This is a genomic window from Streptomyces sp. ME02-8801-2C, assembly GCF_033793965.1.
Taxonomy (GTDB): Bacteria; Actinomycetota; Actinomycetes; order Streptomycetales; family Streptomycetaceae; genus Streptomyces.
Genome location: NZ_JARAXP010000001.1, coordinates 229,421 through 344,763 on the forward strand (window position 1 = coordinate 229,421; position 115,343 = coordinate 344,763).

Annotated in this window: 102 protein-coding genes (2 of these 102 running past the window's edge); 66 read left to right on the forward strand and 36 right to left on the reverse strand. The window is 69.6% G+C overall.

Going from position 1 to position 115,343, the window contains the following annotated elements; all coding sequences use genetic code 11:
- The 3 genes from PV396_RS01060 to PV396_RS01070 all read left to right on the forward strand — a co-directional run.
- Positions 1-154: the final stretch of a TerD family protein gene (locus PV396_RS01060; RefSeq protein WP_319199648.1), read on the forward strand. 1,958 nt of this gene lie to the left of the window's left edge; the window shows 154 of its 2,112 coding nt (coding positions 1,959-2,112); its start codon lies off the left edge, out of view; it ends in the stop codon at positions 152-154.
- Between the two features lie 285 nt (positions 155-439).
- Positions 440-1,441: a TerC/Alx family metal homeostasis membrane protein gene (locus PV396_RS01065; protein ID WP_319199649.1), complete on the forward strand. Its 1,002-nt coding sequence runs from the start codon at positions 440-442 to the stop codon at positions 1,439-1,441.
- Positions 1,442-1,743: 302 nt separating this feature from the next.
- Positions 1,744-2,844: an ionic transporter y4hA gene (locus tag PV396_RS01070; protein WP_319199650.1), complete on the forward strand. Its 1,101-nt coding sequence runs from the start codon at positions 1,744-1,746 to the stop codon at positions 2,842-2,844.
- 13 nt (positions 2,845-2,857) lie between these two features.
- Here the strand turns inward: PV396_RS01070 and PV396_RS01075 are convergent, their stop codons facing one another.
- Both PV396_RS01075 and PV396_RS01080 read right to left on the reverse strand, forming a co-directional pair.
- The gene (locus tag PV396_RS01075) at positions 2,858-4,162 is read right to left on the reverse strand and encodes an MFS transporter (protein ID WP_319199651.1); all 1,305 of its coding nucleotides are present in this window, start codon (positions 4,160-4,162) and stop codon (positions 2,858-2,860) included.
- Positions 4,163-4,220: 58 nt separating this feature from the next.
- A complete protein-coding gene (locus tag PV396_RS01080) occupies positions 4,221-5,267 on the reverse strand; it encodes an LD-carboxypeptidase (RefSeq protein ID WP_319199652.1) in 1,047 nt (348 codons plus the stop codon).
- Between the two features lie 103 nt (positions 5,268-5,370).
- Here PV396_RS01080 and aroQ point away from each other — a divergent pair, with 103 nt between their 5' ends.
- Entirely contained in the window at positions 5,371-5,844 is a 474-nt protein-coding gene (aroQ, locus tag PV396_RS01085; protein ID WP_319199653.1) for a type II 3-dehydroquinate dehydratase, read from the forward strand.
- Between the two features lies 1 nt (position 5,845).
- Here aroQ and PV396_RS01090 read toward each other — a convergent pair whose 3' ends face one another.
- From PV396_RS01090 to PV396_RS01110, 5 genes are all read right to left on the reverse strand, one after another.
- Positions 5,846-6,574, reverse strand: coding sequence for an amino acid ABC transporter ATP-binding protein (locus PV396_RS01090; RefSeq protein ID WP_319200597.1), 729 nt, complete (start codon positions 6,572-6,574; stop codon positions 5,846-5,848).
- Positions 6,575-6,609: 35 nt separating this feature from the next.
- Entirely contained in the window at positions 6,610-7,518 is a 909-nt protein-coding gene (locus PV396_RS01095) for an amino acid ABC transporter permease (protein ID WP_319199654.1), read from the reverse strand.
- The gene (locus PV396_RS01100; RefSeq protein ID WP_319199655.1) at positions 7,515-8,399 is read right to left on the reverse strand and encodes an ABC transporter substrate-binding protein; all 885 of its coding nucleotides are present in this window, start codon (positions 8,397-8,399) and stop codon (positions 7,515-7,517) included. The genes PV396_RS01095 and PV396_RS01100 overlap by 4 nt, the downstream gene beginning before the upstream one ends.
- 375 nt (positions 8,400-8,774) lie before the next feature.
- On the reverse strand, positions 8,775-9,431 hold the full coding sequence (locus PV396_RS01105; protein WP_319199656.1) for an MBL fold metallo-hydrolase: 657 nt from the start codon (positions 9,429-9,431) through the stop codon (positions 8,775-8,777).
- A gap of 30 nt (positions 9,432-9,461) precedes the next feature.
- On the reverse strand, positions 9,462-10,148 hold the full coding sequence (locus tag PV396_RS01110) for a maleylpyruvate isomerase family mycothiol-dependent enzyme (protein WP_319199657.1): 687 nt from the start codon (positions 10,146-10,148) through the stop codon (positions 9,462-9,464).
- A gap of 223 nt (positions 10,149-10,371) precedes the next feature.
- On the opposite strand from PV396_RS01110, the gene uvrA reads away from it, so the two are divergent.
- On the forward strand, positions 10,372-13,362 hold the full coding sequence (uvrA, locus tag PV396_RS01115) for an excinuclease ABC subunit UvrA (protein WP_319199658.1): 2,991 nt from the start codon (positions 10,372-10,374) through the stop codon (positions 13,360-13,362).
- 102 nt (positions 13,363-13,464) lie between these two features.
- On the opposite strand, the gene PV396_RS01120 is transcribed toward uvrA, so the two are convergent.
- The 3 genes from PV396_RS01120 to PV396_RS01130 all read right to left on the reverse strand — a co-directional run bounded on the left by PV396_RS01120 (position 13,465) and on the right by PV396_RS01130 (position 16,515).
- Positions 13,465-14,376: a carbohydrate kinase gene (locus PV396_RS01120; protein ID WP_319199659.1), complete on the reverse strand. Its 912-nt coding sequence runs from the start codon at positions 14,374-14,376 to the stop codon at positions 13,465-13,467.
- On the reverse strand, positions 14,373-15,437 hold the full coding sequence (locus PV396_RS01125) for a LacI family DNA-binding transcriptional regulator (protein ID WP_319199660.1): 1,065 nt from the start codon (positions 15,435-15,437) through the stop codon (positions 14,373-14,375). Before PV396_RS01125 ends, PV396_RS01120 begins: the two co-directional genes overlap by 4 nt.
- A 115-nt stretch (positions 15,438-15,552) precedes the next feature.
- Positions 15,553-16,515: a hypothetical protein gene (locus tag PV396_RS01130; RefSeq protein ID WP_319199661.1), complete on the reverse strand. Its 963-nt coding sequence runs from the start codon at positions 16,513-16,515 to the stop codon at positions 15,553-15,555.
- A gap of 320 nt (positions 16,516-16,835) precedes the next feature.
- On the opposite strand from PV396_RS01130, the gene uvrC reads away from it, so the two are divergent.
- The 12 genes from uvrC to pgi all read left to right on the forward strand — a co-directional run bounded on the left by uvrC (position 16,836) and on the right by pgi (position 32,714).
- Positions 16,836-19,043 (forward strand): excinuclease ABC subunit UvrC, encoded by a 2,208-nt coding sequence (gene uvrC / locus PV396_RS01135; protein WP_319199662.1) that lies wholly within the window; start codon positions 16,836-16,838, stop codon positions 19,041-19,043.
- On the forward strand, positions 19,040-20,092 hold the full coding sequence (gene rapZ / locus PV396_RS01140; RefSeq protein WP_319199663.1) for an RNase adapter RapZ: 1,053 nt from the start codon (positions 19,040-19,042) through the stop codon (positions 20,090-20,092). Before uvrC ends, rapZ begins: the two co-directional genes overlap by 4 nt.
- The gene (locus PV396_RS01145; protein ID WP_319199664.1) at positions 20,089-21,156 is read left to right on the forward strand and encodes a uridine diphosphate-N-acetylglucosamine-binding protein YvcK; all 1,068 of its coding nucleotides are present in this window, start codon (positions 20,089-20,091) and stop codon (positions 21,154-21,156) included. Before rapZ ends, PV396_RS01145 begins: the two co-directional genes overlap by 4 nt.
- A complete protein-coding gene (gene whiA, locus PV396_RS01150; protein WP_053744887.1) occupies positions 21,147-22,130 on the forward strand; it encodes a DNA-binding protein WhiA in 984 nt (327 codons plus the stop codon). Before PV396_RS01145 ends, whiA begins: the two co-directional genes overlap by 10 nt.
- A gap of 167 nt (positions 22,131-22,297) precedes the next feature.
- Entirely contained in the window at positions 22,298-25,249 is a 2,952-nt protein-coding gene (locus PV396_RS01155) for a M14 family metallopeptidase (protein WP_319199665.1), read from the forward strand.
- A 222-nt stretch (positions 25,250-25,471) separates the two neighbouring features.
- Positions 25,472-26,476 (forward strand): type I glyceraldehyde-3-phosphate dehydrogenase, encoded by a 1,005-nt coding sequence (gene gap / locus PV396_RS01160; protein WP_319199666.1) that lies wholly within the window; start codon positions 25,472-25,474, stop codon positions 26,474-26,476.
- A 199-nt stretch (positions 26,477-26,675) separates the two neighbouring features.
- Positions 26,676-27,887 (forward strand): phosphoglycerate kinase, encoded by a 1,212-nt coding sequence (locus PV396_RS01165; protein ID WP_319199667.1) that lies wholly within the window; start codon positions 26,676-26,678, stop codon positions 27,885-27,887.
- 8 nt (positions 27,888-27,895) lie between these two features.
- The gene (gene tpiA, locus PV396_RS01170; protein ID WP_319199668.1) at positions 27,896-28,672 is read left to right on the forward strand and encodes a triose-phosphate isomerase; all 777 of its coding nucleotides are present in this window, start codon (positions 27,896-27,898) and stop codon (positions 28,670-28,672) included.
- A 123-nt stretch (positions 28,673-28,795) separates the two neighbouring features.
- Positions 28,796-29,032, forward strand: coding sequence for a preprotein translocase subunit SecG (gene secG, locus PV396_RS01175; RefSeq protein ID WP_094052663.1), 237 nt, complete (start codon positions 28,796-28,798; stop codon positions 29,030-29,032).
- A gap of 244 nt (positions 29,033-29,276) precedes the next feature.
- Positions 29,277-29,612, forward strand: a complete 336-nt coding sequence (locus tag PV396_RS01180) for an RNA polymerase-binding protein RbpA (protein ID WP_078615979.1) — start codon at positions 29,277-29,279, stop codon at positions 29,610-29,612.
- A gap of 133 nt (positions 29,613-29,745) precedes the next feature.
- The gene (locus PV396_RS01185) at positions 29,746-30,984 is read left to right on the forward strand and encodes an MFS transporter (protein ID WP_319199669.1); all 1,239 of its coding nucleotides are present in this window, start codon (positions 29,746-29,748) and stop codon (positions 30,982-30,984) included.
- Positions 30,985-31,061: 77 nt separating this feature from the next.
- The gene (pgi, locus tag PV396_RS01190) at positions 31,062-32,714 is read left to right on the forward strand and encodes a glucose-6-phosphate isomerase (RefSeq protein WP_319199670.1); all 1,653 of its coding nucleotides are present in this window, start codon (positions 31,062-31,064) and stop codon (positions 32,712-32,714) included.
- A 216-nt stretch (positions 32,715-32,930) separates the two neighbouring features.
- Here the strand turns inward: pgi and pgl are convergent, their stop codons facing one another.
- The 5 genes from pgl to tkt are packed head-to-tail and all read right to left on the reverse strand — an operon-like array spanning position 32,931 to position 39,540.
- Entirely contained in the window at positions 32,931-33,671 is a 741-nt protein-coding gene (gene pgl, locus PV396_RS01195) for a 6-phosphogluconolactonase (RefSeq protein WP_416071325.1), read from the reverse strand.
- A 41-nt stretch (positions 33,672-33,712) separates the two neighbouring features.
- The gene (gene opcA / locus PV396_RS01200) at positions 33,713-34,753 is read right to left on the reverse strand and encodes a glucose-6-phosphate dehydrogenase assembly protein OpcA (RefSeq protein WP_319199672.1); all 1,041 of its coding nucleotides are present in this window, start codon (positions 34,751-34,753) and stop codon (positions 33,713-33,715) included.
- Positions 34,750-36,288 (reverse strand): glucose-6-phosphate dehydrogenase, encoded by a 1,539-nt coding sequence (gene zwf / locus PV396_RS01205; protein ID WP_319199673.1) that lies wholly within the window; start codon positions 36,286-36,288, stop codon positions 34,750-34,752. The genes opcA and zwf overlap by 4 nt, the downstream gene beginning before the upstream one ends.
- 4 nt (positions 36,289-36,292) lie before the next feature.
- On the reverse strand, positions 36,293-37,411 hold the full coding sequence (tal, locus tag PV396_RS01210) for a transaldolase (protein ID WP_319199674.1): 1,119 nt from the start codon (positions 37,409-37,411) through the stop codon (positions 36,293-36,295).
- A 41-nt stretch (positions 37,412-37,452) separates the two neighbouring features.
- Positions 37,453-39,540, reverse strand: a complete 2,088-nt coding sequence (gene tkt, locus PV396_RS01215) for a transketolase (protein ID WP_319199675.1) — start codon at positions 39,538-39,540, stop codon at positions 37,453-37,455.
- Between the two features lie 358 nt (positions 39,541-39,898).
- On the opposite strand from tkt, the gene PV396_RS01220 reads away from it, so the two are divergent.
- From PV396_RS01220 to PV396_RS01235, 4 genes are all read left to right on the forward strand, one after another.
- Entirely contained in the window at positions 39,899-40,852 is a 954-nt protein-coding gene (locus PV396_RS01220) for a heme o synthase (protein ID WP_319200599.1), read from the forward strand.
- Between the two features lie 144 nt (positions 40,853-40,996).
- Positions 40,997-41,311, forward strand: a complete 315-nt coding sequence (locus PV396_RS01225) for a hypothetical protein (protein ID WP_319199676.1) — start codon at positions 40,997-40,999, stop codon at positions 41,309-41,311.
- A gap of 120 nt (positions 41,312-41,431) precedes the next feature.
- Positions 41,432-42,538: an amidohydrolase family protein gene (locus PV396_RS01230; protein WP_319199677.1), complete on the forward strand. Its 1,107-nt coding sequence runs from the start codon at positions 41,432-41,434 to the stop codon at positions 42,536-42,538.
- Between the two features lie 18 nt (positions 42,539-42,556).
- Complete coding sequence (locus tag PV396_RS01235) at positions 42,557-43,327, forward strand: nucleotidyltransferase domain-containing protein (RefSeq protein ID WP_319199678.1); 771 nt, start codon at positions 42,557-42,559, stop codon at positions 43,325-43,327.
- On the opposite strand, the gene PV396_RS01240 is transcribed toward PV396_RS01235, so the two are convergent.
- The 3 genes from PV396_RS01240 to PV396_RS01250 all read right to left on the reverse strand — a co-directional run bounded on the left by PV396_RS01240 (position 43,328) and on the right by PV396_RS01250 (position 46,110).
- On the reverse strand, positions 43,328-44,344 hold the full coding sequence (locus PV396_RS01240) for a COX15/CtaA family protein (protein ID WP_319199679.1): 1,017 nt from the start codon (positions 44,342-44,344) through the stop codon (positions 43,328-43,330).
- A gap of 63 nt (positions 44,345-44,407) precedes the next feature.
- Positions 44,408-45,124: an ABC transporter permease gene (locus PV396_RS01245; protein WP_319200601.1), complete on the reverse strand. Its 717-nt coding sequence runs from the start codon at positions 45,122-45,124 to the stop codon at positions 44,408-44,410.
- 62 nt (positions 45,125-45,186) lie between these two features.
- On the reverse strand, positions 45,187-46,110 hold the full coding sequence (locus tag PV396_RS01250) for an ABC transporter ATP-binding protein (protein ID WP_319199680.1): 924 nt from the start codon (positions 46,108-46,110) through the stop codon (positions 45,187-45,189).
- 228 nt (positions 46,111-46,338) lie between these two features.
- On the opposite strand from PV396_RS01250, the gene PV396_RS01255 reads away from it, so the two are divergent.
- From PV396_RS01255 to PV396_RS01290, 8 genes are all read left to right on the forward strand, one after another.
- A complete protein-coding gene (locus tag PV396_RS01255; protein WP_319199681.1) occupies positions 46,339-47,100 on the forward strand; it encodes a metalloregulator ArsR/SmtB family transcription factor in 762 nt (253 codons plus the stop codon).
- Positions 47,097-48,521 (forward strand): Fe-S cluster assembly protein SufB, encoded by a 1,425-nt coding sequence (gene sufB / locus PV396_RS01260; protein WP_319199682.1) that lies wholly within the window; start codon positions 47,097-47,099, stop codon positions 48,519-48,521. The genes PV396_RS01255 and sufB overlap by 4 nt, the downstream gene beginning before the upstream one ends.
- A 71-nt stretch (positions 48,522-48,592) precedes the next feature.
- The gene (gene sufD / locus PV396_RS01265) at positions 48,593-49,780 is read left to right on the forward strand and encodes a Fe-S cluster assembly protein SufD (RefSeq protein WP_319199683.1); all 1,188 of its coding nucleotides are present in this window, start codon (positions 48,593-48,595) and stop codon (positions 49,778-49,780) included.
- Positions 49,780-50,109 carry a non-heme iron oxygenase ferredoxin subunit gene (locus PV396_RS01270; RefSeq protein ID WP_319199684.1) on the forward strand — a complete coding sequence of 110 codons (330 nt, stop codon included), beginning with the start codon at positions 49,780-49,782 and terminating at the stop codon, positions 50,107-50,109. Before sufD ends, PV396_RS01270 begins: the two co-directional genes overlap by 1 nt.
- Before the next feature lie 7 nt (positions 50,110-50,116).
- On the forward strand, positions 50,117-50,881 hold the full coding sequence (gene sufC, locus PV396_RS01275; RefSeq protein ID WP_319199685.1) for a Fe-S cluster assembly ATPase SufC: 765 nt from the start codon (positions 50,117-50,119) through the stop codon (positions 50,879-50,881).
- The gene (locus PV396_RS01280) at positions 50,878-52,134 is read left to right on the forward strand and encodes a cysteine desulfurase (RefSeq protein WP_319199686.1); all 1,257 of its coding nucleotides are present in this window, start codon (positions 50,878-50,880) and stop codon (positions 52,132-52,134) included. Before sufC ends, PV396_RS01280 begins: the two co-directional genes overlap by 4 nt.
- A 20-nt stretch (positions 52,135-52,154) precedes the next feature.
- Positions 52,155-52,622 (forward strand): Fe-S cluster assembly sulfur transfer protein SufU, encoded by a 468-nt coding sequence (sufU, locus tag PV396_RS01285; protein ID WP_319199687.1) that lies wholly within the window; start codon positions 52,155-52,157, stop codon positions 52,620-52,622.
- The gene (locus PV396_RS01290; protein ID WP_053741509.1) at positions 52,619-52,951 is read left to right on the forward strand and encodes a metal-sulfur cluster assembly factor; all 333 of its coding nucleotides are present in this window, start codon (positions 52,619-52,621) and stop codon (positions 52,949-52,951) included. The genes sufU and PV396_RS01290 overlap by 4 nt, the downstream gene beginning before the upstream one ends.
- 98 nt (positions 52,952-53,049) lie before the next feature.
- Here the strand turns inward: PV396_RS01290 and PV396_RS01295 are convergent, their stop codons facing one another.
- The gene (locus PV396_RS01295) at positions 53,050-53,958 is read right to left on the reverse strand and encodes an AbfB domain-containing protein (RefSeq protein ID WP_319199688.1); all 909 of its coding nucleotides are present in this window, start codon (positions 53,956-53,958) and stop codon (positions 53,050-53,052) included.
- Positions 53,959-54,172: 214 nt separating this feature from the next.
- Here PV396_RS01295 and PV396_RS01300 point away from each other — a divergent pair, with 214 nt between their 5' ends.
- The 4 genes from PV396_RS01300 to PV396_RS01315 all read left to right on the forward strand — a co-directional run bounded on the left by PV396_RS01300 (position 54,173) and on the right by PV396_RS01315 (position 56,579).
- Positions 54,173-54,493 carry a multidrug efflux SMR transporter gene (locus PV396_RS01300; protein WP_319199689.1) on the forward strand — a complete coding sequence of 107 codons (321 nt, stop codon included), beginning with the start codon at positions 54,173-54,175 and terminating at the stop codon, positions 54,491-54,493.
- Positions 54,493-55,047: a TetR/AcrR family transcriptional regulator gene (locus tag PV396_RS01305; RefSeq protein ID WP_319199690.1), complete on the forward strand. Its 555-nt coding sequence runs from the start codon at positions 54,493-54,495 to the stop codon at positions 55,045-55,047. The genes PV396_RS01300 and PV396_RS01305 overlap by 1 nt, the downstream gene beginning before the upstream one ends.
- Positions 55,048-55,228: 181 nt before the next feature.
- Entirely contained in the window at positions 55,229-56,218 is a 990-nt protein-coding gene (dapD, locus tag PV396_RS01310; RefSeq protein WP_319199691.1) for a 2,3,4,5-tetrahydropyridine-2,6-dicarboxylate N-succinyltransferase, read from the forward strand.
- A 127-nt stretch (positions 56,219-56,345) separates the two neighbouring features.
- Positions 56,346-56,579 carry a hypothetical protein gene (locus tag PV396_RS01315; RefSeq protein ID WP_319199692.1) on the forward strand — a complete coding sequence of 78 codons (234 nt, stop codon included), beginning with the start codon at positions 56,346-56,348 and terminating at the stop codon, positions 56,577-56,579.
- 80 nt (positions 56,580-56,659) lie between these two features.
- On the opposite strand, the gene dapA is transcribed toward PV396_RS01315, so the two are convergent.
- Entirely contained in the window at positions 56,660-57,568 is a 909-nt protein-coding gene (gene dapA, locus PV396_RS01320; protein WP_319199693.1) for a 4-hydroxy-tetrahydrodipicolinate synthase, read from the reverse strand.
- 139 nt (positions 57,569-57,707) lie between these two features.
- On the opposite strand from dapA, the gene PV396_RS01325 reads away from it, so the two are divergent.
- Together PV396_RS01325 and PV396_RS01330 are read left to right on the forward strand one after the other, a co-directional pair.
- Positions 57,708-58,361, forward strand: coding sequence for a winged helix-turn-helix domain-containing protein (locus PV396_RS01325; protein ID WP_319199694.1), 654 nt, complete (start codon positions 57,708-57,710; stop codon positions 58,359-58,361).
- A 5-nt stretch (positions 58,362-58,366) separates the two neighbouring features.
- The gene (locus PV396_RS01330; protein WP_319199695.1) at positions 58,367-59,113 is read left to right on the forward strand and encodes an SRPBCC domain-containing protein; all 747 of its coding nucleotides are present in this window, start codon (positions 58,367-58,369) and stop codon (positions 59,111-59,113) included.
- A 35-nt stretch (positions 59,114-59,148) separates the two neighbouring features.
- Here PV396_RS01330 and PV396_RS01335 read toward each other — a convergent pair whose 3' ends face one another.
- On the reverse strand, positions 59,149-60,978 hold the full coding sequence (locus PV396_RS01335) for an endonuclease/exonuclease/phosphatase family protein (RefSeq protein ID WP_319199696.1): 1,830 nt from the start codon (positions 60,976-60,978) through the stop codon (positions 59,149-59,151).
- A gap of 480 nt (positions 60,979-61,458) precedes the next feature.
- On the opposite strand from PV396_RS01335, the gene PV396_RS01340 reads away from it, so the two are divergent.
- From PV396_RS01340 to PV396_RS01360, 5 genes are all read left to right on the forward strand, one after another.
- On the forward strand, positions 61,459-63,000 hold the full coding sequence (locus PV396_RS01340; RefSeq protein ID WP_319199697.1) for a hypothetical protein: 1,542 nt from the start codon (positions 61,459-61,461) through the stop codon (positions 62,998-63,000).
- Between the two features lie 204 nt (positions 63,001-63,204).
- A complete protein-coding gene (locus PV396_RS01345) occupies positions 63,205-64,644 on the forward strand; it encodes an alkaline phosphatase PhoX (protein WP_319199698.1) in 1,440 nt (479 codons plus the stop codon).
- Between the two features lie 766 nt (positions 64,645-65,410).
- Positions 65,411-66,007: an LAGLIDADG family homing endonuclease gene (locus PV396_RS01350; protein ID WP_319200603.1), complete on the forward strand. Its 597-nt coding sequence runs from the start codon at positions 65,411-65,413 to the stop codon at positions 66,005-66,007.
- Positions 66,008-66,060: 53 nt separating this feature from the next.
- Complete coding sequence (locus PV396_RS01355) at positions 66,061-66,708, forward strand: GntR family transcriptional regulator (protein WP_319199699.1); 648 nt, start codon at positions 66,061-66,063, stop codon at positions 66,706-66,708.
- Positions 66,709-66,724: 16 nt separating this feature from the next.
- A complete protein-coding gene (locus tag PV396_RS01360) occupies positions 66,725-67,741 on the forward strand; it encodes a 1-aminocyclopropane-1-carboxylate deaminase (RefSeq protein WP_319199700.1) in 1,017 nt (338 codons plus the stop codon).
- Here the strand turns inward: PV396_RS01360 and PV396_RS01365 are convergent.
- Together PV396_RS01365 and PV396_RS01370 are read right to left on the reverse strand one after the other, a co-directional pair.
- A complete protein-coding gene (locus PV396_RS01365; protein ID WP_319200605.1) occupies positions 67,738-68,979 on the reverse strand; it encodes a GDSL-type esterase/lipase family protein in 1,242 nt (413 codons plus the stop codon). The two genes, PV396_RS01360 and PV396_RS01365, sit on opposite strands and share 4 nt — an antisense overlap.
- 71 nt (positions 68,980-69,050) lie before the next feature.
- Positions 69,051-69,629 (reverse strand): TetR/AcrR family transcriptional regulator, encoded by a 579-nt coding sequence (locus PV396_RS01370; protein ID WP_319199701.1) that lies wholly within the window; start codon positions 69,627-69,629, stop codon positions 69,051-69,053.
- 70 nt (positions 69,630-69,699) lie between these two features.
- On the opposite strand from PV396_RS01370, the gene PV396_RS01375 reads away from it, so the two are divergent.
- Positions 69,700-70,191 (forward strand): FBP domain-containing protein, encoded by a 492-nt coding sequence (locus tag PV396_RS01375; RefSeq protein WP_319199702.1) that lies wholly within the window; start codon positions 69,700-69,702, stop codon positions 70,189-70,191.
- Between the two features lie 36 nt (positions 70,192-70,227).
- On the opposite strand, the gene PV396_RS01380 is transcribed toward PV396_RS01375, so the two are convergent.
- From PV396_RS01380 to PV396_RS01410, 7 genes are all read right to left on the reverse strand, one after another.
- Positions 70,228-71,439, reverse strand: coding sequence for a TerD family protein (locus PV396_RS01380; protein WP_319200607.1), 1,212 nt, complete (start codon positions 71,437-71,439; stop codon positions 70,228-70,230).
- 230 nt (positions 71,440-71,669) lie between these two features.
- On the reverse strand, positions 71,670-72,659 hold the full coding sequence (locus PV396_RS01385; RefSeq protein WP_319199703.1) for a zinc-dependent alcohol dehydrogenase family protein: 990 nt from the start codon (positions 72,657-72,659) through the stop codon (positions 71,670-71,672).
- Entirely contained in the window at positions 72,656-73,480 is an 825-nt protein-coding gene (locus tag PV396_RS01390; RefSeq protein WP_319199704.1) for a carbohydrate ABC transporter permease, read from the reverse strand. Before PV396_RS01390 ends, PV396_RS01385 begins: the two co-directional genes overlap by 4 nt.
- Positions 73,477-74,418 (reverse strand): sugar ABC transporter permease, encoded by a 942-nt coding sequence (locus tag PV396_RS01395; RefSeq protein ID WP_319199705.1) that lies wholly within the window; start codon positions 74,416-74,418, stop codon positions 73,477-73,479. Before PV396_RS01395 ends, PV396_RS01390 begins: the two co-directional genes overlap by 4 nt.
- A complete protein-coding gene (locus tag PV396_RS01400; protein WP_319199706.1) occupies positions 74,415-75,785 on the reverse strand; it encodes a sugar ABC transporter substrate-binding protein in 1,371 nt (456 codons plus the stop codon). Before PV396_RS01400 ends, PV396_RS01395 begins: the two co-directional genes overlap by 4 nt.
- A gap of 134 nt (positions 75,786-75,919) precedes the next feature.
- Positions 75,920-76,687 (reverse strand): DeoR/GlpR family DNA-binding transcription regulator, encoded by a 768-nt coding sequence (locus PV396_RS01405; RefSeq protein ID WP_319199707.1) that lies wholly within the window; start codon positions 76,685-76,687, stop codon positions 75,920-75,922.
- 329 nt (positions 76,688-77,016) lie between these two features.
- On the reverse strand, positions 77,017-77,826 hold the full coding sequence (locus tag PV396_RS01410; RefSeq protein ID WP_319199708.1) for an NAD(P)-dependent oxidoreductase: 810 nt from the start codon (positions 77,824-77,826) through the stop codon (positions 77,017-77,019).
- Positions 77,827-78,080: 254 nt separating this feature from the next.
- Between PV396_RS01410 and PV396_RS01415 the strand changes: the two genes are divergently transcribed.
- Both PV396_RS01415 and PV396_RS01420 read left to right on the forward strand, forming a co-directional pair.
- Positions 78,081-79,025: a 5-dehydro-4-deoxyglucarate dehydratase gene (locus tag PV396_RS01415; protein WP_319199709.1), complete on the forward strand. Its 945-nt coding sequence runs from the start codon at positions 78,081-78,083 to the stop codon at positions 79,023-79,025.
- A gap of 63 nt (positions 79,026-79,088) precedes the next feature.
- Positions 79,089-80,261, forward strand: a complete 1,173-nt coding sequence (locus tag PV396_RS01420; protein ID WP_319199710.1) for a hypothetical protein — start codon at positions 79,089-79,091, stop codon at positions 80,259-80,261.
- Between the two features lie 194 nt (positions 80,262-80,455).
- Here the strand turns inward: PV396_RS01420 and PV396_RS01425 are convergent, their stop codons facing one another.
- Positions 80,456-81,694, reverse strand: a complete 1,239-nt coding sequence (locus PV396_RS01425) for an MFS transporter (protein ID WP_319199711.1) — start codon at positions 81,692-81,694, stop codon at positions 80,456-80,458.
- Between the two features lie 246 nt (positions 81,695-81,940).
- Here PV396_RS01425 and PV396_RS01430 point away from each other — a divergent pair, with 246 nt between their 5' ends.
- Positions 81,941-83,179: a DUF418 domain-containing protein gene (locus PV396_RS01430; RefSeq protein ID WP_319199712.1), complete on the forward strand. Its 1,239-nt coding sequence runs from the start codon at positions 81,941-81,943 to the stop codon at positions 83,177-83,179.
- Positions 83,180-83,230: 51 nt separating this feature from the next.
- A complete protein-coding gene (locus PV396_RS01435; RefSeq protein WP_319199713.1) occupies positions 83,231-84,409 on the forward strand; it encodes an ABC transporter substrate-binding protein in 1,179 nt (392 codons plus the stop codon).
- A gap of 627 nt (positions 84,410-85,036) precedes the next feature.
- Here PV396_RS01435 and PV396_RS01440 read toward each other — a convergent pair.
- Together PV396_RS01440 and PV396_RS01445 are read right to left on the reverse strand one after the other, a co-directional pair.
- A complete protein-coding gene (locus PV396_RS01440) occupies positions 85,037-86,182 on the reverse strand; it encodes a sensor histidine kinase (RefSeq protein ID WP_319199714.1) in 1,146 nt (381 codons plus the stop codon).
- On the reverse strand, positions 86,179-86,853 hold the full coding sequence (locus tag PV396_RS01445; protein WP_319200608.1) for a response regulator transcription factor: 675 nt from the start codon (positions 86,851-86,853) through the stop codon (positions 86,179-86,181). The genes PV396_RS01440 and PV396_RS01445 overlap by 4 nt, the downstream gene beginning before the upstream one ends.
- A 285-nt stretch (positions 86,854-87,138) precedes the next feature.
- Here PV396_RS01445 and PV396_RS01450 point away from each other — a divergent pair, with 285 nt between their 5' ends.
- The 20 genes from PV396_RS01450 to PV396_RS01545 all read left to right on the forward strand — a co-directional run bounded on the left by PV396_RS01450 (position 87,139) and on the right by PV396_RS01545 (position 111,078).
- Positions 87,139-87,891 carry an MBL fold metallo-hydrolase gene (locus tag PV396_RS01450; RefSeq protein WP_319199715.1) on the forward strand — a complete coding sequence of 251 codons (753 nt, stop codon included), beginning with the start codon at positions 87,139-87,141 and terminating at the stop codon, positions 87,889-87,891.
- Positions 87,892-88,088: 197 nt separating this feature from the next.
- Positions 88,089-88,757: a GntR family transcriptional regulator gene (locus PV396_RS01455; RefSeq protein ID WP_319199716.1), complete on the forward strand. Its 669-nt coding sequence runs from the start codon at positions 88,089-88,091 to the stop codon at positions 88,755-88,757.
- A complete protein-coding gene (locus tag PV396_RS01460; protein ID WP_319199717.1) occupies positions 88,754-89,665 on the forward strand; it encodes a dihydrodipicolinate synthase family protein in 912 nt (303 codons plus the stop codon). Before PV396_RS01455 ends, PV396_RS01460 begins: the two co-directional genes overlap by 4 nt.
- Entirely contained in the window at positions 89,662-91,401 is a 1,740-nt protein-coding gene (gene araD, locus PV396_RS01465) for an L-arabinonate dehydratase (RefSeq protein WP_319199718.1), read from the forward strand. The genes PV396_RS01460 and araD overlap by 4 nt, the downstream gene beginning before the upstream one ends.
- Positions 91,402-91,594: 193 nt before the next feature.
- Positions 91,595-92,530 (forward strand): carbohydrate ABC transporter permease, encoded by a 936-nt coding sequence (locus PV396_RS01470; RefSeq protein WP_319199719.1) that lies wholly within the window; start codon positions 91,595-91,597, stop codon positions 92,528-92,530.
- A complete protein-coding gene (locus tag PV396_RS01475; RefSeq protein ID WP_416071311.1) occupies positions 92,527-93,426 on the forward strand; it encodes a carbohydrate ABC transporter permease in 900 nt (299 codons plus the stop codon). The genes PV396_RS01470 and PV396_RS01475 overlap by 4 nt, the downstream gene beginning before the upstream one ends.
- On the forward strand, positions 93,423-94,832 hold the full coding sequence (locus tag PV396_RS01480) for a pectate lyase (protein WP_319199720.1): 1,410 nt from the start codon (positions 93,423-93,425) through the stop codon (positions 94,830-94,832). Before PV396_RS01475 ends, PV396_RS01480 begins: the two co-directional genes overlap by 4 nt.
- Complete coding sequence (locus PV396_RS01485) at positions 94,829-96,013, forward strand: Gfo/Idh/MocA family oxidoreductase (protein ID WP_319199721.1); 1,185 nt, start codon at positions 94,829-94,831, stop codon at positions 96,011-96,013. Before PV396_RS01480 ends, PV396_RS01485 begins: the two co-directional genes overlap by 4 nt.
- Complete coding sequence (locus tag PV396_RS01490; protein WP_319199722.1) at positions 96,013-96,864, forward strand: PmoA family protein; 852 nt, start codon at positions 96,013-96,015, stop codon at positions 96,862-96,864. The genes PV396_RS01485 and PV396_RS01490 overlap by 1 nt, the downstream gene beginning before the upstream one ends.
- Complete coding sequence (locus tag PV396_RS01495; protein ID WP_319199723.1) at positions 96,861-98,405, forward strand: glycoside hydrolase 43 family protein; 1,545 nt, start codon at positions 96,861-96,863, stop codon at positions 98,403-98,405. The genes PV396_RS01490 and PV396_RS01495 overlap by 4 nt, the downstream gene beginning before the upstream one ends.
- A gap of 34 nt (positions 98,406-98,439) precedes the next feature.
- The gene (locus PV396_RS01500) at positions 98,440-100,434 is read left to right on the forward strand and encodes a pectinesterase family protein (RefSeq protein ID WP_319199724.1); all 1,995 of its coding nucleotides are present in this window, start codon (positions 98,440-98,442) and stop codon (positions 100,432-100,434) included.
- Positions 100,435-100,485: 51 nt separating this feature from the next.
- Positions 100,486-101,823 (forward strand): sugar ABC transporter substrate-binding protein, encoded by a 1,338-nt coding sequence (locus tag PV396_RS01505; RefSeq protein WP_319199725.1) that lies wholly within the window; start codon positions 100,486-100,488, stop codon positions 101,821-101,823.
- 147 nt (positions 101,824-101,970) lie between these two features.
- Positions 101,971-102,774: a rhamnogalacturonan acetylesterase gene (locus PV396_RS01510; protein ID WP_319199726.1), complete on the forward strand. Its 804-nt coding sequence runs from the start codon at positions 101,971-101,973 to the stop codon at positions 102,772-102,774.
- Between the two features lie 119 nt (positions 102,775-102,893).
- Entirely contained in the window at positions 102,894-104,219 is a 1,326-nt protein-coding gene (locus PV396_RS01515) for a pectate lyase (RefSeq protein WP_319199727.1), read from the forward strand.
- Between the two features lie 2 nt (positions 104,220-104,221).
- Positions 104,222-105,343: a pectinesterase family protein gene (locus tag PV396_RS01520; RefSeq protein WP_319199728.1), complete on the forward strand. Its 1,122-nt coding sequence runs from the start codon at positions 104,222-104,224 to the stop codon at positions 105,341-105,343.
- A 1-nt stretch (position 105,344) separates the two neighbouring features.
- Complete coding sequence (locus tag PV396_RS01525; protein WP_319199729.1) at positions 105,345-106,403, forward strand: pectinesterase family protein; 1,059 nt, start codon at positions 105,345-105,347, stop codon at positions 106,401-106,403.
- A complete protein-coding gene (locus tag PV396_RS01530) occupies positions 106,390-107,607 on the forward strand; it encodes a dienelactone hydrolase family protein (RefSeq protein WP_319199730.1) in 1,218 nt (405 codons plus the stop codon). The genes PV396_RS01525 and PV396_RS01530 overlap by 14 nt, the downstream gene beginning before the upstream one ends.
- A 55-nt stretch (positions 107,608-107,662) precedes the next feature.
- Complete coding sequence (locus PV396_RS01535) at positions 107,663-108,793, forward strand: right-handed parallel beta-helix repeat-containing protein (RefSeq protein WP_416071312.1); 1,131 nt, start codon at positions 107,663-107,665, stop codon at positions 108,791-108,793.
- 163 nt (positions 108,794-108,956) lie between these two features.
- Positions 108,957-109,754, forward strand: a complete 798-nt coding sequence (locus PV396_RS01540) for an HAD family acid phosphatase (RefSeq protein ID WP_319199732.1) — start codon at positions 108,957-108,959, stop codon at positions 109,752-109,754.
- Between the two features lie 169 nt (positions 109,755-109,923).
- A complete protein-coding gene (locus tag PV396_RS01545) occupies positions 109,924-111,078 on the forward strand; it encodes a right-handed parallel beta-helix repeat-containing protein (RefSeq protein WP_319199733.1) in 1,155 nt (384 codons plus the stop codon).
- Between the two features lie 88 nt (positions 111,079-111,166).
- On the opposite strand, the gene PV396_RS01550 is transcribed toward PV396_RS01545, so the two are convergent.
- From PV396_RS01550 to PV396_RS01560, 3 genes are all read right to left on the reverse strand, one after another.
- Positions 111,167-112,849 (reverse strand): rhamnogalacturonan lyase B N-terminal domain-containing protein, encoded by a 1,683-nt coding sequence (locus tag PV396_RS01550; protein WP_319199734.1) that lies wholly within the window; start codon positions 112,847-112,849, stop codon positions 111,167-111,169.
- A gap of 195 nt (positions 112,850-113,044) precedes the next feature.
- Positions 113,045-113,923, reverse strand: coding sequence for a hypothetical protein (locus PV396_RS01555; RefSeq protein WP_319199735.1), 879 nt, complete (start codon positions 113,921-113,923; stop codon positions 113,045-113,047).
- On the reverse strand, positions 113,920-114,486 hold the full coding sequence (locus tag PV396_RS01560) for a SigE family RNA polymerase sigma factor (RefSeq protein ID WP_319199736.1): 567 nt from the start codon (positions 114,484-114,486) through the stop codon (positions 113,920-113,922). Before PV396_RS01560 ends, PV396_RS01555 begins: the two co-directional genes overlap by 4 nt.
- 284 nt (positions 114,487-114,770) lie before the next feature.
- Here PV396_RS01560 and PV396_RS01565 point away from each other — a divergent pair, with 284 nt between their 5' ends.
- Positions 114,771-115,343: the start of an NCS2 family permease gene (locus tag PV396_RS01565; protein WP_319199737.1), read on the forward strand. It continues 879 nt past the right edge of the window; the window shows 573 of its 1,452 coding nt (coding positions 1-573); the start codon lies at positions 114,771-114,773; its stop codon lies beyond the right edge, outside the window.

Genomic DNA, 115,343 nt, shown 5'->3' on the forward strand with positions numbered 1-115,343 from the left:
TCTGCGACTCACTCCTGTGCCCGACGACCACCTTGCCGACCCGTGGGTCGGTCATGCGTGGACGTACGAGCCATCAGCCGTGCCGCAGGGCAGCCAGGTGCTCCAGCAGGTGCTCAGCCAGGTGGCCGCAGCCCGTCGCTCATGGAACCGTTGAGGCGCTCAGGACCTTCACCAAGCATCCGCAAAGCCTCCTGAACTGCGGATTTGGGTTTTCTTTTACTAATCTCTTTACCTTTCCTTGGTGATTGGGGTACTGTTTTCCCAACGGAGGGGAGTACTCCCTACCTGCTGCGGCGTACCCGTCAATACGGATCACTCCAGATCCCGGGGCGTCGGCCCGCAGGCACCGGGCGCGTGAAGGAGCCCGGCTGTCGCGGGTGGAAGAGACCTCCGGTAGCGACGACGCTGAAATTTGCCGTTACGTACTGCCGGAGGCGCAGTGAATGTTTCCGTGACCCTGTGGGTCCTGACCATCGTGGGTCTCGCCGCTCTGATCGCGGTGGACTTCTTCATCGGGCGCAAGCCCCATGACGTATCAATCAAGGAAGCCGGGATCTGGACGGTCGTCTGGATAGCCCTGGCCGCACTCTTCGGCCTGGGGCTGCTCGTCTTCAGCGGCGGTGAGCCCGCCGGCGAGTTCTTCGCGGGCTTCATCACGGAGAAGTCGTTGAGCGTCGACAACCTCTTCGTCTTCGTCCTGATCATGGCGAAGTTCGCGGTGCCCTCTCAGTACCAGCAGCGAGTGCTCCTCATCGGTGTCCTCATAGCCCTCGTCCTGCGTGCGATATTCATCGCCGCCGGCGCCGCGATCCTCGCGAGCTTCGCTTGGGTGTTCTACATCTTCGGTGCCTTCCTCATCTGGACCGCCTGGAAGCTGATCCAGGAGGCCCGGGCCGACGAGGAGGACGAGGAGTTCGAGGAGAACAAGCTGCTCAAGGCTGCCGAGAAGCGGTTCGGTGTGGCCGACCGCTACCACGGGACCAAGCTGTGGATCGAGGAGAACGGCAAGCGGATCATGACGCCGATGCTGGTCGTCATGCTCGCGATCGGCACCACGGACGTACTGTTCGCCCTCGACTCGATCCCGGCGATCTTCGGCCTCACCCAGGACCCGTACATCGTCTTCACCGCCAACGCGTTCGCCCTCATGGGCCTGCGCCAGCTGTACTTCCTCATCGGCGGCCTGCTGAGGAAGCTGGTCCACCTCTCGTACGGCCTGTCGGTCATCCTCGGCTTCATCGGCGTCAAGCTGGTGCTGCACGCACTGCACGAGTCCGGCGTCCACGTACCGGAGATCTCCATACCGGTCTCCCTCGGGGTGATCTGCGGCGTGCTGGTCATCACCACGATCACCAGCCTGATCGCCTCCAGGAAGCAGGAGGCGGCCGAGGCGGCGCAGAAGGAGAGCGAAGGCGCTCCCAAGGACAGCATCGAGGCCTGACCGCGCCGGACGAAGGAACAACCACATCGGGAACGGTGTGGCGGCGAATTGCCGACCACCGTTCCCGATGCCTCGTTGCGCTGGTCCAAGAGATCGACGCGACGCGTGCGCGCCGGGCTTCGCCCTGCGGAGGGTGGCTCGGTGGGTGCCGGAGTATGTGCCCTGTTTCGGGGCACCAGGTCGAAGCGGGGGCAGAGGGCGAAAGGGGCACTGTGAAGGAGCGTGTGCGGGGCAAACGTCAGGGGTCGGGCGTGGAGCGGTGTGCGTGTGCATGGCCCGTGTCGGTCTGCGACGATCGCTGAATGATCGTGCAGCTGCGGTCGCTCGCGACGCGGTGGACGGCTGTCGTGCCGGTGGCCGCGGTCGTCCTGCTCGGCTTCACCTGGGGCCGCGATCTTCCCGGTGTGGTGGTCGCGCTGGTGACACTGGTCCTCGCCGGCGCTGTCCTGGCTGCCGTACATCACGCCGAGGTGATCGCCCACCGGGTCGGTGAACCCTTCGGGTCCCTCGTGCTGGCCGTCGCCGTCACGATCATCGAAGTCGCCCTGATCGTCACACTGATGGCCGACGGCGGGGACAAGAGCGCCACCCTGGCCAGGGACACCGTCTTCGCGGCCGTGATGATCACCTGCAACGGCATCGTCGGGCTGAGCCTTCTCAGTGCCTCGATCCGCCACGGGACCGCGGTCTTCAACCCGGAGGGCACCGGCGCCGCTCTCGCCACGGTCGCGACGCTGGCCACCCTCAGTCTGGTGCTGCCGACTTTCACCACGAGCAAGCCGGGCCCTGAGTTCTCCACCGCCCAGCTCACCTTCGCCGCACTCGCCTCGCTGACCCTGTACGGACTGTTCGTGGCGACCCAGACCGTGCGGCACCGCGACTACTTCCTGCCGGTCACCAGACAGGGCGAGGTCATCGACGCGGACGGCCACGCGGAGCTCCCGACCCGCCGCGACACCCGGGTCAGCCTGGGACTGCTGGGCCTGGCGCTGATCGGGGTGGTCGGCCTCGCGAAGGGAGTCTCGCCCACCATCGAGTCCGGGGTGGAGGCTGCAGGCCTGCCGCATGCCGTCGTCGGTGTGGTCATCGCCCTGCTCGTGCTGCTTCCCGAGACCATCGCCGCGCTGCGCTCCGCGCGCCGGGACCGGGTGCAGACCAGCCTGAACCTCGCCCTCGGGTCCGCGATGGCCAGCATCGGCCTGACCATCCCGGCCGTGGCCCTGGCGTCCGTCTGGCTCTCCGGACCACTGGTCCTCGGTCTCGGCGCCACCCACATGGTGCTGCTGGCCCTGACGGTGGTCGTGGGCTCGCTGACGGTGGTGCCGGGGCGGGCCACGCCGCTCCAGGGCGGCGTACACCTGGTGCTGTTCGCGGCCTACCTGGAGCTGGCGATCAATCCCTGACCACCGCTGCGGGTCAGTCCGTGGCAGGGACGGCGACGAGGCGGGGCACCGGCCGGGTCTCCGGCAACAGCGCGAAGCACCCCAGGCTGAACAGCGCGATCCCCGTCAGATAGGCGCCCACGCTCCACGGCACCCGCCCGCCGTGCTCGGCGAGCGCCGTCGCCACGATCGGGGTGAGCGCGCCGCCGAGCACCCCGCCGAGGTTGTAGCCGACCGCGGCGCCCGTGCACCGTACGCGGGGCTCGTACAGCTCCGGAAGATAGGCGGCGATCACCGCGAACATCGTGACGAACGCGATCATCGCCACCAGGAAGCCGAGGAACATCAGCAGCGGTTCACCGGTCGACAGCAGAGCGACCATCGGGCACATCCACACGGCAGCGGCGGCACACCCCGTGAGGCACAGCGGCCGGCGACCGTAACGGTCGCCCAGGAGAGCCACCACCGGCGTCAGAGCGCCTTTGACCACCACCGCGGCCATGATGCAGGCCAGCATGACGGTACGGCTGACACCGAGCCGTTCGGTCCCGTAGGCGAGGGACCAGGTCGTCACCGCGTAGAACACCGCGTAGCCGACCGCGAGCGCGCCCGCCGTCAGCAGGACCAGCCGCCAGTGGTCGCGCACGACTTCGGCGAGCGGCACGCGCGCGTGGTCGTCGATCTCCAGGAAACTCGGGCTCTCCGCGAGCGAGGAACGCAGCCACAGCCCCGCCACGGCGAGCACCCCGGCCGCCCAGAACGGCACCCGCCACCCCCACGAGGCGAACTGCGCCTCCGTCAGGGACGCCGACAGCGCAAGCATCACCCCGTTGGCCAGGACGAAGCCGACCGCGGGGCCGATCTGCGGGAAACTCGCCCACAGGGCGCGCCGTTCGGCGGGCGCGTGCTCCGCGGTCAACAGGACCGCCCCGCCCCACTCCCCGCCGAGACCGAGCCCCTGGAGGAAACGCAGCACCAGGAGGAGCACGGGAGCGGCCATGCCGATCGACTCGTACGTCGGCACGCAGCCGACCGCGACCGTCGACGCCCCCGTCAGCAGCAGCGAGACGACAAGGACGGGCCGTCGCCCCCGCCGGTCCCCGATGTGCCCGAACAGCACCGACCCCAGCGGCCGGGCGACGAACCCCACACCGAACGTCCCGAAGGCGGCCAGTGTCCCGGCCAGCGGGGAGAAGGTCGGGAAGAACAGCGGCCCCAGAACCAGCGCGGCCGCGGTGCCGTAGACGAAGAAGTCGTAGAACTCGATGGCCGTCCCCGCGAGCGAGGCGGCGGCCAGCCGCACCATCGAAGGCGCCCTTACCGTGCGTACGTCGTGCATGCCGCGTCAACTACCCACGGTGACCGCACGTTACGGGGGCGTGCGGGGCCGACCGGGATCAGTACGTCACGGTGATGCGCCGGTCGATGCCGTCCACCCTTATCGGCCCTCCGTACGGGATGACGATCTGCGGATCGGTGTGTCCGAAGTCCACGTCGAAGACGGTCATCATCCCGGGTGCGTAGGCGCGCAGGGCGCGTTCGACGGCCTCCCGTTGTTCGGCGGCGTAACGAGCGCCCTCCTCGGGGCTGTTGGGGCGCTCGAAGGACCAGGTCTTCGCGCGGCCCATCAGCAGCGCGGAGAAGCGCTGGAGCAGCCCGCGCTCGCCCATGTTGCGCAACGTGCGGAAGACCTCCTCGCCGCTCGGCATCTCCTCCGAGGTCTCCAGGAGCAGCACTCCGCCGTCGTATGCCGTCAGGTCGTGGGAGACCTCACGGTCGGCCATCAGCAGCCAGGCGAGGATCTCCAGACAGCCGCCCCAACCGGGGCCCTCCACCACGCGGTCGGCGTTCAGCCAGGTCCAGCCGTTGCCGGGACGGGTCTCCGGTTCGGCGTCGAAGGTCGCCGGGTCGGCCCAGTCGCGGTTGACGTCGTTCCAGCGCTCGGCGGGCCGCAGTTCGTACTCGCCCGAGGTGAACAGGGCGGCCCGCAGGGACTCGGCGGTCAGCGGGTCCATGGCCACGGGTCGTCCGAGCGCCGTCATCACGGTCGCGCCGTGATAGCCGACGATCCCGGTGTTGTACAGGTAGGCCAGCAGGTTCGTGTTGTCGCTCATCCCGAAGAACGGCTTCGGGTTCGCCCGGATCAACTCCCGGTCCAGGAACGGCAGCACGGTGATCTGGTCGTCGCCGCCGATCGTCGCGATGACCGCCTTGATGTCCGGGTCGGCGAACGCCGCGTGGATGTCGTCGGCCCGCTCCCGGGGCGTCGAACCCATCTTCCGGGTCGCCGGATACTCGACCGGTTCGAGTTCGAACTCCTTGCGCAGCCGCTCCAGCCCCAGTTCGTGGGGGCGCGGGAAGAGCCCGGGGAGGGCCGCGCCGGGCGAGATGACGGCTATGCGGTCGCCGGGAGAGGGCTTGGGGGGATGGACGGGGTGTGTCATGCCGGGAGCGTACGGGGCGTCCTGTTGTCGGCGCACCGTGATAAACCGGGGGCTGAGCAGCGGTCCTCGACAGGCCGCCACACCTGAACGGACCGGAGGAACCGTGCCCCGCACCCTCGCCAGCGCCCCGATCATGATTCTCAACGGACCCAATCTGAACCTCCTGGGCCAGCGCCAGCCGGAGATCTACGGCTCCGACACCCTCGCCGACGTCGAGGCCCTGTGCGCCAAGGCGGCGGCCGGGCACGGCGGCACGGTGGACTTCCGGCAGTCCAACCACGAGGGCGAGCTGGTCGACTGGATCCAGGAGGCGCGCCTGAACCACGCGGGCATCGTGATCAACCCGGGCGCCTACTCGCACACGTCCGTCGCGATCCTCGACGCCCTCAACACCTGCGACGGCCTGCCCGTGTTGGAGGTCCACATCTCCAACATCCACCAGCGCGAGACGTTCAGGCACCACTCGTACGTCTCACTGCGCGCCGACGGAGTCATCGCGGGGTGCGGTGTGCAGGGATACGTGTTCGGGGTGGAGCGGGTCGCCGCGCTGCTGAAGGCGGCGACCGCGCAGGCCTGACCTACAGCCGCCCCGCCTCCACGATCCGCCGCAGGAACTGCTGGGTGCGCTCCTGCTGCGGATCGCCGAACACCTGCTCGGCCGTACCGCGTTCGAGGACCACACCGCCCTCCAGGAAGCAGACCTGGTCCGCGACATCGCGGGCGAAGCCCATCTCGTGGGTCGCCAGGACCATCGTCATGCCGTCGCTCTTCAGATCCCGGACGACGGCGAGGACCTCTCCCACCAGCTCCGGGTCGAGGGCCGCGGTGATCTCGTCCAGGAGCAGCAGCCGGGGGCGTACGGCGAGGGCGCGGACGATCGCCGCGCGCTGCTGCTGGCCGCCGCTCAGCCGGTCCGGGTACTCGCCGGCCTTCGCGCCGAGCCCGAGCCGTTCCAGCAACTCACGGCCGTACCGCTCCGCCTCGGCGCGGTCCACGCCGTGCACCCGGCGCGGGGCGAGGGTGATGTTCTCCAGCACCGTCATGTGCGGGAAGAGGTTGTACGCCTGGAAGACCACGCCGATCCGGCGGCGCACGGCGTCCTGGTCGGTCCGCGGATCGGTGATCTCCTCGCCGTCCAGCCAGATCGCGCCGTCGTCGATCTCCTCCAGCAGGTTCGCGCACCGCAGCAGCGTCGACTTGCCCGAGCCGGACGCGCCGATCAGCGCGGTCACCGTGTGCGGCGCGACCTCCAGATCGACGTCCCGCAGGACGACCGTCTCACCGAAGGTCTTGCGTACGGACTCCATACGGAGCACGGGGGAGGAGCCGTCGGGGATCTCGCTCACAGTGTTCCTCCCTGCGCCCGCTGCCGGTCCATCCGGGCCGTCACCCAGTCAGTGAAGCGGGTCATCGGGATGGTCAGCGCGACGAAGACCAGCCCCGCGACGATGTACGGCGTGTAGTTGAGGCTGCGGCCCACGATGATGTCGGCCGCGCGGACGGCGTCCACCGCGCCGCCGATCGAGACGAGCCCGGTGTCCTTCTGCAGCGACACCAGGTCGTTCAGCAGCGGCGGCACCTGGCGCCGTACCGCCTGGGGCAGCACGACGTGGCGCAGCGCCTGCCGGTTGGTCAGCCCGAGCGAGCGGGCCGCCGCCCGTTGCGACGGGTGCACGGACTCGATGCCGGCCCGGAACACCTCGGCGACGTACGCCGAATACGTCAGCGTCAGCGCCGTACCGCCGAGCAGCACCGGGTCCACGGTGATGCCCTGCAGACGCAGCGCCGGGACACCGAGTACGACGATCATCAGATTGATGATCAGCGGGAGGCCGCGGAAGAAGTCCGTGTACGCGGCGGCCAGCGCGCGCAGTGGGAAGAACACCGGGCCGCGCAGCGTACGCGCGATCGCGATCAGCATGCCGAGGACGAGCACCGCGACGCCGCAGATCAGCAGCAGCCGTACGTTCAGCCACAGCCCTTCGAGGACCTTGGGGAACGCCTCGCGGGCGTACTGCCCGTTGAAGAACGTCTCCTTGGTGCGCGGCCAGCCCGGTGCGCTCACGACGACCAGATAGAGGACGACCCCGGTGACCAGGGTGGACAGCGCGGCGATCGACGTGGCGCGGCGCGCGCGGGTGCGCTTGTACCGCTCACGGTCGATCCGGCGCTGCGAGGGGACGTAACCGTCGCCCCGGTCCGGCAGGTCGGCCGGGTCCTCCTGCCCGGACTCCTCCTTCACTGCGGTCACTTGAGCACCGGAGCGTCGACGGCGTCCGACAGCCACTGCTTCTCGAGGGAGGCGAGCGTTCCGTCCTTGCGCAGGGCGTCCACCGCGGTCGTCACGCACGAGGTGAGCGCACTGCCCTTGTCGAGCACCAGTCCGAACTGCTCGGGCGTACCGCCCTGGTTCTCGAACTGCCCGACGATCTTCGCGTCGGTCACCTCGGCGGCGGTGATGTAGAAGGCGGTCGGCAGGTCGACGACGATGGCGTCGACCTGGCCGTTCTGCAGCGCGGACTTGGCCTGGTCGTTCTTGGCGTACGCGGCGGGCTCCTGGGTCGGCTTCACCACGTCGTCGATGTAGTTGAGGCTCGTGGTGCCGACCTGGGCGCCCAGCTTGAGGCCCTTGAGGTCCGCGATGCTCGTCGCCTTCGCGGCCTTGGAGCTCTTCAGCGCGATGACGGCCTGGCGCACGTCGTAGTAGCCGGACGAGAAGTCGACGGCCTTCTTGCGCTCGGCGCTGATCGACACCTGGTTGATGTCGAAGTCGAAGGTCTTCTCGCCGGGCGCGAAGGCCTTGTTGAAGGGCACGCTCTGCCAGACGACGTTCGCCTTGTCGTAGCCCAGCTGCTGTGCCACGGCGTAGGCGACCGCCGACTCGAAGCCTTCGCCGTTCGCGGGCTTGTCGTCCTTGAACCACGGCTCGTACGCGGGCTTGTCGGTGGCGATCGTCAGCTTGCCCGCGGTCTGGGTGGCCAACTTGCCCTTGGCGCAGGTGGTTCCGGCCGTCCCGGTGGGTTTGGCGGCGCTCTTCTCCTCCGGCTGCGGGGCGCAGCCGACAGCGGTGGCGAGCAGGGCGACAGCGGCGGCGGAGACTGCGCGGCGCAGCGTGCGAGGGGCAAGGTACATGGCGGGAGAGTGGCAGCGAGGCGTGCTATTTGTCCAGGTCACAGCCGGAATTGTCCGCATAGTGGGAACGTGTGTTGCATTCCTGTGAACGCCGGGATGAACGTGCGGGCCAAGGCCGGCTCGAACGCCGGGGCCGCCGACCGAGGGCGGGGATCGACAGGTCGGCGGCCCGTGCCGCCCAGGAGCCGTCATCCTGTGCGGGGCTGCCTCCAGTGCACTGCGCCAGGGCGCACGCCGGGAGCGCGCGTGCGCCACCAGCGTGTGTGTTCGTTTCACACGGGGCGTGCAGCCGTCAATTGCACGCCCCCCATAGAGGAGTTCACCACCGCGCAAAGGAATTTCACCACCGCGTGGGCGAGGTCTTCTCCGCCGGGATCACCAGCCCCGCGCGTGCCACTCCGGCAGATGGGGCCGCTCCGCACCGAGGGTGGTGTCGTTGCCGTGTCCCGGATAGACCCAGCTCTCGTCCGGGAGCGGGGCGAAGATCTTCGTCTCCACGTCGTGGATCAGGCTGGCGAAGGCCTCAGGGTCCTTGCGGGTGTTGCCCACGCCGCCGGGGAAAAGGCAGTCTCCGGTGAACACATGCGGATGCCCGTGCGGGTCGTCGTAGACGAGCGCGATGGAGCCCGGCGTGTGTCCCACCAGTTGACGCGCGGTGAGTTCCACGCGCCCCACGCGGATCGTGTCCCCGTCGTCGACGGGCACCTCGGTCGGTACGGGGATGCCCTCGGCGTCCTCCCGGCCCGCGTACGTACGTGCGCCGGTGGCCGCCACGACCTCGGCGAGCGCCTGCCAGTGGTCCCCGTGCTGGTGCGTGGTGACGACCGACGCGATCCCGTCGTCACCGATCAGTGTGATCAACGTATGGGCGTCGTTCGCCGCGTCGATCAGCAGCTGCTCGTCGGTGGCCCGGCAGCGCAGCAGATAGGCGTTGTTGTTCATCGGGCCCACCGCGACCTTGGTGATCATCAGGTCCGGCAACTCGTGCACATCGGCAGGGCCGCCGACCTTCACCGCTCCGCTGTACGTCATGGCGGTCAGCCTATAGCGACGCGGTCGCCCCTAGAGCGGGGGCAGCGCGGGCAGCGCACCTCCCTGTACGTCGAGTTTCGCGCCGTCGCGCCGGCCGCAGAGCCACCCCAGCAGCTCGGGCGCCGGCCCGGTGACCGTGACCCGGGGTCCGTTCGACTCGCTTCCCGTGCTCCACGCGCGCGTGCCGTCCGTGACCACGGTGCGGGGCACCTCGGGGTGGCCGGTGAACCGGTCGGCCAGGAAGGCGATCTCCCGTTCGGTGAACTCCGCCGGGAGGTCCTCGAGCTCGTAGCCGATCCCCAGGTCCACGTGGTGCAGCTCGACCTCGATCCAGCGGCGGAACGGCACCCTGGAGGCGGTGTCGGTGACCCCGTTGCGCAGTTCCACCGTGCGGGACCAGTCCGCGGGCACGGCCGCCGCCTCCTGGAAACGGGCGGCGCTCTCGCGTACGTCGGCCAACTGTACGTCGAGGGGGCGCGGGGCGTCCCGGTCGATGTCGGCGTCCCGGGCCTCTCCGGAGACGTACATGAGACGTCCCTCGAAGACGTTCACCAGGGCGTCCGCGTTGTGGGCGAGGTGGGCGAGGACGTGGCCGCGGGTCCAGCCCGGCAACTGTGACGGCTCGGCCACCGAATCGTTGTTCAATTTCGCGGCTGCGGTGAGCAGTCGTTCCGTCGCTTCGCGTACAGACGCCAGGTCGCGCACATGATCGGCCATGGGTTCGACGATAGCCCCGCCACCCGTTCGGGTGAAGGCGGCTCACCTGGCCCGCAAATCGAATGTGCGTGCTATATGGTCGAGTGCGGCGTCGGGCATGCTGGATGGCCGGGGATTGTTTCCTCCCCAGGAATCCGACCGGCGTTGTCAGTGGCTCCCCCTAGTCTGAGAAAGCACGGGGGCCCCGCCCCTGTCACTTCTCTCAAGAAAGGTGCGGACCGGCGTGGCCGACCGTCTCATCGTCCGTGGCGCGCGCGAGCACAATCTCAAAAATGTCTCGCTCGACCTCCCGCGCGACTCGCTCATCGTCTTCACGGGTCTGTCCGGGTCGGGCAAGTCCTCCCTGGCCTTCGACACGATCTTCGCCGAGGGCCAGCGCCGCTACGTCGAGTCGCTCTCGTCGTACGCCCGCCAGTTCCTCGGCCAGATGGACAAGCCGGACGTCGACTTCATCGAGGGCCTCTCGCCGGCCGTCTCGATCGACCAGAAGTCGACCTCGCGCAACCCGCGCTCGACGGTCGGCACGATCACCGAGGTCTACGACTATCTGCGCCTGCTCTTCGCGCGCATCGGCAAGCCGCACTGTCCCGAGTGCCGTCGCCCCATCTCGCGCCAGTCGCCGCAGGCCATCGTCGACAAGGTCCTGGAGCTGCCGGAGGGGAGCCGCTTCCAGGTGCTGTCGCCGCTGGTGCGCGAGCGCAAGGGTGAGTTCGTCGACCTGTTCGCGGACCTCCAGACCAAGGGCTACTCCCGCGCGCGGGTGGACGGCGAGACGATCCAGCTGTCCGACCCGCCCGCGCTGAAGAAGCAGGAGAAGCACACCATCGAGGTGGTCATCGACCGCCTCACGGTCAAGGACACCGCCAAGCGCCGACTCACCGACTCCGTGGAGACGGCCCTCGGTCTCGCCGGCGGCATGGTCGTGCTCGACTTCGTCGACCTCCCCGAGGACGACCCCGAGCGCGAGCGCATGTACTCGGAGCACCTGTACTGCCCGTACGACGACCTGTCCTTCGAGGAACTGGAGCCCCGCTCCTTCTCCTTCAACTCGCCCTTCGGCGCCTGCCCCGACTGCACGGGCATCGGCACACGCATGGAGGTCGACCCCGAGCTGATCGTCCCCGACGAGGACAAGTCCCTCGACGACGGTGCCATCCACCCCTGGTCGCACGGCCACACCAAGGACTACTTCAGCCGCCTCATCACCGCCCTCGCGGACGCGCTGGGATTCCGTACGGACATCCCGTTCGCCGGCCTCCCGCAGCGTGCCAGGAAGGCGCTGCTGCACGGCCACAAGACCCAGATCGAGGTGCGCTACCGCAACCGGTACGGCCGGGAGCGCGTGTACACCACGCCCTTCGAGGGCGCCGTCCCGTTCGTGAAGCGGCGGCACAGCGAGTCCGAGAGCGACGCCAGCCGGGAGCGCTTCGAGGGCTATATGCGCGAGGTGCCCTGCCCCACCTGCCAGGGCACCCGCCTCAAGCCGATCGTCCTCGCGGTCACGGTCATGGAGAGGTCCATCGCCGAGGTCGCCGCGATGTCGATCAGCGACTGCGCGGACTTCCTGGCGCAGCTGAAGCTCGACGCCCGCGACAAGAAGATCGCCGAGCGGGTGCTCAAGGAGGTCAACGAACGGCTGAAGTTCCTGGTCGACGTCGGCCTGGACTACCTCTCGCTGAACCGCGCGGCCGGCACCCTCTCCGGCGGCGAGGCCCAGCGCATCCGCCTCGCGACCCAGATCGGCTCCGGCCTGGTCGGCGTCCTGTACGTCCTCGACGAGCCCTCCATCGGTCTGCACCAGCGCGACAACCACCGGCTGATCGAGACCCTGGTCCGGCTGCGGGACATGGGCAACACCCTCATCGTCGTCGAGCACGACGAGGACACCATCAAGGTCGCCGACTGGATCGTCGACATCGGTCCCGGCGCGGGCGAGCACGGCGGCAAGGTCGTGCACAGCGGCTCCCTGAAGGAACTGCTCGCCAACGACGAGTCGATGACCGGCCAGTACCTGTCCGGCAAGAAGGCCATCCCGCTGCCCGACATCCGGCGCCCGCAGGACCCGTCCCGTCGGCTCACCGTGCACGGCGCCCGCGAGAACAACCTGCGGGACATCGACGTGTCGTTCCCGCTGGGCGTGCTCACCGCCGTCACCGGGGTGTCCGGGTCGGGCAAGTCGACGCTGGTCAACGACATCCTGTACACGCACCTCGCCCGGGAACTCAACGGCGCCCGCAGCGTGCCCGGCCGCCACACGCGCGTGGACGGGGACGACCTCGTCGACAAGGTCGTCCACGTCGACCAGTCGCCCATCGGCCGCACCCCGCGGTCGAACCCGGCGACGTACACCGGTGTCTTCGACCACGTACGCAGGCTGTTCGCGGAGACGGCCGAGGCGAAGGTGCGGGGATATCTGCCCGGCCGCTTCTCCTTCAACGTCAAGGGCGGCCGCTGCGAGAACTGCGCGGGCGACGGCACGATCAAGATCGAGATGAACTTCCTCCCGGACGTGTACGTCCCGTGCGAGGTCTGCCACGGCGCCCGCTACAACCGGGAGACCCTGGAGGTCCACTACAAGGGCAAGTCCGTCGCGGACATCCTGAACATGCCGATCGAGGAGGCCCGGCACTTCTTCGAGGCCGTCCCCGCGATCGCCCGCCACCTCAACACGCTGCACGATGTCGGCCTCGGCTACGTCAGGCTCGGCCAGTCCGCGACGACCTTGTCCGGCGGTGAGGCGCAGCGAGTGAAGCTCGCCAGCGAGCTCCAGAAGCGCTCCACGGGCCGCACGGTGTACGTCCTGGACGAGCCGACCACCGGTCTGCACTTCGAGGACATCAGCAAGCTCCTCAAGGTCCTCTCCGGTCTGGTCGACAAGGGCAACACGGTCATCGTCATCGAGCACAACCTCGACGTCATCAAGACCGCCGACTGGGTCGTCGACATGGGCCCCGAGGGCGGTGCCGGCGGCGGTCTCGTCGTCGCCGAGGGCACGCCCGAGGAGGTCGCCGGGGTCCCCGCCAGCCACACCGGCAAGTTCCTGCGCGAGATCCTGGGCGCCGAGCGGGTCAGTGATGCCACCTCGGTGAAGGCCCCGCGCAAGACGGCCGCCAGGAAGGCGGTCGCGGCCAGGTCGACGACGACGAAGACGGCCGCGGCCACGAAGAAGGCCGCTCCGGCGAAGAAGACGACCACCAGGGCCCGCAAGGCCTGAACCGTCGACGAGCGTCGCCCGGCGCCGACGAGTTGGGACGGCACGACGCACAGCGGCGGCCCGGGGGAACTCCCCGCGGGCCGCCGCTGTGCGTACCTGCCTCTACGGTGCGCCCAGTTCGGCCGCGTACGGCGGTTCCGCTCCCGCTCGTGAACAGGTGATCGCGGCGGCGCGGGCGGCGAAACGGAGCAGGCCGGTCCAGTCGTCGGGGCCGAGGGCGGCCAGGGCCGCCGGGGACAGGGCGTCCCGGGCCGACAGACCGTGCAGCAGTGCCGCGTTCACGGTGTCGCCGGCGCCGATGGTGTCCCCGACATCGACCTTCTCTCCGGGCACGGAGTGTTCCGCGCCGTCACGCGTGAAGACCGTCAGCCCGTCCCCGCCCCGGGTGACCACGACGGCGGCGGGGCCGGCGGCCAGCCATTCGCGCGGGCTTCCGCCGAGCCACCTCGCGTCCTCCTCCGAGAGCTTCAGCAGCGACACCGAGGGCAGCCAGCTCAGGAAACGAGCCCTGTAGGCGTCCGCGTCGGGAATGAGTACCGCCCTGATGTTCGGGTCGAGCGCGGTGAACACGCCCTGGGCGGCGCAGCTCCGCAACAGTTCCTCGTACGCGCTCGCACCCGGCTCCAGGACCAGCGAGCAGGTACCGAAGGACACCGCGCGGGCCGTGTCAGGGAGTTGGGCGGGTGCGGTGAACAGCCGGTCGGCGGTGCCCTCGACGTAGAAGGAGTAGGCGGCGGAGCCGTCCACACCTATGGAAGCCACCGCGAGGGTGGTCGGCTCGCTGCCGCGCTGCACGGACGACACGTCGACGCCTGCTTCACGCAGCCCGTCGAGCAGTGCCTCGCCGAAAGCGTCGGACGAGACGCGGGAGCAGAACGCGGTAGGGGATCCGAGGCGGCCGAGAGCCACCGCCGTGTTGTAGGGCCCGCCGCCGAGCGCCGGCCGCAGCTCCGCGAGGGCGCCCGCCGTGCGCGGTACCAGGTCGATCAGGGCCTCACCGGCGACGACGATCACGAAACGGGTCCTTTCCCGGACTGCGGGGCGTGGGTGTGGTGTTTCCGGCCGGCGCAACCGCACGACTCGCGATGGACGAACGTGCACGGGAGCCGCACGGTGCGGGCCGGGCGGTCCGGGTCGGCCAGCCGGTCCAGCAGCAGACGCACGGCCTGGGTGCCGATGTCCTTGCCGGGCTGCGCGATCGCGGTGAGCCCCGGCGTGAAGAGGTCGGCCCAGGCGAAGTCGTCGAAGCAGCACAATGCCACGTCGTCCGGCACATTGAGGCCCCGCTCCCGCAGGGCACGCAGGGCGCCGATCGTCATCGCGTTGTTGGCGGTGACCAGGGCGGTCGGGGGAGCCGCGAGGGCGAGGAGGGCGGCGGTGGCCCGCTCGGCGCCCTCCGACTCGGAGTCGCCATGGACCACCAGGCGTTCGTCGTGGGGGAGCCCGGCGGAGGCGAGCCCGATGCGGTAGCCGGAGATCCGTTCCGCCGTCGTGCTGAGACCGCGGCGCCCTGTGACGAGCCCGATGCGTCTGTGGCCGAGGGAGGTGAGGTGGTCCATCAACAGGGTCATGGGTTCGGCGTTCTCGGCACACACCTGGTCGAAGCGCGGAGAGCTGTCGGCAGGAGTGTCGAGCAACCGGTCCAGGAACACCGTCGGTACGTCGTGCCGTGTCAGATAGGCGACCAGCGCGCCGGGATCCGCCGAGGGGGCCACGATCATGCCGTCCACGCGGCGCTCGTGCAGCAGCTGGACGACCTTGCGCTCGTGCTCCGGGTCGTCGTGCGGGTCGGCAATGAGCAGGCTGTAGCCGTGTTCCAGGGCGCCGGCCTCGACGCCTTGGAGGATCTCCGTGAAGTACTGGTTGCTGATCGCCGACACCGCGAGTCCGATGGACCGGGTCCGCGCGGTGACCAGGGAACGGGCCAGTGTGTTCGGGGTGTAGCCCAGCACCTCGATGGCGACCAGCACGGCCTGGCGGGTGGCGGGACGCACGACACGGGTGTCGTTCAGTACATGGGAGACGGTCGCCACGGACACTCCGGCGTGCCGTGCGACGTCGGCCATCGTCGCCATGGGTCCCCGCCTTTCGTCCCGGACCGGGTGCGATGGCGGCAACGTATCGCATCCGCGACGGGACGTAAACGCTTGCGTAAGCGTTTACGTAAACGCTTACGCAAGCCGGGAGCGGCTACTCCCAGTCCCAGCCGATGCCCAGGAGCCCCGGCCGCAGCCTGGGTTCCACGAGGTGGACCGAGCGGTGGCGGGCGCTCACCGGCAGGTCCTGGCGCCCGCTGCGCGGGGCCGCGGCCGAGTGCTGGGCGAACCGGTGGCAGCGCACCGGCAGGGAACCGTCGTCGAAACGGACCTGGAGCGCGTACTGGCCGCCCGCGACACCGAATCCGCGCACGTACTCACGGGACACCCCCGCGGTGCCGTCCTCGACGGCGTACCGGAACAGGAAGGTGTCGCCCGCGCGCAACCGGGTGTCGAAGAGGAGCTCGGCGACGAGCACTCCGGTCTCGTGGTGCCGGCGTACCCGTCCCGTGCGGCAGTTCTCCAGGGCGTGGACCGACATGCGGTCCGGCGCGCAGCCCGGGTCGCCGTGGTGCACGGCGACGAAACGGTCGGTGTCGTCCCGGTGGGCGCGCACGATGTGGTGGGACTCCCGGGTGAGGAGTTCACGGTGGGTGCCGATCCGCACCCGTTCGTGCAGGCCGAGTGTGTGCAGGTCGCCGTCGAGCGGCGCCGCCAGCTCCGTCAGCAGCTGTTCCAGGGCGCCGGAGGCCTCCACCAGGGAGCGGTACGAGCGACCGGCGGGACGCTGGACGCCGGCGCGCTCCTCGTCCTGGGAGAGCAGCCGGATCAGCGCCTCGTCCGGCAGCTGGAGGATCTCCTCCAGGGCCCTGACGGCCCGCAGCGACTCGGGGCGCTGCGGGCGGCGGGCGCCCTGCTGCCAGTAACTCAGGCTGGTGACGCCGACCTTGACCCCGTACCGCCACAGATGGTGCTGGACGCGTTGCAGCGGCAGGCCGCGAGCGGTGATCGCGGCCCGCAGGGCCACGTGGAAGGGGCCGTTTCGCAGAGCCGTGTCCAGTTCCGCGGGGGTGTCCTCCGCGACGACGTCGTCCGCGTGCGGTGTGCCTTGTCGCATGCAGGGGGCCCTTCTGTGAATGATCGAGGCGGCTGGTCGGACCGCGTGCGTGGGTCGAACCGGGTTGCCCGGCGGGCGTCCACGGCGTTCTCGCCCTTGTGTCCTGGTGTCCTCGTGCCCCGTGTCCTGACGGGTGTGCGCGGCCGTTCAGCGCCCCCGAGTTCCCCCGCATTGAAGCGTGTTGACCAAGGCGGGACAACACCTGAGGCGCAACAGACGCAACAGCTGAGGCTCACCTTCCCGCCCGCCCGGCCCCGGGACCGGGGGCTTCGGTCCACAGGACCGCCGCGCTGTCACACCCCGCCAGTAGGGTGTGAGACATGGCCGACCCCTCCAGCTACCGCCCCCAGCCGGGACAGATCCCGGACTCTCCCGGGGTGTACAAATTCCGCGACGAGCACCGCCGGGTGATCTACGTCGGGAAGGCGAAAAGCCTGCGCCAGCGCCTGGCCAACTACTTCCAGGACCTGGCCGGTCTCCACCCGCGCACCCGCTCGATGGTCACCACGGCGGCCTCCGTGGAGTGGACGGTGGTGTCCACGGAGGTCGAGGCGCTGCAGCTGGAGTACTCCTGGATCAAGGAATTCGACCCTCGTTTCAACGTCAAGTACCGCGACGACAAGAGCTACCCGTATCTCGCGGTGACGATGAACGAGGAGTACCCGCGCGTGCAGGTGATGCGCGGTCAGAAGCGCAAGGGCGTCCGCTATTTCGGGCCGTACGGGCACGCGTGGGCGATCCGCGACACCGTGGACCTGCTCCTGCGCGTCTTCCCGGTGCGCACCTGCTCGGCCGGGGTCTTCAAGAACGCCGCCCGCACCGGCCGGCCCTGTCTCCTCGGCTACATCGGCAAGTGCTCGGCGCCCTGCGTGGGCCGCGTCTCGGCCGAGGAACACCGCGATCTGGCCGAGGAGTTCAGCGACTTCATGGCCGGGCGTACGGGGACGTACATCCGCCGCCTCGAGCAGCGGATGACGGAAGCGGCCGAGGAGATGGAGTACGAGCGGGCGGCCCGTCTGCGCGACGACATCGAGGCCCTGCGCAAGGCCATGGAGAAGAGCGCGGTCGTGCTCGCCGACGCGACCGACGCCGACCTGATCGCGGTCGCCGAGGACGAGCTGGAAGCGGCCGTGCAGATCTTCCACGTGCGCGGCGGGCGGGTGCGCGGCCAGCGCGGCTGGGTGACCGACAAGGTCGAGGAGATCACCACCGGGGCCCTCGTCGAGCACGCCCTCCAGCAGCTCTACGGGGAGGAGAAGGGGGACTCCGTGCCCAAGGAGGTCCTCGTCCCCGCACTGCCCGACCCGCTGGAGCCCGTCCAGGAGTGGCTGGCGGCGCGGCGCGGGTCCGGGGTCTCGCTGCGTATCCCGCAGCGCGGCGACAAGAAGGCCCTCATGGAGACCGTGCAGCGCAACGCGCAGCAGTCGCTCGTGCTGCACAAGACCAAGCGCGCCTCCGACCTGACGACCCGCTCGCGCGCGCTGGAGGAGATCGCCGAGGCGCTCGGCCTGGACAGCGCCCCGCTGCGGATCGAGTGCTACGACATCTCCCACCTCCAGGGAGACGACGTGGTGGCGTCCATGGTCGTCTTCGAGGACGGTCTGCAGCGCAAGAGCGAGTACCGCCGCTTCCAGATCAAGGGTCGTGTCGGAGACACGCAGGTCTGGCACGGCGAGGGACAGGACGACGTCCGGTCCATGCACGAGGTGATCAGCCGCCGCTTCAGGCGCTACATCGCCGAGAAGGAGAAGACCGGCGAATGGGCGGACGGCCAGGAACCCGGCCAGGAACCCGGCCAGGAACCCGGCCAGGAACCCGGTCAGGAACCCGGTCAGGAATTGGGCGGCGAGCTGGGCGGGGAGCTGAAGGACGATGACGGGCGGCCCAAGCGGTTCGCCTATCCGCCGCAGCTCGTCGTCGTCGACGGCGGGCAGCCGCAGGTCGCCGCGGCCCAGCGGGCGCTGGACGAGCTGGGCATCGACGACATCGCCGTCTGCGGCCTCGCCAAGCGCCTGGAGGAGGTCTGGGTTCCCGGCGAGGACGACCCGGTGATCCTGCCCCGCACCAGCGAGGGCCTGTATCTGCTCCAGCGCGTGCGTGACGAGGCCCACCGCTTCGCGATCACCTACCAGCGCGTCAAACGGGCCAAACACTTCCGGACGAGCGTCCTGGACGATGTGCCCGGCCTCGGCGAATCCCGGAAACAGGCGCTCATCAAGCATTTCGGCTCGGTGAAGAAGCTGCGGTCCGCCACAATCGACCAGATCCGCGAGGTTCCCGGCATAGGCCTCAAGACGGCCGAGACGATCGCCGTGGCTCTCGCGCAGGCCGCCCCGGCCGCCCCCGCCGTGAACATGGCGACCGGAGAGATCATTGGTTACACGGACGAGACGCAGGAGACCGAAGAGGCGGCAGACACTGCGGACACGGCACACACGCAGGACGGGGAACCCGAAACGAGGGAGGGTTCCTCGGGGGAGCCCGTGACCGCGGGCGCCCCGGACGAGCGACGGGGGCAGGAGACATGACCGAGCACGAGACACCGAGGCCCGAGCACACAGCGCAAGGCCAGGCGGGCCACAAGCAGGCGGGCGACGATCGCTCGCGGCACGCCGAGGGCCCCGCACCGGGCGCCTCGGCGGGCCAGGAACCACCGGGCCAGGAAGACGGAGAGCAAGTGGGTACGGGCATCGAGACAGCCGGGGTTCCGGAAGCGGCCATCCCCGAGCTGGTGATCATCTCCGGCATGTCCGGAGCCGGCCGCTCGACGGCCGCCAAGTGTCTGGAGGACCTCGGCTGGTTCGTCGTCGACAACCTGCCGCCCGCGCTGATCCCCACCATGGTGGAGCTCGGCGCCCGGTCCCAGGGCAACGTCGCGAGGATCGCGGTCGTCGTCGACGTACGCGGCAGGCGTTTCTTCGACAACCTCCGTGAGTCCCTGGCCGATCTGGCTGTCAAGGGCGTCACCCGGCGGATCGTCTTCCTGGAGTCCTCCGACGACGCCCTGGTGCGCCGTTTCGAGTCGGTGCGCCGCCCGCACCCCCTCCAGGGGGACGGCCGCATCGTCGACGGCATCGCCGCCGAGCGTGAGCTGCTGCGCGAGCTGCGCGGTGACGCCGACCTGGTGATCGACACCTCCAGCCTCAACGTGCACGAACTGCGCGCCAAGATGGACGCCCAGTTCGCCGGCGAGGAGGAGCCCGAGCTGCGGGCCACGGTGATGTCCTTCGGCTTCAAGTACGGCCTCCCCGTCGACGCCGACCTGGTCGTGGACATGCGCTTCCTGCCCAACCCGCACTGGGTCCCGGAACTGCGCCCGTACACCGGCCTCAACGAGGAGGTGTCGGCGTACGTCTTCAACCAGCCCGGTGCCAAGGAGTTCCTCGACCGGTACTCCGAGCTGCTCCAGCTGATCGCCGCCGGGTACCGGCGCGAGGGCAAGCGCTATGTGACGATCGCGGTCGGCTGCACCGGCGGCAAGCACCGGTCGGTCGCCACCTCCGAGAAGCTCGCCGCCCGCCTCGCCTCGCAGGGCGTGGAGACCGTGATCGTGCACCGGGACATGGGACGGGAATGACGGGACGTACACCGCGGCTGAGCAGGCTGCGCCGCATGACCCCCGAGGGGCGCGCGGGCCGGCCCGTCGAGGCGCGCGGCGCCAGACCCCGCCGCCGGGGCGCCCAGCCCAAGGTCGTCGCCCTGGGCGGCGGCATGGGGCTGTCGGCGTCGCTCGCCGCGCTGCGCCGGATCACCGGTGACCTGACCGCCGTCGTCACCGTGGCCGACGACGGCGGCTCCAGCGGGCGCCTGCGCGACGAGCTGGGCGTGCTGCCGCCGGGCGACCTGCGCAAGGCCCTGGCCGCGCTGTGCGGCGACGACGACTGGGGTCAGACCTGGGCCCGCGTCATCCAGCACCGCTTCCAGTCCAAGGGCGACCTGCACGAGCACGCGGTCGGCAACCTGCTGATCGTCGCCCTGTGGGAGCAGCTCGGCGACCATGTGCAGGCCCTCGACCTGGTCGGCAGGCTCCTGGGCGCGCACGGCCGCGTCCTGCCGATGTCCGCCGTCCCCCTGGAGCTGCAGGCCCTGGTCAAGGGGCACGACCCGCGGCGGCCCGACGACGTCGACACCGTACGGGGACAGGCGAACGTCGCGTTGACGCCGGGCGAGGTGCAGACCGTGCACCTCGTGCCGCACGATCCGCCCGCCGTCCCGGAGGCCGTCGCCGCCGTCCTGGACGCCGACTGGGTGGTCCTCGGGCCCGGTTCCTGGTTCTCCTCCGTGATTCCGCACCTGCTGGTGCCGGAGCTGCTCGACGCGCTCACCGAGACGAAGGCCCGCCGGGTACTCTCGCTGAACCTCGCGCCGCAGCCCGGAGAAACCGAGGGGTTCTCTCCGCAGCGTCATTTGGAGGTTTTGGGACGACACGCCCCTAAACTCGCCCTGGACGTGGTGCTTGCCGACGAGGCCGCCGTGCCCGACCGTGACTTGCTGACCGATGCCGCCAAGCGGTTCGGTGCCGCGGTCGAGCTGGCGCCGGTGGCCCGGACCGACGGATCTCCTCGGCACGATACGGAGCTGTTGGCCGCCGCGTACGACCGTATTTTTCGGATGCATGGAAGGATCGGCCCATGGCGATGACGGCAGCGGTGAAGGACGAGATCTCCCGGCTCCCCGTCACCCGTACCTGCTGCAGAAAGGCGGAGGTCTCCGCCATTCTGCGGTTCGCCGGCGGCCTCCATCTGGTGAGCGGGCGCATCGTGATCGAGGCGGAGCTGGACACCGCGATGGCGGCGCGCCGGCTCAAGCGGGACATCCTGGAGATCTTCGGACACAGTTCCGAACTGATCGTGATGGCGCCCGGCGGACTGCGGCGCGGTTCCCGATACGTGGTCCGGGTGGTCGCGGGCGGTGACCAGCTGGCCCGCCAGACAGGGCTCGTGGACGGCCGTGGACGCCCGATCAGAGGTCTCCCCCCGCAGGTGGTCTCCGGGGCCACCTGTGACGCGGAGGCGGCCTGGCGCGGGGCCTTCCTGGCCCACGGCTCGCTCACCGAGCCGGGACGCTCCTCGTCCCTCGAGGTGACCTGCCCGGGCCCCGAGGCCGCGCTGGCGCTCGTCGGCGCCGCCCGCCGCCTCTCGATCGCGGCCAAGGCCCGTGAGGTGCGGGGCGTCGACCGGGTCGTGGTCCGGGACGGGGACGCGATCGGCGCCCTCCTCACCCGGCTCGGCGCGCACGAGTCCGTGCTGGCCTGGGAGGAGCGGCGGATGCGCCGCGAGGTCCGCGCCACCGCGAACCGGCTCGCCAACTTCGACGACGCCAACCTGCGCCGTTCCGCGCGCGCGGCCGTCGCCGCCGGCGCCCGTGTCCAGCGCGCGCTGGAGATCCTCGCCGACGAGGTCCCCGAGCACCTCGCGGCGGCCGGCCGGCTGCGCATGGACCACAAGCAGGCCTCCCTGGAGGAGCTGGGCGCCCTCGCCGACCCGCCGCTGACCAAGGACGCCGTCGCCGGCCGTATCCGCCGGCTGCTCGCCATGGCCGACAAGCGGGCCCAGGACCTCGGCATCCCGGGTACGGAGTCCAACCTCACCGAGGAGATGGCCGACGCGGGCTGACGAAGCCTCACCACGGGCTGACGAAGCCTCAACACGCCGGTGCCGGTGCCCACTTGGGTACCGGTATCGGCGTTTGTCAGTTGATGGCGCCCTCTTGACTGGATCATGAACTGTCATGAGCCTGGCATCTGATCCACCGCTGCGGCGGATCGACGCTAGGGGGGTACATGAGACGCAGAGCGAGAACGATCCTCGCCGCCGGCGCACTCGTGCTGGGCGGTGCGGGACTCGCGCCCATCGCCGTTGCCGCGGAGGACGCCGGTACGCCCGGCGCCGACGAGGTCAAGGTCTTCCGCGCCGAGGTCACGAAGGCGCAGATTCCCCTGCTCCTCGCGGCCGGCCAGGACGGTCACGAACTCGGGGAGCAGGCACCGGACAAGGGCACGGCCACGGTCGAGGTCTACCTCACCGACAAGCAGGCCGACCAACTGGAGGACAAGGGCGTCGACCTCGAGGAGCACACGCTCACGGCGAAGGCACGCGCACGCGTGGCCGCCGCCGGGGACGGTGTCTTCCGGCCGTACAGCGGAGCCGGAAACCTCAAGGAGGAGATCCTCCGGACCGCACAGGAGAACCCGGCCCTGACCAAGGTCGTCTCCATCGGCAAGACCCTGCAGGGGCAGGACATCCTCGCGCTCAAACTGACCAAGGGCGCGAAGAAGACCAAGGACGGCGCCAAGCCGTCCGTCCTGTACATGTCCAACCAGCACGCTCGTGAATGGATCACGCCGGAGATGACCCGGCGCCTGATGCACTACTACTTGGACAACTACTCCAAGGACCGCCGCCTCAAGATGATCGTCGACTCGACCGAGCTGTGGTTCGTCCTGTCCGCGAACCCCGACGGCTACGACTTCACGCACCGGGCCGACGGCGACCGCCAGTGGCGCAAGAACATGCGGGACGTCAACGGCGACGGCGCCATCACCATCGGCGACGGCGTCGACCTCAACCGCAACTTCGCCTACAAGTGGGGCTACGACAACGAGGGTTCGTCCCCGTTCCCCACCAGCGAGACCTACCGAGGTGCCGCCCCCGGTTCGGAGCCCGAGACCAAGGCCCTGGACCGCTTCGAGAAGCGCATCGGCTTCAAGTACGGCATCAACTACCACTCCGCCGCCGAACTCCTCCTCTACGGGGTCGGCTGGCAGGTCGCCTCCCCGAGCCCCGACGACGTCCTGTACAAGTCGCTCGCCGGTACGCCCGAGAACTCCGCGATCCCCGGCTACCACCCCCAGCTCTCCTCCGAGCTGTACACCACCAACGGCGAGGCGGACGGCCACGCGGCCAACGTCAACGGCACGGCGATGTTCACCCCGGAGATGTCGACCTGCCAGACCGCCTCGAACCTCTCCCCGGACGACCCCTGGAACGCGGCGGACTGTGCCTCGGTCTTCACCTTCCCGGACGACGAGAAGCTGATCCAGCAGGAGTTCGCCAAGAACATCCCGTTCGCGCTGTCGGTCGCCGAGTCCGCGGCCAAGCCCGACCAGCCGAAGTCCTCGGTCGGCATCGCCGCCCCCGACTTCACCCCGGCACCCTTCACCACCTCGTACTCGCGCGGCGCCGACCAGGAGGTCTCCGTCGTCGCACGCAAGTCCGTGCGCCACAAGGAACTCAAGTACCGCGTCAACGGCGGCCGCACGCACCACGTGGCACTGAAGGCGTGGAAGGGCGGCGAGACCTTCGGCGGGGACGACAACCTGTACTTCGACGAGTACCGCGCCAAGGTCGCCGACGGCGACCCGGGCGACAAGGTCGAGGTCTGGTTCACCGGCGAGACGAAGGCCAAAAAGCCCACCAAGAGCACCCGGTTCACGTACACGGTCGTCGAACGCCCGCGCGCGGACGCGCTCGTCGTCGCCGAGGAGGGCGCGACCGCCACACAGGCGCAGACCTACGTCGACGCGCTGCAGGCCAACGGCAGGAAGGCGCTCGTCTGGGACGTCGCCGCCCTCGGCGCACCCGACGCGCTCGCTGTGCTCGACCACTTCAAGACGGTCGTCCACTACACCGGTGCCGTACGGCCGGGTGTCGCCACCCAGCTCCAGCTGCGCGCCTACCTCAACGAGGGCGGCAAGCTCGTCGAGGCCGGCGAGACCGCGGGCGGCTCCGTCGACCTCGGCGGGGGCACCCTGTCGAACGACTTCAGCCAGTACTACCTGGGCGCATACACCCGTACGACCACACCCTCGGTCAGCGCCTTCAACGGCTCCGGGAAGCTCACCGGCTTCAACGGCCCCCTCGGCGACGCGCCGGGCAACCCGCTGAACACGGCCGGAGCCTTCAGCGTCACCTCGGACAACCTGTCCGCCCAGACGTATCCGCAGTTCACCAGCGCGGGCGCGGGCGGGTACCCCGGCAGCGCCAACCCGTACGGACCGTACGCGGGCGCCTCCATGGCGGCCGTCACGCACACCGACTACGCCTGGAACCGCCTCACCCGCACCATCGACCTCTCCGGGGTGAGCGCGTCCGCCACGCCCACCTTCCGTACCCAGCTCCTGTGGGACACGGAGGAGGGTTACGACCACGCCGTGCTCGAAGCCCACACGGCCGGGGCCGACGACTGGACCACGCTCCCGGACAAGGGCGGCGCCACCAGCACCGCCGTGCCCGTCGAGTGCGAGGCCGGGTTCTTCATCAAGGGCCACCCGGCGCTCACCCGCTATCTGACCCTCGGCTCGGGCGCCTGCACGCCCACCGGGACCAGCGGCTCCTGGAACAGCTTCACCGGGGCCTCCGCGGGCTGGCAGGAAGTCAACTTCGACCTCTCCGCCTACGCGGGCAAAACGGTGGAGATCTCGCTCAGCTACATCACCGACCCCGGCTCCGGCGGACGCGGCGTCCTCGCCGACAACGCCACCGTCGTGATCGGCGGCACGCCGGGCGCGGTCGAGGGCTTCGAGACGTCCCTGGGCGCCTGGAGCACCCCCGGACCGCCCGCGGGCAGCCCTGCGGTCATCAAGGACTGGGGACTGTCGGGCGAGCTGTTCAAGACGTACGGAGCGGTCACCACCCGTGACACCGTGCTGCTGGGCTTCGGTCTCGAGCACGTGCCCTCGGCGGCCGACCGCAAGGCACTCCTCGGCAAGGCACTTGCCGCGCTGAAGAAGTGATCGACCCTGTTCATCAGGTAATCGCGCCGATTCCGGTCGGGTAATCGCGACGCAACACCTGGGCGGTCCGTACCCCTACTGTCGGGTACGGGCCGCCCTGCCGTGTATGGGGCATCTCGATGTCACCACCGGGGCCGCAGGGAGGTAGGGTCGTAGGCGGTCGGGGACATCCCATACAACTCGCCGGCACGTGAGCCGGCGTACCAACGAGGAGATCGGTTCGTGACGATCCGCGTAGGCATCAACGGCTTTGGCCGCATCGGTCGTAACTACTTCCGCGCGCTGCTGGAGCAGGGTGCTGACATCGAGATCGTGGCTGTCAACGACCTGGGTGACACCGCGACCACCGCTCACCTGCTCAAGTACGACACCATCCTGGGCCGCCTCAAGGCCGAGGTGTCGCACACCGCCGACACGATCACCGTCGACGGTCACACCATCAAGGTGCTCTCCGAGCGCGACCCGGCCGACATCCCGTGGGGTGAGCTGGGCGTCGACATCGTCATCGAGTCGACCGGCATCTTCACCAAGAAGGCCGATGCCGCGAAGCACATCGCCGGTGGCGCCAAGAAGGTCCTCATCTCGGCTCCGGCCTCGGACGAGGACATCACGATCGTCCTCGGCGTCAACGAGGAGAAGTACGACGCGGCCAACCACCACATCATCTCCAACGCCTCCTGCACCACCAACTGTGTGGCGCCGATGGCCAAGGTCCTGCTGGAGAACTTCGGCATCGTCTCGGGTCTGATGACCACGGTCCACGCCTACACCAGCGACCAGCGTCTGCAGGACTTCCCGCACAAGGACCTGCGTCGCGCCCGCGCCGCCGCCGAGAACATCATCCCGGCGAGCACCGGTGCGGCCAAGGCCCTCGGCGTGGTCATCCCGGAGCTGTCGGGCAAGCTCAACGGCATGGCGATGCGTGTTCCGGTCCCGACCGGATCCGTCACCGACCTGGTCGTCGAGACGGAGCGCGTGGTGACCAAGGAAGAGGTCAACGCCGCGTTCCAGAAGGCCGCCCAGGGCCAGCTGAAGGGCTACCTGGAGTACACCGAGGACGCGATCGTCTCCTCGGACATCGTCGGCTGGCCGGCCTCCTGCACCTTCGACGCCTCCCTGACCATGGTCCAGGGCAACAGCGTGAAGATCATCGGCTGGTACGACAACGAGTGGGGCTACTCCAACCGCCTCGTCGACCTCACGGTCTTCGTCGGCAACCAGCTCTGAGTACCGGAGCAGGCACTTCGATGTGAGCACAGGGCTCGGGCAACGCGACGCGGCGTTGCCCGAGCCCTGTGGCACTCCCTTTTGCGGCTAAACCGCCGCCGCTCTCGCGGACCTGGTTGCTCGCCATCGTGGTTCCTCAATTGATGGCTGATGCCATCGCGGGAAATTCGTTCAGAGCCCTCCCAAGGAGCCCTCTTTCATGAAGACGATCGACGAACTCCTCGCCGAAGGAGTCGACGGCAAGCGGGTCTTCGTCCGCGCCGACCTGAACGTGCCGCTGGCCGACGGCGCCATCACCGACGACGGCCGCATCCGCGCCGTCCTGCCCACCGTCAAGGCCCTCGCGGACGCCGGCGCCACGGTCGTCGTCGCGTCCCACCTCGGCCGCCCCAAGGGCGCCCCGGACCCCGTCTTCTCCCTGCGCCCCGCCGCCGAGCGCCTCGGCGAGCTCCTGGACGCCCCCGTGGCCTTCGCCCAGGACACCGTCGGCCCCGCCGCCCAGGACGCCGTGAACGGCCTCGAGGCCGGCCAGGTCGCCGTGCTCGAGAACCTGCGCTTCAACCCGGGCGAGACATCGAAGGACGACACCGAGCGCGGCGCCTTCGCCGACCAGCTCGCCGCCCTCGCCGACGTCTACGTGGGCGACGGCTTCGGCGCGGTGCACCGGGGGCACGCCTCGGTCTTCGACCTGCCGGCCCGGCTGCCGCACTACGCCGGCTACCTCATCGCCACCGAGGTCGGTGTCCTCAAGCAGCTCACCGAGGACGTCAAGCGGCCGTACGTCGTCGTGCTGGGCGGCGCCAAGGTCTCCGACAAGCTCGCCGTCATCGACCAGCTGCTCGGCAAGGCCGACCGCATCCTCATCGGCGGCGGCATGCTGTTCACCTTCCTCAAGGCCAAGGGCCACGAGATCGGCGCCTCCCTCGTCCAGGAGGACCAGCTTCCCGCCGTCAACGAGTACATCGAGCGCGCGGAGAAGAACGGCGTGGAGCTGATCCTCCCCGTCGACGTGCTGGTCGGCTCCTCGTTCCCGGACCTGAAGACGAAGACCCCGGCGAACCCGACCACCGTCGCCGCCGACGCGATGCCCGCCGACCAGATGGGCCTGGACATCGGTCCGCGGTCCAGCCAGCTGTACGCCTCGAAGCTCGCCGACGCCGGCACCGTCTTCTGGAACGGTCCCATGGGCGTCTTTGAGCACCCCGACTACGCCGAGGGCACCAAGGCGGTCGCCCAGGCACTCCTCGACTCCCCGGCCTTCACGGTCGTCGGCGGTGGCGACTCCGCCGCCGCCGTGCGCATCCTGGGCTTCGACGAGAACGCATTCGGCCACATCTCGACCGGCGGCGGCGCCTCCCTCGAATACCTCGAGGGCAAGACGCTCCCCGGCCTCGCCGCACTGGAAGGCTGACCCCGCACATGACCACTCGCACGCCGCTGATGGCGGGCAACTGGAAGATGAACCTCAACCACCTCGAGGCCATCGCCCACGTCCAGAAGCTCGCGTTCGCCCTCGCGGACAAGGACTACGAGGCCTGTGAGGTCGCGGTCCTGCCGCCCTTCACCGACCTCCGCTCGGTACAGACCCTGGTCGACGGCGACAAGCTGAAGATCAAGTACGGCGCCCAGGACATCTCCGCGCACGACACCGGCGCCTACACGGGCGAGATCTCCGGCCCGATGCTGGCCAAGCTCAAGTGCACCTACGTGGCGATCGGCCACTCCGAGCGCCGCCAGTACCACGGCGAGAGCGACGCACTTGTCAACACCAAGGTGAAGGCCGCCTACAAGCACGGCCTCACCCCCATCCTGTGCGTCGGCGAGGAGCTGGAGGTCCGCGAGGCGGGCAACCACGTCTCCCACACGCTCGCCCAGGTCGAGGGCGGTCTCAAGGACATCCCGGCCGAGCAGGCCGAGACCGTCGTCATCGCCTACGAGCCCGTCTGGGCCATCGGCACCGGCAAGGTCTGCGGCGCCGACGACGCCCAGGAGGTCTGCGGGGCGATCCGCGCGAAGCTCGCCGAGCTCTACTCCCAGGACGTCGCCGACGCCGTGCGCATTCAGTACGGCGGCTCGGTGAAATCCGGGAACGTCGCCGAGATCATGGCGAAGCCCGACATCGACGGCGCACTGGTCGGCGGTGCCTCCCTCGACGCCGACGAGTTCGTCAAGATCGTTCGGTTCCGCGACCAGTGAGTATGCGCTAGCGGAGATCCGTCGTACCCTGGCGGGGCCGAAACTAGTATTTGGTGCGCCCAGCGTTCCGAACGGGAGTTTCGGCCCCGTCGTCCATCAGAATCCGAGGAAGTTGGTCCAGCCGTGGTTTTGGGGTTCTCGATCGCCCTGATCGTCTTCAGCCTGCTGCTGATGCTGCTGGTGCTGATGCACAAGGGGAAGGGCGGCGGCCTCTCCGACATGTTCGGTGGCGGCATGCAGTCGTCCGTCGGCGGCTCCTCGGTCGCCGAGCGCAACCTCGACCGCATCACCGTGGTGATCGGTCTCCTGTGGTTCGCGTGCATCGTCGTACTCGGCATCCTGATGAAGGTGAACAACTGATCAGCGGCTGACACCGGTCGTCAAATACCGGTACGACAGCACATTACGCACGCACATTCCGCACGTAAGGCCCCATGTTCGGTACGCCCCGCCAGGGGCGGCCTATCATGGGGCTTGCGTCTTGGTGCAGGGCCTGTAACTCCAAGCACTGGACGCGCGTTGGGCCTTACGTAGACTGAGGCGCTCGCAACGAAGCGAAAACGTCGACTCGCTTCGCGGCACCATTACGCAGGGAGTTACGACCGTGGCAAGTGGCAACGCGATCCGAGGAAGCCGGGTCGGGGCGGGGCCGATGGGCGAGGCCGAGCGTGGCGAGTCCGCGCCGCGTCTGCGCATCTCCTTCTGGTGCTCCAACGGACACGAAACGGTGCCCAGCTTCGCCAGCGACGCGCAGGTTCCCGAGACCTGGGACTGCCCGCGCTGCGGCTTTCCCGCCGGACAGGACCGGGACAACCCGCCGGACCCGCCGCGCACCGAGCCGTACAAGACGCACCTGGCGTATGTACGGGAGCGGCGCAGCGACGCGGACGGCGAGGCGATCCTCGCCGAGGCGCTCGCCAAACTGCGGGGCGAGATCTAGGAGTTGACGGCCGGCCAGGCACCGACAGGTGCCTGGCCGGAGCCGTCTGACGGGACGTCGCCCAGCGGCTCCCCGGCCGATTGTCAGTGGTGCCCTCTACGGTTTGTGAATCGGCGAACCGAGAGGGGGAGTTGTGACGACGGTCGAGATGGCGGGAGCGCGTGCGCCCGCATGGCGCGGGGGATTCGGACGGCTGTGGAGCGCCGCCGTACTCTCCAGCTTCGGCGACGCGTTACGTACAGCCGCGCTGCCCCTGCTCGCCACGACACTCACCGACAAGCCCCTGCTCATCGCCTCCGTGACGGCCTGCGGCTATCTGCCCTGGCTCGTCTTCGGACTGCTCGGCGGGGCCGTCGCGGACCGCGTCGACCAGCGGCGCGCCATGTGGACGGTGGATGCGGTACGAGGGCTGCTGGTCGCCTGCTTCGCCGTGGCCGTCGGCCTGGGGCATGCCTCGATCGGCCTGCTCATCGCGCTCACCTTCGCGTTGACCACGCTCCAGACCCTCTTCGACAACGCCTCGACCGCCCTGCTGCCGGCCCTGGTCGACAAGGAGGCGCTCGGTGGCGCCAACGCCCGCCTGATGACCGGTCAGCGCGTCGCCGGTGGTCTGCTGGCCGGGCCGCTGGTGCCTGTGCTGCTCGTGCTGGGCGCGGCCGTCCCCTTCGCGGCCGACGCCGTCACCTTCCTGGTCGGGGCGGTCCTGGTCGCCTCGCTGCGGTCCGATGTGCCCGCGCGGGCGCCGAGACCGGCCGGGAGTACCTTGCGGGGCGAGATAGCGGCCGGCCTGCGCACCCTGTGGCACGACGGTCCGCTGCGCGGTCTGTGCGCGGCCACGGCACTGTGCAATGTGGGCATGGGCGCTCTCATCGCCACGATGGTGCTGCTGGTGACGCGGTGGCTGGACGCGGGCAACGGGGGATACGCGGCGGCGATGACCGCGTACACCGTCGGCAGTCTCGCCGGGGGCGTGTTGAACGGGCGGCTCGTGGACCGCCTCGGGCGGATACGCGCCGTCCTGCTCGCCGGTACGGTGCAGATCTGCGCGCTGGTCGTCATGGGCTCGGTGCGCAGCCTGACCGCGCTGGTCGGCGCCCTGGGGGTGTTCGGGCTCATGGGGATGGTGTGGAACGTCAACACGACGACCCTGATGCAGCGCCGCAGCCCCGCCGCAATGCTGGGCCGGGTCAGCTCGGCCTTCCGCACACTGGCGGTCGCCGGAGCACCGCTGGGCGCGTTGCTGGGCGGAGCCGTCGCAACGGCGTGGGGACTCAACACGCCGGCGCTGCTCGCCGCCGCTTTCTTCGTCCTGGCGGTCATCGCACTGATACCGGCGCTGAAGTCCGACGTATCTGTAGTCGTATCACCGTAGTCGTATCACCACCGAGCTGATCAATTAGGTTGGGACCGGCAGCGGGGGCCCAGGCACGAAAGAGGCGGAAGTCCGAGATGAACGCAGACAGCCGTGGCAGGCTCAACCAGACGCCCGAGTGGACGGCTCTGGCCAAGCACCGTGAGGAACTGGCGGACACCCATCTGCGGGAGCTGTTCGCGGCCGACACCGGTCGCGGTACCGGGTACACACTCGAGGTCGGTGATCTGCACATCGACTACTCCAAGCACCTCGTCACCGACGAGACGCTGCGGCTGCTGCGCGAGTTGGCCGCGGCGACGGACGTGTTCGGGCTGCGGGACGCGATGTTCAGCGGCGAGAAGATCAACATCACCGAGGACCGCGCGGTGCTGCACACCGCGCTGCGGGCGCCGCGGGGTGCGGTGATCGAGGTCGACGGCGAGAACGTCGTACCGGCCGTGCACGCGGTCCTCGACCGGATGGCCGGCTTCGCGGACAAGGTGCGCTCGGGCGAGTGGACCGGGCACACCGGGCGGCGCATCAAGAACGTCGTCAACATCGGTATCGGGGGCTCGGACCTCGGTCCCGCGATGGCGTACGAGGCTCTGCGGGCCTTCACGGCACGGGAGTTGACGTTCCGGTTCGTGTCGAACGTCGACGGCGCGGATCTGCACGAGGCGGTACGGGACCTGGACCCGGCGGAGACGCTGTTCGTCGTCGCGTCGAAGACGTTCACCACCATCGAGACGATCACCAACGCGACCTCGGCCCGGTCGTGGCTGCTGGCGGGGCTGGGCGGTGCGGAGGAGGCGGTCGCCAAGCACTTCGTGGCGCTGTCGACGAACTCCGGGAAGGTCGCCGATTTCGGGATCGACACGGCGAACATGTTCGAGTTCTGGGACTGGGTCGGCGGGCGGTACTCGTACGATTCGGCGATCGGGCTGTCGCTGATGATCGCGATCGGGCCGGAGCGGTTCCGGGAGATGCTGGACGGGTTCGCGCTGGTCGACGAGCACTTCCGCACGGCTCCGGCGGAGGACAACGCGCCGCTGCTGCTGGGGCTGTTGGGCATCTGGTACGGGAACTTCTTCGACGCCCAGTCGCATGCCGTACTGCCCTACAGCCACTACCTCTCCAAGTTCACCGCGTACCTGCAGCAGCTGGACATGGAGTCCAACGGCAAGTCGGTCGACCGTGACGGCAACCGGGTCGAGTGGGAGACCGGGCCCGTCGTGTGGGGCACGCCCGGCACCAACGGGCAGCACGCCTACTACCAGTTGATCCACCAGGGGACGAAGGTCATTCCGGCGGACTTCATCGGGTTCGCGGAGCCGGTGGGGGAGTTGAGCGCGGGGCTCAAGGGGCAGCACGACCTGTTGATGGCCAACTTCTTCGCGCAGACCCAGGCGCTGGCCTTCGGCAAGACGCCGGAGGAAGTGCGTACGGAGGGGGTGCCGGAGGAACTGGTCGCGCACAAGACGTTTCGGGGGAACCATCCGACGACCACGGTGTTGGCGCGGGAGTTGACGCCGTCCGTGTTGGGGCAGTTGATCGCGTTGTACGAGCACAAGGTGTTCGTGCAGGGGGCTGTGTGGAACATCGACTCGTTCGACCAGTGGGGTGTGGAACTGGGGAAGGTGCTGGCGAAGCGGGTTGAGCCGGCGTTGACGGAGGGGGTGGAGGTGTCGGGGCTGGATGCGTCCACTACGGCGCTGGTTGCCAAGTACCGGGAGCTGCGGGGGAGGTAGGGGCTTTGTTTCGCCCCCGCCGCCCCTACCCGTCCCGTCCTGTCCTGGGGGCTGCCGCCCCCAGACCCCCGCTTCAGCCCTGAACGGGCCTCGTCCTCAAGCGCCGGACGGGCTGAAAGTGCCGGCCGGGGGGTGTAAGTGTCGGCCTGATGCGGGTAAGGGCGGCGGGGGCGGAGTCACTTGGGTCCCACCGCCCCTGCCCGGCGTCGGCGTCGGTCAGGGAGATGCCGGGGGGTACAGCGTCCTCGGGAGTTGCGAGGCTGCCGACGCGTCCAGTAGCCACAGGGTGCGTTGTCTGCCGTATGCGCCTGCCGCCGGGGCCTGGATCTCGCCCGCGCCCGACAGGGCTATCGCTGCCGCGCCCGCCTTGTCCTCGCCCGCTGCCAGCAGCCATACCTCGCGGGCCGCGCGGATCGCCGGAAGGGTGAGGGTGACCCGGGTCGGTGGGGGCTTCGGGGCGCCGTGGACGCCTACCACCGTGCGGTCCGTCTCCCGGACCGCGGGCAGCTCCGGGAAGAGCGACGCCACGTGGGTGTCCGGGCCCACGCCCAGCATCAGGACGTCGAACGTGGGGACCTGGCCGTGCGGCTCAGAAGCCGCAGCCTTGGCCAGCTCCGCCGCGTAACCCTCCGCCGCCGCGTCCACGTCGGAGCCGTACGGGCCGTCCGACGCGGGCATGGCGTGGACGCGGGCCGGGTCCAGCGGCACCGCGTCCAGCAGCGCCGCCCTCGCCTGGGTGACGTTGCGGTCCGGGTCGCCCTCGGGCAGGAAGCGTTCGTCGCCCCACCACAGGTCGAGCCGGGCCCAGTCGATGGCGTCCCGGGCGGGCGCGCCGGCCAGGGCGGCCAGCAGGCCGTTGCCGTTGCGGCCGCCCGTGAGGACCACCGACGCCGAGCCCCGCGAGGCCTGCGCGTCCACGATCTTCGTGATCAGGCGGGCCGCGGCGGCCTCCGCCATCAGCTCCTTGTCCCGGTGGACGACGAGCTGCGGTGCCGTGCTCACTTCGCGGTCACCTTCTTCACCGGCATCAGAGCCGGGGTCGCCCTGTCCGCCGGTTCCAGTGCCGACGCAGAGGAAGGAGCTGGGGCCGGGGCCGGGGGCTCGGGTGCCGATGGGCCGGCCAGTCGCTCCACCCCGTACCGCAGGGCCGAGGCGTAGGTGTCGTCCGGGTCCAGGCGGCGCAGTTCCTCCGCCATCAGTTCCGCCGTCTCTCGGCGCTTGAGCGCCACCGCGCGGTCCGGCTGGCCCTGGATGGAGAGAGTCGCCAGGGAGCCGTCGGCGCGGTCGAGGGTGATGGGGCCCGTGCTCGTCCGCATCCGGACCGCCGTCAGACCCGGGCCTGAGGACAGGGAGCGCTTCACCGGCACGTCCAGCCGGTCCGCCAGCCACATCGCCAGCAGCTCGCAGCTCGGGTTGAACTCCTCGCCCTCCACCTCGACCGCGTCCACCTTGCAGGTGACCTGGTCCAGGGCGGCGGCCAGCATCGACCGCCACGGGGTGATCCGGGTCCAGGACAGGTCCGTGTCACCGGGGGTGTACGCGTCCGCGCGTACCGCGAGCTCCCGTACGGGCTGCTCGGCCGCGTACGTGTCCGTCACCCTGCGCTGTGCCAGCGCGCCCAGCGGGTCCTTCGCCGGGTCCAGCGGGGCGTTCACCGGCCACCACACGACCACCGGGGCGTCCGGCAGCAGCAGCGGCAGGACCACCGAGTCGGCGTGGTCGACGACCTCGCCGTACAGCCGCAGGACGACCGTCTCGCCGGAGCCCGCGTCCGCGCCCACCCTGACCTCGGCGTCCAGCCGGGACGTCGTACGGTCGCGAGGGGAGCGGGAGACGCGCTTGACGACGACCAGGGTGCGCGAGGGGTGCTCGAGCGAGGCGTCGTTCGCCGCCTTCAGGGCGTCGTACGCGTTCTCCTCGTCGGTGACGATGACGAGGGTGAGCACCATGCCGACGGCCGGGGTGCCTATGGCCCGGCGGCCCTGCACCAGCGCCTTGTTCACCTTGCTGGCCGTGGTGTCCGTGAGGTCTATCTTCATGGGCGCCGCCAGCTCCGTCCGTCTCGTTCGAGCATTTCGTCCGCCTCGACGGGGCCCCAGGTACCCGAGGGGTACTGCGCGGGCTTGCCGTGCTTGTCCCAGTACTGCTCGATCGGGTCGAGGATCCGCCAGGACAGCTCGACCTCCTCGGTACGAGGGAAGAGGTTGGAGTCCCCGAGGAGGACGTCCAGGATCAGGCGCTCGTACGCCTCCGGGCTCGACTCCGTGAACGATTCGCCGTACGCGAAGTCCATGGACACGTCCCGGATCTCCATCGAGGTGCCGGGCACCTTGGAGCCGAAGCGGACCGTGATGCCCTCGTCGGGCTGGACGCGGATGACGATCGCGTTCTGGCCCAGCTCCTCCGTCGCCGTGTGGTCGAAGGGGGAGTGCGGCGCCCGCTGGAAGACCACCGCGATCTCGGTGACACGACGGCCCAGACGCTTGCCGGTGCGCAGATAGAAGGGGACGCCCGCCCAGCGGCGGTTGTCGACCTCGACCTTGATCGCCGCGTAGGTGTCGGTCTTCGACTTGGGGTCGATACCGTCTTCCTGGAGGTAGCCGATGGCCTTCTCGCCACCCTGCCAGCCCGCCGCGTACTGCCCGCGGACCGTGTCCTTGCCCAGGTCCTGCGGCAGCTTGACCGCCCCGAGGACCTTGGTCTTCTCGGCGGCCAGCGCGTCCGCGTCGAAGGAGGACGGCTCCTCCATGGCCGTGAGGGCCATCAGCTGGAGAAGGTGGTTCTGGATGACGTCCCGGGCCGCGCCGATGCCGTCGTAGTAGCCGGCCCGGCCGCCGATGCCGATGTCCTCGGCCATCGTGATCTGCACATGGTCCACGAAGGACCGGTTCCAGATCGGCTCGAACATCTGGTTGGCGAAGCGGAGCGCCAGGATGTTCTGGACGGTCTCCTTGCCGAGGTAGTGGTCGATCCGGAAGACCTGGTCCGGGGCGAAGACCTCCTCGACGGTCGTGTTGAGCTCCTCGGCCGACGCGAGGTCGTGACCGAAGGGCTTCTCGATGACCGCGCGCCGCCAGGAACCGTTGTCCTGGTCCGCCAGACCGTGCTTCTTCAGCTGCTTGATGACCACCGGGAACGCGGACGGAGGCACGGAGAGGTAGAAGGCGAAGTTGCCGCCCGTCCCCTGCGCCTTGTCCAGCTCCTGGATCGTCGAGCGCAGCCGCTCGAAGGACTCGTCGTCGTCGAAGGTGCCCTGGACGAAGCGCATCCCCTGGATGAGCTGCTGCCAGACCTCCTCCCGGAACGGCGTACGGGCGTGCTCCTTGACGGCGTCGTGGACCTCGGCCGCGAAGTCCTCGTCCGCCCACTCGCGCCGGGCGAAGCCGACGAGGGAGAAGCCCGGTGGCAGCAACCCGCGGTTGGCGAGGTCGTACACCGCGGGCATCAGCTTCTTGCGTGACAGGTCGCCGGTGACCCCGAAGATGACCAGGCCCGACGGCCCCGCGATACGCGGGAGCCGTCGGTCTGCGGGATCACGAAGCGGGTTCGCTCCGGAACCGGAAAGAGGCGGCAAGGTTTCAGCCCTCCGAGGGGGCGAGGCGTGCCAGTTCCGCCTCTGTCGACTTGAGCAGGTCGGTCCAGGACGACTCGAACTTCTCGACGCCCTCGTCCTCGAGCAGCTGGACCACTTCGTCGTACGAGATGCCGAGCTTCTCGACCGCGTCGAGTTCCGCGCGGGCCTGCTCGTACGTACCGGCGATGGTGTTGCCGGTGATCTGCCCGTGGTCCTCGGTGGCGAACAGGGTCGCCTCCGGCATGGTGTTCACCGTGTTCGGCGCGACCAGGTCGTCGACGTACAGGGTGTCCTTGTACGCCTTGTCCTTGACGCCGGTCGAGGCCCACAGCGGACGCTGCTTGTTGGCCTGCGCCTTGTCGAGGGCGGCCCAGCGGTCCGAGCCGAAGACCTCCTCGTACGCCTGGTAGGCGAGGCGCGCGTTGGCCAGACCGGCCTTGCCGCGGGCGGCCTTGGCCTCGTCGGTGCCCAGCGCGTCGATCCGCTTGTCGATCTCGGTGTCCACGCGGGACACGAAGAAGGACGCCACGGAGTGGATCTTCGACAGGTCCAGGCCGCGCTCCTTGGCCTTCTCCAGGCCGGCCAGGTAGGCGTCCATGACCTTGCGGTAGCGCTCCAGCGAGAAGATCAGCGTGACGTTGACGCTGATCCCGAGGCCGATGACCTCGGTGATCGCAGGGAGACCCGCCTCGGTGGCCGGGATCTTGATGAGCGTGTTCGGCCGGTCCACCAGCCAGGCCAGCTGCTTGGCCTCGGCGACGGTCGAGAGGGTGTTGTGGGCGAGACGGGGGTCGACCTCGATCGACACCCGGCCGTCCTGGCCCTGCGTCGCATCGAAGACCGGACGCAGGATGTCGGCGGCGTCACGGACGTCCGCCGTCGTGATCATGCGGATCGCCTCTTCGACGGTGACCTTGCGGGCGGCGAGCTCGGTGAGCTGCGGCTCGTAGCCGTCACCGCTGCTGATCGCCTTCTGGAAGATCGACGGGTTGGTCGTGACGCCCACCACGTGCTGCTGGTCGATCAGCTCGGCGAGGTTGCCGGAGGTGATCCGCTGGCGCGACAGGTCGTCCAGCCAGATCGCCACGCCTTCCTCGGAGAGGCGCTTGAGTGCGTCTGTCATGGAAAATGCATCTCCTACGTGTCGTTGTGTCAGCGTCAGCGTCAGCGCTGGGCTGCGGCGATCGATTCCCGCGCAACCGCGGCCACGTTCTCGGCAGTGAAGCCGAACTCCTCGAAGAGGACCTTGCCGTCGGCCGAAGCGCCGAAGTGCTCCAGGGAAACGATGCGACCCGCGTCCCCGACGTACTTGTGCCACGTCAGACCGATACCGGCCTCGACCGCGACCCGCGCCTTGACGGACGGGAGCAGAACGCTCTCCCGGTACCCCTGGTCCTGCTCCTCGAACCACTCCACGGACGGCATCGACACGACCCGCGTCGGCACACCCTCCGCCTGCAGCCGCTCACGGGCACCGACGGCCACATGGACCTCGGAACCGGTGGCGATGAGGATGACCTCGGGCGAGCCGCCCTCGGCCTCGAAGAGCACGTAACCGCCCTTCGCCGCATCCTCGTTGACCTCGTACGTCGGCACGCCCTGGCGGGTCAGCGCGAGACCGTGCGGGGCGCCCTTGCCGAAGACCTTCGTCCAGCGGCGGAGGATCTCGCGCCAGGCGATGGCCGTCTCGTTGGCGTCGGCCGGGCGGACGACGTTCAGGCCCGGAATGGCGCGCAGGGAGGCCAGGTGCTCGACCGGCTGGTGCGTCGGGCCGTCCTCGCCGAGACCGATGGAGTCGTGCGTCCACACGTACGTCACCGGCACGTGCATCAGCGCGGACAGCCGTACCGCGTTGCGCATGTAGTCGGAGAAGACGAGGAAAGTACCGCCGTAGACACGGGTGTTGCCGTGCAGGGCGATGCCGTTCATCTCGGCGGCCATCGAATGCTCGCGGATACCGAAGTGGATCGTGCGGCCGTAAGGGTCCGCCTCCGGCAGCGGGTTGTCCGCCGGGAGGAAGGAGGACGTCTTGTCGATGGTCGTGTTGTTCGAGCCGGCCAGGTCGGCCGAGCCGCCCCACAGCTCCGGGATGACCGCGCCGAGCGCCTGCAGGACCTTGCCGGACGCGGCACGCGTGGCGACACCCTTGCCCGCCTCGAAGACCGGGAGCTTCTCCTCCCAGCCCTTGGGCAGCTCGCCCGCGGCGATGCGGTCGAACTCGGCAGCGCGCTCGGCGTTGTTGTCGCGCCACTCCTGGAACGACTTCTCCCACTCCGCCTTGGCCTGACGGCCGCGCTCCAGCGCCTCGCGGGTGTGGTTCAGGACGGCGTCCGAGACCTCGAAGGACTGCTCCGGGTCGAAGCCGAGGACACGCTTGGTGGCCGCGACCTCGTCGTCGCCGAGCGCCGAGCCGTGGGCCGCCTCGGTGTTCTGCGCGTTCGGGGCCGGCCAGGCGATGATCGAGCGCATCGCGATGAACGACGGCTTGTCCGTCACCTTCTTGGCGGCCTGCACCGCGTTGTAGATGGCGTGCGGGTCGAGGTCGCCGTCCGGCTTCGGGGCGATCCGCTGCACATGCCAGCCGTACGCCTCGTAGCGCTTGACGACGTCCTCGGAGACGGCCGTCTCCGTGTCGCCCTCGATCGAGATGTGGTTGTCGTCCCACAGCAGGACCAGGTTGCCGAGCTTCTGGTGGCCGGCCAGCGAGGACGCCTCCGCGGAGATGCCCTCCTGGAGGCAGCCGTCACCGGCGATCGCGAAGATGAAGTGGTCGAACGGGGACTCCCCTTCGGGGGCCTCCGGGTCGAACAGACCGCGCTCGTAGCGGGCGGCCATCGCCATGCCCACGGCGTTGGCGACACCCTGGCCGAGCGGGCCGGTCGTCGTCTCGACGCCCGTCGTGTGCCCGTACTCAGGGTGGCCCGGGGTCTTGGAACCCCACGTCCGAAACGCCTTCAGATCGTCCAGCTCGAGGCCGAAACCGGCCAGGTACAGCTGGGTGTAGAGGGTCAGGGACGAGTGGCCGGCGGACAGTACGAAACGGTCGCGCCCGACCCAGTCGGCGTCCGCCGGGTCGTGCCGCATCACCTTCTGGAAGAGGGTGTACGCGGCGGGGGCCAGGCTCATCGCCGTACCGGGATGGCCGTTGCCGACCTTCTGTACGGCATCGGCGGCCAGGACGCGGGCGGTGTCGACGGCCCGCTGGTCCAACTCGGTCCACTCGAGGTCTGTGGTGGTCGGCTTGGTGCTCACCCTGGGTCAGGGCTCCTCTCCACATGTCTAATGCCGGCTTCCGCGGTGTCCACCGGCTGCCGGGGGCTGACACCCTCGGCCTTTGTCGAGCCTACCCTCGGAAGAACGTGCCGTATTTCCGTCATTCCAGACTGCCGGGACCGCTTCACGTCCGTCTCCCGACCCCTGCCGGACTGCAATACGAACCGGGCCGTCCCAGCGCTCAATCGAGCCCCGTCACGCCCATCACAAAGCACGCCCCAACACGACCCCACCCCCGCGAAGGGCGGGGTCTGGGCAACGTCTAGAGTGGCGTGGTAAGCGCGAGCCTCTACCGGGACTTCACAGCCGGGGGCTTGTTGGAATGTCTCTGTCAGGGGTGTGCGTGACGGCCGTTGAATCCCGTCCAGCGGGGATTATCGGGACGAGCCAGAACCCGAGCCGACGGCCGTTCGGGGCCCGGGTCATGGCGTTCGTTGCTCTCACGAAGCCGCGGATCATCGAGCTGCTGCTCATCACCACGGTTCCGGTGATGTTCCTGGCGGAGCAGGGTGTACCGGACCTGGGACTGGTCCTCCTCACCTGCCTCGGCGGCTACCTCTCCGCGGGCGGCGCCAACGCGCTCAACATGTACATCGACCGTGACATCGACGCGCTCATGGACCGCACGTCGCAGCGTCCGCTGGTCACCGGCATGGTCAGCCCGCGTGAGTGCCTGGCCTTCGGCATCACCCTCGCCGTCGCCGCCACCCTCCTCTTCGGCCTCACGGTCAACTGGCTGTCGGCCTGGCTGTCGCTGGGCGCGCTCCTCTTCTACGTGGTCGTCTACACGATGATCCTCAAGCGGCGTACGTCGCAGAACATCGTGTGGGGCGGCATCGCGGGCTGTATGCCGGTCCTCATCGGCTGGTCCGCCGTCACGAACTCGCTCTCCTGGGCGCCGCTCATCCTCTTCCTGGTCATCTTCTTCTGGACCCCGCCGCACTACTGGCCGCTGTCCATGAAGGTGAAGGAGGACTACGCGCGCGTGGGCGTGCCGATGCTGCCGGTCATCGCCTCCAACAAGACGGTCGCCCGGCAGATCGTGGCGTACAGCTGGGCGATGGTTTTGGTCTCGCTGCTGCTCACTCCGCTGGGGTACACCGGCTGGTTCTACACCTCGGTGGCGCTCGCGGCGGGTGGGTGGTGGCTGTGGGAGGCGCATGCCTTGCAGAGTCGCGCACGGGCTGGGTCGAGTGGGGGGAAGCTGAAGGAGATGCGGCTGTTCCACTGGTCGATCACCTATGTTTCGCTGCTGTTTGTGGCTGTCGCTGTGGATCCATTCCTGCGGTAAGTGGCGGTTCGGCTGCGGGTTCGTTGTGGCTGGTCGCGCAGTTCCCCGCGCCCCTAAGGGGGCGCCCCAGTCGACGGCGGTACGTGGGCAAGGCCACTTGCCCTGGCGTCGCCAGGTGATCTACCCGTGGGTAGCATCCTGGGCATGGGAGATACGCAGGAGCGCAGGGTGGTCAAGCTCGCCAAGCAGATCGACGGGTTCGCCAAGCAGCACGGCGGTGCCGAGGGACAGGTGGCGTACATCGGGGAGCGCGGTGCCCGGATCGTGCTCGTCGGCGAGGACGGCGGCTGGGGCGACCTCGTCGCCCCCACGTACGAGATCGCCCGGCAGGCCGTCGAGAAGGCCGGCATCACCGTCCACGAGGACTTCGACGGCGAGTTCGCGGCCAAGGTGACCACCGGCCCGTACGAGTGGACCCGCATGGCGGGGATCCAGGTGGGCGGGCCGAGCAACCGCTGAGAGTCGGGGACGTGGCCGGACGGCGCCGGTCATTCCCACGGGGTGTGCGCGAGCAGCACCTGATGGTCGGTTCACCCGTTAGGACCTTGGGAACACACGGTCCAGACACGGGGAGCCCGGATGATCGAAACGCCGTCCCTCGTGGACCAGTACTGCCACGGCGTACTGCGCACCGAGCTGGGCCTGGGCACCTTCGAGGCCCAGCTCGCGCGTACCGAGGGGCCGCCCGCCACCGGGACCACCCTCTTCGACACCCAGACCGGGTTCGCCGTACGCCGCTGGTGTCCGCCGCTGCTCGGCCTGGAACCGCACGCTTCCCCCGCCCGTTATCTCGCCCGGCGCCGTGAACTCGGCGTACTGGAATCGGGCAGGAGACTGCTGCGGGGCAGCGGAATCACGACATATCTGGTCGACGCCGGGCTGCCCGGCGACCTCACCGGGCCCGCCGAGATGGCCTCCGCCTCAGCCGCGGACGCGCATGAGATCGTCCGGCTCGAACTGCTTGCCGAACAGGTCGCCGACACCTCCGGCAGCGTCGAGTCCTTCCTCGCCAATCTCGCCGAGTCGGTGCACGGCGCCGCGACGAACGCCGTCGCCTTCACCTCCGTGGCGGGTCTGCGGCACGGGTTGGCGCTCGCGCCCGATCCGCCGGGGCCGGGTGAGGTGCGGGGCGCGGCGGCCCGCTGGCTGGCCGGACGCCGGGTCGGCGGTCCGCTGACCGACCCCGTGCTGCTGCGCCATCTGCTGTGGATCGCGGTCGCCTCGGGCCTGCCGCTCCAACTGCACGCCGGGCTCGGCGAACCGGGCTTACGCATCGACCGTACCGACCCGGTGCTGCTCACGGACTTCGTCCGTGCCACCGCCGGGCTCGGCACCGACCTGGTGCTGCTGCACGGCTACCCGTACCACCGGCACGCGGCGCATCTCGCCGGTGTCTTCCCGCATGTGTACGCCGACCTGGGCGCGGCCCTCGTGCGGACCGGCGCCCGGGCCGCCGCCGTTCTCGCCGAGATCCTCGAACTCGCCCCCTTCGGCAAGATCCTCTTCTCCAGCGGGGCCCACGGGCTGCCCGAACTGCATGTGGTGGGCGCCCGTCTCTTCCGCGAGGCCCTCGGACGGGTGCTCGGCGGCTGGGTCGCCGAGGGCGCGTGGTCGCTGGGGGACGCGCAACGGGTGGCGGGACTGATCGCGGCGGGCAACGCGCGGCGCGTGTACGGACTGGGGTGAGGTGTGAAGACTCGTGGCATGACCACACTCGCGACTCGAACGGACGCCCTGACCGACGCCTTACTCGACCGCTTCCTGGGCGAGCTGCCGGCGCTCGCCCCGGTCGCCGTCTGGGCGCATGGCTCGCTGGCCGGCGGCGACTACCAGGAGGGCCGCAGCGACCTCGACCTGATCGCTGTCCTGGACGGGCCGATCGGGCTGGGCACCGTCTGGAAGGTGGCCGAGCTGCACGCCCGTCTGCGCACCGACCCGCTCGCGCCACTGCTGCACTGCACCTACCTGACCGACGAGACGACGGCCGACCCGGAGCGACGGCACCTCACCTGGGCGCAAAGCCGCCTGTTCCGGCGGACCGTCACCCCGGTGACCCGTCGCGAGCTGCACACCTTCGGACGGGTGCTGTACGGGAAGGCGCCCGGGGAGTTGCTTGCGCCGGTGCCGGACCGCCAGCTCGCCGACTTCGTCGTACGCGACCAGCGGGACTTCTGGCGGCCCGCCGTGGACAAGCCCCGGCTCTGGACGCAGGACGTCTGGGTCGACCTGGCGCTGGTCACCCTGGCCCGGGCGACCGTGACGCTGAGGGAGGGCACCCTGATCTCGAAACGGGAGGCACTGGAGCTGCTGCCGGGGCTGGGGGCGCCCGTGGAGGTCGTCGAGGACATCGCACGCAGGCGGTACGGGCAGGAGGGCGGGGGGCCGGTCGCGGCCGGGTGGCGTGAGCGGCGCGGAGAGCTGACGCGGGACTACCTGGGGCAGGCGATCGACCGTCTGGTGACCTCGTACGCCTGACTACGCGCGCGTGCCGACCGTCGCCCCGGTCGCCGGGCCGGGTACCTCGGCCGGGGCGGCCGTTTCGAGGCGCTCGCGCAGGGCGAGCAGGACGCGCAGGACGGCGATCCACACCAGTGCCGAGCCGAGCATGTGCAGGCCGACCAGGACCTCGGGAAGGTTCGTGAAGTATTGGACATATCCGATAATCCCCTGGGCTAGCAGGATCAAAAACAGGTCCCGCGTGCGGTCCAGCGGGCCCTTGGGAGCGTCGACCGCCTTCAGGACGAACCATAGGGCGAACGTCAGTGTCACCACGATCCAGGCGAGCACCGCGTGCAGCTTGCTGACGTTCTCCCAGTTCAGCGGCATGCGCTCGATCTCGCTCGAGTCACCCGCGTGCGGGCCCGACCCGGTCACCACCGTGCCGACCGCGATCAGCAGCACCGAGGCGACCACCAGGAACCACACCAGCTGCTGCACGGCCTTCCCGACCAGCGGGCGCGGCGCCTCGTCGCCCTCGTGCGTGCGCTGCCACATCACCGCGGCGACCGCGATCAGGGCGGACGAGAGCAGGAAGTGGGCCGCGACCGTGTACGGGTTGAGGCCGACCAGGACGACGACGCCGCCCAGGACCGCGTTGCTCATGACGACCCAGAACTGGGCCCAGCCGAGCCGGGTCAGACTGCGGCGGTACGGCTTCTCCGCGCGGGCGGCGATGATCGCCCAGCCGACCGCCGCGCACAGCACATACGTCAGCATGCGGTTGGTGAACTCGATGACGCCGTGCACGCCCATCGCGCTCGTCGTCGTCAGCGAGTCGTCGGTGCACTTCGGCCAGGTCGGGCAGCCTAGGCCCGAGCCGGTCAGTCGTACGGCACCGCCGGTGACCACGATGACCACCGACATGACGAGCGCGGCGAGCGCCGCGCGCCGCACGGTCCGGGGGGTCGGCGTCCAGCGGGCGGCGATGAAGGCGAGCGGGTTCCGCAGGGCGGACACGGCCTCGGCGGGGGTCATCTTTGGCACGCGTCCCATCGTAGGCGGCTGCTTGTGCACGCTTTCACGAGGGTCCCTCGGCCGCCCTCGGATGCTCCCGGCTCACTCCCAGCGGAAGAACCGGCCGGCCGCGGCCAGCCCCACGACCGCCCACCCGGCGAGGATCCCCACGTCGCCCCACGGCATTCCGGCGCCGTGTTGCAACACGTCGCGCAGACCGTCCGACAGGGCCGAGATCGGCAGCAGGGCCAGCACGTCCTGCACGCCGGACGGGAACTTGTCCAGGGGGACGATCACCCCGCCGCCCACCAGGAGCAGCAGGAAGACGAGGTTCGCGGCGGCCAGGGTGGCCTCCGCCTTCAGGGTGCCCGCCATCAGCAGGCCGAGGCCCGAGAAGGCGGCTGTGCCGAGGAGGAGCAGGAGGAGTACGGCGAAGGGGTTGCCGTGCGGCGACCAGCCGAGCGCGAAGGCGATCACCGTCAGCAGGGCGACCTGGAGGACCTCGGTGACCAGCACGGACGCCGTCTTCGCCGTCATCAGGCCCCAGCGGGGGAGCGGGGAGGACGCGAGCCTCTTCAGGACGCTGTAGCGGCGCTCGAAGCCCGTGGCGATGGCCTGGCCGGTGAAGGCCGTGGACATGACCGCGAGCGCGAGGATGCCCGGGGCGAGGAAGTCGACGGCCTTGCCGGCGCCCGTGTCGACGATGTCCACCGAGCCGAAGAGCAACAGGAGGAGGGTGGGGATGATCACCGTCAGGAGCAACTGCTCGCCGTTGCGCAGCAGCATCCTGGTCTCCAGGGCCGCCTGGGCGCCGATCATGCGGGGGAGCGGGGCGGCGCCGGGCCGCGGGGTGTAGGTCCCCGGGGCGGTCGGAGTGGTGGTCACGAACGCAGCTCCTTGCCGGTCAGCTCCAAAAAGACGTCTTCCAGGGTGTGCCGTTCCACCGAGATCCGGTCCGGCATCACCCCGTGCTGGGCGCACCAGGACGTCACCGTCGCGAGGAGCTGGGGGTTGACCTTGCCGCCGACGCGGTAGGCGCCCGGGGTCAGCTCGACGGCCGTGCAGTCGGCCGGGAGGGCCTTCAGCAGGGAGCTGACGTCCAGACCCGGCCGGCCCAGGAAGCGCAGGGTGTTCTCGGCGCCGCCTCGGCACAGCTGTTCCGGGGTGCCCTGGGCGATGACCTTGCCGGCGTCGATGATCGCGACGTCGTCGGCGAGCTGCTCGGCCTCGTCCATGTGATGGGTGGTGAGGATGACGGAGACGCCGTCGGCGCGCAGGTCCCGTACGAGATCCCAGGTGGCGCGGCGGGCCTGGGGGTCGAGGCCGGCGGTCGGTTCGTCGAGGAAGACCAGTTCGGGGCGGCCGACGACGGCCATCGCGAGCGCCAGGCGCTGCTGCTGGCCGCCGGAGAGGCGACGGTAGGTGGTCCGGCCGCAGCTGCCGAGGCCGAGGCGTTCGACGAGCGCGTCCACGTCCAGCGGGTGCGCGTGCAGCTTGGCCACATGGCGGAGCATCTCGTCGGCTCGGGCGCCCGAATAGACGCCGCCGGACTGGAGCATCACGCCGACCCGTGGACGCAGGGCGGCGGCTTCGCGGACCGGGTCGAGGCCCAGGACGCGGACCGTGCCGGAGTCCGGTCTGCGGTATCCCTCGCAGGTCTCGACGGTGGTCGTCTTGCCCGCGCCGTTCGGGCCGAGGACGGCGGTGATGCCCGCCTGGGCCACCAGGTCGAGGCCGTTCACGGCGGTCTTCGTGCCGTACCGCTTCACCAGGGCCTGGACCTGGACCACGGGCTCGCTTCGCATGGGTCCAGAGTCTAGGTACGCGAGGAGTCGCCGAGGTGCGCGGGGGCCGGATCCGGCCTCGGTGCGCGACGGACCACGGGCCCGCTCCCTTGCTGCTCAGGGCGGTCCACTGATCGATCAAAGATCGTTTTCGCAGGTCAAGTTAGGTGAGCCTAAGTGATGCAGGGCACCGTCGAGGAGGCGGGGCGCGGCTTGCCGCGCTCTGAGGAATTACGCAACAATGGTGTTGTGAAAAACGTCGGCGAGGATCGGGAGGCCCCCCTGGGTGCCCCCCACGAGGAGTTCGCGACCGGGGAGCGCTCGACGCGCAACCGGGTCGCGCGGTCCATCCTGGACCACGGTCCCTCGACCGTCGCCGAGCTCGCCGGGCGTCTCGGACTGACCCATGCGGCCGTACGGCGTCACCTTGACGCGCTGGTCGCCGACGACGTCGTACAACCGCGCGAGCAGCGGGTCTACGGGGCCCGCACTCGTGGCCGACCCGCCAAGGCCTTCGCGCTCACCGACTGCGGACGCGACGCGTTCGACCAGTCGTACGACAAGCTCGCCATGGACGCCCTGCGCTGGATCGCCGAGCGCGGGGGCGGCGACGAGGCGGTCCTCGCCTTCGCGCGCGCCCGACTTGCCGAGCAGGCCGCGAACTACCGCGAGGCCGTCGACGCCGCGGGCCCCGAGGAACGCGCCGAAGCCCTGGCCAAGGCCTTGAGCGCGGACGGGTACGCTGCTACGGCGCGCAGCGCACCGGTCGGAGAGCAGCTCTGCCAGCACCACTGCCCGGTGGTCCATGTCGCGGAAAAGTTCCCGCAGCTCTGCGAGGCGGAGACCGAGATCTTCTCCCAGCTGCTGGGAACGCATGTCCAGCGGCTCGCGACCATCGCCCACGGCGACGGTGTGTGCACCACGTTCATCCCAGAGATCTCCACGTTCGATCACTCTGGTCACCACGCATCTGCAAGTACCGCAAGCACCGCCGGGAGGAACCCAGAATGACGCTCCCCATCGAGGAGACCGCCCACCCCGAGCTCGAGGGCCTGGGCAAGTACGAATACGGCTGGGCCGACTCCGACGTGGCCGGTGCCTCCGCCAAGCGCGGCATCAACGAGGGCGTCGTCCGGGACATCTCGGCGAAGAAGTCCGAGCCGGAGTGGATGACCAAGCTGCGCCTCAAGGGCCTGCGCCTCTTCGACAAGAAGCCCATGCCGAACTGGGGCTCCGACCTGTCGGGCATCGACTTCGACAACATCAAGTACTTCGTGCGCTCCACGGAGAAGCAGGCGGAGTCCTGGGAGGACCTGCCCGAGGACATCAAGAACACGTACGACAAGCTCGGCATCCCGGAGGCGGAGAAGCAGCGCCTGGTCGCCGGTGTCGCCGCGCAGTACGAGTCGGAGGTCGTCTACCACCAGATCCGTGAGGACCTGGAGGAGCAGGGCGTCATCTTCCTCGACACCGACACCGCGCTCAAGGAGCACCCGGAGCTCTTCAAGGAGTACTTCGGCACGGTCATCCCGGTCGGCGACAACAAGTTCGCGTCGCTGAACACCGCGGTGTGGTCCGGCGGCTCCTTCATCTACGTGCCCAAGGGCGTGCAGGTCGAGATCCCGCTCCAGGCCTACTTCCGTATCAACACGGAGAACATGGGCCAGTTCGAGCGGACCCTGATCATCGTCGACGAGGGTGCCTACGTGCACTACGTCGAGGGCTGTACGGCGCCGATCTACAAGTCGGACTCGCTGCACAGCGCGGTCGTCGAGATCATCGTCAAGAAGAACGCCCGCTGCCGCTACACGACCATCCAGAACTGGTCGAACAACGTCTACAACCTGGTCACCAAGCGCGCCGTGGCGTACGAGGGCGCGACCATGGAGTGGATCGACGGCAACATCGGCTCCAAGGTGACGATGAAGTACCCGGCCGTCTACCTGATGGGCGAGCACGCCAAGGGCGAGACCCTGTCGATCGCCTTCGCGGGCGAGGGGCAGCACCAGGACGCCGGTTCCAAGATGGTCCACATGGCGCCCAACACCTCCTCGAACATCGTGTCGAAGTCGGTGGCGCGGGGTGGCGGCCGTACGTCCTACCGCGGTCTCGTCGAGATCGGCGAGGGCGCCCACGGCTCCAAGTCCAACGTGCTGTGCGACGCGCTGCTGGTGGACACCATCTCCCGCTCCGACACGTACCCGTACGTCGACGTCCGTGAGGACGACGTGTCCATGGGCCACGAGGCGACCGTCTCCAAGGTCTCCGACGACCAGCTCTTCTACCTGATGAGCCGCGGTCTGTCCGAGTTCGAGGCGATGGCGATGATCGTGCGCGGCTTCGTCGAGCCGATCGCCAAGGAACTGCCCATGGAGTACGCGCTGGAACTCAACCGGCTGATCGAGCTCCAGATGGAGGGCGCTGTCGGCTGACCCGCCGACCGACGTCCCCGTCAAGCCACTTACGCAGGAACATTCGCAGGGAAGAGAGCAGACCGACAGCCATGGCTGAGGCTCAGAACATTCCGGTGGGGTCCACCACCGCCGGCTCGATCGCGGTGGCCGCTGCCGCCGAGTCGACCGTCGCGACGCGCATGAGCGCGCCGCCGTCCTTCGACGTGGCGGACTTCGCCGTCCCCTACGGCCGCGAGGAGGAGTGGCGGTTCACCCCGCTGGAGCGCCTGCGCGGGCTGCACGACGGCTCCGCCGTCGCCACCGGCACCGGTGTGAAGGTGGACGTCCAGGCACCCGAGGGCGTCACCGTCGAGGCCGTCGGCCGTGACGACGCGCGCCTCGGGCGGGCCGGTACCCCCGTGGACCGCGTCGCCGCCCAGGCGTACAGCGCCTTCGAGGTGGCCGGTGTGATCACCGTCCCCAAGGAGACGGTCCTCGCCGAGCCGATCCGCGTCGCCGTGCACGGCGAGGGCGGTGTTGCCTACGGCCACCAGGTCATCGAGCTGGGTGCCTTCGCCGAGGCCGTCGTCGTCATCGACCACACCGGTGACGCCGTGCTCGCCGCCAACGTCGAGTACGTCCTCGGGGACGGCGCCAAGCTCACCGTCGTCTCCGTCCAGGACTGGGACGACCAGGCCGTCCACGTCGCCCAGCACAACGCGCTGGTCGGCCGTGACGCCACCTTCAAGTCCTTCGTCGTCACCTTCGGCGGCGACCTCGTCCGCCTGCACCCGCGGGTCGCCTACGCCGGCACCGGTGGCGAGGCCGAGCTGTTCGGGCTGTACTTCACGGACGCCGGCCAGCACCAGGAGCACCGCCTCCTCGTCGACCACAACACCCCGCACTGCAAGTCGAACGTCGTCTACAAGGGCGCGCTCCAGGGCGAGGGCGCCCACGCCGTCTGGATCGGTGACGTGCTCATCGAGGCCAAGGCCGAGGGCACCGACACGTACGAGATGAACCGCAACCTGGTTCTCACGGACGGCGCCCGCGTGGACTCCGTTCCGAACCTCGAGATCGAGACCGGTGAGATCGTCGGCGCCGGGCACGCCAGTGCCACCGGACGGTTCGACGACGAGCAGCTCTTCTATCTGATGGCCCGCGGCATCCCGGCCGGCGAGGCCCGCCGACTGGTCGTCCGCGGCTTCTTCGCCGAACTGGTCCAGCAGATCGGCGTCGAGGACATCCAGCAGCGCCTCCTCACGAAGATCGACGAGGAGCTGGAGGCGTCCGTCTGATGGCTGCCTCTCCGACGTTCGTACGCGCCTGCGGGCTGAGCGAGCTGGACGAGGACACCCCCAAGCGGGTGGAACTCGACGGCACGCCGGTCTCGGTCGTCCGCACCGAGGGCGAGGTGTTCGCGATCCACGACATCTGCTCGCACGCGAACGTCTCGCTCTCCGAGGGCGAGGTGGAGGACTGTCAGATCGAGTGCTGGCTGCACGGCTCCAGCTTCGACCTCCGCACCGGCAAGCCGTCCGGCCTTCCCGCGACGCGCCCCGTCCCCGTATACCCCGTAAAGATCGAAGGGGACGATGTGCTCGTCTCCCTCACCCAGGAGTCCTGAGGCACCCATGGCAACGCTTGAAATCCGAGACCTGCACGTCACCGTCGAGGCCGACAACGCCACGAAGGAGATCCTCAAGGGTGTCGACCTGACCGTGAAGCAGGGCGAGACGCACGCCATCATGGGCCCCAACGGCTCCGGCAAGTCGACCCTCGCCTACTCGCTCGCGGGTCACCCGAAGTACACGATCACCGGCGGCACCGTGCTGCTCGACGGCGAGGACGTCCTGGAGATGTCCGTCGACGAGCGTGCCCGCGCGGGCCTGTTCCTGGCGATGCAGTACCCGGTCGAGGTCCCCGGCGTCTCGGTCTCCAACTTCCTCCGTACGTCCGCCACCGCCATCCGCGGTGAGGCGCCCAAGCTGCGCACCTGGGTCAAGGAGGTCAAGGAGGCCATGCAGCGCCTCAACATGGACCCCTCCTTCGCCGAGCGCAACGTCAACGAGGGCTTCTCCGGCGGTGAGAAGAAGCGCCACGAGATCCTCCAGCTGGAGCTGCTCAAGCCGAAGGTCGCGATCCTCGACGAGACGGACTCCGGTCTGGACGTCGACGCCCTGCGCATCGTCTCCGAGGGCGTCAACCGCGTCCGCGAGACCGGTGAGGTCGGCACGCTGCTGATCACGCACTACACGCGCATCCTGCGCTACATCAAGCCCGACCACGTCCATGTGTTCGCGGACGGCCGTATCGCCGAGTCCGGCGGCCCGGAGCTCGCCGACAAGCTGGAGAACGAGGGGTACGAGGCATACACGAAGGGTGGCGCATCCGAGTGACACAGCTGCCGGGCCTCCTCGACACCGAGGCGATCCGTAAGGACTTCCCGATCCTCGACCGGGTGCTCCACGACGACAAGAAGCTCGTGTACCTGGACAACGCGGCGACCTCCCAGACGCCCCGCCAGGTGATCGACACCCTCTCCGAGTACTACGAGCAGCACAACGCCAACGTGCACCGTGGCATCCATGTGCTCGCCGAGGAGGCCACGGCGCTGTACGAGGGCGCGCGCGACAAGGTCGCCGCGTTCATCAACGCGCCCAGTCGCGACGAGGTGATCTTCACCAAGAACGCCTCCGAGTCGCTCAACCTCGTGGCCAACATGCTGGGCTGGGCCGACGAGCCCTACCGGGTCGACCACGAGACCGAGATCGTCATCACGGAGATGGAGCACCACTCCAACATCGTGCCGTGGCAGCTGCTCGCGCAGCGCACGGGCGCGAAGCTGAAGTGGTTCGGCCTGACCGACGACGGCCGGCTCGACCTGTCGAACATAGACGAGGTCATCACCGAGAAGACGAAGATCGTCTCCTTCGTGCTGGTGTCCAACATCCTGGGCACGGTCAACCCGGTCGACAAGATCGTGCGCCGCGCGCAGGAGGTCGGGGCCCTGGTCCTGATCGACGCCTCGCAGGCCGCCCCGCACATGCCGTTGGACGTGCAGGCCCTGCAGGCCGACTTCGTGGCCTTCACCGGCCACAAGATGTGCGGTCCGACGGGCATCGGCGTGCTCTGGGGCCGCCAGGAGCTCCTTGAGGACCTCCCGCCGTTCCTGGGCGGTGGCGAGATGATCGAGACCGTGTCGATGCACTCGTCGACGTACGCTCCCGCCCCGCACAAGTTCGAGGCGGGCACTCCGCCGATCGCGCAGGCGGTCGGCCTCGGTGCGGCGATCGACTATCTGTCGGCCATCGGCATGGACAAGATCCTCGCCCATGAGCACGCCCTCACCGAGTACGCGGTGAAGCGGCTCGGCGAGGTCCCCGACCTGCGGATCATCGGCCCGACGACGGCCGAGGACCGGGGCGCGGCGATCTCCTTCACGCTCGGCGACATCCACCCGCACGACGTGGGCCAGGTCCTCGACGAGCAGGGCATCGCCGTCCGGGTCGGCCACCACTGCGCCCGCCCGGTCTGCCTGCGCTACGGAATTCCTGCGACCACGCGAGCGTCGTTCTATCTGTACTCCACGCCGGCCGAGATCGATGCTCTGGTCGACGGCCTGGAGCACGTACGGAACTTCTTCGGCTGAGGAGATTGGCGAGCGATCGCATGAAGCTTGATTCGATGTACCAGGAAGTCATCCTGGATCACTACAAGCACCCGCACGGGCGTGGTCTTCGGGATGGCGACGCCGAGGTGCACCACGTCAACCCGACATGCGGCGACGAGATCACCCTGCGTGTGAAGTACGACGGGACGACGATCTCCGATGTGTCGTACGAGGGCCAGGGCTGCTCGATCAGCCAGGCCTCGGCCTCGGTGCTGAACGAGCTCCTGGTCGGCAAGGAACTGTCCGAGGCGCAGCAGATCCAGGAGACCTTCCTGGTGCTGATGCAGTCCAAGGGCAAGGTCGAGCCGGACGACGCGATGGAGGAGGTGCTGGAGGACGCCGTCGCGTTCGCCGGTGTCTCCAAGTACCCGGCCCGGGTGAAGTGCGCGCTGCTGAGCTGGATGGCGTGGAAGGACGCGACGGCCCAGGCCCTGGGCTCGGACGCCGCCGAAAGGAAGACGGCATGAGCGAGACCATTGAGATGAAGCCGGCCTCGGAGGACGAGGTCCGCGAGGCGCTGTACGACGTCGTCGACCCCGAACTGGGTATCGACGTCGTCAACCTCGGCCTGATCTACGGCATCCACATCGACGACGCGAACATCGCGACGATCGACATGACCCTGACGTCGGCGGCCTGCCCGCTCACGGATGTCATCGAGGACCAGGCCAAGTCCGCCACGGACGGCATCGTCAACGAACTGCGCATCAACTGGGTGTGGATGCCGCCGTGGGGCCCGGACAAGATCACGGACGACGGACGGGACCAGCTTCGGGCGCTCGGATTCAACGTCTGAGATCCTTCTGGACTTCTCGCCTGCTTCTCCGCACGCGGTATGTGAAAGCGGCGGCACCCTGTCAGGGTGCCGCCGCTTCTGCGTTCGCTCAGGTCCGCTCAGGCCAGCGGGCTCACGATGCGGAAGGAGAAGTCCTGCCTGTTGGTCGTGTTGTAGCCCCACGGGTCCAGGCGCATCTGGAAGTCCTTCGTACGCAGCGCGTAGTTGGGGTAGTTCACCGACGAGAGCAGCACCGCGCCCCCGCCGCCCCCCGAGTACCCGGCGCAGAAGGTGGCGTCCTGCTGGAACAGCGAGGAACCGTCGTTGCGTTCGGCGCGCAGGACGAAGTTGCGGTGGCGCACGTACTTGTTGTCGTGCGTCTTGAACGAGTAGCAGGAACCGTTGGACAGCCCCGGGACCACGCTGAAGGTGGAATCCTCGCGGGATTCCGAACCGGCGACCGGGTCGACCTTCACCAGACCGCCTGACACGTGCCAGTAGCGGCCGGGGTAGTTGGCCGCCTCGACCGACCTGAGGGAGGAGCGGTCCGGCTGGGTGGGCGCGGCCGTGGACCTGCCCGGGGACGGGGCGGGGGCCGGCTTCGCCGGGGGGTTCTTGGCGGGCGCGGGGGAGGGGCCCTTGGCGCCCGGGGCGGGGGCGGCGGGGGCCGCAGGGGCTCCCGGGGTCGCGGGCGAGGACGCCGTCGGCGCGGTCGGAGTGCCAGGCTGAGCGGACCACAGGCCGCTCTTTCCGCTCGGGGCCTCGGTGCCGGACGGGCTCGGGGAGGCGAAGGTGAGGAGACCGGGGTACGTCGCGCCGGGCGTCGCGGCGGGGGCCTTCGCCGCGGGCGCCGCGTCCACGGCCTGCCGGTCGGTGACGACGATCGCGGTCACACAGGCGGCCACGACCGACAGGGCCAGGGTGCCCGCCATCCAGAGCCGCCGCGTCCCGGGCACATGCGAGGTGTCCGGGGCCCAGCCGTTCTCCCACGGTTGAGTTGGGATGAGCCGGGGCTTTTCTTCTGTCATGCGCTGTTCCTCCGGCGTCGCCTGTGGCGAACGTGTGAACGGGTTTGTTGAAACAGTAATGGACGCGAGGCTAGGTGACGGCCAGGGCTGTTGGAAGGGTTGTTTCCTCAATGAGACCGGGGGGCGGGGGAGTTGGTGGTGGGGTGCGCAATGAGGGTGGATTTGGGGTGGGGAGTGTGTACGAGTGTACGCATCTATGCGTACACTCGTACACATGGGATATCTGTTGCTGGTCGGAGCCATCGCCGCCGAAGTGGGCGCCACGACCGCCATGAAGTACAGCGACGGTTTCAGCAGGTTGTGGCCCTCTTTGCTGACCGGTCTGGGGTATGCCATCGCGTTCGTGCTGCTCGCACAGACACTGAAGACGGTGTCCGTCGGTACGGCGTACGCGATCTGGTCGGGGATCGGGACCGCGGCTGTCGCGACGATCGGTGCGGTGTTCCTCGGAGAGGGCATGGGTGTGGCCAAAATCGCAGGGATCGTGCTCATCATCGGCGGGGTCGTCGTCCTCAACATGGGCGGTGCGCACTGATGGCTCGGCGGTACGACCCCGAGCGGCGGCAGCGGATCATCGACGCGGCGATCCGGGTGGTGGGGGAGAAGGGGATCGCCGGGCTCAGCCATCGGTCGGTGGCGGCGGAGGCGGATGTGCCGCTGGGGTCCACGACGTATCACTTCCGCACGCTCGACGAACTCCTTGTCGCCGCGCTGAGGCAGGCGAACGAGGGGTTCGCGAAGGTCGTGGCCGCGCGGGGTGGGCTGCGGGACGGGCGGGGCGATCTGGCGGGGGAGCTTGCCGGGTTGCTGGGGGAGTGGCTGTCGGGGGACCGGGCGGGGGTCGAGCTGGAGTGCGAGTTGTATCTGGCGGCGCTTCGGCGGCCGGCGTTGCGGCCTGTTGCCGCCGAGTGGGCGGAGGGGGTCGCGGAGTTGCTGGGTGGGCGGACGGACGGGGTGACTGCGCGGGCGTTGGTGGCGGTGATGGACGGGATCTGTCTGCAGGTGCTGCTTACCGGGGGTGTGTACGACGAGGGGTTCGCCCGGGAGGTGTTCGGGAGGGTGTTGGGGGGCGCGGGGGGTTGTGGGTAGGGGGTCGGGCGAGTTGTCCGGTGTTCGAGGGGCGAGCGGTGTTGTTGCACAGGCCTGGTTTCCCACCCGCCCACCCGTCTCGGCATGTTTGCCAGTGACCGTTGAGGGGCGGTTGCCCGGTCCTTGAGATCCGCTCCGTACCGGTTCGCCCGGGTGGGGTTTCTCAAGTTAGGTTTTCTCCATGACCGACACGACTGCTCCCCGCACCACCGGCGCCGTGGCCGCCGGGCTTGCCACCGTCGCCGCCGACGGCACCGTACTCGACACCTGGTTCCCCGCCCCCGAGCTGTCCGTCGAGCCCGGCCCCGCCGGCACCGAGCGGCTGTCCGTCGAGCGGGCCGTCGAGACGCTCGGCGAGGGCGCGGCGAAAGCGGTCGGTCCGGACGCGCGCCGTGGCGTCGAGGTCGTCGCGGTCCGTACGGTCATCGCCTCCCTCGACGACAAGCCGCTCGACACGCACGACGTCTATCTGCGCCTCCACCTGCTCTCGCACCGGCTCGTCCAGCCGCACGGCCAGAGCCTGGACGGCATCTTCGCCCACCTCGCCAACGTCGCCTGGACCTCGCTCGGCCCGGTCGCCGTGGACGACGTCGAGAAGGTACGCCTCAACGCCCGCGCCGAGGGCCTTTACCTCCAGGTCACGTCCATCGACAAGTTCCCCCGCATGACCGACTACGTCGCCCCCAAGGGCGTCCGCATCGCCGACGCCGACCGGGTGCGCCTCGGTGCGCACCTCGCCGAGGGCACGACCGTCATGCACGAGGGCTTCGTCAACTTCAACGCGGGCACGCTCGGTACGTCGATGGTCGAGGGCCGTATCTCCGCGGGTGTCGTGGTCGGCGACGGTTCCGACATCGGCGGCGGCGCCTCCACCATGGGCACCCTGTCCGGCGGCGGCCAGGTCCGTATCACCATTGGCGAGCGCTGCCTGATCGGCGCCGAGGCCGGTGTCGGGATCGCGCTCGGCGACGAGTGCGTGGTCGAGGCCGGGCTGTACGTCACCGCCGGCACCCTCATCACCATGCCCGACGGACAGATCGTCAAGGCCCGTGAACTCTCAGGCGCCTCCAACATCCTCTTCCGCCGCAACTCCGTCACGGGCAAGGTCGAGGCCCGCCCGAACAACGCGGTCTGGGGCGGGCTGAACGAGGTACTGCACAGCCACAACTGACTCCCAAGATCACGTACGGGTTACTCCCCGTGACCTCGTCGGGCTTCAGGCAGATGAACTGGTGGACACAGGGTCCGATCAACTGCCGGAGCAGAAGCGGTAGAAGTACCGACGAGGGGTGGAGTACATGACGAACGGACGGTCGAGGACTGTGACGCGGGCGCGCTGGCTCACGGGAGCGGCTGTCACCGCGGCCGTGGTCTGCGGGGCTCCCGCGGGGACCGCGCACGCGGACGAGACCAACACCGGTTCGCACAACGGTCCCCGGGTCGGCCTGGTCAACATCGGCCAGGTCGACGATCCGATGGAGGACGTGCTGGAGCACTTCCTGCTGTTCGGCGACGGGTACCGCTGGGAGTGACTGTCGCCCTTCAGGGGCCGGGGCCCGACCGCTGCCGCAGGGCGCACGGTACGGGCCCCTTTCCGTGCGGCCGCGGTGGCCTACGTCAGGTCCCGCACATCCTCGTACGCAGCCACCAGGCCGTTCGTCGCCTCGCGGCCCGCCGATCGCAGCGGCGCCCGTACCGGACCCGAGGGCAGGCGCAGTGCGCCCAGCAGGGCCTTGGCCGTGACCGCGCCCGGCAGGCCCGAGGCCATCATCAACTCAGTGAGGGGAAACGCCCGTTGCTGTAGGCGTGCGGCCTCGGCTGTGCGGCTCGCGTCGAACGTGTCGATGATGGACCGGAAGTGACGGGGGATCACATTGGCGACCGTGCTGACGTATCCGGCGCCCCCCAGTGCGTACAGCGGCAGTACGTATTCGTCGCAGCCCGTGTAGATCGCCAAGTCGGTGCGGGACAACACCTTCTGAGTAGCCATCAGGTCGTACGCGCAGTCCTTCACGGCGACGATCCTCGGGTGGGTGGCGAGGCGGATCATTGTCTCCGGCTCGATGCGGACGCCGGTGCGGCCCGGGATGTCGTACAGCATGAGGGGCAGGGCGGAGGCGTCGGCCAACTCCCGGAAGTGGGCCTCGATCGCGTCCTGCGGGGGTCTGCTGTAGTAGGGCGTGACCGCCAACAGGCCGTCGGCGCCCGCCTTTTCCGCCGCCCGGGCCAGTTCCACGGAGTGCAGGGTGTCCGCGGTGCCGACGCCCGCCACGATCGACGCCCGCCCTTCGACCGCCTCCCGCACCGCCCGTACCAACGCGGACTTCTCCGTGTCCGTCGTGGTCGGGGACTCGCCCGTCGTACCGGAGAGGACGAGGCCGTCGCAGCCCTCGGTCACCAGTCGGTCGGCGAGGCGTTGCGCGCCGTCGAGGTCCAGGGCGCCCTCGGCGGTGAAGGGCGTGACCATCGCACACAGGGCGCGGCCGAAGGGGGGAGGGGGTGGCGTGGGTGGGGTTGTCATGCGAGCAGTCTCGGCAAGACCTTGGTGAAGCTCTACTTAATTCTTGTGCAGGGTATACGTAAGTAACACTTCGCGGTCTCCATTCTCCGAAGACTTTTCTCCCCTGGACAAAAAAATTGTTCGGTGGGACGGTGGAGCCATGCTGGACGTCACCGTGATCGAGGACCCGGCGGCAGCCGCCGTCTCGCTCGACCCCATACGGGGTCGACTGCTCGCCGAGTTGGCCGGCGGGCCCGCCTCCGCCGCCATGCTGGCCGGGAAGGTCGGACTGCCCCGGCAGAAGGTGAACTACCACCTCAAGGCGCTGGAGCGGCACGGTCTGGTAGAGCTGGCCGGAGAGCGGCGCAAGGGCAATGTCACCGAGCGGCTGATGCGGGCGACCGCCGCCTCGTACGTCATCTCGCCGCTCGCCCTCGCCGCCGTACAGCCCGATCCCGACCGCTTCCGGGACCAGCTCTCCGCGCGCTGGCTGCTGGCGGTCGGGGCGCGGCTGGTGCGGGACGTCGGCACGCTGATCACCGGCGCCACCCGGGCCCGCAAGCGGCTCGCCACCTACGCGCTCGACGGCGAGGTGCGGTTCGCCTCCGCCGGTGACCGTGCCGCGTTCATCGAGGAGCTGACGGCGGGTGTCAGCGCGCTGGTGCGCAAATACGACTCGCCCGACGCCGAGGGCGGGCGCGGTCATCGGATCGTCGTGGCCGTGCATCCGACCGTCAAACCCCAGGCCGAACGGCCGGCTTCAGGCCCGACAGGCACCGCGGAAGTCGCGGCTGCCGCAGACACTCAGGAGTGAGCACCATGTCCGAGGAAGCGTCCAGGGAATTCGAGATCGCTCGTGAGTTCGAGGTCGATGCGCGCCCGGAGGAGGTGTGGGAGGCGATCACCACGGGGACCGGCGGGTATCTGTGGCCGATGGAGCCGCCGGAGCCGAAGGCCGGCGGCAAAGGGCCCTTCGGGTCAACGGTCGTCGCCTGGGACCCGCCGCACCGCTACACCAACCGTGTCGAGGACGTCGAGGGAATCTCCGAACAGACCCTCAACCAGCTCGACTACACGATCGAGCCGCGGGACGAGGGCCGCCGGGCCTGGGTGCGTTATGTGCACAGCGGCATCTTCGTCGACGACTGGGACAACCAGTACGACGGGGCGGCCCGGCACACCGACTTCTATCTGCACACGCTGCGCGAGTACCTCACGCACTTCGCGCCCCGGCCGGCCGCCTTCGCGACTTTCGACGGGCCCGAGGAGTCCAAGGCCGCCGACGCGCTCGCCGTCGTGGGGCGGGCGCTCGGGGTCGGGGAGGACGTGGCCGTCGGCGCGCGGGTGACGGTGCGGGGGCCCGACGAGTTCGAGGCCGTGGTCGACTTCCGCAACCCGTACTTCATCGGGCTGCGCACGGACCGGGGCCTCACCCGCTTCTTCGGGCGCAACCACTGGGGATACCCGGTCGGCGTCTCCCTGCACGACTTCGCCCCCGACTCCGACATCAAGGAGTGCGAGGGCGAATGGCGGGGCTGGCTGAACGGGGTGTTCAACCAGCCCTGATCCAACGGGAGTTCAGGCGGGAGCGCCAGCGGGAGTCACGGCTGGAACCGCAGCACCTGCGGGTCGTGGTCGCTGATCTGGTCGTTGAACTCCGAGTTGATGTGCACGGAGTCGTAGTCGAAGTCGCAGCCGCGGCTGATCGACGGGCTGACCAGGATCTGGTCCAGGACCTGGCTGTTGCCCTGGTAGTCGTAGGTGTAACGCTCGCTCTTGGGCAGCGACTTGATCGCCGACCACAGCGCGCCGCCGTCCTCCAGCAGCTTGGCGGTGTCGGAGAACTCGAAGTCGTTGATGTCGCCGAGCGTGATGACGTCCGCGTTCTTCTGGACCTTCAGGATGTCCTTGACGAACGAGTTCACCGCGGTCGCCTGGAGATGACGCTGGGTCTCCGAGCTGCGCGCCGGAGGCTGGAACTGCGAGGTGAGACCCTGGTCGCCGCCCTTCGAGGAGAAGTGGTTGGCGATCAGGATGACGGTCTTGCCGCGGAAGACGAACTCGCCCGCGAGCGGCTTGCGGCTGTTCGTCCAGGCCGCGTTCGTCGGATCTATTCGGCCCGGCGAGAGGGTCAGAGCCGCCTTGCCGTGGTCCTTGGTGACACCGACGGCCGTCGTGGCGTCGCCGCCCGGCCGGTCGGTGAAGGAGACCCGCGCCGGGTTGAACAGGAACACCTGACGGATGTTGCCGCCGGGCTCGCCGCCGTCCGCGAGGTCGACCGGGTCGATGGAGCGCCAGTCGTACGCCGGGCCGCCCGCCGCCACGATCGCGTCGATCAGCTTCTTGACCGTCTGGTCGGCGGCGACCGTGCCGTCCTTGGTCGCGCCGTTGTTGTCCTGGATCTCCTCCAGGGACAGGATGTCGGGCGACTGCAGGTTGTTCACGATCGCGGCGGCGTGCGCGGCGAAGGTGCTGTCCGAGGGGTCGAGGTTCTCGACGTTGTACGTCGCCACCGCGAGCTCGTTCCGCGACTGCTTGCGGGTCGTCTCGCGCTTCAGGCCGCCCTGCTTGAGGGTGCCGAGCTCGTTGGCGACGAGGGTGTAGCCACCGAACTGGTTGAAGTCCAGCGGGCCGGTCGTGGTGCCCTTGAGGCTGTCGCCGACGTTCGCGGTCGGGAAGTCGGCGACCGCGCCCAGGGACTGGATCTGGAGCCGGCCGGTGTTCTGCGAGGTGTACGAGCCGTACACCGTGCCGCCGCGCCGGTTGGGGTTCTCCCACGGCTTCACCGTGACCCACAGCTCGGTGAACGGGTCGGTGGCGGTGACCACGCGGGCGTCCTTGACCTGGACGTTCATGCCCTCGAGGGACTCGTAGTAGTCCAGGGCGTACTTCTTGGGCCGCAGCGTCAGCGCGTTCACCGAGCCGCTCGCGGCGGTGTCGCCGTCCGGGGTGTACGCGGCCGGTACGGACCTGGCGTCCACGACGACCGGGGCCGGGACCGCGTTGCCGCTGGAGACGACGGTGACCGTCGGCTTGACGATCTCGGTCACCGACTGGTTGCCGGACGTGGCGCCGCCCGGCACGAACTCCGAGACCGTGCCGGTGACGGTGACCGAGTCGCCGACGGTGACGGTCGGCTTGGAGCTGGTGAAGACGAAGACGCCCTCGCTGGTGGCCGGGTCGGCGTCCGGGGCCGTGTCCTGGATCCAGAAGCCGCGCGACGAACCGTAGGTCCGGACGCCGGTGACGATTCCCGCCACGTCCGTGACCTTCTGGCCCGCGAGCGGGGAGAGGCGCGTGGTGCCCTGGATGTCATGAATGCGCACGGTGTCGGCGTGCGCGGCCGACGGAACCACGACCATGGTGGCGACCGTTGAACAGACGGCGGCGACAGTGAGCGCGGCGAGACGCGCGGAAGACTTGCTCGGCAACGGGATCCCTCCGGGGACAAGCGTGGGTGCCGGGACGAATGTGACAAGGGTGGTGCAGTGGGGGGAACGCGACCTGCTGGGCGGCTGGCGACGCGCGTAGACATCCGGTGAACACTCGGTGCGAAAGGCTCCGCGCCGAAGGCTCGGCACCGGGCGATCGGCAGTGAACGCCCGGCCTTGGGGGACAGTGAACACGATGGAGCACGGCGGAAGTCAGGGGGATGCGGTGAAACGGCACCCCTCGACTTCTACGCGCGTCAATCTCCTGCCTGGTCAGGGCAGTTGTCAAGGTTTCAGCCATGTACCTCCTCTGACAGGTTCATGAACCGGGCGGCATGGTGCCAAATCCGTCTAGGCTGAGCGGCTGAGTCGTACGGCCTTCAACGCGACGTCGTACGGTCGTCAGACGCCGTCGTCGGACCTGGGCGCACCCGGGTGCCCGTCGTACGGCCATTCGGGCGCCTGAGGAGAAAACAGCCGATGTCAGACAGCTCCCCCCTGCCGCCGGTGCGACTGCACTCCGAAGCGGAGCTGGCGCGGGACGCGCTCGCCGCCCCGCTGGTCTCCCGTGCCGCGCGGCTGGCCCGCTGGGCCGGGCCGGACACCCGGGTCGGGGCCGGCGGCGAACTCGTCCAGGAGCAGTTGCCTGCGGCGGCCCGGGCGCTGGGGCTGCTCGGCGGCGAGGGTGCCGGTGGCGCAGGCGCCGGGGGTGTCGGTGGCGTGGGCGCCCGGGGTGCGGATGCCGGTGAGGCGGGCGTCGGTGGCGTTGGTGTCGGGATGGGTGTCGAGGACGCGCTCGCCCATGCCAGTGAGGCCTGGCGGATCGCCGTGGACGCCGGGCTCGTCGAGGTCGTCGACGAGGACGAGGGCACCGTCACCGTGGGCGAGGACCTGGCGCTGCTCACTTCGGGGTCGCCGCACGAGGTGCTCGCGGTGTGGCTCGGGGCGCTGGAGACCGTCCTCGCCGACGCGACCGTGCCCGACCTCGACGATCTCCTCGACGCCGTGGACGAGGGCGCCGACGTCGACTTCTCCCAGCTGGACTGGGACCCGGAGGCGGAGGCCGCCTTCCTCGACGGTGTGCTCGCCAACCTGTACCTGCTGAGCGTCAGCGAGGGCGGTTCCGCCGGCAGCCCGGTGCCGCTGCCGGCGCTGGCCGCGTCCATGGTCGTACCGGGTGACATGGGCGAGCCCAGCAACGACGTCCTCGAGCAGGTCTCGGACATGATGATGCGCCTCGACGACCAGTTCCGGCTGCTCGAGCCCATTGGACTCGTCACCTACCGGCCCGTCGACGAGGCGCTCATGGCGGACACCGACGAGCCCGCCGAGGGCGCGCTGACGGGCGACGACACCGACGTCTCCCGCTACGGCATGGTGCGGCTGACCCCGCTCGGCCTGTACGGCGTACGGGCCCGGCTGCTGGAGTCCGGCTTCGAGGCGCCCGCCGTCGGAGAACTGGCCGACAAGGGCGCGGACGCGCTGCTCGACGGCACGGCGTCCTTCCCCGCGACGGCCGCGCAGGCCGAGACCGAACAATGGCTCACGCGCCGCGAACCCCTCGCGGCGGCCCGGGAGTTGCTCGCGGCGGCCCGGGGCGGCGACGCCGGCGCGCCACTGCGGCGGCTGCGCTGCCAGCAGGCCCTGTCCCTCGTCGGCGCCGAGGCCGAGCCCGCGCTGCGCGAGGTTCTCGACGACGCCGAACTGGGCGGCCTCGCCCGCGTCTGGCTCAGCGAGCACGGCGCCCCGGATGTGCCGCCCCCGTCCGAGGAGATGGTCTTCTGGCTGACCATCGACACGGTGGCCGCGCAGCTTGCCGCCGAGGGCAACTCGGCGGAACTGATCGGGCTGGTGGAAGGGCTGGCACGACAGCACGGCGGTTTCTTCGAGGCGGCCTGGCGCGTGGACCATCCGGCAACGCCGGACGTGCTGGAGGCGATGGGGCGGCTGCATCCGGACAAGCGGGTGGCCAAGGAGGCGCGGAAAGCGGCGTTCAAGGCGCGGTCGCAGCAAGGGGGGTGAGCGGGTTCGCTTCGCTGGAAGAGGCCGCGCTGTGCTGCCGGTCGGCTGCGGCGCCGTCGTGGCTTGTCGCGCAGTTCCCCGCGCCCCTGTCGGCGCTGCCCTTCGGGCAGCTGCCTCCTTCCGTTCAACTCGCGTTCAGGCGTGGGCGGGACGGTGGCGTCGAACCGGCTTTGCCACGGCTTGCCCGCCGTCACTGGAGACACCATGTCGCTCACCCGCAGGGACTTCACCAGACAGTCCGCGATCACCTCGGCCGGGGTCGCGCTGGCCGGCAGCGTCGGCGCGCTCGCCACCGCGCCGAACGCTCTCGCGTCCACGGACATCGAGAGCGTGGACGGAGAGGCGGAGGACCGGCACCACGGGGTCGGCTACGGCCCGCTCCTGCCCGACCCCAAGGGCCTGCTGGCGCTCCCCGCCGGGTTCTCCTACCGCGTGATCACCTACAGCGGGAAGACCACGCTGGACTCCGGCGAGACCACCCCCTCCAACCACGACGGCACCGCCGCCTTCGCCGGCCCGCGCGGCATCACCCTCCTCGTCAACAACCACGAGCTGAAGGGCCCGCGCGCCAACTGGAAGTACCCGGTGCCGCTCACCGAGGGCCTCGTCTACGACCCCGCCGCGGCCGGCGGCTGCACGGTCGTCGAGGTGCGCCCCGGTGGCCACGTCGCCGAGTGGGTGGGCATCGCCGGCACGTCCACCAACTGCGCGGGCGGCAGCACCCCTTGGGGTACCTGGCTCACCTGCGAGGAGAACTCCGACCGCGCCGGCGTCAACGGCATGACCAAGGACCACGGGTACGTCTTCGAGGTCGACCCCTGCGACAGGCGCGCCAACCAGAACCCCAAGCCCCTGAAGTTCTTCGGACGTTACGACCACGAGGCCGTCGTCATCGACCCGAAGCGAGGCCACGCCTACCTCACCGAGGACGCCGCCGCCCCCAACGGCCTCCTCTACCGCTGGACCCCGCCGCAGCATTTCCACTACGGCCACGGCGCCTTCCGCACGCTCTCCGACACCGCGGGCACGCTCCAGGCCCCCAAGTGCTTCGACTCCGCGGGCAAGTTCGTCGACGACCTCTCCCGCGCCACGAAGATCGGCACGGTGTACGGCGTCGACTGGGTCGACGTACCCGACCGCGACGGCAAGACCGTCGCCGTGCGCAAGCAGTTCGCGGACGGGGAGATCACCCGGGCCCGCAAGCTCGAAGGCATGTGGTGGGGCGACGGCGGCACCTACATCGTCTCCTCGTACGCCCGGGCCGAGAGCCCCGTCCAGCACGACGGCCAGGTCTGGTTCTACGACCCCAAGCGCCGCACGCTCACCCTGAAGGTCCTGCTGGGGGTGAACCCCGACCCGTCGGCCGACGGCGCCTTCGACGGCCCCGACAACATCACCGTCTCGCCGTACGGCGGCCTGGTCATCGCTGAGGACGGCGAGGGTGTGCAGCACCTGTTCGGCGCGACGGACAGCGGACGCACGTACCCGATCGCCCGCAACGAACTGAACCTCGGCACCGAAGAGGCGCCCGAATACAGCGAGTTCACCGGCGTGACCTTCTCGCCCGACGGAAAGACGCTGTACGCCAACATTCAGACGCCCGGGATCATGCTGGCCATCACCGGCCCCTGGAAGCGTAGCTAGCCAGCGAGGGGCCACTTTCGAGTGACCTCACGTGCGAAGTGGCCTCCCGCCGGACCCTCTGAAATAACGTGCGGATCAGACACACGTGTTCTGATGAGGGTGGGTGGGAGACTGCGTTGGCAGAAAAACTCTTGGGCGGGATAGCAGAGGGAAGCCTTGTCTGGCTGGCTGACGGGTCAGCGGTTCCGATCGAACAGGTCGCGGCAAAGCCATGTCCTGTGCTCTCCTACGACAAGCCATGGGACACCAGACCAGTGCGCTACGGTCCCAACCAAGGGCCACGAGATCACTCTGTGGGAAAGTTGATCTCCGCTGTCCGGGCGCCTGCAGCCAGGCGGGAATGAGTTCCATTGTGCGTGTCTCCTTCGTGTCCGGGCGAGTCGTAGAGACTGCGCTCGGGCATTCGTGGGTGACACAAAGGCGCACTGGCCGGCAGGCCTGGGAGTGGAAGAGAGCCGAAAAGCTGGAAGCAGGAGACCGTGTCCCGCTTCCTCTGACGGCGAGTCGGTTCGGGCGTGAAGGCGGAGCGGCGGAAGGGTACTTCGTTGGGGCCATGCTCGGTGACGGAGGCATGACGTCGTGTACACCCGAGTTCCACGGCGATCCGGCCGATGGTGCCGCAGCCTTCATCCGGCAGTTCGCCGCAGGGTACGGGTGTCGGACACGTGAAATTGATACGGGCTCGGTCATGCGCATGCGCTTCCCGTACAGATCCGGCCATCGGAACCCCCTCACAGAGATCCTCAGACACTTCGGGGTGTGGGGTATGAGGTGCGAGGTCAAAGCTCTTCCGGAAGGCTCTCTGAGTCGGGAATTCTGGCTCGGCTGTCTGTCGGGTCTCGTCGATACGGACGGGTGCGTTCGACTCCGTGTGAACCCTCGGGGAACGTTGCACGGGTCGGTGGAATACACGACTGTGTCCAAGCGGCTTGCAGAGCAAGTAGCCGACCTTCTGCTGCGGCTGGGTGTGCCAAGCCTGATTCGAGAACGCCCACCACGCGTGGGCGGAGAAAGCAGGTTTTCCTCCGCAGGTTTTGAAATCGTGAACCAGCTCCCCTTGTATCAGGTCGAGGTGAGCCGCGCGACTGCGGTGGTTCGGCTGGGTGGTCTGTTGGACCTTCGCCTTGGATACAAGGCCGACCGTCTGGCGGAACTCGTGAATCGTGTCGCTCACGTGGAGCCGGCGAGTAGCGAGATGCACGGTTACGACAAGGCTGTCGCGCTGGATCGGGTGAAAGCCGTGACGAACGTGGGCCGCAAGGCCCTGTACGGCCTTGCTGTTGAGCCAAGTGGACTGATCGTGGTCAACGGCATCATCACAAGCAGCTCTCCGACACCTCCTGACCTGGCGACTCCGCGCTGAGGGGCGCAGTTCAGGGCTGGCGGAAGCGCCAATTGACATCTAACATTTCAATTGTGGAAGCCATCCGACCCGTAGCCCGGACCCTGCTCAGGGATCGCGCGTACGAAGCGATCAGGGATGCCATCGTCGCCGGGGAGATCGAGCCCGGCACGGTGGTGCGCGACGCCGAGTTCGCCGAGCGGCTCGGGCTGTCCCGGGCGCCGGTGCGTGAGGCGTTCGCGCGGCTGGTCGACGAAGGGCTGCTGGAGAGCAAGCCGCAGAGCTACACGAAGGTGACACCGGTCGTGGCCGCCGACGTGCGGGACGCGGCGGCCGTGGTCGGGGCCATGCACGAGCTGGTCACGCGGGTCGCCGTGCCCCGGCTCTTCGCCGCCGACGTCGAGGCGATGCGTACGGCGAACGAGCGGTTCACGGCCGCCGTCCGGGCCGGCGACGTGGAGTCCGCGCTGCGCGCCGACGACCAGCTGCACGACGTCCTCGTGCGGGTCAGCGGGAATCGCGCGGCGGCCGCCACCGCCGCCCGCTACACACCCCTCATTCGCCGCCTGGAGCGACGGCGCTTCAGCGAGGGCGGCAACTGCCGCTCGTCCGGCCTGCACGACCGGCTCGTCGATGCCTGCGCGGCCGGGGACGTGGACGAGGCGGTCCGTGTCACCGCGGAGATCTGGCGTGGGCTCGCCGAGCTCGCGGACAGCGAATGATCCCGGGAGGATCCCCATGTCCCTTGCCTCGTACGAGCGTTACCCCCTTCTCTTCGGCCCCTCGCCCGTGCACCCGCTGGAGCGGCTCACCGCACACCTCGGCGGCGCCGCTCTCTGGGCCAAGCGGGAGGACTGCAACTCCGGTGTCGCTTACGGCGGCAACAAGACGCGCAAGCTGGAGTACCTCGTCGCCGATGCCCTCGCCCAGGGCTGCGACACGCTCGTGTCGATCGGCGGTGTGCAGTCCAACCACACCCGTCAGGTCGCCGCCTGTGCCGCCCGCGCCGGGCTCAAGTGCGTTCTCGTACAGGAGAGTTGGGTGGAGTGGCCCGACTCCGTATACGACAAGGTCGGCAACATCCTGATCAGCAGGCTCGCCGGGGCCGATGTGCGGCTGGTGCGTGCCGGGTTCGGTATCGGGTTCAAGGAGAGCTGGGAGCTGGCGCTGCGCGAGGTGGAGGAAGGGGGCGGCAAGCCGTACGCGATTCCGGCGGGCGCCTCCGACCATCCGCTCGGCGGCCTCGGTTTCGCCGGCTGGGCGTACGAAGTCGCCGAGCAGGAGCGGGAGTTGGGGGTCTTCTTCGACACCGTGGTGGTGTGCTCGGTGACCGGGTCGACCCAGGCGGGCATGGTCGCCGGGTTCGCCGCGCTGGAGGAGGCGGGTGGCCGGCCCCGGCGCGTGCTCGGCATCGACGCGTCGGCGGCGCCCGCCCGGACGAAGGAGCAGGTCGCGCGGATCGCCCACAACACCGGCCAACTCATCGGGGTCAAGCGTGAGTTGACTGAGGCGGACGTCGAGCTGGACGAGCGCTATCACGCGGGCACGTACGGGATCCCCGACGACACCACCCTGGACGCGATGCGGCTCGCCGCCCGTACGGAGGGGATGGTCACCGACCCCGTGTACGAGGGGAAGTCGATGGCCGGGATGGTCGATCTCGTGGCGCGGGGCGAGATCGGGCGGGACTCCACCGTCCTGTACGCACACCTGGGCGGGCAGCTGGCGCTGAACGCCTACAGTGCGCTGTTCTAGACCTCGTCCGGTCCTCCCTCATCCGGTCCTCCCTGGTTCGGGAAGAGCGGTTCCGGTGCGGTGAAGGCGAGTTCGGCGAAGCGTTCGCCCATGCGGCGGTGGGTGGCCGCGTCCGGGTGGAGCTGGTCGGGCAGGGGGAGTTCGGCGTAGTCGGACTCGCCGTACAGCTCGCGGCCGTCGAGAAGGCGGATGTTCGGGTCGTCCGCCGACCGCTGCCGCACGATGCGCGACAGCTCCTCCCGGATGACATTGAGCGTCAGTTTGCCGGCGGCGCGCTCGGCGGGGGCACCCATCGCCTGGAAGCGCAGTCGGCCGGCGTCCATGGTGCCGAGGTCCAGGGCGGTGGGGCCGGGGGTGTCCTCGTGCATGGGGCAGTGGATGGGGGAGACGACCAGCAGCGGTGTGGTCGGGTGGCCGTCGCGGATGGTGTCGAGGAAGCCGTGGACCGCCGGGCCGAAGGCGCGCAGACGCATCAGATCGGTGTTGACCAGGTTGATACCGATCTTGACGCTGATCAGGTCGGCGGGGGTGTCGCGCATCGCGCGGGCGGTGAACGGGTCGAGCAGCGCACCGCCGGCCAGGCCCAGGTTGATGAGTTCCACACCGCCGAGCGAGGCGGCGAGCGCCGGCCAGATGGCGGTGGGGCTCGCCGCGTCGGAGCCGTGGCTGATCGAGCTGCCGTGGTGCAGCCAGATCCTGCGGCCCCGGGCGCGGAGCGGTACGGGTTCGACGGGGGCGTCGGTGCGCAGGGCGACCAGCTCGGTGGTCTCGTTGTGGGGCAGCCAGATCTCGACGACCTTCGGATGGTCCGGCAGGCCCGTGAAGCGGAGCGTGCCGAACGGGCCCGGCCGCGTCTCGGCGGTTCCGGCGGCCATGTCGACGGTGATGGTGTTGCCGCCCCGCACAATGCCCTGACCGGCCTGGCGGCCGTCGACGAGCAGATCGTAGATGCCGTCGGGGCGGGGTGGGGCGCCCACATAGGCCCGCTTGGTGGGCAGCGAGTCCAGCTCGACGGAGGTCGCCCGGGTGCGGAAGACCAGCCGTACGCCGGAGGACTGGGCCTCCGCCATGGCGAGTTGGGGGTCCGTGTTCTGGGCGCGGGCTCGGGTGGGCAGGCGGTGGGGGAGTACCCCTTGGGCCGTGTGCTCGAGGTCGAGGGCGCCGTGGACGAGGTCCTCGGTGATGGGGGTGGTGATCGGGGTGGTGCTGGAGGAGGCGTGCGGCGTTGTGTTCGGCATCGTGGTCGGTGGCGTGCTCGGGGTGGTGGTCCGGTCGTGCTCGGGGTGCATGTCTGTCCTCGGACTGTCGGTCACGGGGCGGAAGGGGCGGGCCAGTTGCGCAGCAGGGCGTCGAGGGCGTCCAGGGTGCGGGTCCAGCTCTCGTCCGAGTCGGGGGCGCTGTGGCTGAAGCCGCCCGCCGTCTCCAGGCTGACGTAACCGTGGAGGACGCTGCCCAGCAGGCGGACCGCGTGGGTCTGGTCCGGCTCCGTCAGGTCGTAGCCGCGCAGGATCGCCCGCGTCAGCTGGGAGTGCCGTACGCCCGCACTGGCCGCCGCCGTCTCGGGGTCGAGCCTCATCCGGGCTGCGGCGGCGCGGCCCGGATGCTCCCGGCCGTAGTCGCGGTAGACGTTCGCGAAGGCGGTCAGGGCGTCCTTGCCGGCCCGTCCGGCCACGGCGTCGGAAGCCAGGTCGGCGAGTTCCTCCAGGGCGAACAGCGCGATCCTGGTCCTGAGGTCCTGGGTGTTCCTCACATGCGAGTACAGACTCGCGACCTTGACGCCGAACCGCCGGGCCAGCTCGGAGGCCGTCACCTGGTCGAAGCCGATCTCGTCGGCCAGTTCCGCTCCGGCTCTGGTCAGGCGATCCGGGGTCAGTCCTGCGCGTGCCATGACCCTCCTTGTGTTTGGCTAAGGAGAATATAGGTTTGCCTAAACTGTTTAGGCAAATTAGCCTGCGCTTATGGAATCGTTGACCGAGCAAGAGATCCGTGCCGCGTTCGTGAACTGCACGAAGGGTGAGGCGCGCCGCCTGGCCGTGCCGCACGACCTGGCCGACCGTCCCTGGGAGGACCTGGACTTCCTGGGCTGGCGGGATCCGCAGGCCCCCGACCGCGCCTACCTCGTCACCGAACTCGACGGCCGTCCGACCGCCCTCGCGCTGCGCGCCTCCGCGCCCGCCTTCGGTCAGACGCGGCGCAGCCTGTGCTCGATGTGCTTGACCTCGCACACCGGAGGTGTCTCCCTGATGGTCGCCCCGAAGGCGGGGAAGGCCGGGAAACAGGGCAACTCCGTGGGCGCGTACATCTGCGACGACCTCTGCTGCTCCCTGTATCTGCGCGGCAGGAAGGACGCGGGCGCCGGGTCGCGGCTCCACGAGACGATCACTCTGGAGGAGAAGATCCGGCGGACCGTGGGGAACGTCGCCGCGTTCATCGCCAAGGTGACGGCTTGACGCCCACGGTCCGGTTCGGTGCGTGGTCGTACGTCGTTACAGAGCCTGGGCCGCCGGCTTCACCATGCCCCTGACGGTGCGGGACTTGACGAAGTCGCCGATCGCCGTCATCTCCCACTCGCCGGAGAACTGCTTGATCATCTTGGCCATCATCACGCCGGTCTGTGCCTCGGCGCTGGTCAGGTCGAAGCGGACCAGTTCCTCGCCCGTCGCCGCGTCCAGGAGACGGCAGTACGCCTTCGCCACCTCGGTGAACTTCTGGCCGGAGAAGGAGTTCACCGTGAAGACCAGACCGGTGACCTCCTGGGGGAGACGGCCCAGGTCGACCACGATGACCTCGTCGTCACCGCCGCCCTCGCCCGTGAGGTTGTCGCCGGAGTGCTTGATCGCGCCGCCCACGATGGAGAGCTTGCCGAAGTAGCAGCTGTCGATGTGGTTGCGCTGCGGGCCGTACGCGATGACCGACGCGTCCAGGTCGATGTCCTTGCCCCGGTACGCCGGCTCCCAGCCGAGGCCCATCTTGACCTGGGAGAGGAGCGGGCGGCCGCCCTTGACCAGGGAGACGGTCTGGTTCTTCTGGAGGCTTACGCGGCCCTTGTCGAGGTTGATCTTCCCGGCGCCGGGCGTCGGGGCGGGGGGAGCCGGGGGTGCGGCGGGCGCGGGGGGAGCGGAGAACGATCCTGCCGGGGCGGGCGGGGCCATCGGGGGCGCCGGGGGCTGGACCGGGGCCGGCTGCACGGCAGGGGCCGGGGCCGGTTCCTCCACGCTCACGCCGAAGTCCGTGGCGATGCCGGCCAGGCCGTTCGCGTACCCCTGGCCCACCGCGCGGGCCTTCCAGGCGCCGTTGCGCAGATAGACCTCGACGATCACCAGCGCTGTTTCCGAGCCGAGCTGCGGGGGTGTGAACGTCGCCAGGACCGAGTTGTCGTCCGCGTTGCGGATCGTGGCCGTGGGCTCGATGCCCTGGAAGGTCTGGCCCGCCGCGTCCGGGCTCGCCGTGACGACGATCTTCTCGATGCCCGGGGGGACGGCGGTGGTGTCGACCGTGATCGAGTCGGGGGTGGTGCCGCCACCGGAGCGGTACGTCACGCCGGGGCCGGTCGGCTGGTTGTAGAAGATGAAGTCGTCGTCGGAGCGCACCTTGCCGTCGGCGGTGAGCAGCAGGCTCGATACGTCGAGCCGTACTGGGGCGGCGACGTCCACCGTCACTCGGGTGACGGGGAGAGGGATGTTCGAGCCGGGGGTCATAGCTGTCATGACCGGTGAACGACCGGACCCGCTTTACCGTTCCCTTACCCGGTGGGCAATTGGCTGGCCAAGGGTTTTCGCCCCCGCCGCCCCTACCCGTCCCATCCCTGGGGGCTGCCGCCCCCAGACCCCCGCTTTCGGCCTGAACGGCCTCGTCCTCAAACGCCGGACGGGCTAAAAATTAGCCCCTCCGGCGTTTGAGGAGCGGGGGTTCGGGGGGCGAGTGATGGTTACGGTGTCACCACGATCTTTCGCCCCGCCCCCGCCGCGAACTGCTCCAGTGCCTGTGGATAGCTTTCCAGGGGCAGGCGGTCGCTGATGAACACCTCCGGGTCCAGGACACCCGCCGCGAACAATTCCGCCGCTCGTTCGAAGCTGTGCAGGACCGCCATCGAACCCGTGATGGTGATCTCCTGGTTGTAGATGCGGTACGGGTCGATCGTGACCCGGGTCGCGTAGTCCGCGACGCCGAACTGGAGGAACGTGCCCGCCTTCGCGACCCGGTCCAGGCCGTCCTGGATTGCCGCCGCGTTGCCCGTGGCGTCCACCACCACGTCCCAGCCCTGCGGACGCTCCAGCTCGTCCGCGTTCGTCGCCGAGCCCGACACGCCCAGCAGTTGGGCCGTCGACAGGCGTCGCTCGTTGATGTCGACCATGTCGACACTCGCCGCGCCCGTCCGCTTCGCCAGCTCCAGCATCATCAGGCCCATCGTGCCCGAGCCGTAGATCAGCACATGGGCGCCGAGGCGGGCGCGCAGGACGTCGTACCCCCGTACCGCGCACGACAGTGGCTCCACCAGCGCCGCGTCCTCGGTGCGGATGTGCTCGGGCAGGCGTACGCAGTTGGCGACGGGGGCGACCGCGTACTCGGCCGCGCCGCCCGCCGTGGTCACGCCGATCGCCGCCCAGCGTTCGCAGAGGTTGTTGTGGCCCGTACGGCAGTAGCGGCACTCGTGGCAGTAGAGGGAGGGGTCCACCGCGACCCGGTCGCCCACGGTCAGTTCCGTGACCGCCGTGCCCACGCCCACCACCTCGCCGGCGAACTCGTGCCCCGGCACGATCGGCAGCGCGGGGGCGAACTCGCCCTGGAGGATGTGCAGGTCGGTGCCGCACAGGCCGCAGGCCGCGACCTGGACGACGACCTCGCGGGGGCCGGGGGTCGGGTCGGGGACCTCGGTGACGACGGCCTTGCCCACGGACTCGATGACGGCTGCCTTCACTTCACGGCTCCCAGCGACAGGCCCTGGACCAGTTTGTCCTGGGCGGCGAACCCCGCGGCGAGCACCGGCAGGGAGATGACGAGCGACGCGGCGCACACCTTCGCCAGGAACAGGCCTTGGCTGGTGATGAAGCCGGTCAGGAAGACGGGGGCCGTCTCCGCGACCACACCCGTCAGCACGCGTGCGAACAGCAGCTCGTTCCAGCTGAAGATGAAGCAGATCAGGGCCGTCGCGGCTATGCCGGGGAGCGCGATGGGGGCTACCACCCGGGTCAGGACCGTGGGCAGGCGTGCTCCGTCCACCCTTGCCGCCTCGATGATCGCCACCGGAACCTCGGAGAGGAAGGACTGCATCATCCACACCGCGATCGGCAGGTTCATGGAGGTGTAGAGGATGACCAGCAGCCAGATGTTGTCCAGCATGTCCGTGTGCTTCGCGAACAGGTAGATCGGGAGCAGGCCCGCCACCACCGGCAGCATCTTCGTCGACAGGAAGAAGAAGAGGACGTCCGTCCATTTCCGCACCGGGCGGATGGAGAGTGCGTATGCCGCCGGGAGCGCCAGGAGTAGGACGCACAGGGTCGAAGTCACCGATGCCACCGTCGAGTTGATCAGGGACGGCCAGGGGCTCGCGCCGCCTCCCGTGCCGAAGAACTCCCGGTAGCCGTCGAGGGTCAGCGCGGCGCCGAAGGACGGGGGGTTGGTCGCCGCGTCCTCCTCCGAGTGGAAGGAGGTCAGGGCCATCCACGCGATGGGGAGGAAGAACAGGATGCCCGCCAGCCAGGCCAGCAGACCGAGTGGGCTACGGCGTACGACGTTCATGCGCGGGACGCCTCCTCGCGGAACAGGGACGAGACCACGCGCAGCGCGAAGGTCGCGATGATGATCGAGCCGATGACCACCAGGACGCCGGCCGCGGAGGCCAGACCGTTCTCGTGGGCCTGGTAGAAGCTCTGGTAGACGGTGTAGGGAAGGTTCGCCGTGCCCAGGCCCCCGGAAGTGATCGTGAAGACCGCGTCGAAGTTCTGGACGATGTAGATCGAGCCCAGCAGTGCGCCGAGTTCGAGGTAGCGGCGCAGATGGGGGAGGGTGAGGTGGCGGAAGATCTGCCAGTCGTTCGCGCCGTCCACCTTGGCCGCCTCGATCTGCTGCTGGTCGCGGCTCTGCAGTCCCGCCAGCAGGATCAGCATCATGAACGGCGTCCACTGCCAGACCAGCGACGCCTCCACCGCGAGCAGCGGGGTGTTCGAGATCCAGTCCGGCTGGGGGCCTCCCACGTAGTGCAACAGGCCGTTGAGCAGGCCGTATTCGGGGTTGTAGAGCACGTGCTTCCAGAGCAGGGCCGCCGCCACCGGGACCACCAGGAAGGGGGCGATCAGGAGCGTGCGGACGATGCCCCGGCCGCGGAACCGGTGGTCCAGGAGGAGCGCCAGGCCCAGACCCAGGATCAGGCTGGCGATGACCACCGCCGCCGTGAGCAGGATGGTCGTCCACACGGAGTGGCGCAGGTCCGTGTCGGTGAGGACTTCTGTGTAGTTGGCGAAGCCGGTGAACCGGCGGGCGTCCGGGTAGAGGGCGTTCCAGTCGAAGAACGAGATCACTAGCGTGGCCACGAACGGGAGTTGGGTCACGGCGATCATGAAGATCAGGGCGGGGAGCAGTGGGGCCCGGGTGGCCCAGGAGCGCAGTCGGCCCGAGGGGGGCCGCTGGACGCGTACGGCTGGTGCGGTGGCCGTCGGGGCTGTCGTGGTCGCGGTCATCGTCCCTCGTACTCCTCGGAGATCTCCTCTGCCAGCTTCTGGGACTTCCTCAGGGCCGATTCGACGGACTGGCGTCCGGCGATGGCCGCGCTGATCTCCTGCGACACCTTGGTGCCGAGATCCGTGAACTCGGGGATGCCGACGAACTGGATGCCGGGCGCGGGGCGCGGCTGCACTCCGGGAGCGTTCGGGCGGGCGCCCTCGATGGCCTCCTTCGTCATCTCCTGGAAGGCGGCGGCCTCTTGGCGGTAGGCGGGGTTCTCGTACGTCGACGCGCGCTTGCCCGCCGGTACGTCGGACCAGCCGACCTTGTCGCCGACCAGCTGCTCGTACTGCTTGCCGGACGCCCAGGACACGAACTTCCAGGCGTCGTCAGGGTTCCGGGAGGCCTTCTGGATGCCCCAGGCCCAGGTGTAGAGCCAGCCGGAGGACTCCGTCTTCTCCACGGGGGCCGGTACGTATCCGATCTTGCCCTTGACCGGTGAGTTCGCCGACTCCAGGGAACCGGCCGCGGACGTGGCGTCGTACCACATGGCGACCTTGCCCTGGGTCATGTTGTTGAGGCACTCGGCGAAGCCGGCCTGGGGGGCGCCGGACTCACCGTGGTCGCGGACGAGGTCGACGTAGAACGTCACCGCCCGCTTCCACTCCGGGGAGTCGAGCCGCGCCTTCCAGTCCTTGTCGAACCAGGTGCCGCCGAAGGTGTTCACGACCGTCGTCAGCGGGGCCATGACCTCGCCCCAGCCGGGCAGTCCGCGCAGACAGATGCCCTTCATGCCCGGCTCGGCGCCGTCGGCCTTCGCCGCCAGGTCGGCGACCTGGGTCCAGGTGGGATGCGGGGGCATGGTGAGGCCCTTCGCCTCGAACACGTCCTTGCGGTACATCAGGAAGGACGACTCACCGTAGAAGGGCTGGCCGTACAGCTTCCCGTCGTCGCCGGTGAGCGACTGGCGCATCGGGGTGAGGACGTCCTGTTCGTCGTACGCGCTGTCCTTCGCGACGTACGTGTTCATCTCGTGCAGCCAGCCGTTGCGGGCGTAGATCGGTATCTCGTAGTTGGAGAGGGTCGCCACGTCGTACTGGCCCGCCTGGTTGGCGAAGTCCTGACTGATCTTGTCGCGGACGTCGTTCTCGGGCAGCACGGTGAAGTTGACCCTGATGCCGGTCTCTTCGGTGAAGTGGGCCGCGGTGAGCTTCTGCAACTCCACCATCTGCGGGTTGTTGACCATCAGGACGTTGACGGCGTCGCCGCCGGAACCGGACCCGCCCGCTCCGGCCCAGCAGCCGGAGAGCAGCGGGGCGAGCAGCGTCCCTGCGGCGGCCAGGGCGAGCGTGGCTCGCGGCCTCCGTCGGCTCGGGGTTCGCATGGACCGCTCCAGGATTTATGGGGTGTATGGCGTTTATGGGGTGTATAACGGGCGCGTTTGGGGATGGGGGCGCCCAGCCTGAGGGGGTGTCTGAGGGGGAGGGGAAGGGGAAGGGGAAGGGGTTAGTGGGGGTTTCAGACTCGGATGACCTGCGGGCCCCGCAGTGAGTAGCGGTGGGCTTCCGCGGTGGGCAGCAGGGTGCTCGTGACGATCGTGTCCAGGTCGCCGATGTCGGCGAACCGGCAGAAGCTGACCGCCCCGAACTTGGTGTGCACGCCCGCGAACACCGTGCGTCGCGACGCCCGGATCGCCTGTGCCTTGACCTCGCCGACCGCCGGGTCGGGCGTGGTCAGACCGTGTTCGCGGGAGATGCCGTTGGCGCCGATGTAGGCCAGGTCCAGGACGAAGCCGGCCAGCATCTTCGTCGTCCAGTGATCGACCGTCGCGAGGGTGCCCGGGCGGACCCGGCCGCCGAGGAGCAGGACCGAGGTGTTCTCGGCCTCGGCGAGGGTGCCCGCGACGGGCAGGGACGCGGTGACCACGGTCAGCGGCCGGTCCCTGGGCAGGGTCTCGGCGATGAGCTGCGGGGTGAACCCCTCGTCGACGAAGACCGTTTCGGCGTCCCCGAGCAGGTCGGCCGCCGCGGCGGCGATCCGGCGCTTCTCGGGGACGTGGCTGGTGGCGCGGAAGGCGAGGGTCGTCTCGAAACCGGCGCTCTCCACGGGGTAGGCGCCGCCGTGGGTGCGGCGGATCAGGCCGTGGTCCTCCAGGGCGCGCAGATCGCGCCGTACGGTCTCCTTTGCCACGCCCAACTCGGCGGCGAGGGTGGTCACGTCGACCGAGCCGGTGGTGCGGGCGGTGCGCACGATGTGCCGCTGGCGGTCTTGCGCGGTGTTGGTCATGGGCTCACCCGCCTTGCCGTGCAGTCTCTGCCCGTTCGGGCCCTGTGGGGGAAGTTCTACAGGGGGTGGGTGGTGGTGACCAGGTCTGTTACGGGAGTGAAAGTGACCGCGTGTGCCCGTTCGGGCCGGTCGGGTTTCGTGTGGGCCTACGAGCTCGGTGGGTGCTGTCGTGTGGCGGCCGCGGGTGCGATGTGGCTGGTCGCGCAGTTCCCCGCGCCCCTGGACGGGGCGCTGCCGCGCCCGTTCCAGGAGCGCGGCAGAAGGTGTTCGTGTGCCCGGATACGCCTGCGGGCGGGCCCGTTCGGTGCCCGCCCGGTTCAGGCGTGTGTTCAGTGGGGCCAGATCGGGGGGTCGTTCACGAAGTGGCCGCCCAGGTTGGCGTGGGCCGGGTTCGTCGGGTCGAGGTCGCCCTGGTCGGCGATCAGTTTCTCGGCGTACGGCTCGGAGTCGTCCTGCGGTTCGTAGCCGAGGGCTCGTGCGCTGCTCAGGTCCCACCACAGGCGCGTGTTGGCGGACGAGCCGTAGACGACGGTGTGGCCGACGTTCTCGGCGGTCAGGGACGCGTGCAGGAGGCGGGCGGCGTCGGCGGGGCTCATCCACAGCGACAGCATGCGCACGTTGGTCGGCTCGGCGAAGCAGGAGCCGATGCGGACGGAGACGGTCTCCAGGCCGTGCTTGTCCCAGTAGAGCTGGGCCAGGTCCTCGCCGAAGGACTTGGAGAGGCCGTAGAAGGTGTCCGGGCGGTGCGGGGTGTCGACGGGGATCAGGGGGTCGGCTCCCTGGGGGCGGGGGGTGTAGCCGACCGCGTGGTTCGAGGATGCGAAGACGATGCGCGCGACGCCCTCTTCGCGTGCGGCCTCGTACAGGTTGTACGTGCCCTCGATGTTCGCCTTCAGGATCTTGTCGAAGGTCGACTCCAGCGAGATGCCCGCGAGGTGGACGATCGCGTCGACGCCCCGCACGGCCTCGCGCAGCGCCGCCCTGTCGGTGAGGTCCGCGGTGATCGCGTCGGGCTCGCCCTCGATGGGGAGCAGGTCGAGCAGGCGCAGTTCGTAGCCGTAGGCCGGGAGCAGGTCCCGCATCAGGGTGCCGAGGCCGCCGGCGGCGCCGGTGAGCAGAACGGTGCGGGGAGCGGGCATCCTCGGGTCTCCTTGTGGCGCCTGGCGGGATCTCCTCGATGCGACGGCCGTATGCGTGTACGGAATTCACATCTGTGGACACGCTAGGGAGGGGTGGCCGGTGCCGTCAAGTGTGACGCAGACCTGCGGATTCTGTCGCCCGGTTGGCCGTCGGTCGGCTTGACCCGCCCCGCGATGGGCGCTTAGCGTGAAACCGTTCAGAAATGTAGACGTGAATCAGAAGCGTGCACGACTGCATGCCACAGGGAGAGCCCGTGACGCCAGCCCCGCTCGCCGCCGACCTTGCCACGCGACTCACCGTCCCGAGTGGTCCGCTGTTCTTCCCCGTCACCGCCTACGGCCCCGACGGTTCGCTCGACCTCGACGTCTTCCGCGCGCATGTGCGCCGGGGCGTGGCGGCGGGGGCCGCGGCCGTCTTCGCGTGCTGCGGCACCGGGGAGTTCCACGCGCTGACACCCGAGGAGTTCCAGGCCTGCGTGCGGGCGGCGGTGGAGGAGACCGCCGGGCGTGTGCCCGTGGTCGCGGGCGCCGGATACGGCACCGCCCTCGCCGTACGCTTCGCGCGTCTGGCGGCGGAGGCCGGGGCCGACGGGCTGCTCGCCATGCCGCCGTATCTGGTGGTGGCCGGGCAGGAGGGGCTGCTGCGCCACTACCGGGAGCTGGCGGCCGCCACCGACCTGCCGGTCATCGTCTACCAGCGCGACAACGCCGTGTTCACGCCCGGGACCGTCGTCGAACTGGCGCGCACCGAGAAGATCATCGGGCTCAAGGACGGGCTCGGCGACCTCGACCTGATGCAGCGGATCGTGAGCGCCGTACGTACCGAGGTGCCCGGCGACTTCCTGTACTTCAACGGACTGCCGACCGCCGAACTGACCGGGCTCGCCTACCGGGGCATCGGCGTCACCCTCTATTCGTCGGCCGTCTTCTGCTTCGCGCCCGAGATCGCCCTGGCCTTCCACAAGGCGCTCAACACCGGCGACGACGTGACCGCGAACCGGCTCGTGGACGGCTTCTACCGGCCGTTCGTCGAACTGCGGGCGCAGGGGCGCGGCTACGCCGTCTCCCTCGTCAAGGCCGGGGTGCGGCAGACCGGCCTGGACGTCGGGGAGGTCCGGCCGCCGCTGCACGAGCCGACCGAGGACCATGTGAAGCGGCTCGCGCGGCTCGTCGAGCGCGGCCACACCCTGCTCGAGTAGGGGGTCGAGGCAGGGGGCCGTGGGTACAGGGGCAGAAGTTGGTTCCGAGTTCGAGGAGAGCATGTGAAGGCGTCCGCGTTCGTCTACCCCTGGGACGTCAACGGCGACCCCGACGCCGCCCGGCGGATCGCCGCACTCGGCGTGGAACAGGTCACCCTCGCCTCCGCGTACCACTCCACGCGCGCGTTGACGCCCCGCCACCCGCGCCACCGCATCGTCACCGCCGAGCACGCGGCGGTGCTGTACCCCACGGACGACCGCTGGGCGGGCCGCGAACTGCGGCCGTACGCCGCCGGATCCTGGGCCCCCGATGACGCGTACGGCGAGGCCGCCGCCGCGCTCGCCGACGCCGGTCTCGACGTGCACACCTGGGTCGTCCTCGCTCACAACTCCCGCCTGGGCGCCGAACATCCGGACACCTCCGTGGTCAACGCCTACGGGGACCGCTATCCGTGGGCGCCCTGCATCGCGCAGCCCGCCACGCGCGCGTACCTCGTCGATCTCGCCGCCGAAGCCGCCGTCAGGCCCGGCGCACGCGGTACGGAACTGGAGTCCCTCGGCTGGTACGGGCTCACGCATCTGCACGCCCACGACAAGACCGGCGCGATCGGGCTCGGTGACGCCGGCCAGTATCTGATGGCGCTCTGCTTCTGCCCCTCCTGCCGGGCCGGATACGCCGGCCAGGGCCTGGATCCCGACGAGCTGGCGGTGGCCGTACGCGCCGCGCTGGAGCCGCTGTGGCGGGGCGAGCCGGATCACAGGGGATGGGCGGGCGTCGAGAAGGCTCTCGGTGACGACAAAGCGGCCCTCACGCGCGCGTGGCGTGAGGAAACGGCCCGCACGCTCCAGGAGGAGGCCGTAGCGGCGGTCCGTGCGGCGGCCCCGGCCGGCTTCCAGGTCCTGCTGCACGCCGACCCCGTCTGGTACCACGTCGGCGCCAACGCGGGCGTGGACCCCGCGCACATCCTGTCCGTCGCGGACGGTGTGGTGGTGCCCTGCACCGGCGGGGCGGGCCTGCTGACGCCGTTCGCGGAGGCCGGCGGCACGGTCGCCGGGGGCGCTGTGCTGGCCGCCAACTTCGTCGTGGTCTCCGGCATGGGCGGCAGACCGAACACCCTCGCGGCGGACGCGGAGCGCGCGGCCGGCCTCGGGGCCACCGAACTGCGGTTGTATCACGCCGGGTTGGCGTCCGACGCGGATCTGGACTCGGTACGGGAGGCGCTCGCGCGGCGCTGAGGCAGCGGGAGCGCTGTGAGTGGCAGCGCCGGGGCATAACCAGTCTGACGTGGATCTGGACTGTGTGCGGGACGCGCCTGCCCGGCGTTGAACAGCGGGACCGGTGTCCGTGGCAGGGCGAGGGCGCATCCCGACAGAGCGCCCTCGTCGCGGATGCGGAGCGCGCGGCCCATGTCGTTGTCTGAACTGCGGCTTTATCGCGCCGGGTTGGTGTCCGACGCCGACCTGGCCTCGGTACGGGACGCGCTCGCGCGGCGCTGAAACAGCGGGACCGCCGTCAGCGGCAGGGCGAGGGCGCAACCCAGCAGAAGCACCCGGTGGCCGACGAGTTCGACCAGCACCGCGCCCACGGCCAGACCGACCGCCGTGGGCGCGAACATCAGGGTGTTGGCGGTGGCGGCGGTACGCCCGAGCAACTCTTCGGGGGTCTCCCGCTGTACGGCGGTGAGGCCCGCGATCAGTACGCACGGCAGGCCCGTCCCGATGGCCACAGCAGAGCCCAGCACGGCGAGGTCGGCCGGGACCGCCCGCAGAGCGGTGGCGGCGCCGGTCAGGGCGATCCCGTACGCGGCGAACGCACGCTCCCCGAGGCGGCGCAGCAGCGGCCCCGAGGCCAGGCCGACCGCCACCGAGCCGACGCCCTGAAGGACATACAGCGCGCCGGAGTACGCGGGGGAGTGGCCGAGCCCTTCGACGACCGCGTACAGGGTGGCGGAGGCGAGGCCCGACAGGAACATCGTCGTGCCGCCCGCCAGGACCAGTGGGCGCAGCCGGTCGTGCCGCCACAGGAAGGCGGCGCCCTCGGCGGTCCGGGTGCGCCAGCCGGTCGCCGGGGGCGGCGGGGCGCCCTCGCGGACGCGCAGACAGGCGTACAGAAGGGTGGCGAGGACGAAAGTGACGGCGTCCAGGAGGGCCACGCTCGGGCCGCCGTACGCCGCATAGAGGCCCGCACCGGCCAGTGGGGCGACCAGTTTCATGCCCTCGTTCGCCGTCATGCGCAGGCCGTTGAAATCGCCCAGCAGCGACGGGTCGAGAGCCGTGGCGACCAGTGCCGCCTCGGCCGCGTCCTGGACGACGCCCAGCGCGCCGTACACCAGCAGGACCGCGAAGACGATCCACACGCGACCTGCGGCGTCGACCACGAACAGGGCCGGCAGGAGGGCCGCCAGGGCCAGGTTCGTGCGGATCAGCAGCCGTTTGCGTCGGGCGCGGTCGGCGAGCGTGCCCAGCAGCGGGCCCGCCAGACTCGGCGCCCACAGAGCGAACAGACAGAGCGCGGCGAGGCCGTCCGAGCCGGTGAGGTCCTTGACCCAGATCCCGGAAGCCAGCCACAGCGCCGACGTACCGAAGCCGGAGACCAGGATTCCGGCGAGACAAAGCCCGGCGTCGCGGTCGCGCAGCACGCGCACCAGGGATGAGTTGCGCGTCTTCATACCTGGTCATCGTGGGGCTAAGGGGTGGGCGCGGGGATCGGGAAGATGCCTTACATCGCCTTGGGAGTGGACTGCCCGGCGTATGACGCCGCGAGGCTCGCCATCCGGTCGTGGTGGCTGCCCGGTGCCGGCGCGGTCCGACCGGCCGGGACCGCCACCCGGCGGGGCCCGTACCCGCCGGGTGGCGGGGGAGGGCCGGACAGTCGCCGGATACCTCGCGCGCGGGTCGCGCCCCAGCCTGGATGCATGAGCCAGAACGCAGACGGCACGGTGGCCGTCCCACCGGGTGCCACTTCGGCCGAGGCCCCGGCCGGCGCGCCGAACGCCGTGGCCGAGACCAGGAGTTCGCAGGTGGGGCGGCTGATCGGGGTGGACCTGGCCCGGGGGCTCGCGGTCTTCGGGATGTACGCGGCCCACGTCGGCCCCGACCCCGCCGAGGGCGGCACGATCGGCTTCCTCATGGAACTGGCGCACGGCCGGGCCTCCGCGCTCTTCGCCTTCCTGGCCGGTTTCTCGATCATCCTGATGACCGGCCGTCGGGCTCCGAAGACGGGCCGTGCGGGCCGCCAGGCGGTCGCCAAGGTCGTCATCCGGGCCCTGGTCCTGCTGGTCGTGGGCACCGCCCTCACCCTGTCCGGTACGCCGGTCGAGGTGATCCTCGCCTTCTACGGCCTGTACTTCCTGATCGTCCTGCCCCTCCACCGGCTCAGCGCCCGCCCGCTGGCCGTCGTCGCCGCGACCTGCGCCCTGGTGCTGCCGCAGGTCCTGTACGTGATCCAGCGCGCGCTCGAGGACAGCGCACCCGGCGGCGTCTGGACCTGGCCCACGGAGACCGGCGGCATCCTCGCTCTGCTGTTCACCGGGAGCTACCCGGTCCTGACCTGGATCCCGTTCGTCATCGCCGGTATGGCCGTGGCCCGTCTCGACCTGGCCGCCGGTGCCGTACGCGTACGGCTGGCGATCACCGGCGCGGGCCTGGCCGTGCTCGGCCACGGGGGCTCGTTCCTGGCCCTGCGTCTGGTTCCCGGCGCGCTGGAGAACCTGGGCGAGGGCGGCTGGGGCGACGGTGGTTCGGTGGCGTCGGCCTGGTGGTCGGACACCTGGGGCTACCCGGAGGGGAACCCCGCCGGCCTGCTGGTGGCGTCGCCGCACAGCGAGACGACCCTGTCGATCCTGGGCAACACCGGCGTCGCCATCGCGGTCCTGGTCGCCTGCGTCGCCGCCGTCGACAGCTTCCCCCGCCTGCACGGTCCGGCCCGTCCGGTGATCGCGGTCGGCACGATGTCGCTGACCGCGTACGTCTTCCACATCGTCGGCATCCGCCTGCTCGGCATAGAGGAGCTGCCCGGCTCCCCGCTGCACGTCCTGCTGGGCTTCATCGCCGCCGTGACGCTGTTCGCGACCTGCTGGTCCCGCTTCTTCCGGCGCGGCCCCCTGGAGTGGGTCCTCGGCAAGGCCACCAAGCCCGCCGAACTCGTCCGCTGACCCTTCCTTCCTTCCCTTTCCTCCCTTCCCTCGTACCGATCGGAACTCCCTATGCTGCTCAACCCGCTCCCGAACCCGAGCCGGAACCGCTCCGCGCGGTCGGCGCCCTTCCCGAGAGCCCTGGTCGCCGCCACCGTGGCGACGAGCGTGGCCGCTGCCGGACTCACCCTCGGGGCCGCCGCCCACTCCGACGCCAGGCCCATGAAAGAGGAGACCAGGTCGCTCGACCAGCTGTACGCGGCGGCAAAGGCGGAGGGCGGTCACCTCGTCGTCTACGCGGGCGGCGACTGGAAGGACCAGCAGGACGACACCAAGAACGCCTTCGAGAAGCGCTTCCCGGGCATCAAGGTCGAGATGGTCGTCGACTACAGCAAGTACCAGGACGCCCGTGTCGACAACCAGCTCGCGACGCACAGCCTCGTGCCCGACGTCGTACAACTCCAGACGCTCCAGGACTTCGAGCGCTGGAAGACGCGCGGAGTCCTGCTGCCGTACAAGCCGGCCGGCTTCGGCAAGGTCGAAGGCAGGTTCAAGGACGAGGACGGTGCCTGGATCGCCACCGATGTCCTGGCCTTCGGCGCCGCCTACAACAAGGCCCTGGTGGGCAAGGACGCGCCCCACAGCGTCAGGGACTTCGCGAACTCCCGGTGGAAGGGGAAGATCGCCTCGGCCTACCCGAACGACGACGACGCGACGCTCTACCTCTACAGCCAGTACGTGAAGAGGTTCGGCTGGAAGTGGCTGCAGGGCACGGCCCGCAACACCCAGTTCCTGCGCGGCTCCGACTCCGCCGGCAACCAGATGGCCGCCGGGAAGAAGGCCATCGGCCTCGGCGGCTGGGTCACCCCGGACGCCGGCAACGACCCCGGGGCCGAGACGGTCGGGATGCTCCCCGACACCGACGACCCGTTCGTCGCCTGGGGCCAGCGTGAAGCGATCATGCGCGAGGCCCGGCACCCTGCCGCCGCCAAGCTGTTCCTCAACTGGCAGCTCTCCAAGGAGCGCCAGACCAGCGGCGGGTGGTCCGTACGCACCGATGTCGCCCCGCCTGCCGGGCTGAAGAAGGTCTGGCAGTACCGGAACGCCGACATCGACGGCTTCCCGGCGTTCATGCGCGACCGGGCCGAGGCCGAGCGCATGCGTCAGCAGATGACCGTGTACATCGGCGAGGTCAAGGGCGACCCGACGCCCGGCCGTCTGGGCACCCACCCCGGCTCCGCGAGGCCGTAGGGCCGGGTGGGCAACGCGCCGCCGTGCTTCCCCCCGACACGTGCCGTGCGCCGTCGCACCGGCCCCGAGGACATCCTCGGGGCCGATGCGGCGTTTTCCGACGTCGACGAACACCCGGTAGCGCCGCGCTGCCGCACCTCCCGTTGACGGTCGCGCCGGTGCCCGCGTCAGGAGTCCTCGCGGACGGGCTGCCGAGGCGTCCGAGCGAGGCTCGATGCGCACTCGTCCACGTGTCGGAGGTGGCGCAAGGACCCGTCGCGTCGCGTTGACGTCCTCGGCACGGGCCCCGCCCTCGCCCCCGCCCGCTCCAAGCCGGGTGGAATCCCGGGACCGTCCACGAGCGCGGCGTCGTTCTCGCCTCGTACGGCGGTCCGGCCGATCAGGGTCGTTGGGTTGCGGTCGATCCGGCAGACCTGGTGCGCGAGGCGCGGATCGGCGCCGATGCCGAGGCCGGCCGGCACCCGTTCGGCGGTGGCAGCCAGGCTCCGGGTAGGGAAACCCGCCGTCTCCGGCAGCCCCAGCACGCGGAGCGTGGCGCGCCGCCGGGACCGCGACCGGCTGATCGGGGTGGTCAGCGGCTGCGCCGCCGGTCGCAGGCTGTCCAGAGCCGAGTCCAGTGCGGGGGCCTCACCGAGCCTCCCGACCGGCGAACTCGGTCCGGGCCGGGATCCGCAGGCTCACTTCGTAGCCGCCGCCCGGGGCGGGCCCGGACCGGAAGGTGCCGCCGAGCAGCTCGGCGCGTTCCCTGAGGCCGATCAGGCCCTGCTGGGAGCCGGGGAGGGGGAGCGAGGGACGGGTGGGGGGCGTGTTGCTGACGGTCACGCCGAAGGCGGAGTGGTCGTCGGCGCTCCACAGCCGTACGGTCGCCCGGGCGCCCGGCGCGTGTTTGCGGACGTTGGTGAGGGCTTCCTGGACGGTGCGGTAGACGGCGCGCTGTGCCGTGGTGCCCACCTCCGGCGGGAGTTCGCCGGTCAGTTCGGTGTCGATGCCGCTGGTGCTGACGAGTCTGTGGAGGTCGGCGAGGGTGGGCTGCGGGGTGAGCTCGCTGGCCCGGCCGCCGGAGGCGCGCAACAGGGTCACCATGTGCCGCAGTTCGTCGAGGGTGTCGACGCTCAGGGAACGGATCGTGCGCGCCCCTTCCTTGAAGTCGGGGTCGGTGGAGGCGACTTGAAGGGCGCCGGCCTGTACGGCGATCAGGCTGACCTGGTGGGAGACGACGTCGTGCATCTCGCGGGCGAGCTGGGCCCGTTCGCGGGCGAGGACGGCCTGGGAGTGCAGCAGGCGTTCGTGCTCGCGCGCCTCCTCGATGTCGACGAGCCGGCGGGCCAGGTCCCGGCGGGCCTGCACGAGCTGCCCGAGCAGGACGGGGGCCGCGGCGGTGGCGAGGGTGTAGAAGAAGTAGACCAGTGTCCAGGTGCGCTCGTGCGCGCTGAGGTCGTTCAACGGCCACGGCGCGGCGGAGGCGACGCCGAACAGCACGGCGCAGGTGACGAGCAGCCGGCGGTCGCGGGAGCTTTCGGCCAGCGCGAACAGGGCCGCGACCGGGGCGAACACGATGTCCAGCATGAGACTCGCGGGAAGCGTGAGCAGGAAGGCCGGCAGGGGGAAACGCCGACGCACCACGAGGGCGGCGCACGCCAGCGCGGCCGTGCCCTGCTCGGGGCGGCCGGAGTCCGGCAGGCAGAGCAGGACGTCCACGACGGCGACGGCGAGGACCACGAGGTCGAGCACCGGCTCTGGGATCCGCGCCCACCAGGCTCTGGACGCGGTCATCGCCCGACCCCCGAAGGCCGCTGCCCTTCGTCGAGCAGTCCGGCCCGCTGGGCGAGCAGGGCCGCCTGCACCCGGCCGGCGACCCGGAGCTTGGTGAGGATCGCGCTGACATGGTCCTTGACGGTGCCGGCGCTGAGGTGGACGAGCGCACCGATCTCGACGTTGGACAGTCCCTGCGCGATCAGCACCAGGACCTCGCGTTCGCGTTCGGTGAGCCGGTCGACGCGGGCGGCCTCCTCGTCGTCGACGGCGGCGGTGCCGGGGTGACTCTCCCAGACGGCACGGGACGCCTTCGGTGACATCACGACCCCGCCCGCCGCGAGTGTGCGCACGATCTGGGCGAGCTGATCGGGCTCGGTGTCCTTCAGCAGGAACCCGGCCGCGCCCGAGCGCAGGGCGGTGAGGACGTACTCGTCGGCGTCGAAGGTCGTCAGCATGGCCACCACCGGAGGCTTGGGGAGGGCGCGCAGCTCCCGCAGCACGGTCAGCCCGTCCACGTCCGGCATCCGGATGTCCAGCAGCACGACGTCGGGAGCCTCCCGACGTACGGTGTCGACCGCCTCGGCGCCGGTCGCGGTCGCGACGACCTCGAGGTCCCCGGCCGCGCTCAGGATGAGCTTGAAGCCGGAGCGCACGAGTGCCTCGTCGTCCACCACCACTACCCGGATCACGTGCGCTCCGCCCGTTTGTCGTTGTGCGTCGGTCTCGGGCCGCACGTCGGTGTTGATTGTCACCGTCTCGACGGTAGGGCGGCAACCGCCCGATGCGGCGGCTCGAACGGACATTCCCGCCATCCGGGGGGTGCGTTCCCGCCGTACGGGGGTGCTGTGGCGACCGGTCGGCGAACGTCCGTCGTCCGGGCGGCGCCCGCCTCACCGGGCGCGGCGGCAGCGCGCTCGCCCGCGTGGCCTGTCAAACCCCGTACGCCCGACCGTCCCGCCCCGTACGCTCCCCGCATGCCCCTGAGCCTCACCGTCCTCGGCACCGCCTCTCCGCATCCGGCGCCGGGGCGCCCCTGCTCCGGGTATCTGGTGCGTGGCGGTGGGGCCGAGGTGTGGGTGGACGCCGGGCCCGGCACCTTCGCGGAGTTGCAGCGGCACACGGATCCCGCACGGCTCACCGCGATCTGGATCTCGCATCTGCACGCCGACCACAACGCCGATCTGCTCGCCGCCGTCTACGGGTTCGCGTACGGCGGGCTCACCCCGCCGGCGCCCATTCCCGTGTACGCGCCCCGCGAGTGCGCCCGCCGCATCGCGGGGTTCTTCGGGCAGCCCAACCTCGGCTTCCTCAGCGGAATCCTCGACTTCAGGCCGTTGTACGACGGCCACACCGTCCGGCACTGGAACCTGCGCCTCACCACGCGTGCCGTCTCGCACGGCGTCGAGGCGTACGGGTTGCGGGCCGAGTCGCAGGGCAAGGCCCTCGCGTACTCCGGCGACACCGGGCCCTGCGAGGCGCTCGCCGAACTCGCCAGGGGCGCCGACCTTTTCCTGTGCGAGGCCGACATCGACCGGCACGACGATGGCGATGGCGAACAGGTGCATCTGACGCCTGAGGACGCGGGCGCGTACGCCAAGGGGGCCGGCTCGCTGCTCGTCACCCATGTCGGACCCACGCTCACCGTCGACGCGGCCACCGACCGCGCAGCCGCCGTCTTCGGCGGGCCCACCGACAGTGCATACGAGGGCACCACGAAGATCATCTGATCGAGGCGTCTCAACTTCCCGTCTCAACTTCCTCTGTCACAAGCGTTGACGAACCACTGAACCCCCTTTTACCTTCAACCCCGTCGTACTTCGTACGTCATATATGAGACGCGATATGTGAGATCCGATACGCGAGATCTGATCCGAGGGTTCTAGGTTCCCCACGGGTTCGGTCCGTCCACATCCGAGAGGCACGCATGACCTCTGTGCCCACGCCGATCCCGTCCCGCACGCAGTTCGTGCTGGAGGGCATCAAACACCGCATCCTCACCGGGCAGTTGACGCCGGGTCAGGCCCTGGTCGAGACCGAGCTCGCCGCACAGTTCGGGGTGTCGAAGACCCCCGTGCGCGAGGCGCTCAAGACGCTGGCCGGTACCGGGCTCGTCGTGATGAACCAGTACAAGGGCGTCACGGTGCGCATGGTGGACGCGGACATGGCGCGCGAGGTCTACGACGTACGGCTGCTTCTGGAGCCGGAGGCCCTCAGGCGTTCCGTACGCAGAGGGGCGTCGCTCGACGCGGCCCGGGACGCGCTCACCCGGGCCGACGAGGCCACCGACACCGCCGAACGCTCCCTGGCCAACCGGGAGTTCCACCGTTCCCTCTATGTCCGGTGCGGCAACCCGCTGCTCGGCCGGATGCTCGACGAGGTGCGCGACCAGGCCGCCCTGGTCTCCGCCGTCGCCTGGGCCGCGAACCCCTCCTGGGATCGGGAGGCGGACGAGCACCGGGAGATTCTGCGGCTCGCGCTCGACGGTGACTCGGACGGCGCGGCCCGCGCGCTGCACGCCCATATCGCTTCGTTCGTGCAACGGGCTTTCCCCGCAGGGGAGTCCGAGGTCCAGGGAGAGGACGGTCAGGAATGAGCGGCGTGGCGTTCGAGACGCAACGGGCGGCTCTGGCCGACGTGGTGGCCATCCCGGTGACCCCGTTCGCCGAGGACGGCACCGTCGACCAGCCCGCTCACCGGGCCCTGCTGCGCCGGTTGCTCGACGGCGGCGTCACCACCCTTACGCCCAACGGCAACACGGGCGAGTTCTACGCCCTCGACCCCGAAGAGCGGCGCCTGGTCACCGAGTTGACCATCGACGAGGCCGGCGACCGGGGTGTGATCCTCGTCGGTGTCGGACACGACGTACCCACCGCCGTCGCCGCCGCCCGGCACGCCCGGGAGCACGGGGCCGCGATGGTGATGGTCCATCAGCCCATCCACCCGTACGTCTCCGAGGGCGGCTGGATCGACTACCACCGGGCCATCGCCGAGGCCGTCCCCGAACTCGGGGTCGTCCCCTATATCCGCAACACCTCGCTGAGCGGTCTGCGGCTCGCCGAACTCGCCGACGTCTGCCCGAACGTCATCGGCGTGAAGTACGCGGTCCCCGACGCCTCCCGGTTCGCGGCCTTCGCGCGGGACGCCGGCCTCGAACGCTTCGTGTGGGTGGCGGGGCTCGCCGAGCCCTACGCGCCCTCCTACTTCTCGGCCGGTGCCACCGGCTTCACCTCCGGGCTGGTGAACGTCGCCCCGGCCGTCTCGCTGAACATGATCGAAGCGCTTCGATCGGGCGACTACCCGGCCGCCATGAAGGTCTGGGAGCAGATCCGCCGCTTCGAGGAACTGCGTGGCTCGAACGCCTCCGCGAACAACGTGACCGTCGTCAAGGAGGCCCTCGCCTCCCTGGGCCTGTGCCGCCGCGACGTCCGTCCGCCGAGCCGCGCGCTGCCCGAGGACGAACGTGCAGAGGTCGCCGCGATTGCCGCCGGGTGGTCCATATGAAGCCCGCCCAGGCACGAAAAGCACCGGAGGAGCTCAGGAGCCACCAGTGGTACGGGACCGAGGGGCTGCGCTCCTTCAGTCACCGGGCCCGCACCCGGCAGCTCGGCTACCTCCCCGAGGAGCACCTCGGCAAGCCCGTCATCGCGATCCTCAACACCTGGTCGGACATCAACCCCTGTCATGTGCACCTCCGTGACCGGGCACAGGCCGTGAAGCGGGGCGTATGGCAGGCGGGCGGATTCCCGCTGGAATTCCCGGTGTCGACGCTCAGCGAGACCTTCCAGAAGCCGACCCCCATGCTCTACCGCAACCTCCTCGCCATGGAGACGGAGGAGTTGCTGCGCTCGTACCCGGTCGACGGTGCCGTCCTGATGGGCGGCTGCGACAAGTCCACGCCCGCCCTGCTCATGGGGGCGGCCAGCGTCGACCTGCCGACCGTCTTCGTGCCCGCCGGGCCCATGCTGCCGGGCCACTGGCGCAACGAGGTGCTCGGTTCCGGCACCGACATGTGGAAGTACTGGGACGACAAGCGCGCCGGCCTCATCGGCGACTGCGAGATGACCGAGCTGGAGAGCGGGCTCGCCCGTTCCCCCGGGCACTGCATGACCATGGGTACGGCGTCCACGCTCACCGCCGCCGCCGAGGCACTCGGGGTGACCGTGCCGGGGGCGTCCAGCATCCCGGCCGTCGACTCCGGGCACGACCGGATGGCCGCCGCGTCGGGCCTGAGGATCGTCGAACTGGTCCACCAGGGCCGGAAGTTGAGCGACATCCTGACCGCCGACGCCTTCACCGACGCGGTCACCACCGTCCTCGGTCTCGGCGGCTCCACCAACGCGGTGATCCATCTGATCGCCATGGCGGGCCGGGCCGGCGTCCGGCTCACCCTCGACGACTTCGACCGCATCGCGCGGACCGTACCGGTGCTGGCCAACGTACGGCCCGGTGGACAGACGTACCTCATGGAGGACTTCCACTTCGCCGGGGGCCTGCCGGGGTTCCTCTCCCGGATCACGGACCTGCTCCATCTGGACCGGCCGACGGTGTCGTACGACAGCATGCGCGAGCAGCTCGAAGGTGCCCTGGTCCACAACGACGAGGTCATCCGCCCACGCGACAAGCCGGTCGCGCACGAGGGCGGGGTCGCGGTCCTGCGCGGCAACCTCTGTCCGGACGGCGCCGTCATCAAGCACATCGCCGCCGAGCCGCACCTGCTGAAGCACACCGGACGCGCGGTCGTCTTCGACGACTACAAGACCATGCAACGCACCATCAACGACCCGGAGTTGGGCATCACCGCCGACACCGTCCTGGTGCTGCGCGGGTCCGGACCCAAGGGCGGCCCGGGCATGCCCGAGTACGGGATGCTGCCCATCCCCGACCACCTGCTCAAGCAGGGTGTACGGGACATGGTGCGGATCTCCGACGCCCGGATGAGCGGAACGAGCTACGGCACGTGCGTGCTGCACGTGGCGCCGGAGTCGCATGTCGGCGGGCCGCTCGCGCTGGTCCGCACCGGCGACACCATCACCCTCGATGTCGAGGGACGGTCGCTTCAACTCAACGTGGACGAAGACGAGTTGGCGCGCAGGCGGGCGGAGTGGACGCCGCCGGCCGAACGGTACGAGCGTGGCTACGGAGCGCTCTACAACGAGCAGATCACGCAGGCCGACACCGGCTGCGACTTCGAGTTCCTGGCCAGGCCCGGCAAGTCCCCAGATCCTTACGCGGGTTGAGTCAGCCCACCCAGGGGTGCGGGGCTGTATCGATCAGCGGCTCCGCCGCGGCGCGCGACAAGCCACCACCCACCCGCACCCGCCGCACCACAGCAAGAGCCACTCCGTACCGCGAAAGGGGCCGACCTCCGCACAGCGAGAAAGCGCTTCCCGTACGACCTACGCACGACGTACCGAGATCGGAGACCCTGTCATGGCCCAAGCCGCAGTCGTGGCGAAACCGCCCGCGCCACCCCGGCGGCGGCGTGCCTCCGCGACGCCGCGAAGGCTCCCCTACCTGCTGATCGCACCGGCCGCCCTGCTCATGCTGGGCTTCATCGCCTACCCGGTGCTCAGCGTCTTCTACTACAGCCTGCAGCACTTCAACCCCACCAAGCCCTGGCGCAACGGCTTCGCGGGTTTCGAGAACTTCACCCACGCCTTCACCGACGACCCCCAGTTCTGGGACACCCTCGTCTTCAGCGCCAAGTGGGTCGTCGTCGAGGTCGGACTGCAGCTGCTGTTCGGTCTGGCACTCGCGCTCATCGTCAACCAGACCTTCGTGGGCCGGTCGATCGGCCGCGCGCTCGTCTTCTCACCCTGGGCCGTCTCGGGCGTACTCACCTCCGCGATCTGGGTGCTCCTCTACAACTCCCAGACAGGCATCACCCGTTACCTCGCCGACGCGGGCATCGGAACATACGGCACCAGCTGGCTCTCGGACACCTCCACCGTGTTCCCGGCGGCGATCGTCGCCGACCTGTGGAGAGGCGTGCCCTTCTTCGCGATCCTCATCCTCGCCGACCTCCAGTCCGTGTCGAAGGACCTGTACGAGGCCGCCGAGGTCGACGGCGCCAGCCGGATCAAGCAGTTCTGGCACATCACACTGCCCCACCTCAAGGACGCCATCGTCCTGTCCACGCTGCTGCGCGCGGTCTGGGAGTTCAACAACGTCGACCTGCTCTACACCCTCACGGGCGGCGGACCGGCCGGCGAGACCACGACACTCCCGCTCTACATCGCCAACACCAGCGTCGACGCCCACAACTTCGGCTACGCATCGGCCCTGACGACGGTCGCGTTCGTGATCCTGCTCTTCTTCTCGATCGTCTACCTGCGGCTGAGCAAGTTCGGAGGGGAGAACAAGTGAGCACCAAGGAAGCCACCGCGATCGTGCCCATGCCCGTGGACGAGATTCCCGAGCCGCCCCGCCCGAACAAGAAGCAGCGGCGCGCCTGGGACGAGGCCCCCCGCTGGCAGATCTACCTCCCCCTCGGGATCTACCTCGTCTTCACCCTCATCCCCTTCTACTGGATCCTCCTCTTCGCGCTGCGCCCGGCCGGCTCGACCTCCCTGGTGCCCTGGCCGATGACCTTCGACCACTTCGAGAAGGTGTGGACCGAGAGAAGCTTCGGCACCTACTTCGAGAACAGCATCCTCGTCGGCGTCGCCACGCTCCTGATGACGACGCTCGTCGCCCTCGCCGGCGGGTACGCCCTCGCCCGCTTCGACTTCAAGGTCAAGCGTGCCTTCATGCTGGCCCTGCTCTGCTCCCAGTTCGTGCCGGGCGCCCTGCTGCTGGTGCCGCTGTTCCAGATCTTCGCCGAGCTCCAGATGATCAACTCGCTGGGCGCGGTCATCATCGCCGAGACGGTGTTCCAACTGCCGTTGTCGATGATCCTGATCAGCGGCTTCATCAAGAACGTGCCGTACACCCTGGAGGAGGCCGCCTGGGTCGACGGCTGCAACCGCTTCACCGCGTTCCGCATCGTCGTACTGCCGTTGCTGCGGCCCGGGTTGATCGCTGTCGGCTCCTTCGCGTTCGTGCACTCCTGGAACCACTTCCTGTTCGCCCTGATGTTCCTCAGCGACCAGGGCAAGCAGACCATCCCGGTCGGCCTCAACACCCTGATGAGCGCGGACAGCGTCGACCTGGGCGCGCTCGCGGCCGGCGGCATCATCGCCGCCGTACCCGTGGTGATCGTCTTCGCCTTCATCCAGAAGTGGCTGATCACCGGCTTCAGCGCCGGGGCGGTGAAGGGATGAGACAGGCCCGGGTCCTTCAAGTCGCCGCCGCCATCGGCCTGTTGGGTGCCGTGCTGAGCACCCCGGCCGGTGCCGACGCCCGCGACCTCAGCCGCGACACGCTGCCCGCGAACGACGGCTGGGCTTTCGCCGGCGGCGGCAAGTTGGGCTGCGACAACTACGCTACCGGGACCGGCTGTCGAACGCTTGCCCAGCGCTCCACCCCAAAGGGTGGAGGTGAAGGGCATCCTGTGCATAGCGGCCCGGAGGGTCGCCGCGGCAAGGCTAGAATCGCCTTGTCCAACAACGGAGTTGTCGGACCTACCGCCGGACGGGCGGGAAGTCAGGCCTGCGGAGGCCACGTAAGACCGACCCTCACCGGTCGGCAGAGGCCCGTGAAACAGGAACCCAAGGTGGTACCGCGTAGCGGTGCGGACCGGAATCTCCTGCCCTCGGGTAGGCGAGGGCGTCAAGGGCTGAAGAAGTACCTGGCCGCGTACGACCCCTGCACCTGGGGTTCCGCCAAACCGAGCGGGCCCCAGGAGGCGGCCAAGCAGGCCGAGCGGGTCGTGCTGCCCGTCGGGTCCAACACGACGATCCTCGGGCTCGGTTCGGGCGCGGTGCTGAAGGGAGCCAGCCTTCAGGTCCGACAGGCGGACAACGTCATCGTCCGCAACCTCGAACTCCGCGACGCCTACGACTGCTTCCCCGTCTGGCAGCCCAACTCCGGTGGCCTGGGCGACTGGAAGACGGCGTACGACACCCTGTGGCTCAACGGCGCCACCCATGTCTGGGTCGACCACGTCACCGCCTCCGACAAGGGCCACGCAGACGCCGACGAGCCCACCTACTTCGCCCGCAACTACCTGCGCCACGACGGCCTGTTGGACATCACCAACGCCTCCGACCTGGTCACCGTCTCCTGGAGCAAGTTCGCCGACCACGACAAGGCGATGCTCATCGGCTCCGGCGACACGGCCACCGGAGACCGCGGGAAACTCCGCGTCACCCTGCACCACAACGAGTTCCGCTCGGTGACCCAGCGCGCCCCGCGCGTCCGCTTCGGACAGGTGCACCTCTACAACAACCGCTACCTGATCGACCACGGCGACGACTACCGCTACTCGGTCGGCGTCTCCACCGAGTCCGCCGTGTACGCGGAGAACAACGCCTTCACCACCCCGGGGCACGTCGAGGCCGCCGACCTGGTCAAGAGCTGGAACGGCACCGCGCTGCACCAGACCGGCACCCTCTTCAACGGCTTCCCGGTAGATCTTCTGACCATCCACAACGCGTACAACTCGGGCAGCGAGCGCGACCTCACGGCTGACGTCGGCTGGACGCCTACCCTGCACACAAAGATCGACAGCGCCGACACGGCCGACCGAGAGGTGGCACGCGGCGCGGGCGCAGGGAGGCACACATGAGCACGACACCGACGGCCACAGGGCTGGGCACCCCGGTACCGGTGGTTCTCGCGGGAGCGCGCGGTCACGGTCACTGGCACCTCGCGAACATCCGCAGGCTCCAGGACAAGGGCCTCGTACGGCTGGCGGGCGTCTGCGAGCTGACCCCGCTGAGCGACGAGGAGCTGGACGGGCTCGGCACGCCCGAGCAGTCCGCCGACTTCGGCGCGCTCCTCGACTCCACCGGGGCCGCCGTCGCGGTGATCTGCACGCCGATCCCCACCCACACCGACCTCGCGCTGATCGCCGCCGCCAAGGGCGTGCACCTGCTCCTGGAGAAGCCGCCGGCGCCCTCCTACGTCGAGTTCCGCCGGATGGCCGACGGGGTCGCGACGGCCGGGGTCGCCTGCCAGATCGGCTTCCAGTCGCTCGGCTCGCACGCCCTGCCCGCGATCCGGGAACTGATCGCCGAGGGCGCCATCGGCACCGTGACGGGCATCGGCGGGGCCGGCGCGTGGGCGCGCGACGAGGCGTACTACCGGCGTGCGCCCTGGGCGGGCAAGCGCAGGCTGAACGGTGTGGACGTCATCGACGGCGCCCTCACCAACCCGCTCGCGCACGCCGTCGCCACCGGCCTCGCCCTCGGCGGCAGCACCCGCGCCGAGGACGTCACCGGCATCGAGACCGAGCTGCTGCGCGCCAACGACATCGAGTCCGACGACACCTCGTGCGTCCGCGTGAGCACCACGAACGGTGTCCCGGTCACCGTCGCCGCCACCCTGTGCGCCCAGCACCCGGACGACCCGTACGTCCTCGTGCACGGCACCAGCGGCCGGATCACCTTCTGGTACAAGCAGGACCGGGTCCTCCTCCAGCGCTCCGGACACGGCCCGGAGGAGTACGAGTACGACCGCACCGACCTGCTGGAGAACCTCGTCGACCACCTCACCGAGGGCGCCGAACTGCTCGTCGTGCCCGACGTGACGGGCGCCTTCATGCGGGTCGTCGAGGCGATCAGGCAGGCCCCCGACCCGGCCGAACTCCCGGTCGACGCCTGGGAGTTCGCGCCCGGCGAGGACCGGAATGCGCGCCGTCGAGTGGTCCCCGGCATTGACGGCCTCGTCGCCGCCGCAGCCGACACCCTCTCCCTCTACTCCGAGCTGGGCGCCCCCTGGGCGCTCCCGAAAGAGGTGAGCACCTGATGAACCAGATGCCCAACGAGTCACTGGTACTGCGGGTCGCTGGCCGCCCGGTCGGCCGCTACACCGGCCGGCCGGAGCTGCCGCTCCGCCACGCGCCCCGCCCGTATCTGCACCCCGTCACCACCCTGGCCGGCACCGCTGTCACCGAACTCAGCCCCGCCGACCACACCCACCACCTCGGCGTCGGTGTCGCCATACCCGACGTCGGGGGGCACAACTTCTGGGGCGGGCGCACCTACGTACGGGACCAGGGACCGACCGAGCTGGACAACCACGGAGCCCAGCGGCACACCGCCTACCAGCTCCGTGACCCGGACGGCTTCGTCGAGGAGCTGCGCTGGATGGTCGGCGGCGGTGAACTGCTGCGCGAGCGCCGGACGGTCGCCGCCACCGAACTCACCAGCACGGCCTGGGCGTTGGACTTCACGTTCTCCCTCACCAACATCACGGACGCCCCCCTCTCCATCGGCAGCCCCGCCACCAACGGCCGCCCCGGCGCGGCCTACGGCGGCTTCTTCTGGCGGGCACGCAAGGAGGCCGGCGCCCCCGACGTGTTCACGGCCACCACCGAGGGCGAGTCGGCTGTCCACGGCACCCGCGCCGACTGGCTCGCCCTGGCCGGCACCACCTGGACGCTCGTCTTCGCCGGCGCCACCGAACAGACGCGCCGCGACCCGTGGTTCGTCCGCGCCGAGGAGTATCCGGGGGTCGGCTCGTCGCTCGCCTTCGACGAACGCCTGCCGATCGAACCGGGCGAGACCGCCGTACGCCGGATCGTCACCGTCGTCGCCGACGGGCGCCTCGACCGGGACGAGGCCGCGGCTCTCGTACGGAAGGCGGTGAGCCCGTGATCACCGGCGCCGATCTCGGTGACGGGACCTACCGCAACCCGGTCCTGAACGCCGACTGGTCCGACCCGGACGTGGTCCGTGTCGGCGACGACTTCTACCTCACGGCCTCCAGCTTCGGCCGGGCGCCGGGACTGCCCCTGCTCCACTCCCGCGACCTGGTCAACTGGACCCTCGTCGGCCATGCGCTCGAACGCCTGCGACCGGCGGCCGAGTTCACGGTTCCGCGCCACGACTGCGGTGTCTGGGCACCCTCGTTGAGGCATCACGACGACCGCTTCTGGATCTTCTGGGGCGATCCCGACCACGGCATCTTCCAGGTCAACGCCCCCGCTGTACGCGGCCCTTGGACCAGCCCGCACCTGGTCAAGGAGGGCAAGGGACTCATCGACGCGTGCCCGCTGTGGGACGAGGAGACCGGCGAGGCGTATCTCGTGCACGCCTGGGCGAAGTCCCGGTCGGGCGTGAAGAACAGGCTCACTGGCCACCGGATGCATCCCGACGGCAGCAGCCTCCTCGACGAGGGCAAGGTGATCGTCGACGGCGACCGCATCCCCGGCTGGTTCACCCTCGAGGGCCCGAAGCTGTACCAGCACGACGGCTGGTTCTGGATCCTGGCACCCGCCGGGGGAGTGGAGACCGGCTGGCAGGGCGCCTTCCGTTCCCGCGACTTCTTCGGGCCGTACGAGGAGCGGATCGTCCTGGAGCAGGGGGACACCGACGTCAACGGGCCCCATCAGGGCGGCTGGGTGCGCACGCAGGCCGGCGAGGACTGGTTCCTCCACTTCCAGCAGCGCGGCCCGTACGGCCGTGTCGTGCACCTCCAGCCGATGAGCTGGGGCGCGGACGGCGCGGGCGGTGCGGACGGCTGGCCCGTGCTGGGCGACGCGGGCACCCCCGTCGCCGTACACCGCAAGCCCGAGCTGCCCGCGCAGCCGCCCGCCGCGCCCGCCACCGACGACGACTTCCCCGGCGGACGGTTCGGCCGTCAGTGGCAGTGGACGGCCAACCCGCAGGACGGCTGGGCCACCCAGCACTCGGGGGACGGGCTGCGGCTGAGCTGCGTACGCAGTGCCGACGCCCATGACCTGCGCAAACTCCCGAACGTGCTGACCCAGCGGCTGCCCGGCGTCGAGTGCGTGGTCGAGGTGGAGCTGCGCCTCGACAGCGAGGAACCGGGAGCTCGGGCCGGGCTCGCCGTGCTCGGTGACTCCTTCGGGTGGATCGGGCTGGAGCGGGCGGACGACGGGACGGCCCGCCTGGTCCACCGGTTCGTCGAGTCCGTGGCCAAGAAGGAGCGGGACGCGGAACGTCCGAAGGCGGCTCCCGAGGGGCGGGCCCGGCTGCGGATCGTGATCGGGGCGGGGGCGCGCTGCCGGTTCTTCCGCGACGTCGGGGACGGGTGGGAGCCGTCCGGGCCCGTGTTCGCGGCCACCCCCTGGCGCTGGGTCGGCGCCCTGCTCGGTCTGTTCGCGCTCGCGCCCGTCGGCGGGGGACACGCCGGCGCGGCCACGTTCACACAGTTCAGAGTCAGTCCCTCGTAACTCACCTTGATTCGTATGCCTGTTGGGAGCCGCAATGACGCACTTCCCGAGCAAGCGCTTACTGGGCGCCGGTAGAACCCTGACCGCCGTCGTGGGTCTGGTGGCCGCCCTGTGCCTCGGGTCGGTCGACGAGGCGACGGCCGCCGGTCCCTCGGCCCCGGTCACCAGGACCACGACGACAGTCGCCCACTGGACCGACCGGCCGCACGGCTTCGCCTCCCTCGCCGGCGGCACCACCGGCGGCGCGGGCGGCAAGGTCGTCACGGTCACCGACCAGGCCTCGCTGGTGAAGTACGCGGCGGCCGAGGAGCCGTACATCATCCGGGTCGCGGGCTCGATCGCCGTGGCGCCCTTCGGCGCGGACGTCGTCGTCGCCTCGAACAAGACGGTCATCGGCGTCGGCGACACCGGCGAGATCGTCCACGGCGAACTGCACCTCAACCCGGGCACCAGCAACGTCATCATCCGCAACCTGACGATCCGCGACTCGTACGTCGAGGGCGACTGGGACGGCAAGACGACCGACTTCGACGCGATCCAGATGGACACGGCCGACCACGTGTGGATCGACCACAACCGCTTCACGCACATGGGCGACGGACTGCTCGACATCCGCAAGGACAGCCGGTACATCACCGTCTCCAACAACCAGTTCGCCAACCACAACAAGGCGTTCGGGATCGGCTGGACGTCCAACGTGCTCACCGAGATCACCATCGACCACAACTGGTTCACGGGCACCAAGCAGCGCAACCCGTCCGCCGACAACTGCGCCTACGCGCACCTCTACAACAACTACGTGTCGGCACAGGTCACCGACGGCGATCCCGTCTGGACCTACGGGAACTGGTCGCGCGGCAAGACCAAGATGGTCATCGAGAACAGCTACTACGACGGTGTCCAGCACCCCTACCAGGCCGACGCCACCGCCGAGTTGGTGCAGCGCGGGTCCATCCTGAAGAACGTGACCGGGCGCCAGGACACCTGGGGCACAGCCTTCCGGCCGCGCGACTTCTACGCCTACCGGCTGGACCCGGCCGCCGCCGTACCCGCGCTGGTGAAGCGGTTCTCCGGGCCGCAGCAGCGGATCGGCGCCGGGGTGACGCTCCATGTCCCCGCCGACTATCCGACCGTCCAGGCCGCCGTGGACGCGGTGCCCGCCGGCAACGACAGTCCGGTGACCGTCGCTGTCGCGCCGGGCACGTACCGCGCGAAGGTGTTCATCCCGGCCGGCAAGTCCGACATCCTGCTCCAGGGGACCGGCCGGAACCGCTCCGACACCGTCATCGTGTTCGACACGCCTGCCGAGTACGGGGGTTCGACGGGGAGCGCGACGGTCCGGATCGCCGCGAACGACGTCACCGCCCGCAACCTCACCTTCAGCAACGACTTCGACGAGGCCGCAGTCGAGCTGAAGGGCGAGCAGGCGCTCGCGATGAAGACGACCGGCGACCGGATCGTCTTCGAGAACACCGCCTTCCTCGGCAACCAGGACACCCTGATGACCGACAGCCCCAAGCTGGACGTGATCAGCCGGGTCTACGTCCGCGACTCGTACATCGAGGGCGACGTCGACTTCATCTACGGGCGCGCGACGACCGTCATCGAGCGGTCGGTGATCCGCGCGCTGAGCCGGGGCTCCACCACCAACAACGGCTACATCACGGCCGCTTCGACCTGGACGGGAAACCCCCACGGCTTCCTGATCACCCGCTCGAAGGTCGTGAGCGACGCCCCCGCCGACTCCTTCCACCTCGGCCGGCCCTGGCACCCCGGTGGCGAGCCGAACGCCGTGGCCCAGGTCCTGTTCCGGGACACCGAGTTGCCCGCCGCGGTCAAAACGTCGCCGTGGACCGACATGGGCGGCTTCTCGTGGAAGGACGCCCGCTTCACCGAGTACCGGACCTACGGTCCAGGCGCCCAGGTGACCGCCGACCGCCCGCAGTTGAGCGACGCGGACGCGGCCGTGCACACCGTCGCCGACTACCTGAACGGTACGGACGGCTGGGCTCCGTACGCCCGCCGCTGACCCCCCACAACTTCATAGTTCCGTTTGATCCAGAAGAGAGAGTGCCGACCAATGAAGATCAGCATCCGCAGAAGCAGGCGCGCGGCCATCGCCGTGGCCCTGGGTTCCGTGCTCGCCCTGACCGCCACCGCCTGCGGCGACGACGGCAGCGGAGCGGGCGGGGACAAGGGCAACGAGGGCTCGGGCAAGGGCCAGATCACCTTCTGGGACAACAACGGCGGTGTGCGTACCGACGTCTGGAAGGAGATCATCGCCGACTTCGAGAAGGCCAACCCCGACATCAAGGTCAAGTACGTCGGGATACCGTCCGAGAGCGTCCAGTCCAAGTACGACACCGCGATCCAGGGCGGCGGCCTGCCCGACGTCGGCGGGGTCGGCGCCGCCATGCTCGCCGGCATCGCCGCGCAGAACGCCCTCGAGCCGCTGGACGACCGGCTCAAGAGCAGCACGCTCAACGGCAAGCTGACCCCTGGCATGATCGACAGCGTGCGCAGCGCGGGCGGCGGCGACGAGCTGTTCACCGTCCCGACCTCCGCGAACAACGGCACGCTCTGGTACCGGACCGACCTGTTCGAGGCGGCGAAGCTGGACCCGCCCACGACCTGGCCGAAGTTCTACGAGGCCGCCGACAAGCTCACCGACGCGAGCAAGAACAAGTTCGGCTACACCATTCGCGGCGGCGAGGGGTCGATCGCCCAGGCCCTGGACGCGATGTACGGGCAGTCGGGGATCACCTCCTTCTGGAAGGAGGCGAAGACCACCGTCAACGACCCGAAGAACGTGGCGGCGCTGGAGAAGTACGCGGCGCTGTACAAGAAGGACACCCCGTCCGCCGACGTCAACAACGACTTCAAGAAGATGGTCGCCCAGTGGGACAGCGGCGAGATCGGCATGCTGAGCCACAACCTGGGTTCCTACCAGGACCATGTGAAGGCGCTTGACGGCAAGTTCCGGGGAATTCCGAACCCGACGCTGGAGGATGGAACCAAGGTTCAGGTCTCCAACCCGGTCGACGGGCTGGGTCTGTTCAAGTCCAGCAAGAACAAGACGGCCGCGTGGAAGTTCATCGAGTTCGCCGTCTCCCACGAGTCCAACAGCAAGTGGAACGAGTCCGCGGGCGCCATTCCGTCCAACATGGAGGCGGCGAAGGACCCGTGGATCCAGTCCGCGGAGGCGACGAAGCTGGCGGCGGAGTCGCTGAACAGCGGCACCATCAAGATCGTGCAGCTGCCGTACTACCTGCCCGACTGGAACACCATCTCCAAGGCGGACAACGAGCCGAATCTTCAGAAGGTGCTGCTGAAGAAGATGAGTGCGAAGGAATTCCTGGACACGTTGGCCGAGCAGCTGAATGCTGCGCAGGCTGAGTGGAATGAGCAGATGGGCTAGGGGTTCCTCTCGTTCGTCGCCGGCTGCGGGTTCGTCGTGGCTGGTCGCGCCCCGCGGCGGAGCCGCAAATAGATACAGCCCCGCGCCCCTAAAAGACCAAAAACAGGGGCGCGGGTCCCCCTGCCCCTTATTGAAAGGCACAACGTCGTGTCTCTTAGTCGTAGACAGGTGGCCGCGGCTGCTCTTGCCGCTGTTCCTCTTGCTGTTGCCGGGGCGTCCGGGAGTGCCTCGGCGCATTCCGGTCGTCGTGCCCGCACGCTCTACATCGCCGGTGATTCCACGGCCGCCCAGAAATACGCCGACGCCGCCCCGGAAACCGGGTGGGGAATGGCGCTCCCCTTCTTTCTCCAGAAGGATCTGGTCGTCGCCAATCACGCGGTGAACGGGCGCAGTTCCAAGAGTTTCTTCGACGAAGGGCGCCTGGACGCCATTCTCGATGTCATCGCCCCCGGTGACTTCCTGCTCATCCAGTTCGGGCACAACGACGAGAAGAGCGCCGATCCCGTCCGTTACACCGAGCCCTGGACCACGTACCAGGACTATCTGCGGCTGTACGTCGACGGTGCGCGGGCCCGTGGGGCCCGTCCGGTGCTGGCCACCTCCGTCGAGCGCAGAAAGTTCGACGCGAGCGGCAACGCGCAGCCGACCCACGGCGACTACCCGGCGTCGATGCGCGCGTTCGCCCAGGAGGAGGGCGTGGCGCTGCTCGACATCCAGGCCCTGTCGATAGCGCTCTGGCAGCAGTTGGGGGTCGAGGAGACGAAGAAGTACTTCAACTGGACCGCCACCGAGCAGGACAACACGCACTTCAATCCGCCGGGAGCCATCGCCGTGGCCCGGCTCGTCGCCGCCGAGCTGGTACGGCGCCGGGTGCTGGCGCGCCGGGACGTGCGCCGCCTCGACGACGTGATCCCGGAGTCCTGGATCACCTGGCCGCAGGCCACCGCCTGACGTGTAACACCCGTTTCTCCCTGACCTCCAGGTCTCCTGGGTCTCCAGGTCTCCAGGTCTTGACACCTGCAGTCCGTGAAAGCGCTTTCCCCCCAGTCATTCAGAAAGAGAGCCGTACCATGAACGCTCGCGCATGTCATGATCATGTCACCGTGAAGTCCGCCGTACTGCTCGGCTGCACCGCCCTCGTCCTGTCCCTCACCGGCCCCGCGGCCCAGGCTGCCGCCCCCGCCGCCGCCCAGGACCTCGGCCGCCAGACCCTCGCCGCCGGTGACGGCTGGGGGTCCGACGCGGGCGGCACGACCGGTGGTTCGGCCGCCGACGCCGACCACGTCTACACGGTCACCACCTGGGCCCAGTTCAAGGCCGCGCTGAAGGACGGCGGCAGCGCGCCCAAGATCATCCAGGTCAAGGGCATGATCGACGCCGTGTCCGAGGGCTGCGAGGCCTTCGTCACCGGGGGATACGACCTCCAGCAGTACCTCAAGGACTACGACCCGGCCGTCTACGGCAACGACAAGGTCGCCATGGGCCCGCAGGAGGACGCGCGGGTCGCCTCCATGGCCAACCAGGACTCGGCGATCAAGGCCGCCGTCCCCAGCAACACAACCATCGTCGGCGTCGGGAAGAACTCCGGCATCCTCGGCGGCAGCCTCCAGATCAAGGGTGTCTCCAACGTCATCCTGCGCAACCTCACCATCGAGGCCCCCCTCGACTGCTTCCCGAAGTGGGACCCGACCGACGACAAGAACACCGGGAACTGGAACTCCGAGTACGACGCCGTGGTCGTCTACGGCACCGACCACGTGTGGATCGACCACAACACCCTCACCGACGGCCGCTTCCCCGACAGCGAGCGGCCGGTCTACTTCGGCAAGGTCTTCCAGCAGCACGACGGGCTCACCGACATCGTGCGCGGCGCCAACTACGTCACCGTGTCCTGGAACTCCTTCAAGGACCACGACAAGAACATGCTGATCGGCAACAGCGACAGCACCGCCACCACCGACGGCGGCAAGCTCAAGGTCACCATGCACCACAACCGGTTCGACGGGATCCTCCAGCGCTCCCCGCGCGTGCGCTTCGGACAGGTCGACGTCTACAACAACCACTACGTGGTGGGCGAGGCGCAGAAGTCCGACTACTACGTCTTCGGTGTCGGCATCTCCTCGCAGCTGCACGCCAGCGACAACGCCATCTCGCTGCCGGCCGGCGCCCAGGTCGGCAAGGTCCTGAAGAAGTGGAACGAGTCGCCGCTCACCGCGGTGAACAACTACGTCAACGGCAAGCTGACCGACCTGATCGCCGTCCACAACGCCGAGATCCCGGCCGAGACCCTCCAGTCGGGCGCCGGCTGGACGCCCACCCTCCGCACGAAGGTCGACTCACCGCGCGCCGTGCCGTCCGTCGTCGCCCGTGGCGCGGGCGCGGGCAAGGTCTGCTGACCATGGCGAACCCTCGACTCCCGCTCAGCAGGAGGTCGTTCGTCGTCGCGAGCACCGGGGCCGCTCTGGCCCTGGGGCTCGCGGCCCCCGCCCGCGCGGCCGGCCGGACCCGCTTCGGCCGCTACGGCTCCCCGGCCCGCCGTCTGACCGAGCAGACGCTGTACGTCGACGCGGCAGGCACCGGCGACTTCACCGGCGTCCAGGCCGCCGTGAACGCCGTCAGCGGCACCGGATTCACCCTGGTTGTCGCACCGGGCGTCTACCGCGAGACCGTCGCCGTCAGCTCCACCCGTACGGAGCTGACCCTCGTCGGCGCCTCGGAGAACCCGCGTGACGTCGTCATCGTGTACGACAACGCCGCCGGCACCCCGAAACCCGGCGGCGGCACCTACGGCACCACCGGCTCCGCCACCACCCTGGTGCAGGCAGCCGGGTTCACGGCCCGCTGGATCACCTTCGCCAACGACTGGCTGCGCGCCGACCACCCGGACATCGCGGGTACCCAGGCCGTCGCCATCAAGGTGCAGGGCGACCGTTCGGCGTTCCACCACTGCCGGTTCCTCGGCCACCAGGACACCCTGTACGCCGACTCGATGAGCCGTGAGGCGTATGCCCGGCAGTACTTCGCGCACTGTTACGCCGAGGGCGACGTCGACTTCGTCTTCGGCCGGGCCACCGCCGTGTACGAACACTGCCACTTCCGCACCCTGAACCGCACCGACCTCGGCGGCGCCCCCTACGGTTTCGTCTTCGCGCCCTCCACCGTGGGTACCAACCCGCGCGGCTACCTGGTCACCGGCAGCCGCGTCACCAGCGAAGCCCCGGATGCCGCCTACAAGTTGGCCCGCCCCTGGGTGCCCAGCTCCGACACCACCGCCCGCCCGATGCTCACCGTCCGCGGCACCCACCTCGGCCCCGGCATCGACGCGGTCGCGCCCTACACCAACATGTCGGACAGCTTCCCGTGGCAGAGCCAGCGGTTCGCCGAGTACCGCAACTCGGGGCCGGGCGCGGTGATCACGGTGCCGGAGAACCGGCCCCAACTCACGGCCACCGAGGCCGAGTCGGCGACCCGCGAGGCGTATCTCGGCGACTGGGCGCCATGGCAGGGGCGGTGGTGCTGAGATGCGCCGACGCACGCTGCTGACCGGGCTGACCGGGCTCGCCGGTGGGCTGATGGTCACCGGCACGACTCCCGCCCTCGCGTCCGCCGCGCACCGGCACCGCGTCCTGCACGTCCGCCCCGGCGACTCCATCCAGGCCGCAGTGGACGCGGTGGTCGCGACGGGCGGCACCGGCCGGACGATCGTCGTGCACCCGGGTACGTACCGCGAGTTCGTCAACATCCCGGCCCAAGCAGCCGAGTTGACCCTGCGCGGCGCCACCGGCGACCCCCGCGACACCGTCATCGTGTACGACAACGCCAACGGCACCCAGAAACCCGACGGTTCGGGCACCTACGGCACCGCGGGCTCCGCCACCTTCACCTCGGCGGCGCCCGGCCTGACCGTACGCGACCTGACCCTCGCCAACGACTGGCTGCGCGCCGACCACCCGGAGATCACCGGGACGCAGGCCGTCGCCGCGTATGTCACGGGGGACCGCTCGCAGTTCCGGCGGGTCCGGTTCCTCGCCCACCAGGACACCCTGTTCGCGGACACGACGGCACTGACCGCCTTCGACCGGCACTACTACCGCGACTGCTACATCGAGGGCGACGTCGACTTCGTCTTCGGCCGGGCGCGGGCCGTCTTCGAGCGCTGCCACTTCCACACCCTCGACCGGGACGTCTCCTTCAAGCCCGAGGGCATGGTCTTCGCCCCCGCCACGGCCCGCGCCAACCCGTACGGCTTCCTGGCCGTGCGCGGGCTGGTGACCTCGGGCGCGGAGGACGGCGCGTACAAGATCGCCCGGCCCTGGGTGCCCTCGTACGAGACCACCGCCTGGCCCTCGCTGGTGGTCCGGGACACCTGGCTCGGCCGGGGCATCGACGCCGTGACCCCGTACACCAACATGCGTGAGGCCTATCCGTGGCAGACCATGCGCTTTCGCGAGTACGGCAACTCCGGTCCCGGCGCGCTGATCACGGTGCCGGAGAACCGGCCTCAGCTCACGGCGGCGGAGGCCGGCGAGCACACGCGGCGGACGTATCTCGGCGACTGGCGCCCGTATGAGCGGCAGTGATCCGGCGGTGGGACGGCGGGCGTTCGTCGTGGGGGCGGGGGTGGCTCTGATCAACGGGGGTGCCGCCCAGCCCGCACTCGCGGATGCCGATGCCGATGCCGATGCGGGTTCGGAGCAGGACCCGGAGTCGGAGTCGGCGGTCGTCGAGGGGCCCTTACCCGGCTTCCACCCGGCGCTCAAGGACGAGCTGGACTTCCCGCTCGCCTGGGGCCGCTCCGGCATCCGGGACTTCGGGGCCTGGCGGCGCATCGCCCGCGCCAAGGTGGAGGAGACCCTCCTCGTGGAGCCGGACGGCGACGGCGTCCCGTTCGACCCGGAGTTCAGCGACCGGACCGAGAACCCCATCTACCGAAGGGAGTTGGTGACCCTCGCCCTCACCCGGTACGAGCCCGTGCGCGGCGCGCTGCTCACCCCGCACGGCACCGGGCCCTTCCCCGCCGTACTGCTGCTCCACGACCACGGGGCGAAGTTCGACATCGGGAAGGAGAAGCTCGTCCGGCCCTGGTACGACGACACCCGGCTGGCCTCCGCCGAGGCCTGGGCGGACCGCTACTTCAGCGGACGGTTCGTCGGCGACGAACTGGCCAGGCGCGGATACGTCGTGCTGGCGCTCGACGCGCTCGGCTGGGCCGACCGGGGCCCACTCGCCTACGACCAGCAGCAGGCCCTCGCGAGCAACATGTACAACCTAGGCTCGTCCCTCGCCGGACTCATGGCCCGCGAGGACGTACGCGCCGCCCGCTTCCTCGCCGGGCTCGACCGGGTGGACGAGCGGCGGGTCGCGGCCGTGGGGTTCTCCATGGGCGCCTACCGCGCCTGGCAGACCGCCGCGCTCAGCGTCGACATCGCCGCCGCGGCCAGCGTCTGCTGGATGACCGGGCTGAAGGAAATGATGGTCCCCGGCAACAACACCCTGCGCGGCCAGTCCAGTTACCACATGCTCCACCCCGGGCTCGCCCGGCACCTCGACTTCCCCGACGTGGCGAGCATCGCCGCACCCAGGCCGATGCTGTTCTTCCACGGCGCCCAGGACCCGCTGTTCCCGGCGGAGGGCGTACGCGTGGCCCACGAGAAGCTGCGCGCCGTCTGGCGCTCGCGCCGCGCCGGGGAGCGGCTGCACACCAGGATCTGGCCCGACCTCGGCCATGTGTTCACCGCACCCATGCAGGACGACGTCTTCACCTGGCTGGACGCCGTGCTGTAACCCCCCAACCGCTCCTCAACCCGCGTCCCCCTTGCGACGAAAGGACCCGCACGTCATGCGTCGTATGCGTATTACTCGTGTCAACAGCTCACTGACCGCTCTCGCCGTCACCACCGCCGGTATCGGCCTCGCGGTGCTCCCCACTCCCGCCCAGGCAGCGACCGTGGTCGTCTCCACCTCGGCGCAGCTGAGCAGCGCCATCTCGAGCGCCACCGCCGGCACGACCATCCAGGTGCGCGCCGGGACGTACTACCCGACGGCCACCCTCCAGTCGACGGCCAACGGCACGTCAGCCAGCCGGATCTACCTCCAGCCGTACGGCTCGGAGAGCGTCAAGATCGACGGGTCGAACCTGCCCGACGGCGACTGGATCTTCAAGCTGACCGCGGACTACTGGACCGTCTCCAACATCACGTTCCAGAACTCCCCGGACAGCGCGGTCGTCTGCCAGTCCTGCGCCTCGACGGTGTGGAGCAACATCAAGACCATCAACGGCGGCGACTCCGGCTTCACGCTCACCGGGGACAACACCACCAACAACACCGTCAGGAACATCGACTCCTACGGCCACTACGACCCCGCCAACCACGGCGAGAACGCCGACGGCATCGCGGTGAAGTTCGGCTCCGGCACCGGCAACCTGATCACCGGCGCCCGCCTCTACAACAACTCGGACGACGGGATGGACTTCTGGTCCTTCTCGTCCCCCGTCACCGTCGAGCACACCTGGGCGATGGGCAACGGCAAAAACCGCTGGTCCGACTCGGCGTTCGCGGGCGACGGCAACGGCTACAAGCTGGGCGGTGACGGCGAGGTCGTGGCCCATGTCGTCAACAACTCGGCCGCCTGGGACAACGCGGGCAACGGCTTCACCGAGAACAGCAACAAGGGTGCCATCGTCATCAACCGCACCACCGCCTACGCCAACGCCAAGTGGGGCTACTACTTCGCGACGGGTGCGGCCAAACTCGGCAAGAACCTGGCCGTCGGCAACAGTTCCGGGTCGGTGAACAAGGGCTCGTCGGTCACCTCGGCCGGCAACAACTGGGACTCGGGGATCTCGACACCGTCCTTCGCGTCCACGAACGCGTCGACCACGTTCAACTCCCGCGCCTCGGACGGCACGCTGCCGGCGACGACGTTCCTGACGACGGGCAGCACCACGATCGGCTCGACGATGAACTGACCGTCCGCTGCCGCGAGTTGCGAACGGAAAGCCGAGTGAGGGGTGCGGTGCGGTCCGCCCGCACCCCTCGCTCCTCAATGGCCGGTTTCCGTCCCCTATTGACTTGATATAGATCAGGCAAAAGGTCTGGCAACCGCGAGGGTGACGCGCGTAGAAACCTGGCATGCATAAGTCACTTCGGTTCGCGACACTCACCGTCACCTGCGCTGTCGCGGGCGCCGCGCTGTACGGCACCGGCGCGGCCACCGCCCACCAGTCCACGGCCAACTCCACCCGTGAGCCCTACAACATCGGGCTCCTGGTCAAGGACATCGACACCTACTACGGCACCACGGCCGACGCCAACGGCGTGTACCAGGCCTCGACGACCAGCCCGTACGCCAAGGACCTGGCGCGTATCGAGTCCGCGGCGAAGAGCTACATCGACAAGACGGCCCGCAAGGCGCTGCACAAGGGCAAGAAGCCCGCTGTCGTCTTCGACATCGACGACACGCTGCTGCTCTCCCTCGACTACGAGAAGAGAACCAACTACACGTACAACTCGGCCACTTGGACCGACTACGTGGCCAAGGCCGACCGTCCGGCCGTCTTCGGCACGCCCGAGCTGGTCGCCTACGCCAAGGCCAAGGGCGTCGAGGTGTTCTACAACTCCGGACTGAAGGAGTCGCAGCGCGCCGCGGCCGTCGCGAACCTGAAGAAGGTCGGCGCCGACATCAACCTCGACGCCGGGCACATGTTCCTCAAGGACGCGGCCAACCCGCCCGCCTACCTGAGCGACTGCGCCACGACCACCGCCTGGACCTGCACGACCGTGCAGTACAAGGCCGGCACCCGCAAGCACATCGAGCAGGACCTCGGCTACGACGTCATCGCCAACTTCGGCGACCAGTACTCGGACCTCGACGGCGGCTACGCCGACCGCACGTACAAGTTCCCGAACCCGACGTACTTCGTCAGCTGAACATCGGTCCCTGACCGGGATCTCGATCTTTCACAGGGAATGCGGCAACCCTTTTCAGCCGGGCGGCGACAGGACAGCAGAGCCGGGCTGCGGCCTCACCTCATCGAGGCCGCAGCCCGGTTCCTGTCCGGGGAACCACACAGTCCCAGCCCCGAGGAAAGGAACGTCCGTGCGCATCGGCACCGGCCGCCACCGCAGAACCCGCACCCTCTCCATCGCCGCGGCGGTGGCCCTCTCCTCCGGTGCCGGCGGCGTGTACCTCGGCCTCTCGCCCGACGGAGCGAGCGCCGCAGGCGCCACGGTCACCGTGTCCAGCACGGCGCAGCTGGAGGCGGCGGTGCGCAACGCGGCGGCGGGCCGCGTCATCCAGGTGCGCGCGGGCACGTACTACCCGACGGCCACCCTCAAGTCGACGGCGAACGGCACGAGTTCGGCGCGGATCACCCTCCAGGCGTACGGCGACGAGAAGGTGCGGATCGACGGGTCCAGGCTGCCCGCCGGTTCCTGGCTGGCCGGGATCTACGGCGACTACTGGACCGTCCAGAACCTCACCTTCACCAACTCCCCGGCCCAGGGCTTCGTCGCCACCTCGTCCGTCGGCGGGATCTTCAGGAACCTCGTCACCGCGCGCAACGGCGACTCCGGTTTCACCCTGCGCGGCGACGGCACCAGCGACAACCTCGTGCAGAACCTGGACAGTTACCTCAACTACGATGCCGCGGGCCACGGCCAGAACGCCGACGGCCTCGCCATCAAGTTCGGCTCGGGCACCGGCAACAGGGTCACCGGGGCGCGCCTCTACGACAACGCGGACGACGGCATCGACCTCTGGCAGTTCTCCACCCCCGTCACCGTCGAGCACACCTGGGCCTTCGGTAACGGCAAAAACCGCTGGCACGACCGCGCGTTCGAGGGCAACGGCAACGGCTTCAAGCTGGGCGGCGGCGGAGTGTCGGTCGCCCACGTCGTCAACAACAACGCGGCCTGGGACAACAACCTGCACGGCTTCACGGAGAACTCCAACACCGGCGCGATCGTCCTCAACCGCAACACCGCCTACGGCAACGCGCGAACCGGCTTCTACTTCGCCACCGGCAGGGCCCGCCTCGCGAGAAACCTCGCGATGGCCAACAAGGGCGCCCTGTCCAGGCTGGGCCCGTCCGCCGTCTCGGCGGCCAACAACTGGGACTCGGGTGTCGCGACACCGGCGCTGAAGTCGAAGGACGCGTCTGCCGCGTACGGCGCCCGGCGGTCGAACGGGTCGCTGCCGGCGACCACGTTTCTCACCGTGGGCTCCACGGCCATCGGCTCGACCATGAACTGACGTACCGCACAGAAGAATTGAGTGACGCAGAACCGAGCCCCCGCCGGTCGTCACCGGCGGGGGCTCTCTCTGTCTGGCCGAGGGGGGCTCAGGCCAGCAGATCCAGGCAGTCGAACGAGGTGCCCGGGCTGAGGAACGCCGTGCCGCTCGAACCACTGACGATGTTGATCTTCAGTACGTTGTACTGACTCACGTCCGTCTTCCACGCACTCCTGGGGACGCTGTAGGTGATCGTACGGTTGTTCCCCCGGTAGGAACCAGTGGTGAGGGAACGCGTCGAGGGCTGCGCGGTGGCCGTGGGGACGGGCGACACCCAGTCGTTGACGGTGACCCGCGGGCGCCCGCCCGAGAACGCGTCCGTCACACCGATGCGCAGGGTGTGCGCGGCGGCGGCCTGGGCGGCGGTCAGCCTGAAGTACACGAGGATGCCGTCGTTGACGCCGCTCCACATGTACGCCGGGAAGGTCGCGGCGGAGGAGCCGTCGCCGATGGTGACGTTCCCCGTCCACTTCGCCGCGCGGGCGTCCGAGGGGTGCGCGTACGTCATCAGCTTCGCGTTCTTGAACTCGCCGGGCGTGCCGTCCCAGTCCCCGAGCCGCCAGATCGTCCTCGCGGTCGACGGGTCCCCGGTCACGGTGATGCTGTGCAGCGTGGTCGTGCCGCCCGCCTTCACGGTCACCGGGGTGGTGTGCACGGCCAGTTCGCCCTTGTACACGGTCAGCGTGTACGCCCCCGGCAGCATCCCCTTGCAGGAGAAGGCGCCGGTGCCCGAGGCGGCCTTCGCCCAGTACTGGGCGTCCGCGTTCGCGAAGCCCACGGTGTAGGGGTGCTTCGCGTCCATCCCCTTGATGCCGACCCCGGCCACCTTGCCGCGTCCGGCCGCCCCGACCCAGCCGGTGATGCCGAGCCCGTCCACCCAGGAGGTGTCGAGGCGCCCGGCGGCGAGGGAGGCGGCGGGGGCGCCGCCGTCAGTGAAGGCGAGCACGTAGGGACCCTGGAGGCCGAAACGTTCCTTCTCCGTCTGGGCCTGGTTGTAGTGCAGGATCTCGTACAGCCCCGCGCCCTTGTCGTTCGAGTGGCGCAGCAGCGAGCGGTAGAAGGGGCCGCCGGACGCCTTCTCGTGGTTGGAGGGCACGATCCACAGACCGACCGAGCCGGTGGTGAAGCCGATGTGGTCGTAGTCGATGACCCGCTTGCCGGAGTAGTGCTTGGAGTGCGTGGTGCCGTCCGCGCGCCGCCAGACGTCACCGGCCTCGATGATCTTGTCGGAGGCCTCGATCCAGGAGTCCGACCCCTCGTTCGGGAACATCCCCGGCTTGAGACGGACGATGAAACGGGTCGCCGTGAAGGAGGCGTCCGCCTTGTTCGTCCACATGTAGACGTTGTTCTGGCCGCTACGCGCCGCGTACCACTGGGTGATCGGACCGTGCACGGCCTTGACCAGGATCGTCGAGCCGGACTGCCTGACGGTCACCGTGGACGCCCCGAGCCCCGACTCGACGTGCGAGTGCCGGCCGCCGTAGCCCTCGTACTCCTTGCCCCGGTAGACGAGGGAGGTGAGGTCGCCGGTCTTCTTGGAGATCTTGAAAACGAGTGAGGCGCCGGTGTTGACCACGAAGTTCGAGCCGTCGTCGGTGTGGCCGAAAGTAGCCGCCGACGCGGACGAGAGCAGTCCGCTGCCCGCCGCCACCGCGGCACCCGTACCGGCCACTCCCACCGCGGAAGCGGCCAGCAGCCTGCGGCGACTGAGTTTTCTCTTGTGCGTGCTCACGGCTGCCGACTCCGGTCGTGCTTGAAGGATCACTTGCTCGTACGTGATGACAGATGGCGAAAATTCGCCCGTGGTTCCGTCCGCACCACTACCGATCACCTGGGCGGTGAGGAGATGTGTGCGTCTCCTGGTCGCCGCCCGCGCGAGAAAGGTTGCCGAGTCCGCGGAATTCTTTCCACGCGGCGGGTCACGCCTTCACGAATCACCCTCGTCGGACTTGTCCTTGTCGTCCTGGCCCGCGAAGTCGCCCTTCACGGCGAGCTGTTCGCTCCCCGCCCGGGCCGTCACCGTGTACGTGTCGTCCTTCGCGTCCCGGCCGCCGCGCGTGTGGTCGTACTGGCCCGCGAAGACCCACTCGCCCGGCAGGACCGTGCGGCCCTCCTTGAGCACCCACGTGTAGACCAGGAACCCGTCGCGCTGGGCGACCGTCAGCTCGAAGTCGTCCTCCGGGGCCGACCGCCACGCACCCGTGGAGGTGACCCCGCCGGTGTCGGCGACCTTCAACTCGACCGTGAGCGCGGTCAGTCGTTCGGTCGTCTTGATCGTGACATTGCTCTGCGCCCAGAAGTCGTTGCTGTGCGGATCGATCGAGCCGTCCGACCACAGGGGCCCGTCCTCGACACCCTTGGCGGCAGGCGCCGGCGCCGTGTTCGAGGCCTTCGGCGTCGGAGTGGGTGTCGGCGTCGGCGTGGACCTCGGCTTCTCGTCCTCGGTGTCGCCTTGGGACGGTTCGGGAGCCGGCTGGACCGGTGCCCGGCTGGTCGCGTCCGGCGACGGGGTCGGCAGTGGCGAGACCGAGACGGTCGGATCGGCCGGGGTCTCGTCGTTCTTCACCACGGAGGCCAGCGCGTACCCGCCCATCGCCAGGATCCCGGAGACCGCGGCGGTGGCACCCGCGACCCGGGCCCAGGCCAGCAGTGGCGTACGTGCTGCCCGGCGGCGCGAGCGACGCTTCTCCTCGGGCCCGGCGGCCATACCGCGCTCGACCCGCGCGAGGATGCGCGCGCGGTCGGGCTCGTACGCCTCGGCCGCTTCACGCAGCCCGGCACGCAGCTCGTCGTGCGGCGTCCTCATCGGTTCGTCCCTCCCGCTCCGCCGGTGGTGCGCACAGGGGTGCGCATTCGAAGCGGGGCCTCGTCGGTGCCAAGGAGCCGCTGCAGTTCGGCCATTCCCTTGGACGTCTGGCTCTTAACCGTACCGACAGTAACTCCCAGGGCGAGCGCCGTGTCCTTCTCCGAGAGGTCGAAGGCATGCCGGAGCACCACACACGCCCGCTTGCGGAACGGCAGTCTGCGCAGGGCCTCCTGGACATCGATGACGCCGGGTATGTCGGGATTCTCCGTCTTCTCTTCCCGTTGGGACCAGAACAGAGTGATCCTCCGGCGCTCCCGGATCGCGCTGCGTATACGGGTCTTGGCCAGATTCGCGACCACGCCACGCGCGTACGCCACCGGGTGGTCGGCGGCCCGTACCCGGTCCCAGCGGTTCCACAGCGCGAGCAGCGCGTCCGCCGCGAGGTCGTCGGCGGCGTCCGCCTCGCCCGTCAACAGGTGGGCCAGGCGGGCGAGTTCGGCGTAGTGCCGCTCGAAGAAGGCATGGAACTCCACGGCGGCTGCGTCGTCGACGACAGTGCCCACGGGCGACCTGACCCCCTTATTCACTGAGTTTTCCCAGGCCGGCGGCGGCTGTCGGCCGAAGCCGGGTGCCTGCGTATACGGCCACTGTGGTGCGCCGGTGAAGAGGTGGTGATCATTTGGCGCGAGAGCCGAGAGAGTATCAGGCTGTCGTACGGCCCTTCGAGCGCCGTACGACAGGTCGATCCTGATTCCGTAACACGGAGAAAACCTGAGAACGGTTCAACGCAGGAACAATCCAGCCAGTACCCGCACACAGATCAAACAGGCAACGAGGAGTAACCCCCATGTCCGAACCACAGAAGGTGGCCGACCGACCCGGCGCCGCGCCCCCGGCGGCGAACAGCGTCGACGGCTTCTTCAAGATCTCCGAACGGGGGTCCACCTTCGCCCGTGAAGTACGCGGCGGCTTCGCCACGTTCTTCACGATGGCCTACATCCTTGTCCTGAATCCCATCATCCTGGGCAGCGCCAAGGACAAGTTCGGCCACCAGCTCGACAGCGTCCAGCTCGTCACCGCCACCGCCCTGGTCGCCGCGGTGATGACGATCATCATGGGCGTCGGCGGCAACCTCCCGCTCGCCCTCGCCGCGGGCCTCGGCCTCAACGCGGTGGTCGCCTTCCAGATCGCCCCGCTGATGAGCTGGGACGACGCGATGGGTCTGGTCGTCCTCGAGGGCCTGGTGATCTGCGTCCTAGTGGTGACCGGCCTCCGCGAAGCGATCATGCACGCGATCCCGGGACCGCTCAAGGCGGCGATAGGCGTGGGCATCGGCCTGTTCATCGCCTTCATCGGCTTCGTCGATGCCGGTTTCGTCAGCCGGATCCCGGACGCCGCGAACACCACCGTCCCGGTGCAG

Excerpts from the sequence above, each read along its gene's own strand:
- PV396_RS01070 (WP_319199650.1), top strand. The coding sequence starts at position 1,744 with ATGATCGTGCAGCTGCGGTCGCTCGCGACGCGGTGGACGGCTGTCGTG.
- PV396_RS01075 (WP_319199651.1), bottom strand. The coding sequence starts at position 4,162 with ATGCACGACGTACGCACGGTAAGGGCGCCTTCGATGGTGCGGCTGGCC.
- PV396_RS01080 (WP_319199652.1), bottom strand. The coding sequence starts at position 5,267 with ATGACACACCCCGTCCATCCCCCCAAGCCCTCTCCCGGCGACCGCATA.
- PV396_RS01090 (WP_319200597.1), bottom strand. The coding sequence starts at position 6,574 with ATGGAGTCCGTACGCAAGACCTTCGGTGAGACGGTCGTCCTGCGGGAC.
- PV396_RS01100 (WP_319199655.1), bottom strand. The coding sequence starts at position 8,399 with ATGTACCTTGCCCCTCGCACGCTGCGCCGCGCAGTCTCCGCCGCCGCT.
- PV396_RS01105 (WP_319199656.1), bottom strand. The coding sequence starts at position 9,431 with ATGACGTACAGCGGAGCGGTGAAGGTCGGCGGCCCTGCCGATGTGCAC.
- PV396_RS01110 (WP_319199657.1), bottom strand. The coding sequence starts at position 10,148 with ATGGCCGATCATGTGCGCGACCTGGCGTCTGTACGCGAAGCGACGGAA.
- PV396_RS01125 (WP_319199660.1), bottom strand. The coding sequence starts at position 15,437 with ATGGCGACGATGGCCGACGTCGCACGGCACGCCGGAGTGTCCGTGGCG.
- PV396_RS01130 (WP_319199661.1), bottom strand. The coding sequence starts at position 16,515 with ATGCGACAAGGCACACCGCACGCGGACGACGTCGTCGCGGAGGACACC.
- uvrC (WP_319199662.1), top strand. The coding sequence starts at position 16,836 with ATGGCCGACCCCTCCAGCTACCGCCCCCAGCCGGGACAGATCCCGGAC.
- rapZ (WP_319199663.1), top strand. The coding sequence starts at position 19,040 with ATGACCGAGCACGAGACACCGAGGCCCGAGCACACAGCGCAAGGCCAG.
- PV396_RS01145 (WP_319199664.1), top strand. The coding sequence starts at position 20,089 with ATGACGGGACGTACACCGCGGCTGAGCAGGCTGCGCCGCATGACCCCC.
- whiA (WP_053744887.1), top strand. The coding sequence starts at position 21,147 with ATGGCGATGACGGCAGCGGTGAAGGACGAGATCTCCCGGCTCCCCGTC.
- PV396_RS01155 (WP_319199665.1), top strand. The coding sequence starts at position 22,298 with ATGAGACGCAGAGCGAGAACGATCCTCGCCGCCGGCGCACTCGTGCTG.
- PV396_RS01165 (WP_319199667.1), top strand. The coding sequence starts at position 26,676 with ATGAAGACGATCGACGAACTCCTCGCCGAAGGAGTCGACGGCAAGCGG.
- tpiA (WP_319199668.1), top strand. The coding sequence starts at position 27,896 with ATGACCACTCGCACGCCGCTGATGGCGGGCAACTGGAAGATGAACCTC.
- pgi (WP_319199670.1), top strand. The coding sequence starts at position 31,062 with ATGAACGCAGACAGCCGTGGCAGGCTCAACCAGACGCCCGAGTGGACG.
- pgl (WP_416071325.1), bottom strand. The coding sequence starts at position 33,671 with ATGGCGGAGGCCGCCGCGGCCCGCCTGATCACGAAGATCGTGGACGCG.
- opcA (WP_319199672.1), bottom strand. The coding sequence starts at position 34,753 with ATGAAGATAGACCTCACGGACACCACGGCCAGCAAGGTGAACAAGGCG.
- tal (WP_319199674.1), bottom strand. The coding sequence starts at position 37,411 with ATGACAGACGCACTCAAGCGCCTCTCCGAGGAAGGCGTGGCGATCTGG.
- PV396_RS01225 (WP_319199676.1), top strand. The coding sequence starts at position 40,997 with ATGGGAGATACGCAGGAGCGCAGGGTGGTCAAGCTCGCCAAGCAGATC.
- PV396_RS01230 (WP_319199677.1), top strand. The coding sequence starts at position 41,432 with ATGATCGAAACGCCGTCCCTCGTGGACCAGTACTGCCACGGCGTACTG.
- PV396_RS01235 (WP_319199678.1), top strand. The coding sequence starts at position 42,557 with ATGACCACACTCGCGACTCGAACGGACGCCCTGACCGACGCCTTACTC.
- PV396_RS01240 (WP_319199679.1), bottom strand. The coding sequence starts at position 44,344 with ATGGGACGCGTGCCAAAGATGACCCCCGCCGAGGCCGTGTCCGCCCTG.
- PV396_RS01245 (WP_319200601.1), bottom strand. The coding sequence starts at position 45,124 with ATGATCGGCGCCCAGGCGGCCCTGGAGACCAGGATGCTGCTGCGCAAC.
- PV396_RS01250 (WP_319199680.1), bottom strand. The coding sequence starts at position 46,110 with ATGCGAAGCGAGCCCGTGGTCCAGGTCCAGGCCCTGGTGAAGCGGTAC.
- sufB (WP_319199682.1), top strand. The coding sequence starts at position 47,097 with ATGACGCTCCCCATCGAGGAGACCGCCCACCCCGAGCTCGAGGGCCTG.
- sufD (WP_319199683.1), top strand. The coding sequence starts at position 48,593 with ATGGCTGAGGCTCAGAACATTCCGGTGGGGTCCACCACCGCCGGCTCG.
- PV396_RS01270 (WP_319199684.1), top strand. The coding sequence starts at position 49,780 with ATGGCTGCCTCTCCGACGTTCGTACGCGCCTGCGGGCTGAGCGAGCTG.
- sufC (WP_319199685.1), top strand. The coding sequence starts at position 50,117 with ATGGCAACGCTTGAAATCCGAGACCTGCACGTCACCGTCGAGGCCGAC.
- sufU (WP_319199687.1), top strand. The coding sequence starts at position 52,155 with ATGAAGCTTGATTCGATGTACCAGGAAGTCATCCTGGATCACTACAAG.
- PV396_RS01290 (WP_053741509.1), top strand. The coding sequence starts at position 52,619 with ATGAGCGAGACCATTGAGATGAAGCCGGCCTCGGAGGACGAGGTCCGC.
- PV396_RS01295 (WP_319199688.1), bottom strand. The coding sequence starts at position 53,958 with ATGACAGAAGAAAAGCCCCGGCTCATCCCAACTCAACCGTGGGAGAAC.
- PV396_RS01300 (WP_319199689.1), top strand. The coding sequence starts at position 54,173 with ATGGGATATCTGTTGCTGGTCGGAGCCATCGCCGCCGAAGTGGGCGCC.
- PV396_RS01305 (WP_319199690.1), top strand. The coding sequence starts at position 54,493 with ATGGCTCGGCGGTACGACCCCGAGCGGCGGCAGCGGATCATCGACGCG.
- dapD (WP_319199691.1), top strand. The coding sequence starts at position 55,229 with ATGACCGACACGACTGCTCCCCGCACCACCGGCGCCGTGGCCGCCGGG.
- PV396_RS01315 (WP_319199692.1), top strand. The coding sequence starts at position 56,346 with ATGACGAACGGACGGTCGAGGACTGTGACGCGGGCGCGCTGGCTCACG.
- dapA (WP_319199693.1), bottom strand. The coding sequence starts at position 57,568 with ATGACAACCCCACCCACGCCACCCCCTCCCCCCTTCGGCCGCGCCCTG.
- PV396_RS01325 (WP_319199694.1), top strand. The coding sequence starts at position 57,708 with ATGCTGGACGTCACCGTGATCGAGGACCCGGCGGCAGCCGCCGTCTCG.
- PV396_RS01330 (WP_319199695.1), top strand. The coding sequence starts at position 58,367 with ATGTCCGAGGAAGCGTCCAGGGAATTCGAGATCGCTCGTGAGTTCGAG.
- PV396_RS01340 (WP_319199697.1), top strand. The coding sequence starts at position 61,459 with ATGTCAGACAGCTCCCCCCTGCCGCCGGTGCGACTGCACTCCGAAGCG.
- PV396_RS01345 (WP_319199698.1), top strand. The coding sequence starts at position 63,205 with ATGTCGCTCACCCGCAGGGACTTCACCAGACAGTCCGCGATCACCTCG.
- PV396_RS01350 (WP_319200603.1), top strand. The coding sequence starts at position 65,411 with ATGAGGTGCGAGGTCAAAGCTCTTCCGGAAGGCTCTCTGAGTCGGGAA.
- PV396_RS01360 (WP_319199700.1), top strand. The coding sequence starts at position 66,725 with ATGTCCCTTGCCTCGTACGAGCGTTACCCCCTTCTCTTCGGCCCCTCG.
- PV396_RS01365 (WP_319200605.1), bottom strand. The coding sequence starts at position 68,979 with ATGCCGAACACAACGCCGCACGCCTCCTCCAGCACCACCCCGATCACC.
- PV396_RS01370 (WP_319199701.1), bottom strand. The coding sequence starts at position 69,629 with ATGGCACGCGCAGGACTGACCCCGGATCGCCTGACCAGAGCCGGAGCG.
- PV396_RS01375 (WP_319199702.1), top strand. The coding sequence starts at position 69,700 with ATGGAATCGTTGACCGAGCAAGAGATCCGTGCCGCGTTCGTGAACTGC.
- PV396_RS01380 (WP_319200607.1), bottom strand. The coding sequence starts at position 71,439 with ATGACCCCCGGCTCGAACATCCCTCTCCCCGTCACCCGAGTGACGGTG.
- PV396_RS01390 (WP_319199704.1), bottom strand. The coding sequence starts at position 73,480 with ATGAACGTCGTACGCCGTAGCCCACTCGGTCTGCTGGCCTGGCTGGCG.
- PV396_RS01395 (WP_319199705.1), bottom strand. The coding sequence starts at position 74,418 with ATGACCGCGACCACGACAGCCCCGACGGCCACCGCACCAGCCGTACGC.
- PV396_RS01400 (WP_319199706.1), bottom strand. The coding sequence starts at position 75,785 with ATGCGAACCCCGAGCCGACGGAGGCCGCGAGCCACGCTCGCCCTGGCC.
- PV396_RS01405 (WP_319199707.1), bottom strand. The coding sequence starts at position 76,687 with ATGACCAACACCGCGCAAGACCGCCAGCGGCACATCGTGCGCACCGCC.
- PV396_RS01410 (WP_319199708.1), bottom strand. The coding sequence starts at position 77,826 with ATGCCCGCTCCCCGCACCGTTCTGCTCACCGGCGCCGCCGGCGGCCTC.
- PV396_RS01425 (WP_319199711.1), bottom strand. The coding sequence starts at position 81,694 with ATGAAGACGCGCAACTCATCCCTGGTGCGCGTGCTGCGCGACCGCGAC.
- PV396_RS01430 (WP_319199712.1), top strand. The coding sequence starts at position 81,941 with ATGAGCCAGAACGCAGACGGCACGGTGGCCGTCCCACCGGGTGCCACT.
- PV396_RS01435 (WP_319199713.1), top strand. The coding sequence starts at position 83,231 with ATGCTGCTCAACCCGCTCCCGAACCCGAGCCGGAACCGCTCCGCGCGG.
- PV396_RS01440 (WP_319199714.1), bottom strand. The coding sequence starts at position 86,182 with ATGACCGCGTCCAGAGCCTGGTGGGCGCGGATCCCAGAGCCGGTGCTC.
- PV396_RS01450 (WP_319199715.1), top strand. The coding sequence starts at position 87,139 with ATGCCCCTGAGCCTCACCGTCCTCGGCACCGCCTCTCCGCATCCGGCG.
- PV396_RS01455 (WP_319199716.1), top strand. The coding sequence starts at position 88,089 with ATGACCTCTGTGCCCACGCCGATCCCGTCCCGCACGCAGTTCGTGCTG.
- PV396_RS01460 (WP_319199717.1), top strand. The coding sequence starts at position 88,754 with ATGAGCGGCGTGGCGTTCGAGACGCAACGGGCGGCTCTGGCCGACGTG.
- araD (WP_319199718.1), top strand. The coding sequence starts at position 89,662 with ATGAAGCCCGCCCAGGCACGAAAAGCACCGGAGGAGCTCAGGAGCCAC.
- PV396_RS01470 (WP_319199719.1), top strand. The coding sequence starts at position 91,595 with ATGGCCCAAGCCGCAGTCGTGGCGAAACCGCCCGCGCCACCCCGGCGG.
- PV396_RS01480 (WP_319199720.1), top strand. The coding sequence starts at position 93,423 with ATGAGACAGGCCCGGGTCCTTCAAGTCGCCGCCGCCATCGGCCTGTTG.
- PV396_RS01485 (WP_319199721.1), top strand. The coding sequence starts at position 94,829 with ATGAGCACGACACCGACGGCCACAGGGCTGGGCACCCCGGTACCGGTG.
- PV396_RS01490 (WP_319199722.1), top strand. The coding sequence starts at position 96,013 with ATGAACCAGATGCCCAACGAGTCACTGGTACTGCGGGTCGCTGGCCGC.
- PV396_RS01500 (WP_319199724.1), top strand. The coding sequence starts at position 98,440 with ATGACGCACTTCCCGAGCAAGCGCTTACTGGGCGCCGGTAGAACCCTG.
- PV396_RS01505 (WP_319199725.1), top strand. The coding sequence starts at position 100,486 with ATGAAGATCAGCATCCGCAGAAGCAGGCGCGCGGCCATCGCCGTGGCC.
- PV396_RS01515 (WP_319199727.1), top strand. The coding sequence starts at position 102,894 with ATGAACGCTCGCGCATGTCATGATCATGTCACCGTGAAGTCCGCCGTA.
- PV396_RS01520 (WP_319199728.1), top strand. The coding sequence starts at position 104,222 with ATGGCGAACCCTCGACTCCCGCTCAGCAGGAGGTCGTTCGTCGTCGCG.
- PV396_RS01525 (WP_319199729.1), top strand. The coding sequence starts at position 105,345 with ATGCGCCGACGCACGCTGCTGACCGGGCTGACCGGGCTCGCCGGTGGG.
- PV396_RS01530 (WP_319199730.1), top strand. The coding sequence starts at position 106,390 with ATGAGCGGCAGTGATCCGGCGGTGGGACGGCGGGCGTTCGTCGTGGGG.
- PV396_RS01535 (WP_416071312.1), top strand. The coding sequence starts at position 107,663 with ATGCGTCGTATGCGTATTACTCGTGTCAACAGCTCACTGACCGCTCTC.
- PV396_RS01540 (WP_319199732.1), top strand. The coding sequence starts at position 108,957 with ATGCATAAGTCACTTCGGTTCGCGACACTCACCGTCACCTGCGCTGTC.
- PV396_RS01555 (WP_319199735.1), bottom strand. The coding sequence starts at position 113,923 with ATGAGGACGCCGCACGACGAGCTGCGTGCCGGGCTGCGTGAAGCGGCC.